Consider the following 115,343-nt stretch of genomic DNA (forward strand, 5'->3'; position numbering starts at 1 on the left):
AGCGGCGGCCGGGGCCTGCACGTCTTCGTCCCCGTGACGCCCCTGGACTTCATCGACGCCCGGCACGCCACCATCGCCATCGCCCGCGAACTCGGACGGCGGATGCCCGAAGAGGTCACGGTCAACTGGTGGAAGGAGGAGCGGGGTGAACGCATCTTCGTCGACTTCAACCAGATGGCCCGGGACCGTCTGATGGCCTCGGCCTACTCCATCCGGCCGGTGCCGGAGGCCCGCGTCTCCGCGCCCCTGGATTGGGACGAGGTGACCGAGGTCTCGCCCGACGACTTCACGGTACCGACGATGCTCGAGCGCTACGCCGAGCGCGGTGACGTCTGGGCTCCCTATTACGCGGCAACGCCGGGGGATCCGGGAACGGCGCTCGAGTGGTACGAGCGTGACGTGGCCAACGGTGAGGGGGAACTGCCGTACCCGCCCGAGTACCCGAAGATGGAGGGTGAGCCGCCGCGGGTGCAGCCGTCAAGGGCGCGGAAACCCGATCCCGAGGAGTGAGGTCAGTCCTCGTCGGTGTCCTCGAAGGGCTCCGCGTCGAGGAGGTCCATGGCGGCGAAGGCGTAGCGGGCCAGCACGAGTTCCACGAGACGGGGGTCGTCGGTGACGGGATCGCCCACCGCGATGGCGCCGGCACGCAGTGCGGCGTCCTTGTGGGCCCGGTAGAGGGGGCCGGAGCTCAGGAACAGTGACCCGACGGCGATGTGGCGACGACCCTGCGCGCGCAGGGCGCTGATGGCAGTGCCGCTGGCGCGTCCGGACGCATCGCCCACCGCCAGCTGTACGGGCAGCTTGTGGTGCGTGGACCACTGCCTCGCCCGCCGGGCGAGCAGTGAGGTGCCACGGACGTCGCCACCCTCGGGGGCCGCGAGCACGAGCGCGTCGATTTCCACGGCGTTGACCCGGTGCAGGGCCTCTCGGACCTTGTCGTCCAGGACGTTCAGCAGTTCGGTGGCCGGGCCGATGGGCCGGGCGATCACCACGTGGACGTTGCGGTTGATGCGCTCCACCGCGTCGCGGGCCTGGCTGACGACGGGGGAGTGGTCGGCCGCGGAGACGAGGTCCAGCGGGACCAGCGCGATCTCCGTGGTGCCATTGCTGGCGAGCTGCTCCACCACCTCGATGACGCCTTTCCCGCCCACCTTCGCGGGACCGAGGAGTCCGAGGCTGACGTCCAGATCAGGCCTGAGCGTGCGCAGCTTGTCGACGATGGAGTTCAGCGCCATGCCGACAGTGGGGTCTTCGTCGCCAAGGGCCACGAGCACGATTGCGGGTGCCGCCACAGGCTGACTCCTCCCCGATTCGGTTCTGCACTTCAAGACTTCTGTCCCACATTTTGGGACGTAGCGGCAGTTTGCGCAACCTCGGCCCCGGAATCCGCCTGCAAAGCAGAAACCCCCGGCGCCTGGCCGGGGGTCCTGCACTGCGGTGGGCGATGGCGGTTTCGAACCGCCGACCTCTTCGGTGTGAACGAAGCGCGCTACCACTGCGCCAATCGCCCGTGCGGATAGAAAACTTAGCGTAAGTCGGGGGGAAAACCCAAGTCGAGCCTGACGGGCCCTTCAGGGGCGGGTGTCGACACGGCCGCAGAGGTGTCGAGCAGCGGGTGCCCGGAGGCCGCCGGCGGCAGGAGCTTCAGCTCCCTGCATATGGCCTCCTCCGAGCGTGGAAGAGCGCCTTCGGAGTCCGATTTGGCATGCGTCGAAAAGCTGCGCTAGAGTCTTTCTCGCGCCGGAAAACGGCCCCCAGCTGATAGGCTGGAGGTTCGCAGAAAAAGCGCATGCGGACGTGGCTCAGTTGGTAGAGCATCACCTTGCCAAGGTGAGGGTCGCGAGTTCGAATCTCGTCGTCCGCTCGGAGAATCCTCTCCCAGCTCCCGTTGGGGAGTGAAGCTCCACCGGGTGGAGTGGCCGAGAGGCGAGGCAACGGACTGCAAATCCGTGTACACGGGTTCAAATCCCGTCTCCACCTCGGGCGGTTGGCGCAGCGGTAGCGCGCTTCCCTGACACGGAAGAGGTCGCCAGTTCGATCCTGGCATCGCCCACAGACAACACCCCCTCCTCGGCGAGGGGGTTTTGTCATTCCCCCACCGACACGGCCGGATGAGAACATGGATGTCTCTGAGCGAACAGGGAGGTTGCCCGTGGCCGTCAGGATCTCCGACGCCGACAGGGATGAAGCGGTCGAGGCGCTGACGCAGCACCGCGTCGCCGGTCGTCTGGACGAATCCACCTTCATGCAGCGAGTGGAGAAGGCCCTTGCCGCGCAGGAGGAGGAGAAGCTGAGGGTGCTGTTCTCCGATCTGCCGGCGCCGTGGCCGGACGTGGCGCTGCGCTCCCGGAAGATCGACCCACCCACAACCCATCCCGCCGTCGCGGCGTTCACCGACCTCGCATCCAGGGCTGCTGGGAAGGTGGTGGAGGCCGTGGAGTCGTTCACCGGGGTCCAGGTGGGCAGGAAACTCCCGTACCCACAGGTGATCGCGCCGAACCAGAACAGGATCCGGCTCTCCGACCTCGCGATCGCGGCAATGGTGGACCACCACGGCAAGGTGGAGCCGGTGTTCCCCACGCCCGTCGAGGCCATCCAGAAGGCACTCGTGAACGAAGGACTGCTGGACGAGGGTTCCATCACGTTCGGCAGCTGGGACGACGCCACTGCTGACGCCTACCGCGGCTGGCGCGAGAAGAGCGGGGCGAAAGCCGGTGGTGAACTGGTCAGGATCCCGGACCAGGCGTCGCTGAGCAGGCTCGGGGAGCGCTACGGCTTCACGGTCGACCCGAACCGCCGCCCGCAGGAAGAGGCGGCCGTCAGGCGGCGGGTCGCCCGGGCCGACCGGCAGGCGAAGCTGGCCGGAGGGGCGGTGGGCTGGCTCGTCACGGCATCCATCGCGCTGGTGCCCGTGGGGATGTTCGTGACCGGAGTGTGGCAGTTGGTGCTCATCGGCGTGCTGGTGGCCGTGATCCTGGGTACGGCGGCGGCGTCCTACCTGTTCACGAGGCTCGGGCAGCGGACCTGGGCCGAACTCGCCCATGAGACCCTGCCGGCACTGCAGCCGCCGGGCGGACCCAACCCGCCGAACCACCGAGGACCCCAGATCTGAACCACCATCGCCTGTAGCCTGACGGACGTGTCAACGCCGTCCACGCCCCGCCCAGTCCCTACGACCCCACGCAGGTGGCGGACCGTCGCCGCCCTCGCCGTGACCTGGTTCCTCACCGCATCGCTCGCGCTCGTGGGTGCCTCCCCGGCAGCGGCGGACGACTCCAACGGCGCCTGGGTCTACAGCACCCCGGGCAACCACTCGGTCAACGGCCGCGAGTGGCGCACGTCGTGCGAGAAGTACTCGAGCACGGTGTTCCGCTGCCACACCGACATCCTGGCGAGGACCGTCGTGGTCGACGGCGGCCGCTACGTGGAGCGCAACGCCTACGTCTTCAACAACCTGACCTACCTCGCCTCACCCCGCAGGAACTGGGCCGGCAACCCCCTGGCCAGCAACGGGGAGTGGACCGCCGAGGACGGCCGCCGCTGGCGCACCGAGTGCGACACCGCACAGACCGGCCGCGACGGCTGCCGCAGCTACGCGCTGGCAACGGTGGTGGCCAAGCAGGGCAACTCGTTCGTGCAGCAGACGAAGATGGTGTTCAACAACATAGTGTTGTTCGCCAACGGGATCATCGCCGAACCCGGAACCGCGCCCCAGCCGTACGAGTCGCGCGAGCTCATCGGCCACTCCGTTGAGGGACGTGAGATCTGGGCCTACCAGGTGGGGGACCCGAACGCCTCGAAGGTGGCGCTGATCCTCGGCCAGATGCATGGCGAGGAACCGGCCGGGACGCTCAGCGCGTGGGGGATCATCAACGACCACCGCAAGGTGACCGGCATCCAGTTGTGGGTGATCCCCAGCATGAACCCTGACGGCCACGCCAAGAACCGACGACAGAACTCCAACGGCGTGGACCTGAACCGCAACTGGCCCATCAACTACGAGCAGAACGCGAAGGGCAACCGCTACTACTCCGGCACCGGACCGCTCAGCGAGCCCGAGTCCAAGGCCGTCGCCGCGTTCATCGAGAAGATCCAGCCCCACCAGATGGTCTCCATCCACCAGCCCCTCACCGGCGTGGACAACTACAAGATCAAGGACCCCAGCCTCCACGACGCCCTCGTCCGCGAACTGGGACTGCCCTCCCGCAGCCTGGACTGCGGCGGCGAGTGCCGCGGCACCATGACGCAGTGGGTCAACGCCACCACCCGCGGCGCCGCCATCACCATCGAGTACCCGCTCAACGTCAGCGACCACTACTCGTCCATCACCGCCCGCGACGGCCTGGTGCGGGCGGTCGGTGGCCGCTACGCCTGAGCCGGGAGCCTCCGGCCTCCCAGCACAGCCAGTTCCTGCTCGCGGGTGAGACCCGGCGGGGACTCGTGGGTGCGTGCCCACTCCAGCACGTCCCGCGCGGTCTCGGGCAGCGGACGGGGCCGCAGCCCGGCCTCCCGGGCGGGTAGGTGGTCGCGGCTCATCATCCCTGCGTACTCGGCGAAGGGGATCCACATGGGAATGGCCGCCGGTCCGGCCCAGAACCCGACGCCGCGCTCCACCAGGAGCTCGGGGTCCAGCCACACGATCTCCGGCCTCGCCCCGATACCCTCGCAGACCCCTGTCAGGAAGTCGGAGCGCGGCACTGGCTCGCCGATGGCGTCGAAGATGCCTGTGGTGCCCTGCTCCAGCAGTTGCACGATCCAGCGTGCGAGGTCACGGACGTCGACCCACTGCTGGGGAGCGTCGGCGGGCAGAGGTGCGATCACCGGGCTCCCGTCACGGGCCGCCTGCCACAACCTCGTCGGCCAATGGGTGAATCTCCCCGACGGGTCCCCGGGGCCGACGATGAGTCCCGGCCGGACGATGGTGGCCCGGGCCGCCCCGGACAGCACCGACTGTTCGCAGGCGACCTTGCGTTCCCCGTAGCTCTCGGCGGAGTCACCGGCGTCGTCGGGGGCGGGCTCGACCAGGGGAGTGTCGGCGGGACTGCCGCCGGGCACGGACTGGTCCGCGTAGACGCTGATGGTCGAGACGAACACCCAGTGGGCCCGGGAGAACGCCGCCACGGCTGATGCGACGTGGCGAGGGGCGCCCGAGACGTCCACCACGGCGTCGAACTCCGCTTCAGCCAACTCGGGCGGCAGGGGATCGGTGCGGTCCCAGCGCACGAAGGCGGTGCCGGCGGGCGGTTCGCGTCTGGAGCCCCGGGCTGCACACGTCACCGTGTGCGAGCCCACTGCCGCAGCGGCCACGGCGGCCGATAGGAAGGCTGTTCCTCCCAGTACGAGGATGCGCATGGGAGAAGTATGCGCGCCCCTCAGTCCCGGGTGTTGATGTGGACGTGATCCAGGTGGTTGGCGGTGTTGTTGCCGCGATCGTCCATCGGACGCCAGCCCTCGCTGTTGCGGGAGGCGGACCAGATCCGCTGGTCCCAGATGATGTAGTCGATGTCGAACTCGGAGGCGTGGGCCTTGTAGTACAGGGCGATCTCCCAGCCCAGCAGGATCCCGCTGTCCTGGCGCCAGTTCGGGATCATCACGTCGACGGCGCGGCCGGCCGGGTGGTCGGGCGTGACGTCGCGGCGCCAGCCGTACATGGTCTTGATCTGCGGGTAGTTGGCCCAGACGTGACGGATCACCTTCTTGGTGTTCTCGTTGGTCTGGTCCAGGCCGCTGGAGTTGCCGCGGTTCAGGGACTCGGGCGGGTTGGTGACCTTGCCGTCCACCGTCAGGACGCCGCTCTCCTGGTCGAACGTCGACGGCGGCAGGTCGGCGGTGCCGGGCGTGAAGTACACGAGGTTGTTGAACACCCACTTGTCTCCGGAGAAGATGAACGAGCGGCAGGCGTTGGCGCCGGTCCACGAGTCGTTGCAGGAGGTCACCCACTGGCGTTGGGCGGAGGTGAAGAAGCCGGACTTGGCGAGGTTGTTGTCGTACCAATTGGCGCGATCGGTGGCCAGGTAGGTGAGGTTGTTGAACACCCATTTGCCCTCCGACTTGATCTCGGCGCGGCAGCGGGTGATGTTGGCGTCGTAGGCTCCGCAGGTGGTGTGCCACTCGCGGCCGTTGACCGTGTGGTAGCCGGGGGTGGTGTAGACGTTGACGCCGTCGTCGGCGGAAGCGGTGGTGGGGCCGGTGAGGACAGTGATGCTCGCGACGAGCGCGAGCAGGAGGGTTGGCAGGGCGAACAGTTTCCTGGTCAAGTGACTACTCCGTGGGTGAGGGGCTGGGCCGAGACGGCAGCCCGCGGACAAGGTCACAGCCGCGGCGATTCCCCCGTGTGCCCGCACCTGCTGAGAGTGCCGGCAACGCCTGGTGACTGCGGATGCGAGACACGATAGGCCAATCCAGCGGGGTTGTCCGGGGGTGGGGCTGCATTCATCGGCGCTGGTCAGCGCAGACGGGCACCGCTGTGCACGTGCACGTGGAGGTGCTTGGAGTCCTGGTAGGTGCCCAAGTTGGTGAGCACCGCGGCGGCGCCGTTGGTCCGTTCCACGTCGGCCGCGACTCGCTGGGCCACGGCCAGCACCGCCAGCAGGAGGGGGCGCTGGTCCTCGGAGAAGTTCGTGAACGACGGCACGTGCGCGCGAGGCACCACCACCACGTGGGTCTCCCAGAACGGGCGAGTGTGGTGGTAGGCAACCACCTGCTCGTCCAGGTGCACGATGGTCAGCTCGTCCAGGTTGGGCAGTGCAACGTCGCAGTAGAAGTCGTCGCCCTCATACGGTGCCTCGATAGCCATGGCGGCGAGGGTACCCGACTCCACTCAGGCCCGGATGTTGTGGAGTAGGGTGGCCGCATGGCTGATCCTGAACTGGTCAAGAACGAGGACGATCGCCGCTACGAGATCCATCTCGAGGGCAAGCGCATCGGCTTCATCGACTACGTGCGCGAGACCGACGTCATCGTCCTGCCCCACACCGAGGTGGACAAGGAGTACGGCGGCAACGGCTACGCGCAGAAGCTGGCCGACTTCGCACTGGCCGACATCCGCGACACGGGCCTGCTCGTGCGTCCCGCCTGCCCGTTCATCGTCAAGCACATCGACCGCAACCCGGAGTACGGCACCCTGGTGGCGGCTGACTGACCCAGGTGCCGAACCAGACGCCGGCGGGGACCCGGCGTCCCCGGGTCCATCCCGTCCTGCTCGTCATCGTGGCCATCGTCACGGTCCAGACGGGCTCCTCCTTCGCGAAACTCCTGTTCGACGAGATCTCGCCCTACGGAGTGACGTTCTTGCGAGCCGCGTTCGCGACGGTGGTGCTCCTCCTGGTGGCGCCGCCCAGACTACGCGGCCGTCCCCGCGCGGACTGGGGCTACGTCGTCGGCTACGGCCTGTGCCTGGCCGGCATGAACCTGCTGTTCTACCTGTCCATCGCGCGGATCCCCATCGGGCTGGCGGTGACACTGGAGTTCATCGGTCCGCTGCTGCTCGCACTGCGCGGGGCGAAGCGGGCCATCGAGTTGGGCTGGGTGCTGCTGGCCGCGCTCGGCGTGGCGCTGCTCGGGGCTTTCCCCGTGGACGCCGACCTCGTGGGGATGGTGCTGGCGGTGGCAGCGGGCGGCTGTTGGGCGGCCTACATCATCCTCGCGGGCCCCGTCGGCGTGCGCTGGAGCGGCGCCTCGGGGGTGACCGTGGCCACCGGGATCGGTGCGGTCGTGCTGCTGGTGCCGGGTCTGGCGTTCTCGGGCCCCGAGCTGGGAACTTGGCGCGTGCTGGGGCTCGGGCTGGTGGTGGCGCTGCTGGCCACTGTGATCCCGTACGGGCTGGAGATGTATGCCCGCCGCAGCATCGGCTCCCACACCTTCGGCATCCTGATGAGCCTCGAACCGGGCGCGGCAGCACTGCTGGCCTTCCTGATCGTGGGGGAGGTGCTCGGCTGGCAGGAGTGGGTGGCGATGGTCTGCGTGGTGGCCGCATCCATCGGCGCCACCTGGAGCGCGGGAGCACGCCGCCGAGCCGCGGGATCGCGTTCCACGCCGAGTGCGGCACAATGAACCCTGGAAACAGTCCAGCCCTGCCGAAGGAGAACCGATGAGTGGAGTCATCACCGTCCGCCGCCCAGACCTCGCGGAACAGGTTGAGCTGACCACCACGACCACCGGGCTGGACCTGTTCGGCGAAGACCGCAGCGTCGTCGCGATGCGCGTCGGCGACGAGGTGCTGGACCTGCAGCGCGAACTCTCCGACGGCGACGTCGTCGAGCCCGTCGGCATCGACTCCCCGGAGGGCCTGGCAATCCTGCGTCACTCCGCCGCCCACGTCACCGCGCAGGCGGTGCAGAACCTGCACGTCGACGCCAAGCTCGGCATCGGCCCGCCCATCGTCGACGGCTTCTACTACGACTTCGCCACCGAGCCGCTCACCCCCGAGGACCTCAAGGCCATCGAGAAGCAGATGGGCCGGATCGTGAAGGAGAAGCAGCGCTTCGTGCGCCGCGCGGTCTCCGACGACGACGCCCGCGCCGAACTGGCCGAGGAACCGTTCAAGCTCGAGCTGATCGCCGACAAGGGCAGCGCCAGCGACGACGACGGATCCTCCGTCGAGGTCGGCGCCGGCGAGCTCACCATCTACGACAACGTCCGCCGCGACGGAACCGTCGCCTGGAAGGACCTGTGCCGCGGCCCGCACGTCCCCCACACCGGCTACCTCGGCAACAGCTGGGCGCTGACCCGCTCGTCGGCCGCCTACTGGCGCGGTGACCAGGCCAACGCGGGCCTGCAGCGCGTCTACGGCACCGCCTGGGCCACCAAGGAGGAACTGCAGGCCTACAAGACCCGGCTGGAGGAGGCCGCCAAGCGCGACCACCGCAAGCTCGGCCAGGAACTGGACCTGTTCAGCTTCCACGAGATCGTCGGCTCCGGCCTGCCGCTGTTCCACCCCCTCGGAGGCGTGATCAAGCGGGAGATGGAGGACTACGTCCGCCGTCGCCACATCGAGGAGGGCTTCGACTACGTCGGCACCCCGCACATCGCCAAGGAGGAGCTGTTCTACACCTCCGGCCACCTTCCCTACTACGCCGAGGGCATGTTCCCCCCGCTGCTGGAGGACGCCGAGCGTGACGAGCAGGGCAACGTGGTCAAGGGTGGGCAGGCCTACCGCCTGAAGGCGATGAACTGCCCCATGCACAACCTGATCTTCTCGTCCCGCGGTCGCTCCTACCGTGAGCTGCCGCTGCGGTTCTTCGAGTTCGGCACCGTCTACCGCGACGAGAAGTCCGGCGTGGTGCAGGGCCTCACCCGCGTGCGCTCCATCACCCAGGACGACTCCCACAGCTACGTCGCCAAGGAGCAGGCGCCCGACGAGGTGCGCCACCTGCTGCGCTTCATCCTGTCCCTGCTCAACGACTTCGGCCTGACCGACGTCGCCCTCGAGGTCTCCACCCGTGACGAGGAAGGCAAGAAGAAGGACAAGTTCATCGGTTCCGACGAGCAGTGGGAGGAGGCCACCGCCATCCTGCAGCAGATCGCCGACGAGTCCGGCCTCCTCGTGGTGCCCGACCCGGGAGGGGCCGCCTACTACGGCCCGAAGATCTCGATCCAGGCCAAGGACGCCATCGGCCGCACCTGGCAGATGTCGACCATCCAGTACGACTTCAACCAGCCCGAGCGGTTCCAGCTCCAGTACACCGCCAGCGACGGCTCGCACCAGCAGCCCATCATGATCCACTCGGCCAAGTTCGGCTCCATCGAGCGGTTCATGGGCGTGCTCATCGAGCACTACGCGGGTGCCTTCCCGGCGTGGCTGGCCCCCATCCAGGTGGTGGCCATCCCGGTTGCCGGCGAGTTCGGGGAGTACTTGGGCGGCGTCGTCGCACAGTTGCAGGCGGCCGGCGTCCGAGTGGAGTTCGACACCTCCGACGACCGCTTCCCCAAGAAGATCCGCAACTCCGCCAAGCGCAAGGCACCGTTCGTGCTGATCGCCGGCGGTGAGGACCGCGACGCCGGGGCGGTGTCCTTCCGGTTCCGCGACGGCTCGCAGCGCAACGGGGTGCCGGTGGCCGACGCCGTGGCCGAGATCGTGGACTTCATCGCCTCGCGCTCCAACGAGTCCCCGACGGCGAATGCCTGACATCGAGGACAGCTCAGGCCTGGCCGGGGTCCCGGACGCGTTCCAGCGACTGTGGACCCCGCACCGGATGGTCTACATCCACGGCGAGGGCAAACCCGAGGGAGACCACGACTGCCCGTTCTGCACGTCCCCGATGAAGGACGACGCGGACGGGCTCGTGGTGGCCCGCGGCGAGCACGCCTACGTGGTGATGAACCTGTTCCCGTACTCACCGGGCCATCTGCTGGTGTGCCCGTACCGGCACGTCTCCGACTACACCGACCTCACCGTCGACGAGACACGTGAGGTGGGCGAGCTCACCCAGCAGGCCATGCGGGTGCTGCGGCGGGTCAGCGGCCCCGCCGGCTTCAACCTGGGCATGAACCAGGGCGAGGTGGCGGGTGCCGGGATCGCCATGCACCTGCACCAGCACGTCGTGCCGCGCTGGAGCGGGGACATGAACTTCCTGCCGGTGATCGGACGCACCCGCGCCGTGCCGCAACTGCTCGACGACGCCCGCCAACTACTGGCCGCGGCCTGGGACGAGTGACGCCGTGACGCGGCTGCGCCGGTTCGGTCTGGATCTCCTGTGGGGAATCGGGGGCCGGATTCCCCACCGGCTGCGCGAGGTGCTCAGCGTCGTCGGTGCGATGCTGTTCCACCGCCTCCCGCTGGCGGGCCTGGAGCAGTGGGAGTCCAACGTCCGCCGCGTGACGGGCCGCCGCCCCACCCGTCGGGAGCGTCGCCGCCTGGTGGAGTCCTGGCTGCGCAACAACCTGATGTCGTTGTCCCTGGCGCACTGGAGTGACGAGGACGTCCTGAGCCGCGGCATCATCTCCGAGCACCACCTGGCCCGCCTGCGCAGCTCGCTGGCCGGTCCCGGGCTGGTGCTGGCCCTGCCGCACATGGGGAGTTGGGACTTCGCCGGCGCCTGGTGCGCCCGCAACGGCATCAAGGTGGTCAGCGTCGCCGAACGGCTGCCCGCAGGCCTCTACGAGAAGTTCCGTGACGCCCGCGAGGACATGGGTATGGACATCCACCCGATGGGGGAGCGCGGACTGATGGACACCCTTGCCGACGACGTGCGCGCCGGGCGGATGGTTTGCCTGCTGAGCGACCGGGACCTCTCGCGGCGCGGCGTCGACGTCCCCTGGCCCACCGACGACCACCCCCTCGTCGTGGGCGTCCCCACCGGCCCGGCCCTGCTCGCCGCCCGCACCGGCGCCGACCTGCGGGTGGTGGTCACCATCTTCCGCGGCGACAGCGTGGAGATGCGCGTCTCGGAACGCATCGAGGTCACGTCAGTGAAGGAGACCATGACCGACGTCGTCGCGGCCTTCGCGGAGGGCGTCGACGCCGATCCCACCAGTTGGCTGATGCTGCAGCAGCTGTTCCGGACATGACGCTGCGGATCGCCCTGGTCTGCCCATACTCGCTCGACGTCCCCGGCGGCGTCGGGACCCACGTGCTCGGGCTCGCCCGCTGGCTGGCCCGCCAGGGCCATGCCCCGACGGTCATCGCCCCCGGTGCTCGGGACGTCGAGGCGGCGCCGGGCGTCCGTCTGGAGCTGCTGGGCCCGACGGTGGGGCTGCGCTTCAACGGTTCCGTGGCCAACCTCGCGCTGCGGCCCGCCCAGGCCAGGCGCGCGGTGGCGCTGGCCCGGGACGCCGAGCTGGTCCACGTCCACGAACCCCTCACCCCCGGTGTCGCGTTCGCCGCGGCCCGGGCGGCGGGAGCGCTGGTGGTCACCCACCACGCCAGCTATCGGATCGCCCGTCCCGTGGCCGCCGCCCTCCGGATCCGGGCAGGCCGGCTCGGGCCACGGGAGAGCCTTGCCGTCTCGGCGGAGGCGGCCCGCACGGCACTCGCGGTCACCGGCGTGGAACCGCGGGTGGTCCCGAACGCCCTCACCCTCCCACCCGTCCCGCCCGCGCGCGCCGGCTGGCTCGGCGGCGCCCGGCCACGGGTGGGGTTCCTGGGACGCACCGACGAACCGCGCAAGGGGTTCGCCGTCTTTACGCGGCTGGCGCGCGACGCCCGGGCGGCAGGGATCGAAGCGGAGTTCGTCGCCGCCGGCCCGGGGCGCGCCGAGCCGGGGCCGGTGGATCGGCTCGGCAGCCTCGACGAGCAGGAACGGGCCCGCTACCTGGCCGGCCTGGACGTGCTGGTGGCGCCCAACACGACGGGGGAGAGCTTCGGGATGGTCCTGGTGGAGGCCCTCGCCGCGGGCTGCGACGTCGTGGCCAGCGACCTGCCCGCGTTCACGGACCTGTTGGCCGAGGCCGGGGTCGGAGCCACGTTCGCGACCGGCTCGGCGACCGCCGCGTTGGCCGCCCTCCGCACCCGACTGGCCCGTCCCGTCGACCCGGTCCGCGCCCACCTCGCCGCGTCGCGTTGGAGCTGGGAGCGTGTGGGGCCCGAAGTGGTGCGGGGCTACGGTGCGGTTGTGCCGATGGCCTAGGATTCTGGAATGAGCCAAGAGCAGCCGGCCCCGGAATGGGACACCGACAGGGTGCTCACCATTCCCAACATCCTCTCCTTCATCCGACTGCTCGGCGTCCCCGTCTTCGGATGGCTGATCATCGCCGGCCACGACCTGTGGGCAGTTGCCATGCTGGTGTTCTTCGGGGCCACCGACTGGCTCGACGGCTGGCTCGCGCGCGTCCTGAAACAGCGCTCCCCGCTGGGCATCAGGCTGGACCCGGCCGCGGACCGGCTCTACATCCTGATGGCGATCGTCGCCCTCGTGGTGCGGGGCATCCTGCCCTGGTGGATGCTGGTGGTGCTGCTGGCCCGCGACGTCATGCTGCTGGCCCTGATCCCTCCGATCCGGAAGGCCACCGGCAAGCTCGCGCTGCCCGTGCTGCGCACCGGCAAGGCCGCCACCCTGTTCCTGCTGATGGCCTTCCCCCTCGTCCTGATCGGGTCCGGGCGATCGCTGGGCATTGCGGTGGCGTTCTGGGCTGGCTGGACGTTCGCCGTCGTCGGGGTGGTCCTCTACTGGACGGCCGGGGTCATGTACGTGCGCCGGACCATCGAGGTGGCCCGCGAACACCGGAAGAGCCTCGATGGCCCGTCCTGACCAGAGCATGAGCCTGCTCACGGACCTGCAGGAGAATGCCCTCGAGCCGGAGTACCGGGCCGCGTCGAAACGCGGCGACAAGCGATCGCCGGGAACCTTGGCCGTCACCGTCGCCATCCTCGCCGCGCTGCTGGTGCTCGCAGGGGTCAACACCTTCCGGGGATCGGGGGAGGCCGCCTCTGAACGCGAGGCCCTGCTCGAACAGATCCAGGAGAGCCAGGACCGGCTGGCGGAGCTGGAGCAGGAGATCCGAGGGCTCGAGGCCGAGATCCAGGAACTCAGCGACGAGCAGGTGACCGATCCCGCCCTGCGTGCCGAACTCGACCTGCTGGCCCCGCTGGTGGGCGACATAGCCGTCAGCGGCCCGGGAATCGTCGTGCGGGTGGACGACGCCGCCACCACCGGGGGAGAGGGCGTCGTGTTCGACACCGACCTGTCCCGCCTCGTCAACGGCCTGTGGCAGGCCGGCGCGGAGGCCATCGCCATCAACGGGCGGCGCATCACCACACTCACCCCGATCCGTTCCGCCGGTTCTGCGATCACCATCGACTACGTCTCGCTCAACCCGCCCTACACCGTCGAGGTGATCGGGGACCCCAACACCCTCCAGGCCCGGTTCGCAAGGACCTCTGCCATGGTGTGGTGGAAGTACATCAGTGACAATTACGGCGTAGGATTCAGCATCCGGGAGGCTGACGGCGAGCTGCTGCTCGACGCGGATCCCGGCATGGTCCTGCGGTATGCCGAGAAGTGACGTCAGGGGGACGAAGTAATGCTGGCAGTGATCGGAATCATCGTCGGGGTGGCCATCGGGCTGCTCCTCGAACCGACCCTGCCCGCCTTCCTCGAGCCGTACCTGCCGATCGCCATCGTCGCCGCCATCGACGCCATCCTGGGAGCGGCGCGGGCCCACTTCGAGGGCGTGTTCTCCGACAAGGTGTTCGCCGTCTCGTTCATCTCCAACGTGCTGATCGCCGGGTTGATCGTCTTCGTGGGTGACCAGATCGGCGTCGGCGCGCAGCTGTCCACCGGCGTCGTGGTGGTGCTGGGCATCCGCATCTTCAACAACGCGGCCGCCATCCGCAGGAAGGTCTTCAATGCCTGAGGACGCGACACCGCGGCGCGGTCTCCCGGCCGAGGACCTCCCAGAGGTCGAGGAGGCCTCGGAGCCCACGGCAGCGACAGATTCCGCCCCCGGTCGCAGCTTCCGCGCCCACCTCATGGCGTTCCTGAAGCCCGGCAAGGGCCAACTGGTGGTGGCGCTCGTGCTGGCGCTGACGTCGCTGCTGGTGGTGGTGACTCTCCGCTCGCAGGCGGCGGCACCCGACTACTCCAACCTGCGGCGGGGCGAACTGGTACAGCTGCTGGACAACCTCTCGGCCGAGACGCGACGGCTGGAGGCGGAGGTGCGCGACCTGCAGGGCACGCGTGATGAGCTGGCCAGCGGCGCCGAGGGCGTGCAGGCCGCCGAGGAGGAGGCGCAGCGCCGGCTCGACCAGTTGCAGATCATCGCGGGCACTGTCCCGGTCCACGGCCCGGGCATCCGCATCGAGATCCGGGACCCGGAGAACAAGGTCAGTCCGGAACTGCTCCTGGACGCGTTGGAGGAGCTGCGTGACGCCGGCGCCGAGGTGGTGGAGTTCAACGACACCGTGCGCGTGGTGGCCTCCACCTGGCTCGGACTCGACACGCAGGGCCGGGTGGTGGCCGACGACGTGGTCCTGGAGGCCCCGATCGTGATCGAGGCCATCGGCGACCCCGCCACCCTCGAGGCGGGCGCCCGGTTCCGTGGCGGCTTGGTGAGCGAGATCGAGGGGCCACGCGTCGGGGGCGGTGTGGAGATCGAACAGCTCGACGAGATCAGTATCGAATCCGTTGTGGTGGCACAGGAGAACGAGTTCGCCCTTCCCAACTGAGCGTCGCTGCGTTGGGTATGCTCGGGCCACCGATAGGGTTTGTTGGGCAAGCGTTCCACTGCCCGGACCAGTGAGAGGAAGACGACGATGAAGTGCCGTCAGTGTGGGGTTGAGAGCCAGGTCGGTGCCAAGTTCTGCAGCAACTGCGGCACCCCGTTCCACGACTCGCTGGGCGACACCACGACGGTCCTCAGCGCGATCACCGACGACCAGGAGGGCGAGCTCAGCGCCGAAGACCTGGAGGCAGTGCGCGGACTGTCCAAGGGCGACGCACTCCTGATCATCAACCGGGGCGGGTCCGAGAGCGCCCGAGTGCTGATCGACTCCGACGTCACCAGCGTCGGCCGCCACCCCGAGTCGGACCTCTTCCTCGACGACATCACGGTCTCCCGACACCACGCGAAGTTCATCCGCGACGGCGGCGACCTCTTCCTCGAGGACCTCGGCAGCCTCAACGGCACCTACGTCAACAAGCAGGTGGTGGAGGAGCGGGTCCAGCTCAAGCAGGGCGACGAGATCCAGATCGGCAAGTACAGGGCCACCATCAGCCTGAGCGAGTCCGGGCTGCGCTAATGCCGAGTGCCCCCCGCACGATCGGCCAGGTCCTCGAACTGCTGCGGCCGGAGTTCCCGGACATCTCCGTGTCGAAGTTGCGCTACCTGGAATCGGAGGGCCTCGTCGCACCCGAGCGCGACCAGCCGTCGGGCTACCGACGATTCCGGCAGGAGGACGTCGACCGCCTCCTGTTCGTGCTCCGGGCCCAACGCGACCGGTACCTGCCCCTGAAGGTCATCCGGGAACAACTCGAGGCGCTGGACCGGGGGGAGGACGTCACCCTCGAGGCTCCCGCCCCGACGGCCGAAGCCACTCCCGCGGCAGAAGAGCCTGCCCGGGCACCGCGGCCCAGACCGACGGCAGGCTCCAGGATGGTCACGCGGCGGCAGTTGCTCGCCGAGTCCGGGCTGGGAGAGGCCGCCCTCATCGAACTGGAGCGGCTCCGCATCATCGAGACCAGACGTGGCTCCAACCTGTACGGCCGTGAGGCCGTGGCGATCGCGGCCGCCGCCCGGAGACTGGGCAACGTCGGCGTCGACCCCCGCCAGTTGCGGGTGGTGCAGCAGGCCGCCGTCATGGAGGCGGCCTTGGTGGAGCAGGCCCTCGCCCCGTACCGCCGGCGCAGCGGGATCCCGAAGGACGTGCTGGCCGACGTGTACCGGCAGGTCCTGCAGGCGCATGCAGCGCTTCTCCACACCCAGATCAACGAGTAATAGGCTGGGTGCCATGATCTCCCTCGACGTCATCGGCATCAGGCTCACCTCACCGGAGGACTCTCCGGTCCTCCTGTTGCGCGAGCGCAGCGGCTCCCGGCTCCTCCCGATCTGGATCTCCTCAGTCGACGCCGCCGGCATCGCCCTGCTGCTGGACGGCGAGAAGACCTTCCACCGGCCCCTGACCCACGACCTGCTGGCCACGCTGCTGCTCGAGGTGGCCGACTCCGAGGAACCCGGCGTGGTGAAGATCACGGAGATGCGCGACGGCGTCTTCCACGCGGTGATGGAGGTGGGGGACCGTGCCTTCGACACGCGTCCCAGCGACGGCGTCAACCTGGCGCTGCGCCTGGGCTGGGGCATCGAGTGCGCGGAGCAGTTGATGGACCAGGTGGGCGTCGAGATGGACGAGGGTGGCACCGACGAGGTGGAGCGCTTCCGCGAGTTCCTGGACTCGGTCAACCCCGACGACTTCGAGAACGACGAGTCCGATGGTTGAACCCGAGGTTTAGGGTTTTGGGTCCGGGCTGAAGTGTTCGCGGCATGTCTTGGGCGTGTCGTTGACCCGGGGTGCGGCCGAGGGTTAGCGTCATTGCATCGACGTGGATCACGTCGGTGTCATTCATGGCAAGAGCGAGGGAAACGCAGTGTCGAAGAACGCAGGAAGTGCAAGTGGGCAGCCACCGCTGCAGGATCTGCTGGTCGAGGGGGACTTCTCACCGCTGCCCAGCGACTCGGGCTACCGCGGGCCGGTGGCCCACCGAGTGGCCGGCATCACCTATCGCCAGCTGGACTACTGGGCCCGCACGGGTCTGGTGGTGCCCGAGATTCGCCAGGCCGGCGGCTCCGGCACCCAGCGCCTCTACTCCTTCCGCGACATCCTGCTCCTGCGCGTCGTCAAGCGTTTCCTGGACGTCGGCATCTCCCTGCAGCAGATCCGAGTGGCAATCGACCACCTCCGCGCCCGTGGCGTCGAGGACCTCACCGAGATCACCCTCCTCAGCGACGGCTTCAGCGTCTACGAGTGCACCTCCGCCAACGAGCTCTACGACCTGTCCAAGGGTGGGCAGGGCATGTTCCTGATCTCGGTGTCCAGTGTCTGGAAGGAGATCGAGGGCACCCTCAGCGCACTGCCGACCGAACGCCCCGAGCACGATGCCCCTGCAGCCGAGGGCGACGTCGTGGACGAGCTCGCGGTCCGCCGCCGCAACCGCGCCGTCTGAGGATTGGCAGCGATTTAGGTCACTGGCTAGGGTTATAATTGGAACCAGCTGGTTCCGACTAGTCCAGGAGCCAAGTGAACAAGCCCAGCCCACGCCGGAACCGGCCACAGATCGTCCTCGAAGTCCTGCGCCGCGAGCAGGTCTCCCCGCACATGGTGCGGCTTCGGCTCGGCGGTGACGGCTTCGGCAGCTTCGAGGACAACGGCTTCACCGACAAGTACGTGAAGCTCACCTTCGTCAAGGCGGGCCTGGGTCTGGAGCCCCCCTACGACATCCCGGCGCTGCGCGAGAGCCTGCCGCCGGAGGACCGCCCGGTGACCCGCACCTACACGGTGCGCGAGGTCAATGCCGAGGAGCGCTGGATCTCCATCGACTTCGTCGTCCACGGCGACGACGGGATCGCAGCCCCCTGGGCCGCGAGGGTGGAGCCGGGGGAGAAGATCAGCTTCGGAGGACCCGGTGGTGGCTACGCCCCGGACCCGGAGGCGGACTGGTACCTGTTCACCGGTGACGAGAGCGCCCTGCCCGCCATCGCGGCCGCGCTCGAGGCCCTGCCCGCCGACGCCGTCGGCGACGCGCTGATCGAGGTCTCCGGTCCCGCCGACGAGATTCCACTGACAGCCCCGGCAGGCGTCCAGGTCCGGTGGCTGCACCGCGGTGACGCCGAGGCCGGCACCTCCACCGTCCTGCCCGACGCCGTCGCCGCCCATCCGTGGCGGCCCGGCCGGGTGCAGGTCTTCGCCCACGGTGAGCGGGGGGCCGTCAAAGCCCAGCGCGACACCCTGTTCAAGGTCCACGGACTCGAACGCGAACAGGTCTCCATCTCCGGTTACTGGGCGCAGGGACGCACCGAGGACCGGTTCCAGGCCGAGAAGCGCGAACCCATCGGGCAGATCTTCGAGCCCTGACGCGGCTAGGGTCGGTGCATGAAGGAACGCATCGACAAGCTCATGCGGACACCCGTGGTGGCGCACGCCCTGGCGGCCAACGAACGCTACAACAAGCGGCTCGGCCCACAGTTCGCCGCGGCGGTCACCTACTTCTCGGTGCTGTCCATGGTCCCTATCCTGCTGTTCGCGTTCGCCATGCTCGGCATGACGCTCACGGTGCTTCGGCCCGACTTGATGCCGGTCGTGCAGGACCTCGTCAAGGAGCAACTTGGGGAGGTCCCGGCAGCGGATTCGATCACGGGGTTCATCGAGGAGACCCTGTCGGGGTGGCGTCTCTACCTCGGCGCCTCACTGCTCACGGCCGCCTATTCCGGGTCCAACTGGGTGGGCAACCTGAAGCGCGCGTTCCGGGCGATGTGGCGTGACAGGTTCGCCGACGCCAGCATAAAGCGCAACTTCTTCCTGGAGCTTGTAGAGAACCTGCTCATCTTCCTCGGCCTGCTTATCAGCATCGCGATCGCGTTCGGAGTCACCAATGCGGGTGGCGCGTTCTCCGAGTCGGTGATCGGCTGGCTGGGGCTGGAACAGGTCCCCGGGATCGAGCTGCTGCTGCGGCTCGGCACCATCGTGCTGGTACTGATCGCGAGCTGGCTGCTGTTCGCCTTCCTGTTCCTCGTTCTCCCGGGCGAGGGGGCGCCGGTCCGGATCTGGTTGGTGGGCACGTTGATCGGTGCCGTGGCCGTGACCCTGGTCCAGCAGCTGGCCGGGCTCCTGATCGGTGTCTTCTCCGGCAACGACGGCGCGTCGGTGTTCGGACCCGTGATCATCATCATGCTGCTGTTCAACATCTTGGCCACCATCATCCTGATGGTGGCGGCCTGGGTGGGCACGGCCGACACCTGGCAGGAGCAACTGCAGAAGAAGGACGCCGAGAAGGCAGCCGGTATCGAGTCCTCCGATGACGACACCGGCATCGACGACGACGAGGCCGAGCAGTCCCGCGAGGCCGTCGCGGCCGCCGTCATCCCGGACACACCCAAGTCCTGGGCGGACAAGCGCAGGCGGGACCGCTGGGCGGCGCGCAGACCGCTGGAGGACCTGCGTGCCGAGAACTACGACCCGGAGGCCCCGCCCGAGCAAGCAGCGGCCCCGGACGTGCCCCAGCACGTCGCGGCCCGCTCGGTGAAGGTGGGCATGGGCGTCGGTTGGGGCGTCGGGGCCGCCACGGGCATCGGGATCGGTGCCGTCATCGCAGCGGTGGTGGGCAGGATCGCCGGCCGCTGAGCCGCGGCTCAGCTGTGGTGGACCTCCGTCGGATCGTTCCACACCGTGTAGCCCTCGGCGGCCTCGATCCCGTACAGGCGCGCCAGGTTCAGGATCTTGCGCGCCCTGGCCAGCCGCGGGATGTCGGAGCCGTCCCGGATCTCGCCGCCCTCCGCCTCGAACTCCGCGAGGAACGAGTTTCCCCACGAGATGTCCGCCTGCGACGGGGAGAGGATTTCGTTCACGATGGGCGCCTGCTCCGGGTTGAGGCAGATCTTGCCGGTCATGCCGAACTGGGCGGTCACACCCGCGGCATCAGCCAGTGCGACGCCGAGCGCGCCGACGGCAGGGCCGTCGATGGGTCCGGGCAGACCGGCGCCGCGTGAGGCGATGGTGAACTGCGAGCGGGTGTAGGCCAGGATCATCGGGTCGTCGTCGAACCCGGTGTCGCGGCGGTAGTCACCCAGTCCGAAGCCGAGCCGGAACGTGGGACGCGCCTCGGCGATCGCCTGCAGCTGCTGGACGCCGCGGGCCGTCTCGACGAGGGCCACGATCTTGGTCCCGGGCAGCAGCTCCGCAGTGCGCAGCACCGCCTCGGGGGACTCGACCATCGCCAGCATCACTCCGTGCAGCCCGTCGCACCTGGCCAGCTCGCGACAGTCCTTCTCCCACCACTCGGTCCCGAACCCGTTGATCCGGACCCAGGCGCCGTGTCCGGTAGAGAGCCAGTCGACTGCATTGGCGAGGGCCTCCTCCTTCCGGTTGGGGGCCACCCCGTCCTCGATGTCGAGTACGTTCGAGTCCGCCTGGGAGTTCTCCGCGATGCGGAACCGGTTGGTGTGGGTGCCGTTGACCAGCAGCCAGGAACGGGCGAACTCGGGGCCGAAACTGCTCTTCTTCGTCACTAGCCATCCTCCTTGATGTGTGCTCGGGTTCAAGCTAGCCAAGAACCCGCGACGGACACAAAACGACCGCCGCGTCGTCCTGCATGGGAGGGACGACGCGGCGGTCGGTCAGCGGTGCCTCAGTGGGCGGGCGCGGGCTTCGGGGCGTCCTGGCCGATGGCGGCCACCATGTCGGTGTACCAGTCGGTGGTGATGTCGAAGGCCTTGCCGCCGGCGATCCGGTCGAAGGCGATCGCGGACAGCACGTCACCGTTCTCCTCGTCCTGGCCGATGACGCCGGCCTCACCGCGCAGGGCGCAGTCGACGGCGAGGTCGGTGCACTGCTTGATCAGCGCGAGGTCCTCGTCGTTGGCGGCGGCGGAGCGCGAGAAGTAGCCCGACTTCTGGACCATGACCTTCTCGGCGTCCAGGCGCTGGGCGAACTTGTCGGCGAACCACTTGCCGGGGTTGACCTTGTCCAGCTTGACGTGACCGAAGGGGTCCCGTGGGACCTCCTCGCCGGCCGCTTCCAGCTCGCCGACGATGGCGTCGAGCCCGGCGCCCTCGGACAGGAAGATGGTGACGTTGCCCACCTCGTCCATGACCTTGTTCAGGCGCTCGGCCTCGCGGGCGATGTCGATCTCCGCCTCCGGGACGTAGACGGCGTGCACGTCCCAGGCCTCGCGGCTGAGCCCGATCTCGGGCAGCCAGTCCTGGGTGTCGAGCCACTTGCGGTACTCCGCTGCGGTGGCGGCGGTCAGCCAGCCGCAGTGGCGGCCCATGACCTCGTGGATGATCAGCATGCGGGAACCCGAGTTGTGCTCGGCGACGATGTTCTTGGCGAAGATCGCACCCTGCTCGGCGGCGGTCCACGCGCCGAGGGACTGCTTGATGGGGATGACGTCGTTGTCGATCGTCTTGGGCAGCCCGACGACGGTCAGCGGGTAGTCGTTGCTGGCCAGGAAGGCGGCCAGGTCCGCGGCGGTGGTGTTGGTGTCGTCGCCACCGATGGTGTGCAGGACGTCGACGCCGTCGGCCACGAGGCGGTCGGCGGCCACCTTCAGGGGGTCATCGCCCTCCTTGACCAGTTCGCGCTTGACGAGGTCCTTGACGTTGGTGAGCTTCACGCGGGAGTTGCCGACGGGGGAGCCGCCGAACTTGTGCAGCAGGCCGGCGTTCTTGCGCACGTTCTCGGTGACCTCGAGGTAGTCCCCCTTGAGCAGGCCCTGGTAGCCGTGCCGGTAGGCGATGATCTCGACCTCGGGCGCGACCTCGGTGTAGCGCTCGATCAGGCCGCCGATGGCGGAGGAGAGGCACGGGGCGAAACCGCCGGCGGTGAGGATGGCTACCTTCTTGACCATGGAGTTCCTTTCGCAAAGGGTGAACTGTCGGGCTCCAGCCTAGGGCACCGGGAGCTGTGCGGACCCACCGGGTTCCGGGCAGCGGGCAGGTTTTCCACAGGCGACCGGTGCGGCCCTCTGGTTGAGCCCCTCGGGTGGCAGGATCGCGGACGTGAGCAACGAGCGCGGACTCAGCAGCGGCGTCCAGGTGGCGGTGCTGTTCCCGGTCGCGTTCAGTGTGCTCCTGCTTGCCCTGCAGTGGGCCTTCGTGTCGTGGGCGGACGCGACGGCGCTGGCGGCCGCCCAGGACGGTGCCCGCGCGGCCGCCGGCTTCAGGGGGAGCGCGGCGGCGGGTGACCGGGTGGCCCTCGACGCGGCGGACAACGGCTCCCTGACGCAACTGGCGGTCGACGTCGAGCGCGGCGGGGCGCACACCGTCGTGACGGTCTCGGGGCGGGCCGTGTCCGTGGTGCCCGGGTGGGCGCCGCTGGTCACGAAGTCCGCCGAGGTCCCGACCGAGAGGTTGACGGGATGAGGCGCCGGGACCAGCGGGGGATGGCGGTCTCCGTGGAGGCCGCCGTCGTGATCCCCGCACTCATCCTCTTCGTGGGGCTGGTGGTGATCCTGGCCCGCGACGCGCTGGCGCAGCAGGCGGTCGGGGCCGCGGCCGCTCAGGCGGCGCGCTCGGCGTCCATCGAACGCACGGTGGGCGAGGCGCGGGACTCGGCCGCGGAGACGGCGCGCACCGCCCTGCGCGACGGCGACCTCGCCTGCACCGAGCAGTCCGTGAGCGTCGACGCCCGCGGCCTGACGGCTCCGCTGGGCAGTGCGGCCCGGGTCACGGTGACGGTGTCGTGCACGGTCGCGCACGACTTCGGGTTCCCCGGATTCCCCTCGGAGCACACCATCGTCCAGACCCGTGAGTCTCCTGTGGACACCTATCGGGGACGCTAGTCTGAGGTGATGGCTCAGTACTACGACGTGCACCCTGACAATCCCCAGCCGAGGTCGCTGACGCAGGTGAGCAAGATCCTCTCCGACGGTGGTCTCGTGGCCTACCCCACGGACTCCTGTTACGCGCTGGGCTGCCTGCTCGGCAACGCGGAGGGGCTCGAGCGGATCCGACGCATCCGACAACTCGACGACAAGCACCACTTCACGCTGGTGGTTGACAAGTTCGCCAAGCTCGGGCCCTGGGTGGACATGAGCAACCGGGACTTCCGCGCCATCAAAGCCGCCACCCCGGGCAGTTACACGTTCATCCTGCAGGCCACCCGTGAGGTGCCCAAGATGATGCAGCACCCGAAGAAGAAGTCCGTGGGGGTGCGCATCCCTGACCACCGCACCACGCTCGCGCTGCTGGAGACCCTGGGTGCGCCGTTGATGAGTTCCACGCTGTTGCTGCCGGGCCACGAGGACCCGCCCACGGACGGCTGGACCGTCAAGGAACTCCTGGACCACGAGGTGGACGCGGTGCTGGACTCCGGCGACTGCGGCGTCGAGCCGACCACCGTGGTGGACCTGACCGGCGAGCTGCCGGAGGTGGTCCGGGTCGGAGCCGGTGATCCCTCGCTGTTCGAGTAGCCCCCTAGGGCGCCAGGTGGGTGGCCTCGCCCGCGACGAGGGTGGCCAGTGCACCCGGCATCTCGAACCGGCCGGCCAGCAGTTCCTCCGGTGACAGCGGCACCAGGACGAGGTCCGCGGGCTCGCCGACGGCCACCCGGGACCGGGTGCTGGCGGCCAGGGCCTCGCGCGGCGTGATGGCCTGGTCCGGGTGATGGGTCCGGTTCACGGCACTCTCCAGCGACAGCCACGGGTCCAGCGGGGCGGCCGGGGCGTCGGACCCGAAGCGGAGCTCGGCACCGGCGTCGAGCATGGCGCGCAGCGGATACAGGTTGGAACCTGCGTGCGGCCAGATCCGGCCCACCAGGTGCTGGTCGTCGATGAGGTGGGAGGGCTGGACGCTCGCGGCCACCCCGAGCGGCGCGAACCGGACCACGTCGGTGGGGGAGACCAGTTGGGCATGCTCAACCGAGCCGATGGCCCCGGTGGCCTCGAACGCGTCGAGCACCAGCCGGGCCGCCTCGTCGCCGATGGCATGCACCGCCGCGCTGACACCGTGGGCCCGCGCACTCGCCAACAACTCGCGCAGCTCATCGGGGGTGAAGTTCGTCCGGCCGTGGGACAGGTCGGGGAGCGGATTGGAGTAGGGCTCCGCGCAGAAGGCGGTCTTCGTGCTCATGGAGCCGTCGAAGATCACCTTCAACGGGCCCACCGACAACCGTTCCCCGAGGCGGTCGCCAGTGCGCAGCCCCTCGGCGACGAGCCGTTCGAAGTCCTGCCGGTAGGTGGCCGCCTCGACATGGAGGGTGAGCGGGCCGGCGGCGGCGCGGCGTGCCCAGGCGCCGATGGCCCACTGCATCTCCATGTCTACGATCCCCACCAGTCCGCGGACGGCGGCGGCCTTGGCGGCGCGGGCGACGGCGTCGTCGAGCAGTGAGGCCAGGGAGCGCATCAGGTTGGAGATGGCGCTGAAGGCGTCGTCCTCCAGCAGGAACCCGGTGCTGGGGCCGGTGACGCCGGCGGTCTCAAGGGCGGCGGTGTTGAGCCATGCCGAGTGCATGTCGCGGGCTATCAGGGCGATCGGGAACGGGGCCACCTCGTCGAGCATCACGGCCGTCGGGGGCACCAGCCAACTGCCGGAGCGGAACCCGAAGCCGACGACGGGCTCCTCGCCCGGGGTGTTGCGCACGTGGGCGCGGACGGCCTCGACGGTCTCCTCGGCCGTGGCGGTGGGGGACAGGTCGAGGCACTCGGTGATGAGGGCGTGGGTGGAGAAGTGGGTGTGGGCGTCCCAGAGACCGGGCAGCAGGAGCGCGCCGTCGGCGTCGATGTCCCCGCCCGGTCCGCTGGTCGCCACGAGCGAGGTGATGACCCCGTCCTCGACGCGCACGTCGACGGGGCCCGCACCGTCCTGGGAGAACCCGGGCAGGAGCCGGGCGCGGCTGATCAGCACTGCAACCTCCTTGGACGACGCTCCCCCTACACTCACCAGAATGGATTCACAGGGTGGGCCCCGTCCAATCGTGCCGGCATGGCCGGCCGTGGTCGTGCTGGGGCTGCTGGCGGGTCTGGTGGTGCTGGGTGCTCGGGTGGTGGACGAGCAGGAGTGCGGAACCATCGGTGACTGCCTGTCCAACGGCTTCTCCGCGCTGCTGCTCGGGTCATTGCTGGCGCCGGCTGTGGTGCTCGTGGGGATGCTCCTGCTCAGGTTCCCACGCCGTGACCTGCTCGTGTCAGCCCTGCTGGTGGTGGCACCGCAACTGCTGTGGCAGCCCGTCGAATTCCTGGCGGCGCTGAATCCAGTGCCCGGTACCGACTGGACGCTGTGGGTGGTGGCGGAGGCGCTGCTGGTCATCACTGCCTGGCTGCTGGTGCGCAGCGCCCCCACCCACCCGGTGCTCCGGGTGCTGCCCCTGCTGCTGGTGGTGGCCGTCGGGTTCGCGCTGGTCACAGTCGAGGACGGCCTCGAGCGTCGACGCACCATCGAGGAGGTCGGTGCGGCACCGGTCACGCTCCGGCTGGTGGACCTCGGCAAGGATTTCGAGGTGCGGAGCGTGTACGCCTCGCCCCGGGGCTACGTCTCGGTCTCCTACAGCGGCAAGGTGGCCGGGACCCACGCCATGCCGAAGGTGCTGCTGGCGCCACTCGCGGCTGCCGGTACCCCGTGCGAGGCGGCGGCTGTTGCCGGCCCACTCGGCTTCGATGCCCAGGCGTGCAGCGGGGACTCGTTCCTGACCACGGGTTCCCGCCACACGGCCGTGGGCGTGACGCGCGGCGACACGGTGCTGGTGGCCAGCATCAGCACCGACGACGCACTCGATGCCGGTTGGGTGCGGGGCCAGCTGCTGGCGGCTCCGGAGGTCAGCGCCGACGAGCTCGTGCCGTGACCCCCAGTTGCCCCGTGGTGTAGGAATTGGTCCATGACCAGCCGGATCGCAGCCAACCTCGCTTTCGTCGAGTCCAGGATCGAGGCCGCCGCCGCCCGCGTCGGTCGCTCCGCCGAAGAGGTCCGGCTGCTGCCGGTCAGCAAGACCAAGTCCCCGGCCGACGTCCTCGAGGCCCGTGCCGCCGGCTACCGCCGGTTCGGCGAGAACAAGGTTCAGGAGGCCCAGGCAAAGTGGACCGAACTGCGCGAGACCGACGTCGAGTGGGCCGTGATCGGACACCTCCAGTCCAACAAGGCTCGGTTCGTCGCCCAGTTCGCCACCGAGTTCCAGGCCCTCGCCTCCCTGAAGGTGGCCCGCGAGCTGGACAAGCGGCTCCTCGCCGAGGGACGCCGGCTGGAGGTGCTGGTGCAGGTGAACTCATCGGGGGAGGAACAGAAGTTCGGGCTGCCGCCCTCGGAGGTCCTCGCGTTCACCCGTGAGCTGTCCGGCTTCGAGGCCCTCGACGTGCGGGGCCTGATGACCCTCGCGCTGTTCACCGACGACCACGATCGGATCCGGGCCTGTTTCGAGGTGATGCAACAGCTCCAGCGGGATCTGCGGGACGCCGACGGTGGCGGTTGGGACGAGCTGTCCATGGGCATGTCCGGGGACTACGAACTGGCCATCGAGCACGGCGCCACGTGCGTCCGTGTCGGCCGGGCCATCTTCGGGGACCGGTTGGACCCTGACGACTACTGGCCGGGCGCCGCCCACTGAGGACCCCGGTCCCACCCAGAGGGGACCCCGGTGGGAGCCGTCGAGGACGGCCCTGCGGGTAGGCTGTCCGGCGGATCAGGCCATCCCGGGGCCGATCCCGCACCCCACCCGAGGAGCACGATGACCACCGAAGACACCCCCGTCCGCCCGGAGGCCCCCGCACACCTGCACGCGCCGGAGAGCATCGGTGCCTGGTTGGTCAGGCTGCTCAAGGGCATCGCCGTGGGCATCGGGTTCATCCTGCCGGGTCTCTCCGGCGGCGTCCTCGCGGTGATCTTCAAGATCTACGATCCACTCATCAAGTTCCTGGCCAACCCGTTCAAGCACTTCCTGCGCCAGTTCCGGTACTTCCTTCCCGTCGGGATCGGCGGCATCGTCGGCGTCGTCCTGTTCTCGATCGTCGTGGCGGCCGCCTTCGGACGCTACGAGGCGGCGTTCGTGTGCCTGTTCATCGGCTTCGTCATCGGAACCTTCCCCAGCCTCTGGCGTCAGGCCGGGGCGAAGGGCCGGGCGGCCAAGCACTGGATCATCCTGGGCCTGTCCGCCGCGTTCATCTTCGCGGTCATGCTCGTCGGCGGGGGCATGGACCTCAACGTGCCGCCCTCCATCCCGGTGTGGCTCGGCTCCGGCGCCCTCATCGGGCTGGGCGTCATCGTCCCCGGGATGAGCCCGTCGAACTTCCTGATCTACTTCGGCCTCTACGACAAGATGGCCGAGGGCATCAAGGACTTCGACCCGGCGGTGTTCATCCCGCTGTTCCTCGGGCTCGGCCTGTGCGTCGTGCTGCTGGCCAAGGCCGCCAACTGGGCCTTCGACAAGCACTACGCCGGGATGTACCACTTCATCTTGGGCATGGTGGCCGGCTCGTCGCTGGCGATCTTCCCCACGGTGGTCTTCGCACCCGGGGCGATCGAGAAGGCCGGCCTCAGCCTTGGGTTTTTCATCGCCTTCTGCGCGGTCATGCTGGTGCTGGGCGTCGTGGCGTCGTGGCTGTTCTCGAAGGTCGAGGACCGCTACGCCGGTGAGCGCGACGCCATCGACGCGGACCGCTGAGGGATCGGCCAAGGCGCATCCTCCATGTCGGAATCGGCGAGTTCGGCAACCACTGACTTGCCGGCATGCAACCATGGCTGTTGAGCTTCGAAGGGATCCAGATGAGCACTCCGTACAACCAGCCCTCGGGCGGCGACCAGCCGCATGGCTACGGCCAGCAACCGCAGGGCTACCCCCAGCAGGGCTACTCGCAACCGGGCTACTCGCAACAGCCTCAGGGTTACCCGCAGCAGGGCTATGGCCAGCAGGCGCCCTACGGCACCTACGGCGGTACCGGCATGTACCAGCAGGGCGGGGATCCTGAGGAGCGTCCCGCGACCCTCGGCCTGATCGGGATGGCCGTCGTCCTGGTGGCCGCCGTCGTGATGTGCGTGGTGGCATGGATGGCAGGCCAGGACATGGGCGAGCTGTTCCTGGCCGCGGGGGTGGACCCCGAGAACATGGACCCCGACGCCCTCGCCAACGACCCGGTCTTCCAGGAGTGGGTCGCCCGGGCGACCGGCCTGTGGAGCATCGTGCTGCTGTGTGCCGTCGGCGGCCTCGTGGGCTGGATCATCAGCATCGTGGCCACCGCCACGAGGCGTGGCCGCGGCTTCGGGATCGTCGGCATCATCGTCGGCGTGGTGGCCCCGATCGTCGCGTTCTTCGTGTTCGTCGCAGCGATGGTGCCGGCCGCCTCACAAATGACGGGGTGACACCGGGCCCGTCACCCAGGGGGTAGGATCCCTGAGGCTGAAAGGTGTGTGGATGAAGCAGGCGGGTTTCGACCGTGAGAAGTACCTCGAGATGCAGTCTCGCCACATCGACGAACGGCGCAAGCAGTTCGGGGGCAAGCTCTACCTCGAGTTCGGCGGGAAGCTGTTCGACGACCACCACGCCTCCCGGGTCCTGCCCGGGTTCACGCCCGACAACAAGATCCTCATGCTGGAGCAGCTGGCCGACGAGGTCGAGATCGTCATCGTCATCAGCGCGCTGGACCTGGCCGGCAACAAGTTCCGCGGAGACCTCGGAATCTCGTACGAGGCAGACGTGTTGCGCCACATCGACGTGTTCCGTTCCTACGGTCTGCACGTCGGCTCCGTGGTCATCTCCCACGTCACCGAGGAGAACCGGCAGGCACGCGCGTTCAAGCGCAAGCTGGAACGCCTCGGCATCAAGGTCTACCGGCACTACATCATCAAGGGCTACCCGAACGACGTTTCCCTGGTGATCAGCGAACAGGGCTACGGCCGCAACGACTACATCGAGACCAGCCGCGACCTCGTCGTCGTCACCGCGCCGGGGCCGGGCAGCGGCAAGATGGCCACCTGCCTCTCCCAGCTGTACCACGACCACCAGCGCGGGATCAGCTCCGGCTACGCCAAGTACGAGACGTTCCCCATCTGGAACCTGCCGCTGGACCACCCGGTCAACGTCGCCTACGAGGCCGCCACCGCCGACCTGGACGACGTCAACATGATCGACCCGTTCCACCTCGCCGCCTACGGGGAGCAGGTGGTCAACTACAACCGCGACGTCGAGGTGTTCCCCGTCCTCAACATGCTGTTCGAGCGGCTGCTCGGGACCTCGCCCTACAAGTCCCCGACGGACATGGGCGTCAACATGGCCGGCTACTGCATCTCCGACGACGACGTCTGCCGCCGGGCCTCCCACCAGGAGGTCATCCGCCGCTACTACAAGGCCCTCGTGCACGAGAAGCAGGAGGAACTGGACCCCGGCGTCTCGGACCGGATCGCGCTCCTGATGAGCACCATGGGGATCACCAAGGAGCACCGCCCGGTGGTCCTGCCCGCCCTCGAGGTGGCACGCCGCACCAAAGGACCGGCCGCCGCGCTTGAACTGCCGGACGGTCGGATCGTCACCGGCAAGACCTCGCCCCTGCTCGGGGCCTGCTCCGCGATGCTGCTCAACGCCCTCAAGGAACTGGCAGGCATCGACGACTCCGTGACGCTGCTGGCGCCCGAGCTGATCGAGCCCATCCAGCACCTCAAGACCGGGCATCTGGGCAGTCACAACCCACGGCTGCACACCGACGAGGTGCTGATCGCCCTCTCTGTGAGCGCCAACTCCGACGAGTACGCGCGCCGGGCGCTCGACGAGTTGCAGCAACTGCGGGGCTGCGACATCCACACCAGCGTGATCCTCGGCCCCGTGGACGAGGGCATCTTCCGCAACCTCGGCGTGCACGTCACCAGTGAGCCCGAGTACCAGACGAAGAAGCTCTACCGCCGCCGCTGAGGTTCCCCCTCGGCCTCAGTCTCACGGTCCGCGCCCCCGCGACCCGACACGCCGAAGAAATCGGGGGGAAAGGGGGCGGGCACCCCTTCCGTCGATTCTGCGCGGCGTGTCGGGTCGTCTGGCTCGCCGCACGCGTCGGGTGCAAATTGCTGCAAAACTGCAGAAGTTTCTCGGAAACGGCGCGGCGAGCCGCGGGTGTGCCTAGTATCTGCATCAGTTCTCGCAAGACGAAGGAGTCTCCCGTGCCTCGCACCACTGCACCCCGACGCACCCTGGCGTTGCTCGCCGCAATCCCGCTGGCGCTGGCCGGCGTCATCGCACCAGTCGCCGGGACCCCCGCGCGTGCGGCTGAGGGCGACCCGATCGTCGCCGGCTCGTTCCAGGGCGTTCTGGGTTGCCCGGGAGACTGGCAGGCAGACTGCCGCAACACCGAGCTCACCGAGACCGAACCCGGCAGCGGGATCTACTCCAACACGTTCACCCTGCCTGCCGGGGAGCACGAGTTCAAGGTGGTGCTGGACCCGAACTGGGAGACCTCCTACGGCCCGAACAACGACCCGGGGAGCAATGCCCGCCTGAACCTGCCCGCCGAGACGGACCTCACCTTCTGGTTCGACTCGTCTGCCCAGCGCATCGGCGTGACGGCGGATACGCTGGCCGACGGCGAGGGCATCGCGGAGGACGCTGACATCGCCCAGCCCGCCGTGCGCAACGCCGAGGTCGAGAACTTCTACTTCGTCATGACCGACCGGTTCGCCAACGGGGACGCCACCAACGACACCGGCGGCATCGACGGCGATCGCCTGGCCCATGGCTTCGACCCCACCAGCGAGGCCTTCTACAACGGCGGCGACCTCGCCGGGCTCGTCGAGCAACTCGACTACATCGAGGGCCTGGGCACCACGGCGATCTGGCTCACGCCGTCGTTCACCAACAACCCCGTGCAGGGCTCCGGTGCGGATGCCTCGGCCGGGTACCACGGCTACTGGACCACGGACTTCACCTCGATCGACCCGCACCTGGGCACCAACGCGGAACTCGAGGAGCTGATCGAGCTGGCCCACGCGCGCGGCATCAAGGTGTACTTCGACATCATCGTGAACCACACGGCCGACGGCATCGAGTACGCCGAGGGCAGCTACGACTACGTGGACACCGCCACCTCGCCGTACCGGGACGCCGACGGCAACGAGATCGACATCACCGCAATGGCCGGCAGCGACGAATGGCCCGCGCTGGACGCCGAGACGTCGTTCCCCTACACGCCCGTGCGGCGCGAGGGCGTGACCAAGACGCCGGAGTGGCTGAACGACGTCACGCTCTACCACAACCGCGGTGACTCGACGTGGGAGGGGGAGTCGGTGACCATGGGTGACTTCGTCGGCCTGGACGACCTCATGACCGAGCACCCGCAGGTGGTGGACGGCATGGTGGAGATCTACAAGGACTGGATGGACCTCGGCATCGACGGCTTCCGCATCGACACGGCCAAGCACGTGAACTTCGAGTTCTGGCAGGAGTGGACGGCCCAGATCTCCGCGTACGCGCAGCAGGTCAACCCGGACTTCTTCATGTTCGGCGAGGTCTACGACGCCGACCCGGGGCTGCTGTCTCCCTACGTGCGCAACTCGGACATGGACGCGACGCTGGACTTCGCCTTCCAGTCCGCGGCCACCAACTTCGCGAAGGGGTTCACCACCAGGGGACTGTCCGCGCTGTTCGCCGGCGACGACCTCTACCTCACGGCCGACTCGTCGGCGGCCGCCATCCCCACGTTCCTCGGCAACCACGACATGGGCCGCATCGGGTACTTCGTCGCTGGCTCCGACCAGCCCGAGCAGCGCTCCCTGCTGGCCCACGAACTGATGTACCTCACCCGTGGCCAACCGGTGGTCTACTACGGCGACGAGCAGGGCTTCGCCGGCTCCGGGGGAGACAAGGCCGCCCGCCAGAGCCTGTTCGGCAGCCAGGTCCCGATGTACCAGGACCAGCCGCTGCTCGACGGCACCACCCTCGGCGATGCTGACCGCTACGCCACCGACACCACGCTGTACGCGGCCATCGAGGACCTCGCGGCCCTCCGCGCGGCACACCCTGCGCTCGCGGACGGCGCGCAGTACGAGCGCTTCGCCGCCGACGGCGCCGGCATCTATGCCCTCTCCCGCGTGGCCGCGGACCAGAAGCTGGAGTACCTGGTGGCGCTGAACAACGCCACGGCTCCCAGCACCGCGACGTTCAACACCCTCACCCCCGGCGCCACCTACACGCCCATCCACGGCGGGGGCGACGTCGTCACCGCCGATGCCGACGGCTCGGTCACCCTCGAGGTGCCGGCACTGTCCGCGATGGTGCTGCTGGCCGACCGACAGGTGGCGGCCGGGTCCGGTGAGGTGACGCTGGACCTGCCCCACGGAGCCTCCGTCAGTGGGGACCTGTTCCCACTGGCCGCCACCGTCGACGACGACCGCTGGGCAGAGACCACCTTCGCCCACCGCACCCTGGCCGACGGGGCCGTGTTCGAGACCATCGGCGTGGCCGAGGACGACACCCCGCGCGTGTACGCGGACTTCTCGCAGTTCCCCATCGGAACGCCGCTCGAGGTGCGGGCCGTGCTCGCGGACGTGGACGGATTGGCCGGTGACTCGGCGCTGGTGTGGGTGGGGCAGGACCTCAGCCTGACCCCGGCTGCTGGTCCCGAGGAGCCCGGTGGCTCCGACGTCACCATCCCGGGCAGCCACAACGCGGCCATGGGCTGCCCCGCGGACTGGTCCCCGGACTGCGACCAGGCGGGCCTGGTTCTGGACGAGAACTCCGGCCTCTACACCGGGGTGTTCACCATCCCCGCCGGCAGCTACGAGTGGAAGGTGGCCTACGGCGGCTCCTGGGACGAGAACTACGGCGCCGGCGGCGTCCCCGGTGGTGACAATCTGACCTACACCACCGACGGCAGCCCCCTGCGGTTCTTCCACGACCCCGACACAAAGCTGTCCTGGGTGGTCCCGGTCTCCGACGTCGTGACCCTGCCCGGAAGCTGGCAGGCAGCGCTGGGATGCCCGGGTGACTGGCAGCCGGACTGCCTGGCCACCGCGATGCGTCCCCTCGGGGATGGGACGTGGACCTACAGCACGGACCAGCTCCCTGCCGGCAGCTACGAGATCAAGGCCGCCGTGGGCGGTTCCTGGGACGAGAACTACGGCGTCGGCGGAGTGCCCGACGGTCCCAACTACCTGGTCAGCACCGGTGCCGGTGAAGTGGTGACCATCACCTACGACGAGACCACGCACGCGCTGACCATCGAGGTGGCCAACCCGCCGCTGGCCGGAGTCGGCCAGGCCTGGGCGCAGTGGCTGACGCCCGAGGTGATCGCATGGCCGCGGTCGCTCGTGCCCGGCGACCTCTCCTCGTTCACTTGGTCCCTGCACCACGACGCCGACGGTGACCTCACCGTCGATGGGGGAGTGGCCGGTGGGGAGTCGGTGACCCTCACCTACGCCGGGGACCTGTCCGCCACGCTGGTGGAGCAGTACCCGCACCTGTCGGACTACATCGCGCTGACCCTGGACCCGGATGTGGCCGAGGAAGTGGTCGGCGGTGAACTCGTCGTCGCCGCCACCCAGGACGAGGAGCCGCGCGCCGCCACGTCGGTGCAGATCCCCTGGGTGCTCGACGAGTTGTATGCCGAGGCGCTGACCGACGTGGAACTCGGCCCGGTCTGGGACGGCAACGTCCCGACGCTGCGGGTCTGGGCACCGACGGCGGCGTCCGTCTCGCTGCTGCGTTGGCCCGCTGACGGCGCGGGTGACCCCGTCGTCGAGCCGGCCACCAGGGCCGACGACGGCACCTGGGCGGTGACCGGAGAGGCCGGTTGGAAGGACGCCCAGTACCTGTGGGCCATCGACGTCTACGTCCCGTCCGAGGACGCGGTGGTCACCAACGAGGTCACCGACCCCTACTCACTGGCGCTCACGCTGAACTCGGAGCGCTCCGTCCTCGTGGACCTGACCGACCCCGAACTGGCCCCGGCGCAGTGGAGCGACACACCGTCGCCCGAGGTTCGCAACGACGCCTCCCGGACCATCTGGGAACTGCACGTACGTGACTTCTCCATCGCCGACGAGACGGTCCCGGAGGCCGAGCGGGGCACCTACAAGGCATTCACCCGGACGGACTCGGACGGCATGCAGCACCTCGCGCAACTGGCCGAGGCCGGGATCGACACGGTGCATCTGCTGCCCACCTTCGACATCGCCACCATCGAGGAGGACCGCTCGCTGCAGGTGACCCCGGTAATCCCCGACGCCGGGCCGGCCTCGCCCGAGCAGCAGGCCGCCGTCGCTGCAGTCGCGGACCAGGACGCCTTCAACTGGGGCTACGACCCGTACCACTACACGACGCCGGAGGGCTCGTATGCCACCGACGCCAACCAGCTGGGCGGGAACCGAACCCACGAGTTCCGGGAGATGGTGGGGGCCCTGCACGCCACCGGCCTGCAGGTGGTCCTGGACCAGGTGTTCAACCACACCGCCGAGTCCGGGCAGGGCGAACGCTCCGTCCTGGACAAGGTGGTTCCCGGGTACTACCACCGCCTGTCGGCGGCCGGCACCGTGGAGACCTCCACGTGCTGCCAGAACATCGCCACCGAGCACGCCGCGGCCGAGAAGCTGATGGTGGACTCGGTGGTGACTTGGGCGCGTGACTACAAGGTGGACGGCTTCCGCTTCGACCTCATGGGTCACCACTCCCGCCAGAACATGGAGGCCGTCCGGGCCGCCCTGGACGAGCTCACCCCGGCCGACGACGGCGTCGACGGCTCTGCCATCTACCTCTACGGCGAGGGCTGGGACTTCGGCGAGGTGGCGGGCAACGCCCAGTTCGAACAGGCCACCCAGGGCCAGCTCGGCGACACCGGGATCGGCGCGTTCAACGACCGGCTCCGTGACGCAGTCCACGGCGGTGGCCCCTTCGACGAGGACCACCGCGTCAACCAGGGCTTCGGCACCGGCCTCTACACAGACCCCAACGGGCTGAGCGGGGCCACCGAGGCCGAGCAGCTAGCCACCCTGCAGCACCAGGCGGACCTGGTGCGCATCGGGATGGCCGGGAACCTGTCCGACTACGCCTTCGTGGCCTCCGACGGCAACGAGAAGCGCGGCGACGAGCTGGACTACAACGGCCAGCCGGCCGGTTACGCGAGCCAACCGCAGGAGTCGGTGAACTACGTCGACGCCCACGACAACGAGACCCTCTACGACCTCGGCATCATGAAGCTGCCAGTCGACACCTCGATGGCCGACAGGGTGCGGATGAACACCGTCTCCCTGGCCACCGTCGCGCTGGGACAGTCGCCGTCGTTCTGGCACGCCGGTACCGAGATCCTGCGCTCGAAGTCGCTGGACCGCGACTCCTACAACTCCGGCGACCACTTCAACGCCGTGGACTGGAGTCTGGAGACCAACACCTTCGGCTCCGGGCTGCCGGTGGAGGAGAAGAACGGCGACAAGTGGCCGATCATGGGCCCGCTGCTCGAGAACCCCGCGCTTGATCCCGATACCGCCGCCATGGAGGAGTCGTTCGCGCAGGCCCTGGACCTGTTGCGGCTGCGCAAGTCGACGCCGTTGCTCACCCTCGGCTCGGCAGACCTGGTCCGGGAGCGGGTCTCGTTCCCCGGGTCCGGGGCCGACGCGGTGCCCGGCCTGGTGCTGATGGCCGTCGACGACCGCGGCGCCGAGCACGCCGTGGACGTGGACCCGGAACTCGACGGGGTGCTCGTCGCCATCAACGCGACGCCCGAGGAGATCACCGTCGCCGTGCCCGAACTCGCCGGGCGCGAGTACGCGCTCAGCCCGATCCAGGCCGACGGTGCCGACGAGGTGGTCAAGGCGACGGCGTGGGTCGCGGTGGGTGGCGAACTGACCATCCCGGCGCGCACCGCCGCGCTGCTGGTGGAGGCTGCGGTGGAGGAGCCGGAGCCGAGCCCGTCGCCGTCGCCGAGTGTGTCGCCCTCGCCTGACCCGAGCGCGTCCCCGTCGCCGGAGCCGAGCGCCTCTGCGTCGGTGCCGGGCTGGTACGACCCGCACGGTGACCTGTACTCCACGCCTGGCTACCACCGGGTGAACGGGCGGCAGTGGTTCACCACCTGCGAGCCCTACTCGCAGACCATCCGGTGCCGCACCGAGATCCTGGCCACGCAGGTGGTGTTCAACGGACAGGCGTATGCGCAGGTCAACGGCTGGTACTTCAACAACCTGACATACCTGCCGATGATGAAGCGCTCCCAGTGGGCCGCCAATCCGCTCGGGTACGCGGGGGAGTGGACCGCCGCGGACGGGCGCAGGTGGCGCACCGAGTGCGACACCGCTGCCACGGGGCGGGGCGGCTGCCGCAGCTATGCCTGGTCCGGGTTCATCAACTCGGGACTGGACGCCTCCGGCAATCGGTCCTTCTTCCGCGGCCAGGGGTGGGTCTTCAACAACATCGTGCGCTTCCGATGAGCCACGTCGAGGACGAGTTCAAGCGGCTATGCCGTGTTGGGCGCGCTCGACGAGGCCGACGGTGGGATGTTCGTCTACGCGTTGTCGTTCGTCCCGGTGCTGGTGGGCGCCATCGGGGTCTCGCAGCGGAAGTTCTAGCGCGGGCGGCGTAGACTCGGGGCATCAGATCACGAGGGAGTGGTTGTGATGTCGAGGGTCGTGGCGGTGGTCTGTTTCGGGGTCGCGTTCGTCGTGGCTTGTCTGTGGGCCATCACGGGTCTGGTCCTCGGAGGCAACGCCTGGGTGCTGGTCCCGCCGGTGGCTGCGGGTTTGGCGCTCGTGACACTGCTGCTGCGACGCGACGCCGTGGCGGTGATATCCATCGGGTTCGGCACCGGAACCATGCTGGTGCTCGCCATCATCACCGGCTTCTCGATCGGGGTGTTCCTGCTGTCGGCGGTGATCTTCGGGGTGGTCGCGATCGTGGCAGCCGGCTGGGACCTGCATGCACGTAGCCGGACTGCCGAGCAGCGAGGTGCCGTCCGCCCGGGATAGCGTTGGCACGTGCCCCATGCCGACAACTTCCACCTCGTCCGTCCCGAAAGCCCGAACGGCACCGGTGTGCTGGTGCTGGCAGGCTCGAGCGGACGGATGGACACCGCTCGTGCTGAACTTCTTGCCCAGCACGGAGCCACCGCGCTGGCATTGCGCTGGTTCGGCGGCCCTGGACAGCCACCGTCGCCGCTCGAAGTGCCGCTCGAGACCTTCACGGCGGCGCTCGACCTCCTGGCGGGGGAGTGCACTCGGCTCGCCATCGTCGGACTCTCCTACGGGGCCGAGGCGGCGCTGCTGACCGCGGTCAGGGAGCCGCGCGTGGCAGCCGTGGTGGCGATCTCGCCGACGGACGTGGCTTGGGAGGGCCATCGTGACCGCGAGTCCGATGAGCCGCGCAGCAAGTGGACCTGGCGCGGGGAGCCGGTCCCGTTCGTCCCTATGCGGCGGGACTGGGAGCCCGAGGCATCACCAGTGGCGTTCACGCCGTGGTACGAGGCCAGCCGAGGTGCGGCGGGGGAGTCGACGCTGACTTCAGCACGGATCCCTGCCGTACAGTTCACCGGGGAACTCGTCCTGGTGGCCGGTGGCGACGACCAAGTCTGGCCCAGCCTCGCCCACGCCGAGAGGCTGGCCGCGCTCCGTGGCCCGTTGGAGCTGCAGACTGCCCTGGTCACGGACCCGGGAGCCGGTCACCAGGTGGTCCTGCCGGGGGAGGTCGCACCGGACGGGAGGCGACCCTACGCCGTCGGCGGTGACGCGGGCGCGGCCCGCAGGCTCGGGGAGCGTGCGTGGCCCGCGATCAGGGAGGCACTTCGCCTGCAGTGACGATCGTTGCCGACCCGGGCGTGTGCGAGTCTGAGGTCCATGAGCACCCAAGACATCCCGAAGCCCGGTGACGACGACGAGCTGCAGGTCAAGGACGCCCCGCTGCGCCGCTCCGAGGAGGAAGCCGGCAGGGACAACCCGGACGCGGGCCGGAATCCTGAGTCACAGGAGAGCGAGGAGTCACTGGACAAGTGGGAGCGCGACGAGACTGAATGACCAGGTGGCATTCCCTGAGACCCTAACCGATGGTGTGTGCGAGCCCCCACCCGCGTTCCTGCAATGACTGAGTGAACGCTTGAGCCTGCTCCAAATGGTGAATTATGTACGCCCGCTCCTTGTCGGGCTCCGCTACGTGAAAGTCATCGCGGGCAAGGAGTCGGTCGATATCATCTGGCCCCCATTGACGCGAGGTCTTCCGAGACATCGGCCACATGAGACCTCAGTCGCTTGAACGGCGCGCCATCTCCTCGGTGATCCATCGGGCAGTCTCCCTGGTGCAGGCGCCTGGTTCGCTGAAGCTGACGGCGAAGACGCCCGTGATCTCGGTGACCTGGGGAATACCGCGCAGCGCCAGGATCTCGTCGGCCTCCGCGGCGTACTCGTCACGCGGCGAGCCGGCTGCGATCAGGCCCACCGGATCCGCCTCGGCAAGGATCTTGATCATTTCGTCACGAGAGAGTGCCATGGGGATGATCCTAGGCCTTGCCTGCCGCGGGGGAGCCCATGCCGACGGCGCGTGCTCCCCGTGGGCGACCCCGCCCGCAAGGTCGGGATGGGGGTGCGGCAGAATCACTGAACGTGCGATTCCTAGCCCTGACAGGTGGCGTCCTCATCCAGCTCGTGGTGGGAGGCGTCTACTCCTGGAGCCTGTTCGGACATGCCCTCCAGTCCCCGGAGGCCATGCAGCTGGGCGCCGTGGAGGCGGCGGTTCCGTTCGAGGTCGCCATCGGCATGATCTTCATCGGAACGTCGGTCGGCGGCAGGCTGCAGGACCGCAGCAGCCCGAGGATGGTCGCCCTGGTGGGCAGCTGCGTCTACGCGGGTGGCCTGATGATTGCCTCCGCCGCCAGGGGAGCGGAGGACTTCTGGCTCCTCGTACTCGGCTACGGGGTCATCGGCGGCTTCGGGTTGGGAATGGCCTACATCGTTCCGGTTGCGTTGCTCCAGAAGTGGTTCCCGGGCAAGCGTGCCTTGGTAACCGGCCTCGCGGTCGGTGGTTTCGGCTTCGGTGCCACCCTGACGTCGCCCGTGGCGCAGCGAATGCTGGAGGCGTCTCCCGAGGCGCCGGCCGCGGCGTTCCTCCCGCTGGGTGCGGCCTACCTGGTCCTGGGCGTGCTCGGATCCCTGCTCATGTTCACCCCGCCTGCCTCCGGCGCCGCTGCGACGGCCGCAGCGGGGGACTACACCGTGCGGGAGGCCCTCCGGACGCCGCAGTGGTACGCCCTGACGGCAATGCTCGCGGTGGCCGTCGCCGCAGGCATCTCGCTGGTGTCCATGATGGCCACGGCATCCGTCGAGATAGGCGGCTTCAGCGCAGCCGCGGCCGCGACGGTGGTGGGCGGCCTGGCGCTGTTCAACGGCGCCGGCCGGATCGCCTGGGCCGCGGTCGCGCAGCGGTTCGGCCCACTGCCTGCGCTGGCAGGGATCCTGGGCCTGCTCGGCATCTCGCTGATGGCCCTCCCGCACACCACGGGCATCGCCTTTCTCGCGCTCGCAGCCGCCGTCTACCTCTGTTACGGCGGTGCATTCGGCAGCCTTCCCGCGGCGGCGGGGGAGTTCTTCGGGCTCACCCACGCCGGCGCCATCTACGGCCTGGTCCTGGTTGGTTGGTCCGTGGCCGGCGTGCTCGGCCCGCTTGCCGCCTCCAGCCTCGTGGGCATCACCGGCGACTTCCGCCTTGCCTACAGCGTCATGGGAGCGATCGCCGTCGTCGGCGTCATCCTGCCGCTCCTGACACGCGCACCGCGCCGGCAGCCGGTGGGCACTGACGTCACCCAGTTGGCGGAGGCCTCCTGAGTTCGGATCTGTCACGGGGGCACATCTCTGGTGCGTCTAGGTAGTACGCATGCGTTGGCCCAACCACCACGAAGGAAGAGCCGTTGCCCCCGCGAGACCGACCATGGGAGCAACCCACACTCCGGCTGCGGTGACGAAACTGGCGTAGTCGGAGTCATAGCTGAACAGGGCGAGAAGGACGGCCGCGACGAGACCCGGGATGCCGACCCATGCCTTGTCCCCAAGTCATCGCGTACGTCGGCAGCATCATCAACACCAGCGCACCCACGACGAGCAGGAGAGCGGCGCTGTTCAGCAGCTTCAACAGGGGCAATCCTTCACGAGGTGACATAATGCTGCTTATCGGACATATTGGCCTAGGGGTCAGATGGCCGTCAGGAGCCCACTGACGGGTGGCTCTGGGCGGCCATCTCCGCCTCCGAGCGCAGGATGCAGAACTCGTTGCCCTCAGGGTCTGCAAGGACCACCCATCCGGTCCCGTCAGGCTTGCGCAGGTCAGCCAACTGCGTGGCGCCGAGTTCCAGCACTCTGCGCACTTCATCGTCGCGATTTCCCTCAGCCGGACGCAGGTCGAAGTGCAGACGGTTCTTCGTGAGCTTCTCGTCCGGCGTCTCGATGAACAGGATCTGGTGACCGCCGTCGGGCCGTTGGATCATGCATTCCTCGTGTCCAGGCTCGTTCGGATCACCGGGCAGGTCTACGTAGCCCAACAGTTGCTTCCACCACTCGGACAACTCGTAGGCGTTGTCGGCGTCGACGGTCGTGTGACTGATGAACGATGTCATCGCCCCAGTATCACTGGGTCGCTCGCTGTTGTCAGTGGTTGACGACACACTGTTTGGAAATCGAGAAGTTCGCTGAGCCCTTCCCCTAGTATTCGAACTGGTGTACTATTAGGTCATGGACGAGGAAGCCAACCACCACCTGGACCGCTGGATCGCGATGACCAGCCGGGCCGGGGTGCTGGCCGCCCAGATGGCACAGGTCAACGCAGACCTCGTCGAACTCGCCACCCACCTCGTCAAGACCCGCACCTGGGCCGGCGACGGCGTCCGCTCACCCGAGCACTGGCTGATGGTCTACTGCGCACTCTCCCCCGCCCGCGCCTCCGAAGTCATCGCCCTCGCACAACGCCCAGAACAAATGACCGGCATGGTGCAACGGATGCGCACCGGCCAAGTCAGCCTGGACCAGGCCGCCGTCGTCGCCCAAAACGTCCCCGACCAGTACGTGCAGTCCGTCTCCGAAGAAATGGTGGCGATGACCACCGTGCCCCAGTTGCGGCGCGCGCTGAACAAGCGCCAATTCACCCCACCCAAGCCACCCGAGGACATCACCCCCTACGACGAGATCGTCGCCGCCCTGCCCGAAGACGAACGACCGTTGGAACCAGTCGACGATGGGCCCGAACTGGACATGTACACCGTCGACGGCCGATTCCACCTGCGCTTCGAGGCCAACGCCCTCGACGGAGCCCTGGTCAAGAACGCCATCAAGGAAGCAAAAGACGCCCTGTTCACCGCCGGCAACACGGAAGCCACCTACGCCGACGCGCTCCTTGAAGTAGTCAACCGGTCGCTCCACGCGGTGGAGAGCAAGTCCCGCCTCGACCACTACCGCATCCACATCAACATGGACACCGACGGCAACGGCTGGCTCAGCAAGAAGGGCGCACTCCCCCAACACCTCCTCCGCCACGTCACCTGCGACGGGAAGATCCGGCCCGTGTGGCACACCGACGCCAAACCAGTCTCAGTCGGTCGAAGCCAGCGCATCGTCCCAGAGCGCACCCGCCGGCTGATCGAGGACCGCGACGGCGGCTGCCGCTACCCCGGCTGCACCACCACCCACTTCCTCGAGAACCACCACATCACCCACTGGAGCAAAGGCGGCACCACAGACATAGACACCCTCGTCTCCCTCTGCCCCAGACACCACCGCGAACACCACCAAGACCGATTCAGCATCCACGGAGACCCAACCACACCCACCGGACTGGTCTTCAAGAACCCACACGGCTGGCCACTGACCATCCAACACCCCGAAACCGTGCCACCCACCCAACACCCACCACCAGGACCGACCCCTCTGCGGGGTACACCCCTGGACGTCACCTGCGTCTACTTCGAACCCAACCAACCAGCACCACTCGAAGACGACACCTACCCACCCACCGGCTGACCCGGTGGCTGGGCGCGGGATTCCGCCGACAGGAGGCCCGGTTTGGGTCAGCGGCAGCCGCTACTACGCTTGGTCCCATGACCACGGTGGCCGTCGCCGACGTGCGGGCTGCCGGTGAGCCTGCCGCCCCTCCCCCGACCCCATTGCCCTCCCGGATCGACTTCCCCTTGCTGCTGGCAATCGCGTTGGTCTCAGGCTTGGCTGTCGGCACAGGATTCGCACCGCTGGGCTGGTGGCCCCTGGTCCCAGTCGGCGTCGCCGGTCTCGTCCTCGCCGTCCGCCGCGCCACAGGGCTGCGGGCTGCCACTGCCGTCGGGGCGGCGTTCGGGATGGCGCTCACCACCTTCACCATCAACTGGATGCATGTCATCGACCTGGCCGCCACCATCGGTCTGATCCTGGTGGTGTCGCTCTGGTACGTCCTGCTCGCTGTCATGATCAAGGCCGGTCAGCAGACCCGGTGGTGGCCCCTCCTCGCGGCGGGCTGCTGGGTGGCCATCGACTTCGCCGCCGCACGGTTCCCCTTCGGTGGGTTCGGGTGGCTTCGGCTCGGCTACACCCAGGTTGACTCCCCGCTGGCGGGGTTGCTGCCGCTGGTCGGGGTGGTCGGTGTCGGTCTCGTGACCGCGCTGCTCGGGACCTTCCTCGTGTGGCTGTTCGAGCAGCTCACGCCGCGACGGATCACGACCACAGCGGCACTCGTGGTGGTGATCGCCGCGACAGCGGTCCTGGGCGGCGCCGTGTCGGCGGCGACCCAGTCGGGCACGACGGCGGTCGGCTGGGTCCAGGGTGGGGCTCCCGGCGGTGGGGTGTACGGGCTGGGACCGGCCCGCACCATCACCACCAACCAGGCCCAGGCCACCAGAGCGCTGGCCGACGAGGTGTCTGCCGGACAGCTTCCGGCGCCAGACTTCGTCGTCTGGCCGGAGAACTCCACGGACCTGGACCCAGACCGTGACGAGACCACCGGCATGCTCGTCCGAAGCGCGGTGGAAGCAGTCGACACACCGGTGCTCGTGGGATCAGTCGTGGAGGGCCCCGGCCCAGAGGAGCGCCAGACCGTGAGCCGCTGGACCACGCCCGAAGGCGCCGTCGAAGCCACCTACGTCAAGCGCGGCATCGTCCCGTTCGGGGAGTGGATCCCGTTCCGCGACGTGCTGCTGCCACTGATCCCGCAGCTGAGGTACGTCGGCGCACAGTCGGTGGCCGGCACGGAACCGGGACTCCTCGACGTGGAGCTGGCGGACGGGTTGCCCCTGCGCCTGGGTGTCCTGGTCTGCTACGACGTCATCTTCGACCCATACGTCCACGACGTGGCGGACGCGGAGCTGCTCGTGGTGCAGTCGAGCAACGCCATGTACCAGGGCACCGCTCAGATCGAGCAGCAGTTCGCCATCACCAGGGCCCGGGCCGCGGAGCTGCGGCGCGAGATCCTCGTAGTGACCACCAGCGGTGTCAGTGGCCTGATCGGCCCCTCCGGCGAGGTGCTGTGGCGGGAGACGGGGCCCGGTGCGGCGCACGGCGTCGAGGTCGTCCCGACCCGGAGCGGCACCACGCCCGCCGCCACCTTCGCCGGGCCCGTGGAACTCGCGGTCACCCTGGCGTCGGTGGCTGCCGTGGCGCTCCTAGCGGCAGCGCGGTTCAGGAGCCGACGTAGGCCTTGAGGTGCTGCCCCGTGGTGGTGTTGGCCGTCGCCACGAGGTCCGCCGGAGTGCCCTCGAAGACCACGGTGCCGCCGTCGTGTCCGGCACCGGGCCCGAGGTCGATGATCCAGTCGGCATGCGCCATGACCGCCTGGTGGTGCTCCACGACGATGACGGACTTCCCGGCGTCAACCAGCCGGTCCAGCAGGGCCAGCAGGTTCTCGACGTCGGCGAGGTGCAGGCCGGTGGTGGGCTCGTCGAGCACGTAGATGTCTCCCTTGTCGCCCATCTGGTTGGCCAGCTTCAGGCGCTGCCGCTCGCCACCGGAGAGCGTGGTGAGCGGCTGCCCCACCAGCAGGTAGCCGAGGCCCACGTCGGCGAGCCGGACCAGGATCTTGTGGGCGGCAGGAACCTTGGAGTCGCCGTCGGAGAAGTACTCGACAGCCTCGTCCACAGACATGGCGAGAACCTCGCTGATGTCCTTGCCGCCAAGCTCGTAGTCCAGAACATCCGGTGCGTAGCGCTTGCCGCCACAGTCCTCGCAGGGCGTAGAGACCGTGGCCATGATGCCCAGCTCCATGTAGATGACACCGGCCCCCTTGCACGTCGGGCAGGCCCCCTCCGAGTTGGCGCTGAACAGTGCCGGTTTGACGCCATTGGCCTTGGCGAAGGCCTTTCGGATGGGTTCGAGCATGCCCGTGTAGGTGGCGGGATTGCTGCGTCGGGAGCCGCGGATGGCGGTCTGGTCGATGATCACCACGTCGTCGCGATCGGCCACCGAACCGTTGATCAGGGAGCTCTTGCCCGAGCCGGCGACGCCGGTCAGCACCGTCAGCACGCCCAGCGGGATGTTGACGTCGACGTCGCGGAGGTTGTTGGCGCTGGCGCCACGTACCTCCAGTGCAGCGGTGGGTTTGCGCACCGACCCCTTCAGTGACGCCCGGTCACCCAGGTGCTCGCCGGTCAGGGTCTTGCTCCTGCGCAGCCCGGCGAGGTCGCCCTCGAACATGATCTCGCCGCCGTTGGAACCCGCCCGGGGGCCGAGGTCGACGATGTGGTCGGCGATCTCGATGACCTCCGGCTTGTGCTCCACCACGAGCACGGTGTTGCCCTTGTCGCGGAGTTGCAGCAGCAGGTTGTTCATGCGCGCGATGTCGTGCGGGTGCAGCCCGATGGTGGGCTCGTCGAACACGTAGGTGACGTCGGTCAGGGAGGAACCGAGGTGCCGGATCAGTTTGGTGCGCTGCGCCTCACCGCCGGAAAGCGTGCCCGCCGGGCGGTTCAGGCTGAGGTAGCCGAGCCCCACCTCCACGAAGTGGTCCAGGGTCTCGCCCAGCGTGTTCAGCAGCGGCGCCACCGAGGGCTCGTCGAGTTCGGAGACCCACTTGGCCAGGTCCGTGATCTGCATGGCGCAGGCATCAGCGATGTTGATGCCCTTGATCTTCGACGAGCGGGCCTCCGGAGCCAGGCGTGTGCCGTCGCACTCCGGGCAGGTCCCGAACACCACTGCCCTCTCGACGAAGCGTCGGATGTGGGGCTGCATCGCCTCCACGTCCTTGGAGAGGTAGGACTTCTGGATCTGCGGGACCAGGCCGAGGTAGGTCAGGTTCGTGCCACTGACCTTGATCCTGGTGGCCTCCTTGTAGAGGAAGTCGTGCAGTTCTCGCTTGTTGTACTTCTTGATCGGCTTGTCGGGGTCGAAGAATCCCGACTCCCGGTAGATGCGGCCGTACCAGCCCTCCATGCTGTAGCCGGGGACGGTGATGGCGCCCTCGTTCAGGGAGAGCTCCTCGTCGTAGAGGGCGGCCAGGTTGAAGTCGCTGATCTCTCCCCTGCCCTCGCAGTGCGAGCACATGCCACCGAGCCGGTTGAAGCTGGCCTTCTCGGCGATGGTCTTGTCACCGCGCTGGACCGTGATCGCACCGCTGGCGCTCACAGAGGGCACGTTGAACGAGTAGGCGTTGGGTGGTCCGATCTGCGGGTCGCCGAGCTTGCTGAACAGGATCCGCAGCAGCGCGTTCGCGTCGGTGGCCGTGCCCACGGTGGAGCGCGGGTTTGCGCCCAGCCGTTCCTGGTCCACGATGATGGCGGTGGTGAGACCTTCGAGGCGGTCCACGTCCGGGCGGGCGACGTTGGGCATGAAGCCCTGCAGGAACGCCGAGTAGGTCTCGTTGATCAGGCGCTGGGAGTCGGCCGCGATGGTGTTGAACACCAGTGAACTCTTGCCCGAGCCCGAGACCCCCGTGAACACGGTGAGTCTGCGCTTGGGGATCTCTACTGAGACGTCCTTCAGGTTGTTCTCCCGCGCGCCGGTGACACGGATCAGGTCGTGGTTGTCTGCAGGGTGCTTGTGGCTCACCGAGCCATGGTGTCACGCGCAGCCAGTTGTCGCAGGACATTTCGCGCAGCAACCCGACCGGCCCGGTTGGCACCGATGGTGCTCGACGACGGGCCGTAGCCCACCAACTGGACCCGTGGATCCACCACCGCCTCCGTGCCGTCGAGCTGGATGCCGCCCAGCGGCGACGTGAGCCCGAGGGGCGCCAGGTGGGCCACGTCGGGGCGGAACCCGGTGGCCCAGATGATGGCGTCGGCGTGCTGCCTGGTGCCGTCGGCCCAGACGACGTCGTCGCCGTCGATGCGTTCGAACATCGGGTGCCGCTCGTAGACGCCGCGGTCCCAGGCGGGCTGCTCCTGCTCGCGCAGCATCAGGCCGGTGACACTGACCACGCTCTGCGCGGGAAGGCCCTGCCGGACGCGTTCCTCGACGAGGGCGACGGCGGCCCGCCCGGCCTCCTTCGTGAACGGTTCGGTGCGCCAGATGGGCTCGCGCCGAGTGACCCAGGTGGTGCCGGAGGCGTACTCGCTGACCTCGGCGAGGAGTTGCACCGCGGAGGCTCCCCCGCCCACCACGACGACGTGTTGCCCGGCGAACTCGCCGGGGTGGCGGTAGCCGTGGGTGTGCAGGTGGCGTCCGGTGAAGGTCTCGATGCCCTGGTAGTGGGGCAGGAAGGGGCGGTTCCAGGTGCCGGTGGCGTTGACGAGGGTGCGCGTGAGCCAGCTCCGCTCCCCCGCCCGCACGCGCAGCAGTCCATCAAGCGAGTCCACCCGGTCCACGCGCACGGGCCGCTCCACGGGGATCCCGAAGCGCTCCTCGTAGGAGGCGAAGTAAGCGGGCACCGCCAGGTTGGCCTGCTCCTTGGGCGAGGTGGAGGGCTCCTGCTCCCCGGGCAGGGCCGCGACGCCGTGGACGTCGTACATGGTGAGGGTGGGCCACCTGTGCTGCCAGGCACCGCCGGGGGCGTCGTTGGCGTCCAGGACGAGCACTTCCTCGCGCGGTTCGAGGCCCATGCGGAGCAGGTGGTGGGCAGCCGAGAGGCCAGCTTGGCCGGCCCCGATCACCACTGATGAAAGTACTTGTCCCACACCTGCTGGAACGCGTCTCGGGGCCGGAAAATTCCCCCATTTGGCAGCGGGGCCATCATGGCCTGATACTGATCCGCGTGAGTCACAACTTCCTGTGCCGCCGGCCCTCCGGCGAGTCGCTGATGGGCGACATCGTGTCCCTCGATCCGATCGTCGAGAGCGACCTCCCAGACCTGTTCACGGTCATGTCCGACGCCAGCGCCTGTGGCGGTGGCTACCCCTTCGAGCGGCCCCATGCGGACCTGTCCGAGACGACGGCGTGGATCAACGGCAGACTCGAGCGTGGGTCCGCCGTCTACGTGATCCGGCTGGCGGATCCGATGTTCGGCCAACCCGGCACCGTCGTAGGCACCACCTCGCTCAGCGAGATGGACGTGGTCAACGAGAAGCTTCACCTCGGTGGCACCTTCATCGGGCGGAACTTCTGGGGCATGGGCATCAACGTCGAGACGAAGCTGTTGACGTTGCAGCACGCGTTCGAGGACTGCGGCTTCGGCCGGGTGAAGATCCAGGCCGACATCAACAACACTCGCTCCCGGGGCGCCATCACCCGGCTCGGGGCGCAGTTCGAGGGCATCGTGCGCCGCGACCTGCGGCGGCTGGACGGCACGTGGCGCGACACCGTCGTGTACTCGATCCTCGCCCAGGACTGGCCCGGTGTGAAGGTTGGGCTGCAGGAGCGGGTGGCGATCGCCCGCAAGCGGATGCAGACCACGTCGTTGACCACGGACCTGCAGACGTTGGCACTGCCGATCACCTGATGTTCAACGGGTGTTAACCCGCAGGTACCCGGCAGTTATTGTTCCCCCGGTTGGCTGGCACACGTTGTCATCCCACCCCGAGAGGAACTCTCCGCGATGCACCTTCGCAAACTGCTGCCGATCCTCGGCGCCCCCGTACACGGCAACCGCTCTTCGATGACCTGCAGGATGCGCTGCGGCGACGCCTGCTTCCACGAGGTGCCCAACACCTCGGGCAACGAGTACTTCGCCGACGTCGTCGCCACCGCCGTCAGCCGGCGCGGCTTCCTCAAGGCCGGTGCCGTCGTCGGTGCCGCCGCAGTGGCGGGATCGGTGCTGACCGCCCGGTCCGCACCGTCGGCGTTCGCGGCGGAGCCGGTGTTCGACTTCGAGGCCATCGCGCCGCAGGCCACCGACTCGGTGTTCATCCCCGAAGGGTGGGAGCAGGACATCGTGATGCGTTGGGGTGACAAGCTGTTCTCCTCCGCCCCGGACTTCGACGTGATGGCGCAGACCGCCGCGGCACAGAGCCAGCAGTTCGGCTACAACTGCGACTTCCTCGGCTTCTTCGAGCTGGACGCCGAGACCGAGATCATGATGGTGAACCACGAGTACACCAACGAGTACATCATGTTCCCCGACTACGTCGAGGGTGCCCCGACCGAGGAGCAGGTCAACATCGGCATCGCCGCCCACGGCCTGTCGGTGGTGGCGGTCGCGAAGGAGTCCGGCAGCGGGCGCCTGACCCCGATCGTCGACCACGAGCTCAACAGGCGCTTCACCGGCGAGAGCGAGTTCGAGCTCACCGGGCACGCCGCCGGTCATGAACTGCTGCGCACCACCGAGGACCCCTCGGGCACGCTCGTGCGGGGCACGCTGAACAACTGCGCCGGCGGCCTCACGCCCTGGGGCACCTGGCTCACCGCCGAGGAGAACTTCAACCAGTACTTCGCAAACGCGGAGCAGGTCACTGACGAGACCACGGCCGCGCGGCTGGACCGCTACGGCATCCGTGGCGGGGCGAGCGAGCGCGGCTGGGAACTGTTCCACGACCGCTTCGACATCGCCCAGGAGCCGAACGAGGTCAACCGCTTCGGCTGGATCGTCGAGATCGACCCGTACGACCCCACCTCCACCCCCAGGAAGCGCACGGCCCTCGGCCGGTTCAAGCACGAGGCGGGCACCGTGGCCATCGCGGCCGACGGCCGGGCCGTCATCTACTCCGGTGACGACGAGCGCTTCGACTACGTCTACAAGTTCGTCTCCGACGACGTGGCGGACCTCGACGGCGGCGCCGCCGGCAACGAGGACCTGCTGGACTTCGGGACCCTCTACGTCGCGCGATTCGACGGTGACGCCGGCGCCGGGACAGACGGCACGGGCGAGTGGATCCCGCTGGTCCACAACGACCAGTCGTTCGTCGAGGGCTTCACGGCCGCCGAGGTGCTGCTGTTCACCCGCCTGGCCGCCGACACCGTCGGTGCCACCAAGATGGACCGCCCCGAGGACGTCGAGACCAACCCTGTCAACGGCCGGGTCTACATGGCGCTGACCAACAACACCAACCGCACCGAGGAGCAGGTGGACGCGCCCAACCCGCGCTCGGCCAACAAGCACGGCCACGTCATCGAGATGATCGCCGACGGGGACGACCACGCCGCGCTCACCTTCGGCTGGAACATCCTGCTGCTGGCGGGCGACCCCGCGGACCCCAGCACCTACTTCGCCGGCTACGACAAGACGCAGGTCTCCCCCATCTCCTGCCCCGACAACGTCGCCTTCGACTCCAACGGCAACCTGTGGATCTCCACCGACGGCAACCAGCTCGGCGCGCACGACGGCCTCTACGAGGTGGTCGTCGACGGCGAGCACCGGGGCCGGGTGCGCCAGTTCCTGTCCGTCCCGAAGGACTCGGAGTGCTGCGGGCCGTGGATCACCGACGGACGGGTCAACATCGCCGTCCAGCACCCCGGTGAGGGTGACGAGGCCTCGTTCGACGCCCAGACCTCGCACTGGCCCGACGGCGGCGACTCCACGCCCCGTCCTTCGATCGTCAGCATCTGGCCGGCCGCCACGACGACGCCCGCACCCTCGCCGTCGCCGTCGCCCAGCTCGTCCCCGAGCCAGACCGCGGTGCCCTCACCGGCCCCGTCCCCGACGCCCAGCCGTCCCGGGCTGCCCAGCACCGGGAACTGACCTCAGGGGCTGCGGACCACGTCCTCGGCGTGGGTCTCCGGCAGCCAGCCCCGCCACACCGGATGCCGCATCCGGCCCGACGGCGTCCACTCGGTGAAGCTCACCTCACATACCATGAGGGGCTCCACCCAGTGGGCGCCGCGGGCGTCCAGGCTTGGAACGTCCGCCACGGGTGGGTCGGGCCGTTCGATCTCGCCGAGCACCTGTTGGGCCACCCGGAGTGCCTCGTCGCTGAACCCGGAGCCCGCCTTGCCGATGTAGGTGAGGCGATCGCCCTCGTTGACCGCGAGCAGGAGGGAACCGAGCGTCCCAGCCCTCGAGTTCTGCCCTGGCGTCCAGCCGACTACGATCGCGTCCTGGCTGCGGACGTGCTTGACCTTCAACCAGGTGCGGGCCCGTTTGCCGCCCTGGTAGACGCTGGTGATGCGTTTGGCGATGACGCCCTCCAGTCCCAGGTCCCGGCTCACCGCGAGCGCCACCCCGGAGTCGGTTCCCAGCGTGTCGGGGACGTGCACGTGCCGGCCACCCTTGCCGATCAGGGCCTCCAACCGCTCCCGACGTTCCTTCCAGGGTTTGCGCAGCAGCGACTCCCCGTCGAGGTACAGCAGGTCGAAGGCCATGTAGTGCGCCGTACCGGGACTGGCGCTGTGCTGCTGCAGCAGGTCGAAGTGGGACACCCCATGCTCGTCCAGCACGACGATCTCCCCGTCGAGCACCACCTCGTGACCCGTCAGCAGGCTGGCCAGCTCCCCCAGTTCCGGGAACTGTGGGGTGAGGTCCTGACCGGTGCGGCTGGTCAGTCCGAGGACTCCCCGTGCGCACCGGGCGATGCCGCGGTAGCCGTCCCACTTGATCTCGTAGTGCCAGCCGGGGCCGTCGAGCTCGGTCTCACGGGCCGGCGTGGCGAGCATCGGTTCCGGTTCCGGCAGCCCGCGGAGCTCGGCCCCGGGTTCCCTGGCGGCGCGCTCCTCCTCGAGTTCCACGACGGGCGCGGCCCGGCCGTCGTCGGAGGGGCGCGGGCCGTCGTCGGGCATGAGGTGGATGAGCCAGTTCTTCTGGTCCCCGCCCAGCTTGGTGGCGATCAGCGCGTACCGGCGGGGTACGCCACCCAGGCCACCGTACGGCTGGCCGGTCAGGGTGGCGATCACCTCCTTGCCGTCGCGCCACTTCTCCAGCTCGTAGGTGCCGTGGTCCCAGATCTTGACCACGCCACCGCCGTACTCACCCTTCGGGATCCGGCCCTCGAAACTGGCGTAGGACAGCGGGTGGTCCTCCGTCTGGACCGCCAGGTGGTTCTTCTCGGCGGAGATCGGCGGGCCCTTGGGCACCGCCCAGGACACGAGCACCCCGTCGTGCTCCAGGCGGAAGTCGTAGTGCAGCCGTCGGGCGTGGTGCTCCTGGATGACGAAGGTGTTTCCGGGTCCCGCCTCGGGCGGCTCCTCGGGCACGGGTTCCGGGGTCTTGTCGGCGTCACGCATGGAGCGGTACTTGCGCAACCGGTCCCCCGGCGGGCCGGCGCGGCTGGGCAGGAGCCGGGCGAGCGGGTCGTGGCCCTGCGCGAGGCGCTCGAGGACGTCGGTGAACTCGAGCTGCCGCAGCCCTTCGTCGAGCTCGTCCCACTCCCTGGGGGCGGCGACGTTGGGGTGGGCGCGGCCCCGCAGCGAGTACGGCGAGACAGTGGTCTTGTTCCCGTTGTTCTGGCTCCAGTCCAACAGGATCTTCTTCTCGCGAAGGGCCTTCTTCATGTCGCTGACCACCAGGTCGGGGCGCAACTGCTCCAGCTGCCGGGCCAGTTCGTGCGCGAAGTCCGAGGCCCCGCGAGTGGTCATGGAACCGTCCAGGGCGGTGTAGATGTGGATGCCCTTGCTGCCGCTGGTGACCGGTACCGAGTCGAAGCCCACGCCGTCCAGGACCTCGCGCAGCAGGTGTGCCAGCTCCACCAGCTGCTCGGTGGTGGAACCGGGACCGGGGTCCAGGTCCAGCACGAGCCGGTCCGGGTTCTGCGGCTCCATCGCGTCGTCATAGCGCCACTGCGGGACGTGCAGTTCCAGGGCCGCCAACTGCCCCAGCCACGTGAGGGTGGCCGCGTCGTCGATCAGCGGGTAGGTGTTCGGGCCGGAGCTGTGCTCGATGGTTGCCGTGGCCACCCATTCCGGGGTGGACCTGGCCTGCAGGTTCTTCTCGAAGAAGGAGGCCCCCGGGTCCTCGGCGGTGCCGACCCCGTTCGGCCAGCGCTTCCGGGTGGCCGGGCGGCGGCGGGCGTGCGGGACGAACCACGGCGCCACCTGCCGGTAGTAGGCGATCACCTCACCCTTGGTGGTGCCCGTGGCCGGGTAGATCACCTTGTCGACATTGGTGACGCGCAGTCGCCTGCCGTCCACCTCCACCTGTGTCGCTCCGCTGGATGCCAATGGATTCCCCTCTTCCCCAGAGCATCTTGCCTGTTGGGGACACCGTTGTCAGTGAGTTGGGGACACTCGTGGGAGTAGGCTCGTTCATCGTGCAAGAGCCATACCGCTACGAGACCCTTCCGCTCGACACCCCCGACGACGACGACGCGTGGGCGCAGTACCTGGATGTCTTCCGCCAGGGTTTCCTGGACAAGCGCGCCAGCCCGGACGGGCTCGCCGTCTACCGAAATTCGAGGCGTGCCGACGGGGCCACGCTGGGCATGGTGACCACCGAGGGCCCGGGCCTGGACGGCCGCCGCCCCGTGGGTGCCTTCGTGAGTGCCCCGTTCACCCTCAACGACGGTGCGGGCCTAGTCGATGCCCTCGTCATCAACACCATCGCCGTGCGCCCGAGCCACCGCCGCCGCGGCATCCTCAAGACAATGATGCGCGCCCACCTGGAGGCGGCCATCGACGACGGTGTCGCACTCGCCCTCCTCACAGCCAGCGAGGCCACCATCTACGGCCGCTTCGGCTTCGGCGTCGCCAACCGCCGCTCCGACATCGAGGTGGACACGCGTCGGCTGCGGTTCCGCGACGACCTGGATCAGGCCCCGGGGAGCGTGGAGTTCGTGGACCCACCGTTCCTCGAGCCACACCTGGAGCGGATCCGCCTGGCCCACCAACTCCGCTACCGGGGCGCGGGCGGGTTGCAGTCGAGCCCCCGACTCCTCGACACCGGCGCCTGGGACACCGAGGCCGAGGGTCCGTCGCGCTCACTTCGTGCGGTCGTCCACTTCGACGTCGACGGCGTCCCAGACGGGTTCGCCACGTTCCGGCACGACGGCTGGGGCTCGTCGCCCATCAACACGTCGGTCCAGATGCTGTGCTCACCGGACCCGGCCATCGACCGCGCCCTGTGGGAAGCGTTGGCGGCCACGGACCTGGTCGAGCGTCTCAGCTATGGCATGTCACACCCGGCCGACCCCCTGTACACCGCGCTCGTCGACCCGTGGGCCGTGACCCAGAAGTCAACAGGCGACGCTGTGTGGCTGCGGGTGCTGGACCTGCCGCGGGCTGTGGCCGGGCGTGGCTTCGAGGGTGACGGCGAGGTGGTGGTCTCGATCAGCGACGCCATGGGCTACTGCGCCGGCACCTGGCGGATCTCCGTCCACGAGGGCCGCGGCACCGCCGTCCCCAGCACCTCCGACGCCGAGGTCTCGCTGGACATCAGCACCCTCGCCCGCATCTGGCTGGGCGACCGCAGTGCCTCGGAACTGGCCTGGGCCGGACTGGTCGGCGGCTCCCGGGAGGACGTGGCGCGGCTGTCCCGGATCTTCGCCACCGTCGAACCCCCTGTGAACCTCGCCAAGTTCTGACCCGCGGGGGATGGATGCGTCCTAGGCTCGTGGCATGAGCCAGACGCCTGACATGAAGCCCCGCTCCCGCGACGTCACCGACGGACTGGAGAAGACAGCCGCCCGCGGCATGCTGCGCGCCGTCGGCATGGGCGACGATGACTGGGACAAGCCGCAGATCGGGGTGGCGTCGTCCTGGAACGAGATCACGCCCTGCAACCTGTCCCTGGACCGGCTCGCCAAGGCCTCCAAGGAGGGCGTGCGCGCAGGCGGCGGGTTCCCGCTCGAGTTCGGCACCATCTCCGTCTCCGACGGCATCTCGATGGGCCACGAGGGCATGCACTTCTCGCTGGTCTCCCGCGAGGTGATCGCCGACTCCGTCGAGACCGTGATGATGGCCGAACGCCTCGACGGCGCCGTCCTGCTGGCCGGCTGCGACAAGTCCCTGCCCGGCATGTTGATGGCCGCCGCCCGGCTCGACCTCGCCGCCGTGTTCCTCTACGCAGGCTCCACGCTGCCGGGCAAGCTCGACGGCGAGGACGTCACCATCATCGACGCGTTCGAGGCTGTCGGCGCCTGCCTCGCCGGCAGGATCAGCCGGGAGCAGGTGGACCGGGTGGAGCGTGCCATCTGCCCGGGCGAGGGTGCCTGCGGCGGCATGTACACCGCCAACACCATGGCGTCGGTGGGAGAGGCGCTGGGCATGTCGCTGCCCGGCTCGGCCGCTCCCCCGGCCCCGGACCGTCGCCGCGACAAGTACGCCGTCGCCTCCGGCGAGGCGGTGGTGGAACTGATCCGAAAGGGCATCACGGCCCGGGACATCATGACCATGGACGCGTTCGAGAACGCCATCGCCGTGGTGATGGCGCTGGGGGGCTCCACCAATGCCGTCCTGCACCTGCTGGCCATCGCCCGGGAGGCCGACGTCCCCCTCACCATCGACGACTTCAACCGCGTCGGCGAGAAGGTTCCCCACCTCGGGGACCTGAAGCCCTTCGGCAAGTACGTGATGACCGACGTGGACCGCGTCGGCGGTATCCCCATGGTCATGAAGGCACTGCTCGAGGCCGGCCTGATGCACGGCGACGCGCTGACCGTGACGGGCAAGACACTCGCGGAGAACCTGGCCGACATCGCACCGCCCGAGCTCGACGGCGACGTCATCCACACCCTCGACAACGCCATCCACCACACCGGTGGCCTCACCATCCTGAAGGGATCCCTCGCCCCCGAGGGGGCGGTGGTGAAGTCCGCCGGCTTCGACAACGACGTGTTCACCGGCACCGCCCGGGTCTTCGACGGCGAGCGCGCCGCCCTGGACGCACTTGCCGAGGGCCGCATCGTCGGAGGCGACGTCGTCGTGATCCGCTACGAGGGACCGAAGGGCGGGCCCGGGATGCGGGAGATGCTGGCCATCACCGGCGCCATCAAGGGCGCCGGCCTGGGCAAGGACGTGCTCCTGATCACCGACGGTCGCTTCTCCGGCGGCACCACCGGGCTGTGCGTCGGGCACATAGCACCCGAGGCGGTGGACGCCGGCCCCATCGCCTTCGTCCGCGACGGCGACCCGATCACCCTCGACGTCGCGGGCCGTACCCTGGAGCTCGGCGTGGCCGAGGACGAACTGGCCCGGCGTCGGGAGGGCTGGGCGCCGAACCCGCCGAAGTACACGCGCGGGGTGCTGGGCAAGTACGCCAAGATCGTGCAGTCCGCCGCGCACGGCGCCATCACCAGCTGAGGCCGGTCAGACCTCGGCGTTCCAGCGGACGACCGCCGGGTTCTCCTTCTCATACCCGAGCAGGCTCAGGGTGCCGGTCTCGAGTGGGAAATGCTTGGCCAGTTCGATGGGCAGGCCGAGCCAGACCATGGTGAACGCCCGCAGGGAGTGTCCGTGGGCGAACACGATGGCGTCCTCGGGGCCCGAGTCGCGGATCCGTTCGACGACTCGCCCCAGCCGGGCGGCGACATCGGCCTCGGTCTCACCGGGGTCGTAGCCGTCGCGCTCGAACTGCGGGGCGCCGTGGGTCCAGATCCGCCAGCCGGGGATCTTCTCGCGGATCTGTGGCGAGGTCAGCCCCTCCCCCGGCCCGTAGGCCCACTCAACGAGGTCGTCGTCGAGTTCCGGGGTGAAGCCGGCGATCTCCGCCGTCTCCAGAGCGCGTCGCCGCGGGCTGGACAGCACCAGGCCGAACTCGCGTCCGGCCAGTGCCTGTCCCACCCGGCGGGCGTCGTCGCGGCCCTTCGCCAGCAGCGGCAGGTCCGTGACCGAGGTGTGCTGACCCGACTCGGACCACTCGGTGGCTCCGTGCCGGGCCAGCCAGACCCTCGTGCGCCCGGTCATGATCAGAAGTTGATCATGTGGCCGCCGATGCCGTGGGCGGCCTCCTTCATGGCCTCCGACAGCGTCGGGTGCGCGTGGATGTTGCGGGCGATCTCGTCCGTGGTCAGGTCGTAGGCCTGCGCCAGCGTCAGCTCGGGCAGCAGCTCGGTGACGTCGGGGCCGATCATGTGGGCACCGAGGATCTCGTTGTAGCGGGCGTCGGCCACGATCTTGACGAAGCCGGTGGCGTCGCCCAGTCCCCAGGCCTTGCCGTTGGCGGCGAACGGGAACTTGGAGACCTTGACCTCGTAGCCCTTGTCCTTGGCCTGCTGCTCCGAGTAGCCGAAGGAGGCCACCTGCGGCTGCGAGTAGGTGGCGCGTGGGATCATGTCGTAGTTGATCGGGTGGGTCTCCACCCCGGCGATGGTCTCGGCGGCGACGATGCCCTGGGCCTCGGCGGTGTGGGCCAGCATCATCTTGCCGGTGCAGTCGCCGATGGCGTACACGTTCTCCACGTTGGTGCGCATGAAGTCGTCGATGCCGACGGCACCGCGGTCGGTGAGCTCGACACCCAGCTTCTCCAGGCCGTAGCCCTCGGTGCGGGGGGCGAAGCCGATGGCGGAGAGGAAGCGGCTGGCCTCGAGGACCTGCTGCTCGCCACCCTTGGCGGGGCTGACGGTGACCTTGACGCCGGAGCCGGTGTCCTCGATGCTCTCCACCTTCGTGGAGGTGAGGACCTTGATGCCGAGCTTCTTGTACGCCTTGGCCAGCTCCGCCGAGATGTCCGCGTCCTCGGTTGGCACCATGCGGTCCAGGAACTCGACGATGGTGACGTCCACGCCGTAGCTGCTCAGGACGTAGGCGAACTCGGTTCCGATCGCGCCGGAGCCGCCGATGATGATGGACTCGGGCACGGACTCCTCGAGGATCTGCTCCTCGTAGGTGACGACGTTGGCCGAGACCTCGGTGCCCGGCAGCAGACGCGTCGTGGCACCCGCGGCGACGATGGCGTTGGCGAAGGTGACCTTCTGGGTGTTGCCCGAGTCGTCGGCCACCTCGATGGTGTTGGCGTCGACGAAGGTGCCCCAGCCGTTGAACTCCTGGATCTTGTTCTTCTTCATCAGGAAGTGGATGCCCTTGGTCATCCGCTCCGAGACGGCGCGGCTGCGCTGGTAGGCCTTGCGGTAGTCGAAGCTGACCTTGCCCTCCACCTCGAGCCCGAACGCGTCGGCCTCCTTGTTTACGATGTTGGCGATCTCGGCGTTGCGCAGCAGCGACTTGGTGGGGATGCAACCCACGTTGAGGCAGACACCGCCCCAGTACTTCTTCTCGATGATCGCGGTCTTCAGGCCGAGCTGGGCGGCACGGATCGCCGCCACGTAACCACCGGGACCGGCACCAACTACAACTACGTCAAAATCGTGGGTCATGGGAGCCACTCTAGTCCCCCACGAACCGGGCTGCGACACGGACCGACACATCCGAATCGGGTTTATCTCAGATATGAGATACAGTGGCGCGATGAGCGCAACCAGTCAGTCCCTAGGAATCATGATCCGCGAGGCCCGCACCTCGCGCGGGTGGTCCCAGCAGCGGCTAGCCGACGCCGTGGGCACCGCACAGAGTGCGGTCCACCGGATCGAGAACGGCCAGCAGAACCTCTCCCTGAACATGATCGGCCGCCTCGCCGAGGCGCTGGACATGCCGCTCATCCAGACCGCCACCGCCGGTCAGATGAACTTCGAGATCCAGGGCCCGACGCAGCTCAGCGGTGAGATCGAGGTGCGCAGTTCCAAGAACGCCGCCGTCGCGCTGCTGTGCGCCAGCATGCTGAACCGCGGCCGCACCGTCCTGCGCGGCATCGCCCGCATCGAGGAGGTCGACCGCATCTGCGAGGTGCTGGAGTCCCTCGGCGTACAGATGACCTGGACCGGCGACGGTCAGGACCTCGAGCTGGTCCGTCCCGAGACCCTCACTTGGGAGACCATCGACCAGCGAGCGGCCCGCCGCACCCGCAGCATCCTGATGTTCCTCGGCCCGCTGCTGCACGACTTCGACGAGTTCAAGCTCCCCTACGCCGGCGGCTGCGACCTCGGCGCCCGCACCGTGCACCCCCACATGTCCGCGCTGCGTCGGTTCGGGCTCGCGGTGGAGGCCACCGACGGGCAGTACAACGCCACTGTGGACCGGGACACCCAGGGCGAGCGCCACGTCACGCTGGTGGAACGCGGCGACACCGTCACCGAGAACGCCCTCATGGCCGCCGCCCGCACCCCGGGTGTGACCGTCCTGCGCAACGCGTCGGGGAACTACATGGTCCAGGACCTGTGCTTCTTCCTGCAGCGCATCGGCGTCCAGATCGAGGGCATCGGCACCACCACCCTGCGCATCACCGGCGTCCAGGACATCGACGTGGACGTGGAGTACCACATCTCCGAGGACCCGATCGAGGCGATGAGCCTGCTCACCGCCGGGATAGTGACCAGGTCCGAGATCACCGTGCGCCGCTGCCCCATCGAGTTCCTCGAGGTCGAGTTCGCGGTGCTGGAGGAGATGGGCCAGCGCATGACGCTGTCCCCCGAGTACACCAGCCGCAACGGCCGCTCACGCCTGGTGGACGTCACGGTGCACCCGTCGGAGCTGGTGGCGCCGCTGGACAAGATCCACCCCATGCCGTTCCCCGGCCTCAACATCGACAACCTGCCGTTCTTCGCGGTCATCTGCGCCATGGCCGAGGGCCAGTCGATCATCTACGACTGGGTCTACGACAACCGCGCCATCCATCTGAAGAAGCTCGCGGACCTGGGTGCCAACGTGACACTCATGGACGCCCACCGGCTCATGATCATCGGCCCCACCAACTGGCGCGGCCGAGACATCGAGTGCCCGCCGGCGCTGCGTCCGTCGGTGTGCCTGCTGCTGGCCGCCATGGCTGCGCGCGGGACCACCAACCTGACTGATGTCTACGTGATCAACCGCGGCTACGAGGACCTGCCCCAGCGCCTCAACAAGCTCGGCGCGAAGATCAACGTCTTCTGGGGCGAGAAGAACGGCGACGAGCTCTGAGGCTCACTCCAGCCGCGTGGCCTCGAAGCTGTGCTTCGGGGCCACGATGCTCTCCTGGGCCGCCACCAGCTGCAGTTCCGGCTCGCCGCTGAGAGCGGTGGTCTCGAGGATGGAGTAGACCACCGAGGCCGTCATCCCGAGGGTGCGGGCGAGGTCCCCCGTCTTCAGCCAGTGGGCCAGGAACACCGCGGTGGTCAGGTCACCGGAGCCCACGAAGCTGCGGTCCAGCAACGGCGTCGCGACGATGTGGGCGCCCTCGGGGCCCACGGCCAGCATCCGCATGACGCCGGGTTCCATGTCGGCGCCGACCACCGAGGTCACCACGACGAGCTCCGGTCCACGGGCGCGCAGTTCGTGGGCCGCCTCGAGGACCTCGGCGAGGGTGTCGGTGGTGCGCCCGGTGAGGTACTCGAGCTCGAACAGGTTCGGGGTCATGATGTCCGCGGCCCCCACCACGTGGTCACGCATGAACTCCGGGATGCCGGGGGCGCAGAAGAACCCGCGCCCGACGTCGCCCATCACCGGGTCGGCGCAGAACACGGCATCCGGGTTGCGCTGCTTGACCAGGGCGGCGGCGTCGAGGATCACCTGGCCCATCTCCGGGGACCCCTGGTAGCCGGCCAGCAGGGCGTCCACCCGGTCCAGCACCTGCCGCTCGTCGATCCCACGGACCACGTCCGCCACGTCTGCGGCCGGGATGAGTGGTCCCCGCCAGGCCCCGTAGCCGGTGTGGTTGCTGAAGTTGACCGTGTGCACGGGCCAGACGTCCACCCCGCTGCGCTGCAGGGGGAACACCGCGGACGAGTTGCCCGCGTGGCCGTAGGCGACGGCCGACTGGATGGAGAGAACGGTACGCATCTGACAAAGTGTGGCACTGCCGCGCGGGATGGGCATAATGACGTCCATGGTTTCCGCGCCTGATGGCTTCCTGTCCCCCGGCTTCACGGCCATGGCCCATCGCGGCGGCGCCCTGCTGGCCGAGAACCTGGGCATCGAGAACACCTTGGAGGCGTTCCGCAACGCCGTTGCGCTCGGCTACGAGTACCTGGAGACCGACGTCCACGCCACCCGCGACGGCGTGCTGGTGGCCTTCCACGACGTGAACCTCGTCCGGGTGACCGACACCGACGCGGCGATCGAGGACCTCACCTTCGCCGAACTGCGGGAGCTGCGGGTGGGTGGCAGGGCGGTGATCCCCACCGTCGACGAGCTCTTCGAGGAGTTCCCCGACTGTCGGTTCAACCTGGACCTCAAGGCGCCGGGCGCCATCCACCTGCTGGTGGAGGCGATCCGACGGCACAAGGCGGAGCACCGGGTGTGCGTGGGTTCGTTCTCACGGCGCCGGCTGGCACGCTTCCGTCGCCGGTTGCCGCAGGTGCCGACGGCGTTCTCCCCCGTCGGTGTCGTGGCGATGATGCTGGGGCTGGTGCGTCGCACCCCCGGGGGACCGCCCCGGGTGTACCAGGTGCCGCTGACCCACCGCGTCGGACCGTTCACGGTGAAGGTGGTCACGCCGCAGCGAATCCGCACCATCCAGAACTCCGGGCGCAAGATCCACGTGTGGACGATCGACGAGCCCGGCGTCATGCACGAGCTGATCGACTGGGGCGTGGACGGCATCATCACGGATCGGCCCGATCTGTTGAAAGGCGTACTCAGGAGCCGGGGTATGTGGTCTACTCGGAACTGATGGAGCACCCCGTTCGTTGAACCATCAGGAGGGAGACGACTATGGCTGATCGTGCACTGAGAGGCGTCGGACTGGGCGCCAAGAGCTTCGAGGACGAGCAGGGCATCGAGTTCGCCGATCGCAACCAGATCGGATTCGACTGTCCCAAGGGCCACCACTTCGAGGTGACCTTCGCCCTGGAGGCGGAACTGCCCACGGAGTGGGAATGCAAGAAGTGCGGCCTGATGGCCGTGCGCTCCGACGGCTCCGTCGGGGAGGAGAAGGAGACCAAGCCGCAGCGCACCCACTGGGACATGCTGCGTGAGCGCCGCTCCATCCCCGAACTGGAAGAGATCCTCGACGAGCAGCTGGGCAAGCTGCGGGACTCCGGCAAGTCCTAGCGTTCCTCGTCATCTTCGACGACCTCGCCCTTGATCACCTGTGATCCGGGCGGGGTCGTCGTCGTTGTGGCCACCCGCATGCTCCGGCCCGCCCACTTGCCCAGCCCGGCACGCACCAGGGGCCGGGTGAACGGGAGCAGGAGCAGCAGGCCCACCACGTCGGTGATGAACCCGGGCAGGATCAGCAGGACCCCACCGATCAGGACCAGGACGGCGTCCGCGGCCCTGCCAGGTGGCAGGGCGCCGGTGCGCAGCGACTCGGACAGGTTCCCCCAGGCCCGGCGCCACTCCCGCTGCAGCAGGAACGCCCCCAGCAGCGTCGTGGCCGCGAGGATGGCGAGCGTCCACCAGCCCAGCTGGCTGGAGACCCAGATCAGGGCTGCGATCTCGGCCAGGACGAACAGCAGGAAGGGAACCACAACGAGTGCGACGCCCCACCGGCCGACGGTCCCGGGCCGCGGCTCAGACATGGCGCTTGCGCCGCCCGGTGAGCTTCCCGAGGAAGTTCCGGACCTGCTTGGCGCGGTGGTCCACACCCCACAGGGCGGTGCGGATCATGGCCTCGATGACGATGCCGCGGCTCATCTTGGAGTCGCCGAACTCCCGCTCGACGAACTCGATGGGCACCTCCACCACCTTGTAGCCCTTCTTCACGGCCCGCCAGGCGAGGTCCACCTGGAAGCAGTAGCCGGCGCTAGCCACCTCGTCGAGGCCGATGCCGCGCAGGGTGTCCGCGCGGAAGGCGTTGAAGCCGCCCGTGGCGTCCTTCAGGTTGATGCCCAGCCACAGCCGGGTCCACAGGTTGCCGCCGCGGGACAGGATCTCCCGGGACTTGGGCCAGTTGACGACGCTGCCGCCCTTGACCCAGCGGGAGCCCTTGACCATGTCGGCTGTCTCCAGCGCCTTCAGCAGGAGCGGGAGCTGTTCGGGCTGGTGGGAGCCGTCGGCGTCGTGCTCTACGAGCACTCCGTAGCCGGCGTCGAGGCCCCAGTGGAAGCCCGCGAGGTAGGCGGCACCCAGGCCCTCCTTGCCCTTGCGGTGCAGGACGTGGATGTGGTCGTCGTCGGCCGCCAGCCGGTCGGCGATCTCGCCGGTGCCGTCGGGCGAGTTGTCGTCGGCCACCAGGACGTGGGCCTCCGGGACCGAGGTGCGCAACCGTCGCGTGATGCTCTCGACGTTCTGCGCCTCGTTGTACGTCGGGATGATCACCAGTACCTTGCCCAGCGGCGGGTAGTGCGTCATTCGCTACTTCCAATCGGTTGTTCGGAATTGTCCATCCTACCGGGACGCCTGCGCCCTCCCCGGGTAGCCACAGCGTAGAGGGTGGCGCCCAGCGCCGTCGCGGACACGACGATCGCGAGCCACGGGCCGATGGTGACCGCGAGGTTCACGTTGGTGCGCAGCGGCACGGTGAAGGTGCGGTTGGCGGAGGTCAGTTCGGAGGTGGACTCGTGCAGGACGCCGTCCACGTCCACCAGCCCGGAGACCCCGTTGATGGTGGACACGATGATCTCGCGTCCGGTCTCGAGGGCCCTGATGCGGTTCAGGGCGGTCTGCTGCGGCACCTCGAAGGTGCCCGCGTAGGTGTTGGTGTTGCTCTGGGAGACCAGCACCTGGGCGTCGGCCCGGATCGTGTCGAAACTGGTGGAGTCCCAGGCCAGTTCGAAGCAGATGATGGTGCCTACCCGCAGGTACTGGAAGGCGGCGGTGGGGGCGTCGACGACGCCGGGTCCGTCGCCCGGGATGGACTGGCGGCCGATCTGCTCGAGGATGGGCAGGCGCGGCAGCAGGAAGTCCCGGAACGGGATCCACTCGCCGAAGGGAACCAGGTTGCGCTTGTCGTAGCGGTCGCCCGGGCCGGTCTCCGGGTGCCACCACAGGCTGGAGGTCTGCCGGGAGTCGGGTTCGGGTCCGTCCATCACCGCGCCGACGAAGATCGGCACCCCGGCGAGGCGGACGGCCGTCTCGATCTGTTGGCGGGTGGTGGCGTCGCGGAGGGGGTCGATGTCGGTGGCGTTCTCCGGCCAGACGATGAAGTCCAGCGGCTCTGCCCCGCGGGCGCGGTTCTCGGCCAGCAGGCGCACGGTCTCGCTCAGGTGGTTCGCCGTCACTGAACGCGCGTAGGTGCCGGTGCCCTTCTCGGCGCGGTTCACGTTGCCCTGCACCACCCCGACGGTGACCTGCTGCTCGGGCTCGGCGTGCGGGACGAACGTCAGGGCGGCGCCGGTGACGAAGATCGCGAGTCCCCCGGTCGTGGCCCGCAGGCGCAGCGTCCGATCCGTGACGGCGAGCAGGAGCAGGTTCGCCCCCAGTGCCAGCAGTAGGGTCACCCCCGCCGAACCCACCCAGGCGAACCAGCCGGAGATCGGCTGGTCGAGGCCGGTGTGGGCGAGCCGGATCCACGGGAAGCCGCCGAACGGTACCGAGCCAGCGGCTGTCTCCACCGCCACCCACGCCGCCGGCACCCAGAACACCCAGCCGCGGATCCGCGTCAGCAGTGCCGTGAGGATGCCCAGCACGAGGAACCACAGCGACATGAACGCCACCAGCCCGATGGCCACAGGCACCCCGAGCACGCTGATCCAGTGGATTGTGAGGGTGTTGAGCGCCACGCCCACCACGAGGCCGTGCAGGGCCGCGTCGCCGGCGCTGCGGCCGGCGAGGAGCCACGTGAACAGCGCCGCGCCGAGGAGTGTGGCGGGCCATAGGCCCATCGGTGCGAACCCGAGCCCCACCAGGAGTCCGGCGAGCACTGCCAGCGGCAGGGACTGGAGCCTGGTCAGGCAAGGCGGTTTGAGCGGCGACACGCGCGCCAGCCTACCCGGGGCAGTTGTGACAGGATTGGCCGGTGAGCACCCTGATGGTCTTCGACACGTCCTACCTGTACTTCCGCGCGTTCTTCGGGTTGCCCTCCTCGATGCGGACACCGGACGGGAGCCCGATCAACGCCGTGAAGGGGCTGCTCGACTCGATCGCACGGCTCGTGGACCAGTACCGCCCGGACCTCGTGGCCTGCGCGTGGGACGACGACTGGCGGCCCGAGTGGCGCACGGACCTGGTGCCCTCCTACAAGGCCCACCGCGTCGTCGCGGAGGTGGCCGACGGGGTGGACCAGGAGGAGACGCCCGACGAGCTCTCGCAGCAGGTCCCGGTGATCCGGCAGGTGCTGCAGGAACTGGGCATCGCCGTGATCGGCGCCGCCAGCCACGAGGCCGACGACGTCCTGGCCTCACTCGCCACCCAGCACTCCGGCCGCTCGCTGGTGGTCACCGGGGACCGGGACCTGTTCCAGCTCGTCGACGACGACACCTCGGTGGTCTACGTCGGCCGCGGCGTCGCCAAGCACGAGGTGGTCACCGACGACTGGCTGGTCACCAAGTACGACCTGCCGGCCGCCCGTTACGTGGACTTCGCCGTCCTGCGCGGCGACCCGTCCGACGGGTTGCCCGGGGTGAAGGGCGTCGGCGAGAAGTCGGCGGCGAAGCTGGTCAGGCAGTTCGGTTCCCTCACTGAACTGGTGGAGGCGGCGATCTCCGGCACCGGCGTGATGCCGCCCGCCACCCGGGCCCGCATCGTGGCCGACGCGGAATACATCCTGAAGGCAGAGGTGGTGGTGGAGGTGGTGCGGGACCTGGAGCTCGCCGCCCCCACTCCCCTGCCGCTCGAGGTCCCACCCGCCACTGTGGCGGCCATCCAGGAGCGGCTGGGCCTCGGCGGGACGATGGACCGTGTCGTCGCGGCGCTGGCTCAGCGCGGGGCGTGAAGCAGGTAGACCGCGGAACTGGCGAACGCGTTGGCCGCCAACCAGCCGAGCTTGTGGGCGTGGCCCTGCTCGTCCAGCGGGATGCGGCGGTCCACCTGCAGCTCGAGGCTCTGGAACAGGGGCTCCAAATCTGCCAGTGAGGTGTAGTGGATGTTGGGCGTGTCGTACCACTCGAACGGCAGGTCCCGCGACATCGGCATCCGCCCGCCCAGCAGCCTGAGCCGGTTGCGCCAGTGCGCGAAGTTCGGCATTGACACCACGCTGTGCACCGCGATCCGGGCGATCTGGCGAAGCACCTCGCGCGGCTTGTACACGTTCTGCAGGGTGCGGGAGAGGACGACCACGTCGTAGGAGTCGTCCCCGAACTCGTCCAGCTGGGTGTTCAGGTCCAGCTCGATCACGTTGACACCCGCACGGATGGCGGCCGTCAGTTCGCTCGGCTCCATCTCCACACCGGTGCCGGTGCAGCCCTTCTGCTCCAGCAGTTTGAGGAGTTCACCGTCGCCACAGCCGAGGTCCAGGACGCGGGATCGCTCCGGGATTAGGCGGGAGATGAGTTGCAGGTCCGGGCGCAGTTGGCGGGTCATGCGGCAGCACGCTCCATGAAGGCCGAGATGCTCTGGTGGTAGTCGTCGATGGTCAGCAGGAAGCTGTCGTGGCCCCACGGCGAGGAGATCTCCCGGAAGGAGGTCGGCACCCGCGCCCCCTCGAGGTGTCGCACGATGCGGCGCGAGTGTTCTGTGGAGAAGCGCCAGTCTGTGTCGAAGCTCACCACGAGCACCTTGACCGGGTCCGCGGCGAGCGCTGCGGTGGCGTCGGGCTCCGCGAACGGGTCGAAGTAGTCCATCACCCGGGTGAGGTAGAGGTAGCTGAGGGCGTCGAAGCGGGACAGGAACGAGTTGCCCTGGTGCTCCAGGTAGCTCTCGACGGCGAAGTCCACCCCGAAGTTGTGGCCCAGCTCGCCCGACTGCGCCTCGCGCCCGAACTTGGACTGGAAGCCGTCCTCGGAGAGGTAGGTGATGTGGGCCATCATGCGGGCCACGCTCAGTCCCTTGTCCGGCGACGTGCCCAGGGCCTGGAAGTCACCGTCCCGGAAGTCCGGGTCGCGCATGATGGCCTGCCGGCCGACCGCGGAGAACGCGATGTTCTGGGCCGTGAGGCGCGACGACGCGGCGATCACGATGGCGTTGTCCACCTCCGCGGGGTGGGTGAGGATCCACTCCAGGACCTGCATGCCCCCCAGCGATCCGCCCACCAGTGCGGCCCAGCGCTCGATGCCGAGGTGCTCGCCCAGGCGTCGGTGCACGGTCACGAAGTCCGACATCGCCAGCAGCGGGAAGTCCAGGCCGTAGGGCTCACCCGTGGCCGGGTTGGTGGAGGACGGCCCCGTGGTGCCCTGGCAGCCCCCGAGCAGGTTCGGGCAGACGACGAACCAGACGTCGGTGTCGATGGGCTTTCCGGGACCGATCAGCGTGTCCCACCAGCCGGGGCGCTTGTCCCCCGGGCGCTGACCGGCGGCGTGGGCGTCGCCGGTCAGCGCGTGGCAGATGAACACCGCGTTCGAGCGGTCTGCGTTCAGCGTGCCGTAGGTCTCGTAGCGGACGGAGACCTCCGTCATCGTCGCCCCACTGCGCAGGCGCAGCGGTTGCTCGTCCGTGAACAGGAGGGCGTCGTGACAGGAGGTTTCCACCCGGCCATTGTGTCAGGAGAACTGGGACAGCGCCTTGTCCAGGTCAGCGATCAGGTCGTCCACGTTCTCGATGCCCACGGACAGCCGCACCAGCTCCGGCGGCACCCCGGCAACGACGAGCTCCTCGTCGGAGAGTTGCGAGTGGGTCGTGGTGGCGTTGTGGATCACGAGGGACTTGGCGTCGCCGATGTTGGCGAGGTGGCTGAACAGCTCCAGCGACTCGACGAACTTGGCCCCCGCCTCGCGTCCGGCCTTGAGGCCGAAGGACACCAGGCCGCCGAAGTAGCCGTCCTTCAGGATCCGCTTGGCGATCTCGTGGCTGGGGCTGGACTCCAGGCCCGGGTAGTTCACCCAGCTCACGGCGTCGTGGCCCTCCAGGAACCGGGCGATCTTCAGGGCGTTGTCGCTGTGGCGCTCCATTCGCAGGTGGAGCGTCTCGAGGCCCTGCAGCATCAGCCACGAGTTCAGCGGTGCGATGGCGCCGCCGGTGTTGCGCAGCAGCACCGTGCGGGCGCGCAGGATGTAGGCGGCCTCACCGGCGGCCTCGGTCCACACCACGCCGTGGTAGGCGTCGTCGGGCTGGGTCAGGCCGGGGAAGCGCTCCGCGTGGGCGGCCCAGTCGAACTTGCCCGAATCGACGATGATGCCGCCCATGCTGGTGCCGTGGCCGCCGATGTACTTGGTGGCGGCGTGCACGACGACGTCGGCACCGTGCTCGAAGGCGCGGGTCAGGTACGGGGTGGGGACGGTGTTGTCCAGGATGAACGGCAGCCCAAGCTCGTGCGCGGCGGCGCTCCAGGCGTCAATGTCGATGACGTTGATGGCCGGGTTGCCCACCGTCTCACCGAAGACCAGCTTGGTCTTCTCGTCGACGTGCTTGGCCAGTTCCTCCGGCTTGTTCGGGTCCACGAACCGGGCCTCGATGCCGAACTGGGCCAGGGTGTTCTTGAACAGCGCGAACGTGCCGCCGTAGAGCGTGGACAGGGCGACGATGTTGTCGCCGGCGTAGGTCAGGTTCAGCACGGCGTAGGTCACGGCCGTCGAACCCGAGGACGTGGCGAGCGCCCCGACGCCACCCTCGAGGGCGTTCACGCGCTGCTCGAACACGTCCTGGGTGGGGTTCATGATGCGGGTGTAGATGTTGCCGGGCTTGCGCAGGGCGAACAGGTCCGCGGCGTGCTCGGTGTCGTCGAAGACGAACGACGTTGTCTGGTAGATCGGGACGGCACGGGAGTTGGTGGCCGGGTCCGCGGTCTCCTGACCTGCCTGCACGGCGAGGGTTTCGGGACGGTACGTCATTGTGCTCCTTGGAGAAGGGTTGGTCGATCGCTGGAAACACTAGCGAGCTTTCCACCGGTGCAACCCCGCGGTCCACGGTCCTATTCCCGCCTAGGCGGACTCGCGCACCACCAGTTCGGTTGGGAGCGTGACGTGGCGCAGTTCCGCCCCGCCCACCAGGTCCAACAGGACGGTGGCCATCTGCTCGGAGAGTTCCTTCCACGGCTGGCGCATCGTCGTCAGCGGCGGGTCGTTCTCGGCAGCGATGCCGGAGTCGTCGAATCCGGCGACTGCCACGTCCCCGGGCACGGAGAGCCCGGCCTCGCGGAGTTCGGCGACGGCGCCGACGGCCATCAGGTCGTTGGCCGCGAAGACGGCGTCGAACTTGTTCCCGGAGGCCAGCAGTTCCCGCATCGCACGCCGGCCCGAAGCCCTGCTGTAGTCGCCCGCCACCACCAGGGCAGGATCGAATTGCTCCCCCATCGCCTCGCGGAAGCCCTGCAGCCTGAAGTGCCCGCCCGGGGTGTCGTCCGGGCCGGCGATCATGGCGATCCGGCGGTGCCCCCTGCCCAAGAGGTAGTCGGTCATGACAGCCGCGGATCCGGCCTCGTCCACCGAGACCGACGAGACCGACGACTCGTGGCCCAGCGGCAACCCGCAGGCCACCATGGGCAGTTTGTGGTTGAGCAGTGAGGGCAGAAGCGGGTCCTGTTCGTGGGAGGAGATCAGCATGACGCCGTCCACGTGACCGGCGCTCAGGTAGCGCTCCACGCTCTCCCGCTCCCCCTCACTGCCGGCCACCAGCAGCACCAGCGTCACGGAGCGCTCGGCCATCGCCTCGGCGATGTCTCTCAGCAGCAGCGAGAAGGTCGGGTCCGCGAACAGCAGCTGGTACTCCTCCGTCAGGAGGAAGGCGACGGAGTCCGTGCGGCCGGTCGCGAGGCTGCGAGCGTGGGCGTTGACCTTGTACCCGGTCTGGCGGATCGCCTCCTCCACGGCGGAACGCGCCTGCGGCGAGACCCAGTTGGCGCCGTTCATGACCCGGGAGACGGTGGCGTAGGACACACCGGCGGCCTTGGCCACCTCGCGGATCGTCGGCTTGCGGCCACCGCTGCCGTTGGGCTTCGTCGTCATGGGGCTTGACTCTAGTTGGAATCGACGCCAAGGTTGATTGTAAACGGTTACAGGTCCATAACGTTCTGCAAACTTGCATTGATTTTCGCAAATTTTATGGGCATCATGTGTGGAAGCTGCACAATGGCACCAATGAACAACGGAGTGGCATGACGAGTACCCCAGCCTGGCCCGATGTCGAGGGGCTGTCCTACGGCGGCGACTACAACCCCGAACAGTGGGGTCGCGACGTCTGGGACGAGGACGTGCGCCTCATGCGCGAAGCCGGGGTGAACCTGGTCAGCGTCGGCATCTTCTCCTGGGGTCTGCTCGAGGTCGCCGAGGGCGAGTTCGACTTCGGGTGGCTGGACGAACTGCTGGACCTGTTGCATTCCAACGGAATCAAGGTGGACCTCGGGACCCCGACGGCCTCCCCGCCGGCCTGGTTCTTCGCCACCTACCCCGAGGCCCGCGTCGTCACGCGCGAGGGCACCGTGATGGGCTTCGGCTCCCGCGGCATGGCCTCCCACTCCCACCCCGCCTACCAGCGCGCTGCCGTGAACATCGCGAGCCGACTGGCCCAGCGCTACGCCGCGCACCCCGCCGTCGTGATGTGGCACGTCCACAACGAGTACGGCGTCCCGGTGGGCGAGGACTTCTCCGAGGCCTCGGTCACCGCCTTCCGCACCTGGCTGCGCGAGCGCTACGGCTCCCTGGCGGCCCTCAATGACGCCTGGGGAACCGCGTTCTGGGGCCAGACGTACCGCGACTGGGACCACGTGGGCGCACCGGCGGCCGCCCCCACCACCGTCAACCCGGCACAGAAGCTGGACTTCGCCCGCTTCACCGACGACGCCCTGCTGCAGCGCTTCATCGCCGAGCGCGACGCGATCCGCGAGCACGCCTCGCAGCCGGTCACCACCAACTTCATGGCCAACCAGAGCTGGACCACCAACCTGTGGCGCTGGGGACGCGAGGTCGACGTCGTCGCTGACGACCACTACCTGTGGGCCGCGGACCCGGAGGCCCACATCGGGCTGGCGATCGCCGCGGACCTGACCCGTTCCGTCGGCGGGGGCAAACCCTGGATGCTGATGGAGCACTCCACCTCTGCGGTCAACTGGCAGCCCCGCAACGTCGCGAAGCGTCCCGGGGAGATGGCGCGCAACGCCTTCTCACACCTCGGCCGCGGCGCCGACGCCATCATGTTCTTCCAGTGGCGCGCCTCCCGGAAGGGCGCCGAGAAGTTCCACTCCTCGATGATCCCCCACGCCGGCACCGACTCCCGCGTGTGGCGGGAGGTGGTGGACCTCGGCGCAAAGCTCGGTGACGTGGCCGACATCCGCTCCTCCCGCGTCCGTGCCGACGTGGCCATCCTGTGGGACTTCGAGTCCATGTGGGCCCAGGACCTCGAGTGGCGGCCCTCGGAGGACGTCAGCCACGCCGAACGCATCCGGGCCTTCTACGAGCGGCTGTGGCGCGACGGCATCACCGTGGACTTCGCCCTGCCCGGCCAGGACCTCTCCGGCTACCGCCTCGTCGTCGCCCCTGCGCAGTACCTGCTCACCAAGGCCGACGCCGCCAACCTGAATGCGTGGGTGGCCGCCGGCGGCACCCTGCTGGTCTCCTTTTTCTCCGGAATCGTCGACGAGCACGACGCCGTGCACGAAGATGGCTACATGGCACCCCTGAGGGACTCGCTCGGCGTGGTGGTGGAGGAGTTCCTCCCCCTGCGCGAGGGGGTTACGTCCACGCTGGACTGGCGTGGTTCGGGTGCCCCGGAGCTGGTGGCGGACGTGTGGCACGAGGACCTCCGGGTCCACGAGGCGCAGGTCCGAGCCACCTACGTCGACGGCCCCGGAGCCGGCATGCCGGCCATCACCCGCAACAGCCACGGCGACGGGACGGGCTGGTACATCAGCACCCGCCTCGACGCCGATTCCCTGGCGACGGTGATGCAGGAGGTCTACGCCGACGCGGGACTCGCCCCGCTCGGCCTCCCGGACGGTGTTGAGTTGGTCACGCGCAGGGGCGCGGAGGCCGACTTCAACGTCGTCATCAACCACAACGACACCCCGGCGGAGATCCAACTGCTGGGCGTCGAACTCGTCTCCGGTGAACCCACCGGTGGCACGCAGCGGATCGGGAAGGGCGACGTCGCAGTCGTCCGCACCGCCCGCAGCGGGAACAATCCGTCGACGGAGCACTCCGGCTCCGGCGAAACCCGGTCGATCCCGACCGACCTGTGAAAGGAATGAAAATGCGCAAGCCACTCGCTCTCGGGGCGCTCGTGCTGTCGTCGGCGTTGCTGATCGCCGGCTGCAGCTCGGACACCGAGCCCGAAACCACTCCCACCGACACCGCAGTCGAGGAGACCACCGCGGCGGAGGAGACCACCGCCGAGGAGACGGAGGGCACCGAGCCGGGCGCCGCCGGGTCCATCACCATCTGGACCGACGCGGAGCGCCAGGAGGCCATCCAGGCCCAGGCCGATGCGTTCGCGGCTGACACCGGCGCCACCGTCGAGGTGGTCCAGAAGAACTTCGAGGACCTCCGCAACGACTTCATCGCGCAGGTCCCCACCGGTGAGGGCCCTGACATCACCGTCGGCGCGCACGACTGGCTGGGTGCCCTCGTGACCGCCGGCGTCGTCGACACCGTCGACCTCGGCGCCACCACCGGCGACTTCGAGTCCGTCGCGCTGGAGGCCTTCACCTACGACGGCCAGCTCTACGCGCTGCCCTACTCGATGGAGACCGTCGCCCTGATCCAGAACGTCGACCTCGTCGGCGAGGAAGCTCCCGCCACGTGGGACGACATGGTGGCCACGGCAGAGGCCGCCGGTGCCGAGCGCCCGATCGCCATCAACACCGCCGGCGAGACCGGTGACGCCTACACCATGTACGGCTTCCAGACCTCCTTCGGGGCCCCCGTGTTCGTCCAGGACGAGACCGGCTCCTACACCACCGAGGTGGGCATGGGCGGCGAGGCCGGCGAGGCCTTCGCCCAGTGGCTGTCCGACAATGGAGCCAACGGCACCGGCTACATCTCCACCACCGTTGACTACGACATCAACAACGAGCTGTTCAACTCCGGGACCGCCGCCTACACCATCCAGGGTCCCTGGGCCATCTCCTCGTTCCCGGACGTCAACATCAAGGTGAACCCCATCCCGTCCGCCGGTGGCGAGCCCGCCGCACCGTTCGTGGGCGTGCAGGGCTTCTACCTGAGCTCGCAGAGCAGCAACGCCCTGCTGGCCACGGACTTCCTGGTCAACTACCTGGGCTCCGAGGAGGGCCAGCAGGCGCTCTACGACGCGGATCCCCGTATCCCCGCGCTGTCTGCCATCGCCGACTCCGTCTCCGACGACCCGATCATCGCGGGCTTCCTCGCCTCCTCGCAGAACGGCGTCCCGATGCCGTCCATCCCCGAGATGGGTGCGGTGTGGGACTTCTGGAACGCGGCACAGGTCCAGATCATCAACGGCGCCGAGCCGGTGTCCACCTGGAACACGATGATCGAGAACCTCACTGCCGAGCTGGGCAGCTGACGCAAGGCTGAAACCCGGTGGTGGGGTCGCTGCGGCGGCCCCACCACCCCCCCCACATCCGAACCGGTCCTACGGAAGAGACACTGCAGTGGCGCAAACAACATCGAGGGCGACGAAGCCCCGGACGAGCAGTCCCACCCCGAAACCCGAGTCCCATGCCCGCAGTTGGCGCGGCAACGGGGTGGGCTTCCTGGTGAAGCTGGCCCTGATGGCCATCGTCAACGCCTTCGGCGTGCTGGTGATCCTGCAGGCCTGGTCGGTGGAGTCCTGGTGGATCCTCGGCGGCTCCGCCGTGCTGCTGGTGCTCGCGGACATCATCTACTTCACCAAGCGCGCACTGCCCCTGAAGTACCTGTTCCCCGGACTGGTATTCCTGTTCGTCTTCCAGATCTTCACCATGGGCTACACCGCCTACGTGGCCCTGACCAACTACGGCACGGGGCACGCGGGCTCCATGCAGCAGGCCGTGGACGCGGCCCTCATCCAGGACGAGCGGCGGGTGGAGGACTCCCCCGCCTACCCCCTGGCCATCGTGACCCAGGAGCCCGACGTCGTGGGCTTCGCCATCAACGACGACGGCGTCGTGCGCGTCGGCACCGAGACCGAACCGCTGAGCGAGGTCGACGGCGCCGAGGTGGCCGAGAACGGCACCCCGACCGTCGTGCCCGGCTGGGACGTGGTCCCGCGAGCCGAGCTCTACGCGGACGCCGAACTGCAGGAGATCGTGCTGAGCCTGCGGGTACCCGTCTCGGACGAGGCCGACGACGGCTCCATCAGGACGCGCGAGGGCACGCGGGGCACCGTCTACCAGTCCTCGCTGGAATGGGACCCCGACACCCAGACCCTGACCAACACCGACACCGGCGTGGTCTACTCCCCCACCGCAACCGGCGAGTTCGCCGCACCCGACGGCACCACGCTCACCACCGGTTGGTACGTCTTCGTGGGCTTCGACAACTTCGTGCGGGCCTTCACAGACGGCAGCCTGGCCGGAGACCTCCTGCAGGTGACGCTGTGGACGTTCGCGTTCGCCGCGTTGTCGGTCCTGGTCAGTTTCGGCCTCGGCCTGTTCTTCGCGATCGTCTACAACGACGACCGTCTCAAGGGGCGCAAGGTGATCAGGACACTCCTGATCCTGCCGTACGCGTTCCCGGCTTTCATGTCAGCCCTGCTGTGGCGAGGAATGCTGAACTCCGAGTTCGGAATCGTCAACGACCTGTTCTTCTTCGGCGCGAACATCGGCTGGCTCTCCGACCCGTGGCTGGCCAAGTTCGCCGTGCTGTTCGTCAACGTCTGGCTGAGCTATCCCTACTGGTTCCTGGTCTCTACGGGCGCGCTCCAATCGCTGCCGGGCGAAACCCTTGAGGCGGCCACCATCGACGGGGCGGGCAGGTGGCGCAAGTTCAGCTACATCACGCTTCCGCTGCTGATGGTCTCCACCGCCCCGCTGGCGATCTCGTCGTTCGCCTTCAGCTTCAACAACTTCACGATCATCTACATGCTCACCGAGGGTGGACCCGGGTTCGTGAACTCGCCGTCGCGCCTCGGCGCCACCGACATCCTGATCTCGGCGATCTACAAGATCTCCGGCGTCTCCGGCGGTGTGGCCGACTACGGCATGGCGAGCGCCCTTTCCATCATGGTGTTCGTGGTGATCGGCATCATCTCCGCACTGGCGTTCCGCCAGACCCGAAAGCTCGAGGAGTTCTGATGAGCAAGTCGAACAACAACGCACTCGTCGACGTCCTACCGGCCGAGCGCAAGAAGGCCGTGCGGGGCCGCTGGCTGGCCGAGGTGGGCTGGAAGTACCCACTGGCCGTCCTGTTGATCCTGTACGCGGTGTTCCCGCTGATCTACATCGTCTCGGCGTCGTTCAACCCCCGCGGCAGCCTGTCGGCGAGCAACTCCTTGTTCACGACCTTCTCCCTGGACAACTTCAAGGCACTCGGTGGCACCGCCTTCTGGCAGTGGTTCCTCAACACCCTCTACGTTTCTGGGGCCGCCGCCATCGGTGCGGTGCTGATGGGCGCCGCGGCCGCCTACGCCTTCTCACGGTTCCGGTTCAAGGGTCGCCGCACCAGCCTCACGGCCCTGCTGATCGTCCAGATGTTCCCGCAGACCATCGCGTTCGTCGCGGTCTTCCTCCTGCTGCTGGCACTCGGCGGCGTGGTGCCCGCGCTGGGCATCAACTCCCGGCTGGCGCTGATCTGCGTCTACCTGGGCGGCGCGCTGGGTGCCAACACGTTCCTCATGTACGGCTTCTTCAACACGGTCCCGATCGAGATCGACGAGTCCGCCAAGATGGACGGCGCCACCCACGCCCAGATCTTCTGGAAGCTGATCATGCCGCTGGTGGCTCCGGTGCTGGCCGTCGTCGGCCTGCTGGCGTTCATCTCCTCCTTCGGCGACTTCATCCTCGCCAAGATCGTCCTCACCTCCGAGGAGAACTGGACCCTCTCGGTGGGCATGTACCAGTGGGTCTCGAACCAGCTCACCTCCAGGTGGGGCCTGTTCGCGGCCGGCGTGGTGGTGGCCGCCATCCCGGTGCTCCTGCTGTTCCTCTCGCTCCAGCGCTACATCGTCGGCGGCCTCACCGCCGGCTCCGTGAAGGGCTGATCCGAGACCACCACCCGGGAAGTCCCGGGTGGTTTTCTCGAACCTTCCTGTAACCGCTTACAACTGAATAGTCACCAGTCAACATCGACGTGGATGGAGGCCAGGAAATGTCCTGGAGAAGAATCACACTGGGTGCCGCGGCAGCGGCGCTCGCAATCCCCCTCGTGGGGCCGGCACCGATGGCAGGTGCCGACGAGGCCGTCGAGGCCGGGATCTTCGTGGAGAAGGTGGAGGGCCTCCCCGAGGACTTCATCAACGGCGTCGACGTCTCGTCAGTACTGTCGCTGGAGGAGTCGGGGGTGGTCTTCCGTGATGACGCGGGCGATCCCGCGGACCTGTTCGACCTGCTCGCCGACGCCGGGGTCACCGACGTACGGGTGCGCGTGTGGAACGACCCGTTCGACGCCGAGGACAACGGCTACGGCGGCGGCAACGTCGACGTGGGTCGGGCCGTGGAGATCGGTGAGCGGGCCACCGCAGCGGGGCTCTCGCTGCTGGTGGACTTCCACTACTCCGACTTCTGGGCCGATCCCAGCAAGCAGCAGGCGCCCAAGGCGTGGGCCGGGATGGACCTGGACCAGAAGGTCGAGGCCGTCCATGACTTCACCGCCGAGTCCCTGCAGGCCTTCGAGGACGCGGGCGTCGACGTGCGCATGGTCCAGGTGGGCAACGAGACCAACAACCGCGTCGCCGGTGTCAGCGGGCTCACCGACATGAGCCGGCTCTTCCAGGCGGGCTCCGAGGCGGTGCGGGAGGTGCTGCCGGAGGCCCTGGTGGCCGTCCACTTCACCGACCCCCACCGCGAGGGCTTCTATGCCGGCGTCGCGGCCGCCCTGGATGCCAACGACGTCGACTACGACGTGTTCGCCTCCTCCTACTACCCGTTCTGGCACGGGACTCCCCAGAACCTGACCTCCGTGCTCTCGCACGTGGCAGACACCTATGGCAAGCAGGTCATCGTCGCCGAGACCTCCTGGGCCCACACCATGGCCGACGGCGACGGCCACGGCAACACCATCGACGTGCCCTCCGAGGCCACCGCGTACCCGGTCTCCGTCCAGGGCCAGGCCACCGCGGTCCGCGACGTCATCGAGGCGGTCGTGAACGTGGGCGAGGCCGGCATCGGCGTCTACTACTGGGAGCCCGCCTGGCTGCCGGTCGGTCCGCCGGAGGACCTCGAGGCGAACAAGCTGCTGTGGGAGGAGTTCGGCTCCGGCTGGGCCACCAGCTTCGCGGCCGAGTACGATCCCGACGACGCCGGCCAGTGGTACGGCGGCAGCTCCTGGGACAACCAGGCACTGTTCGACTTCGAGGGCAACCCGCTGGAGTCCCTGAACGTGTTCGCCTACGCCCGCACGGGCGCCGTCGCTCCCCTGGAGCCCGTCTCGGTGGAGACCATCGAGCTCGAACTGGTCCAGGGTGAGCGGATCAGCCTGCCCGTCCGGATCGGCGTCACCTTCAACGACGGCTCCGTCGAGCAGCAGCCGGTCACCTGGTCCTCCGCCGTGCACTGGATCGAGGGCCCCGGAAGCTACACGGTCCCCGGCACGACGTCCTCGGGCCTCGCAGCCGAGGCGCACATCCTGGTGACTGCCCCGAACCTGCTGGCCAACCCCGGCTTCGAGGACGAGGACACCTCCATGTGGACCACCACCGGCTCCGGTTTCACGGTGCGGTCCACCGATGACCCGCACGGCGGCGATCGCTCGGTGCACTTCTACAGCCCCGAGCCGCTGTCCTTCACCATCAGCCAGACGGTGACCGACCTCCCGGCCGGGACCTACGAGGCTGGGGCCGCACTGCAGGGCGACGGCGAGGCCGACGGCAGCACCATGCAGATCCAGGTGTCCGTCCTCCCCGACGGCGCCACCGCCGCGGCCGACTTCACCATGGACGGCTGGCGCAACTGGTCCACCCCGGTGGCCGGTCCCATCGAGGTTGCGGAAGGCGATGACGTCGAGGTCCGCATCACCCTCGACCTGCCCGCCGAGGCCTGGGGAACCCTCGACGACCTCGAGCTGGTGGGCTCCGGCGGCGTCGGGGCCGACACCACGGAACTGGCGGCCCTCGTGGCACAGGCCGGCGCGATCGACCGAGACGACATCCCGGCCGCCGCACTCGCCGCCCTCGACGAGGCACTGGCGCAGGCCGGCATCGTCCTGTCCGCGGACGCTCCGACCCAGGAGGCCGTGGACCGCGGCATCGCGGTGGTCACCGAGGCACTCGCAGGGCTGGATCCCGAGCCCTCGCCCACGCCGTCGCCGGCTCCGACGGTGACGGTCACCGCCACCGCCACCCCGACCACGCCCCCGGCAACGGAGCGCGACGTGTACTCGACGCCGGGCTTCCACAACTCAGGCGGTCGGTGGTGGCACACCCAGTGCGAGCCGTACTCGCAGACCATCCGGTGCACCACCGACATCTGGGCCACCCAGGTCAGCGCCGAGGGTTCCGGGTTCGTCTCCGAGACCGGCTGGCAGTTCAACAACCTCACCTACCTGCCGCACATGACGCGCGCGCAGTGGGGTGACAACCCGTTGGCCAATGCGGGTGAGTTCACCAGCGACGGCCGCCAGTGGAAGACGGAGTGCGACACCGCCCAGACCGGCAGGAACGGCTGCCGGACCTGGATCCGGGCCGACTACGTCGCCGGGACGCAGGACGCGTCGGGCAACTGGAGCTACGCCTGGACGCAGGGTTGGGTGTTCAACAACATGGTCAGGTTCAAGGCCTGATCCCGGGATCGGCCGCGGCTCTCAGTAGCCGCGGCCGATTTGCCTGCCCATGCGTTCCACCTCGTCCTTGGCCAGTTTCAGGCCGGCACCGGTGAACTCCCGGTAGAGCTTGATGGCGGGGATCTTGCGGCCCTGGCCGAGTTCGCCGAGCACCTGCTGGCGCTGCCACTCGGACAGGGAGGCCGTCAGCCGGGCACCCTGCGCGGGGTCGTCGATGCTGGGCCGCCGCGACTTGCTGATGCTCGGCCAGATCACGAACAGCCAGATGGCCATCATCGGGATGATGAAACCCACGTTGCCCCGGGACACGACGGTGATGCCGACGGCCACGATCATCCACCACCACTGGGCGAACCAGGGCGTCTCGGGCTCGGCGGCGGGTTGGGGCGCCACCGCGTAGGGGCTGGGCTGGGACATCGCCGGGTACGGGGCTGCGGGTTCGCCCGGGTTGGGTCCGGGCAGGTCTCGGAACAAGCGTGCCAGCTCGGGACCGGTGCGGGCCTCGAGGGCCTTGGACATGCGCTCCTCGAACTCGAACGAGTCGAGCCGTCCCTGCGAGTGGTGCTCCTGCAGTTGCTGCACCGCGAAGTCACGCTCGGCGTCGCCGATGCGCTGGGGTACGGGGTCTTCGCGGTCCATGTGTCCCAGTATGCCGTCTACGGCGTGTCAGGCCCCGGTCACCAGGGTGCCGGGCAGCTCGACGTTGTTCTCGGCCGGGTCCTGGCCGTCGACCACCTTGGCCTCCACGAGGTTGGCCACCTCGGCAGCGATCGCGGGCCAGTCCTGCTTCACCGTCGCGACGAAGGGCCCACCCTTCTCGATCTCGGCGAGCGCGAAGTCCTGGCCGTCGACGCCCACCACGGGCACGTCGGTGACGCCGGCCGCCTCGAGCGCCTGGGTGGCACCCAGCGCGGGCTCGTCCCAGCCGCCCCAGATCCCGGTGATGTCGCCGCCGCGCGCGGAGACCAGGTCCTGGACCGAGGCGCGGGCGTCCTCCACGGGACCGGGGACCTCTACGTGCTTGGCCTCGAGGATCTCGATTCCGGCCGCCTCGAACACCGCACGGGCGCCCTCGGCACGGGCCTTCACACCGGGGTGCGGGTCATGGGTCAGCATCACGATGGCACCCTCGCCGCCCATGGCCTCGATCAGGGCATTGGCGCTCTGCTCGCCGAGGTCCACGTTGTCGCTGGTGACGTTGGCGGCGATGCCGTCGGCGGCCCCGGCGTCGATGGCGAACACGGGCACGCCGGCGTCCGCGGCGGCCTTCAGGCCGAGGGAGATCTGGGCCGGGTCGCCGGTACCGAGCACGATCGCGTCGGGTCCCTGGGCGGCGGCGTCCTGGAAGGCGCTGTTCAGCTTGTTGAAGTCACCGGCGGTGTCGACGACGCTGACGTCCCAGCCGCGCTCCTCGCCCTCGGCCTGGAACAGTTCGATGACCTCCTTGGTGGCGGCGTTGGCCAGGTAGGGGGTCAGCACCGAGACCTCGACACCGTCGGCGGCGACGTCCTCAGAGGGGGCGTCGGTGCCGGCAGGGGCGGCCTGCGAGCCACAGCCGGTCAGGGCGAGGGCGGCTGCCGCTGCGAGGGCGATGGAACTCCAGAACTTGTTCGACTTCATGCTTCTTCCTCAACTTCTTCTTCCCCGGACTGGCGGTTCTCGGCCTGCCGGTGGAACGTGGGCCTCAGGGCATCGTAGAGGCCCCGGTGCATCCCGAGCTGTTCCTGGAGCCGCCCGTGGACATCCGACGGCTGCGTCTCGTCGCCGCGGTGGTCCTCGAACACGGCGCGCAGCCCGTGCTGCAGGCCCGCTGCGTCTGCGGCGGCGCGGGCGGCGTGCTGGGCGCCCGGGGCCCCCGCGGCGGCGCTGGTCACGATGCTCGCCCCGAACACGTCTGCCAGGACCTGGCGCCACAGCGCACTGCCCGACGCACCTCCCACGAGCGGGATGCGACGCTGGTCGATCCCCATCTCGGTGGCTGCGTGCCGCAGCCCCATCGCCACGCCGGTCAGGACGGACAGGTATAGGTCCTCGGGTGCGGTGGTGGCCTGCACGCCGACGAAGGCTGCCCGCTGGTCGCTGTCGCGCACGGGGGTCCGCTCCCCGGTGAGTCCGGGCAGGCACAACGGCCGGTCGGCCACCGCCGCGAGCCGTGGCCGGGCACGCTCCTCCGCCTCGGCGAACGTCGCGCCCGGCAGGAAGGTCCGCAGCGCCCACGCGGCCGCGGAGCCGGCCGACTGCACGGCGCCGATCCTGAGCCGGTTGGCCCAGCCCGGCAGCACCAGCGAGTGGATGGGCGAGGGCGCCGAGCCGTCGGCCGGTGTGATGCCGGCCAGCCAGCCCGTGGTCCCGAGGTACAGGTACGCGTCGCCGGGTTCGGTCCCGATGAGGCCAGCGGTGGTGGAACCCGCGTCACCCTCCGCCAGCACCAGGGGGGTGCCGGCAGCGAGCCCCAGCTCCTCGGCGGCCGCCCGGTCGACCTGTCCGACGAGGCCGTCACCCTCCCCGACCCCGGTCAGGAGGGGCAGCAGAGCCGGGTCTGCCCCGGCGGCCACGACCACGCGGTGGAACCAGTCCTCCGCGGCCACGTCGAGGAGCCCGGTGGCGGAAGCGGTGGTTACGTCACAGGCGGCCCGTGCACCGGCACGGTGGGCGACGTACCCGGCGGGTCCGAGCAGCAGGTGCTCCGCCTCGGCCAGTACCGCGGGCTCGTGCTCCGCCAGCCAGGCGATCTTGGCGGCGACGTTGCTGACGTCCTGGTGGTTGCCGGTGCGGGTCTCCCAGTCCGGGACGGCGTCGCGGAGCCGGCGGTGCTGGGTCGCGGGGCGGGTGTCGGAGTAGAGAATGGCTGCTCGGACGGCTTCGCCGCCGCGCACCGGCACCAGGTCCTGCATCTGCCCCGTGAGCCCGAGCACGCTGATCCGTCCGGCGACGCCGCTGCGGCGCAGCACCGCAGCGGTCGCCTGCCACCAGTCTTGCGGCTGCTGCTCCACCACTCCCCCGGCGGCCGTGTGGGTGGGGTAGGACTCCTCGGCCTCGGTGACGAGGGTGCCGTCGGCCTCGAGCACCACGAGTTTCACGCTCGAGGTGCCGAGGTCCAGGCCTGCCACCAGGCCGGTCATCGGCGGGCCCGGCTGAAGTGGGACAGGCTGACGGCGGCGATGATGATCACGCCCGTCAGGACCTGCTGGACGTAGCTGTTGACCTGCAGCAGGTTGAGGCCGTTGTTGAGCACGCCGACGATCAGCAGGCCCACCACGGTGCCGCCCAGCAGCGGCTGCCCGGCACGTGACAGGGTGACGCCCAGGAAGACGGCGGCGATGGACATCAGCATCATCGGGTCACCGGCGTTCGGGTGCCCGGAGGCGAGCCGGGCGGTCAGCACCACGCCCGCCAGGGCGGCCCCGAGCCCGGAGACGAGGAAGGCACTGAACCGCACCAAAGGCGTGTTGACCCCGGACAGTCGGGCGGCCTCGGCGTTCCCGCCGACGGCGTACCACTCGCGGCCCAGCACGGTGCGCGAGAGCACGAACCACACCACCACGCCCAGCACGACGGCGATCACCACCGGCATCGGGACCGGCCCCAACCGGCCCTGGCCGATCGCGACGAATCCCTCGGGCAGGCCGAAGACGGTGGCGCCGTTGGACACCAGCAGGGCGAGGCCGGTGAACGACGTCATCGTCGCGAGCGTGGCGATGAAGGCCGACAACCCCAGGTAGGACACCAGCAGCCCGTTGAGTGCACCCGCTGCCAGGCCCATCAGGAGCGCGATCGCGATGGCCGCCGGCACCGGCATCCCACCGACCAGCAGTTGAGCGGTGATCACGCCGACGAGGCTGGCCAGGGATCCGACGGACAGGTCGAAGTCCCCCACCACCATGACCACCGTCTGGACCGCCGCCACCATCGCCAGCACCGCGATCTGTTCGAGGACGTTGGTGAGGTTCGCGGGGGTGAGGAAGATCCCGCGGGAGTCGAGCGCGGTGAACAGGACGAGCAGCAGGACCAGTCCGATCAGGGTCCCGTAGGAGGCCAGGCGGGAGGTGGTGCGGGTGCTCATCGATCGGGCTTCCTGTAGCAGAGGTGGAGGATGGATTCTTCGGTGGCGGTGGCAGCGGGGACGACGTCTTCGAGGCGTCCCTCGTGCAGCACGGCGATCTCGTCGGCCAGGCCGAGGAGTTCGGGGATCTCGCTGGAGACCATCACGACGGCGACGCCGCGCTCTGCCAGTCCCCGGATCAATTGGTAGATCTCCGCCTTCGTGCCGACGTCGATGCCGCGCGTCGGCTCGTCCAGCAGCAGCACCTCCGGTTGCCTGGCGAGGTACTTCGCGAGCACCACCTTCTGCTGGTTGCCACCGGAGAGTTCGGCCACGCCCTGCTTCACGGAAGTGGCGCTGACCTGGAGGTCGTCGCAGAGTTGGCGGCTGCGTCGCAGTTCCGCACGGGGGTCCACCACACCCGCACGGCTGAGCTCCCGCAGGCTACCGAGGGCGATGTTCGTCGCGATGGAGGCGTTCATCACCAGCCCCTGGCTGCGGCGCTCCTCGGGAACGTAGCCGATGCCTGCGTCCATGCGCCGGGCGACCGAGGCCCGGGTCAGGTCCCGTCCGTCGAGTTGCACGGTGCCCGCCTGGGCCCGTTCGGCGCCGGCTATGATCCGGAGCAGTTCGGAGCGCCCGGAGCCGGCGAGCCCGGCCACGCCGAGCACCCGTCCGGAGCGGACCTCGAGCGAGACCCCGGACAGCGTGTGCCCACTGAGTCCGCTCACCCGCAGGACCTCCGCACCGCTGGTGGCGGCCCGGTCGGGGAAGGCCTGCTCGGGCGAGCGGCCGATCATGGCACCCACCACCTCGTCGCTGGAGGTCTCCGTGATCGCGCGGGTCCACACGCGCCGGCCGTTGCGCATCACGGTGGCGACGTCGGCCAGGGCGAACACCTCCTCCAGGCGGTGGGAGACGTAGATGATGGCCGTCCTCTCTTCCCGGAGGGAGCGCAGCACCCGGAACAGCTGTTCGGTCTCGGTGTCGGTCAGCGCGGCAGTGGGCTCGTCCAGCACCAGTACCCGGGCCTCCCGTGCGAGGGCCCGGGCCAGCGCCACCATGGTCTGCTGCACTGCGGACAACTCCCGCACAGGGCGGTCGACGTCGAGTTCCACCCCGAGCCTTGCGAGCTGCGTCGCCGCTGCCCGGGCCAGTTCGCGCCGGTTGGCCAGACCACGCGGTCCTGGGCGTCGCATCCCGAGGAAGATGTTCTCAGCCGCGCCGAGCGAGCCGACCAGCAGCAGTTCCTGGGGCAGTGCCACCACGCCGGCCGCCTGGGCCTGCGCCACGGAGCGGAACTCCACGTCGACGCCGTCCAGCAGGATCCCGCCGTCGCTCGGCTGCCGCGCCCCGGCGAGCATGCCGATGAGGGTGGACTTGCCGGCGCCGTTCTCACCCAGGAGGGCGTGGATGCTGCCGGCGTGGAACTCCAGTGAGACGTCGGAGACCACCCGGTTGGGGCCGTAGTCCTTGCTGATGCCACGGGTGGCCAGTACTGGCTCGGGGCGCGTGGGCATCGTGGCTCCTGGTGACCGGTTCGGCTAGGGATGACCAGAGCACCCTATTGCCGCGCCGAGGCGCGGGGCAAGGGTGCTCCGAGTCAGGTGTTCGCGGTGGACGCGTCAGCTGGTCAGCCCGTCCACGTAGTCGCGGTTCTCCTCGACCCACTGCTCGATGAGCGGTGCGTAGTCGTCGGTGTCGTTCTGGTTGAACAGGAGGTCCTCGAGGTTGTAGAGCAGTTCGCCGTCCATCTCGAAGTTCTCCAACCAGCCGGCGACCTCGGGGAAGTCGTCCGCGAAACCGGTGCGGCTGTAGACGTGGATGGTCTCGGCGCCGCCCAGTGCACCCTCGGGGTCCTCGAGGTTCTTGATCGGGAACGCCTCGTAGGCCCAGTGCGGCTCCCACAGGGTGACGGCGATGTTCTCGCCGGCGTCGGTGGCTGCGGTCAGCTCGGCGAGCATTGCGGCGGTCGACGAGGTCTGGAAGGTCATGCCCTCCAGGCCGTAGCCGGGGATCACGGCGTTCTCCATGGCCTGTGTGAGGCCGGCGCCCGCCTCGATGCCGACGATGGTGTTGCCGAACAGGTCGGCGTTCTCGGCCAGCTCGGCGAGGGAGTCGATCGGGGCGTCCTCGTTCACCGCGACGGTGAGCTTGGCCTGGTCGAACCAGGGGCTGAGGTCAACGATGTCGTCACCGAACGACTCGACGTAGTCCTTGTGGGTGACGGGCAGCCACACGTCGGTGGTGAAGTCGTAGTCACCGGAGGCGAGCCCGGCGAAGACCGGGGCCGCGTCGACGTAGGACAGTTCGACGGTGTAGCCCTGCTCCTCGAGGACGTGCTTCCACAGCTCGGAGGTGGCGATGCCCTCCTCCCAACCGTTGAAGACGGCGACGGTGAGTTCGCCCTTCTCCTCGGTGGCGGTGGTCTCCTGCGAGGTCGAGTCGGTGTTGTCGTTGGTGGGTTCGGCCTCGGGGTCCGACGAGCAGCCGGTCAGCGCGGCGCCGACGGCAACCGCTCCCGCGATCACCTTGAGAATTCGCTTGGTCATGGGTGTTCCTTTCCCGGCGGTGGGGAGTCTCCCCCCGCCGCGACGCGCGGCGCACATGCCGCCGCGCGGTTGCCGACTCAGGCCGCTTCTGCGGCCTGGACGGTGTCGGTCTTGGTGGCGTTCCGCTGGCCGAGCTTGGTCCCGGCCCAGGAGTAGAAGCCCTTCTTCAGTCCGAAGGCGCCCGTGAAGCGGTCCAGGAGGATCGCGAGGATGACCACCGACAGGCCGGCCTCGAAGCCGAGTGCCGTGTCGAGGCGCTGCAGGGCTGCGATCACCTGCTCACCGAGGCCGCCCGCCCCGACCAGGCCGGCGATGACGACCATGGACAGCGAGAGCATGATCACCTGGTTGATTCCGGCCATGATGCTGGGCATCGCCAGCGGCAGCTGGATCTGGCGCAGGATCCGGAACCGGGAGGCCCCGAATGCGGAACCGGCCTCCACCACTTCCTTGTCAACGCCCCGGATGCCGAGCTCGGTGAGCCGGACTCCCGGGGGCAGGGAGAAGATGATCGTCGCCACGATGCCGGGTGCCACACCGATCCGGAACAGCAGGAGCGCCGGGATCAGGTACACGAACGCGGGCATCGTCTGCAGGAAGTCCATGACCGGTTTCACGATCATCGACACGGGCTTGAAGGTGGCCGCGAGGATCCCGATGGGCACGGCCAGGATGACCGCGATGATGGCGGCCACGAGGACCAGCGCGAGGGTGTCCATCGCATTGACCCACTGGTCCAGGCCGACGATCAGCAACAGGCCGACGGCAGCACCGACGCCGAACACGATCCCGCGGGCCACGAAGGCCAACAGGGTGATGGCGATGATCACGGCCCACCAGGGCGGCACGGTCAGGGCACCGTTGATGATCTCGTAGAGGAACACCAGGGCTTCGCGGATGGCGCCGAAGGGGGCTGCGGCGTTCGCGACGATCCAGTCGACCGCGGCCTCCACCCAGTCACCGAATGGGAGCTTGAATTCCATCAGAGCCCTCCTTCCTCGTTCTCGGCGGCAACCAGTGCCGTCTCGACGGTGGCCGCGGGCAGCGGTGTGATCACCTGGGCCGCGACGGCCTCACTCGCGTCTTCGCCACCGAGGGCGGCCAGCAGGGTCACACGGGGTACCACCCCGATGAGGTGGCCCCGTTCATCGGTGACCGCGAGCGGCAGCGGTGATTCGATCGCGGGTGTCACGAGTTCGGCGATGGTGGTGGCGGCGTCCACGTGGGCAGCCTCCATCAGGTCGGCGGCGGTGGTGGGCTTCCCGGCGCGGACCAGTTCCAGGGCCTTGCGGTCCGTGATGGCACCGAGCAGGCGGCGGTCACGTCCGACGACGAAGGCCGCGGAGGTCTGCTCGTCGCGCATGACGCGCAGGGCCGCCCGGGGTCCGGCGCTCTCCTGCACCACGGCCAGCGGCTGCTCCATGACGGCACCCGCGGTCAGTACGCGGGCACGGTCGACGTCCTGGACGAACTGCGCGACGTAGTCGTTCGCAGGGTCCGTGAGGATCTCCTCCGGGGCGCCGATCTGCACGATCCGGCCGTTGCGCATCACGGCGATGCGCTCCCCAAGGAACATGGCCTCGTTGAGGTCGTGGGTGATGAAGATGATGGTCTTGCCGAGCCTGGACTGCAGGTCCAGCAACTGCTCCTGCATCTCGCGCCGGATCAGCGGGTCGAGTGCGGAGAACGCCTCGTCCATCAGGAGTACGTCCGTGTCGCTGGCGAGCGCTCGGGCAAGGCCCACGCGCTGCCGCATCCCGCCCGAGAGCTCGGAGGGCAGGTTCTTCTCCCAGCCCGAGAGACCCACAAGTTGGATGACCTCACGTGCCCGCGCCAGGCGTTCGCGCCGGGACTTGCCCTGGATCTCGAGTCCGTAGGCCACGTTGTCGATGACGCTGCGGTGCGGGAGCAGACCGAAGTGCTGGAACACCATCGAGACCCGCCGTCGGCGGATCTCCCGGAGCTTGGCCTTGGGGATGCCGGTGAGGGGCTCGCCCCCGATCTTGACGACTCCCCTGGTGGGCTCGAGCAGGCCGTTGAGCATCCGGATCAGGGTGGACTTGCCCGAACCGGACAGGCCCATGACCACGAAGATCTCGCCCTTGCGAACCTCGAACGAGGCGTCGATGACGGCCGCGGTGGTGCCTTCGCCCAGGTCATCCCTGTCGACACCGGCCTCGAGCTTCCTGATCGCGGACTCGCCCGAGCGGCCGAACACCTTGTACAGCGATTCGGCCCTCAATTGGATTTCGTTGTCTGCCACATTCCCTCCGGGTGGTGACTCGGACCACCGTCACACCGGGTTGCGGGGACAAGAGCTGCGCTTCGGGCGCAGCAGACATGACGCGGCCCCAAGGCCGAATGTCGATCCCCACCACCGTACGTCGACCCGTGGACTCTCCTACCGGCCGGACGCGGCACTCGCTGACGCATCCACACACCGGGGACGCAGAACAGCCCAACGGACGCTACCAGTATCGCGGCGCCAGATTCAAGGACAGGTCAACTCGGGTAGGGTTCTGGACGTTTGTGCCGGCCACGGCCATCCACTTTCCAGGCCACGGAGGATCAGGTGACCGCAGTCAGGGTTCCAGAGCTCAAGTCAACGCGATACGCCCCGCGCCCGTCGGTGCTCACCGCGCTGCGCTCCCCGAAGCTCCTGACCAAGGAGGTGCTCGCCGGGCTCGTGGTGGCGCTGGCGCTCATCCCCGAGGCCATCTCGTTCTCCATCATCGCCGGCGTGGATCCCCGGGTTGGGCTGTTCTCCTCCTTCGTGATGGCGGTCACGATCGCCTTCGTCGGCGGCCGACCCGCGATGATCACGGCCGCGACGGGCGCCGTCGCCCTCGTGGTGGCCCCCCTGGTTCGCGAGCACGGCATCCACTACCTGATCGCGACGGTGCTCCTCGCAGGTCTCCTCCAGGTGGTGCTCGCCGTGGCCGGTGTTGCGAAGCTGATGCGATTCATCCCGCGCAGCGTGATGATCGGGTTCGTCAACTCGCTGGCCATCCTCATCTTCATGGCTCAGTTGCCCCACCTGTTCGGGGTGCCTTGGCTCGTCTACCCGTTGGTGGCGGGAGGCCTGCTGGTGATGGTGGTGATGCCACGGATCACGAAGGTGGTGCCCGCGCCGCTGGTCTCGATCATCCTCGTCACCGCCGTCGTCGTGGTCCTGTCGCTGTCGGTGCCGACGGTGGGCGACCAGGGCGAACTCCCCCGCAGCCTGCCGGAACTGTTCATCCCCGACATCCCGTGGACGTGGGAGACCTTCACCCTGATCGCCCCCTACGCGCTCGGCATGGCGCTGGTGGGTCTGATGGAGTCCCTGATGACCGCCAAGCTCGTCGACGAGGTCACCGACACGCACTCCAACAAGACCCGTGAGGCCTGGGGCCAGGGCGTCGCCAACGTCATGTCCGGCCTGTTCGGCGGCATGGGCGGCTGCGCCATGATCGGGCAGACCATGATCAACGTGAAGGTCTCCGGGGCCCGCACGCGGATCTCCACCTTCCTGGCCGGATCCTTCCTGCTGGTGCTGGTGGTGGTCCTGGGCGACTGGGTGGCCATGATCCCCATGGCGGCGCTGGTGGCGGTGATGGTCATGGTGTCCGTGGCCACCTTCGACTGGCACAGCATCCGGCCCGCCACGCTGCGTCGCCTCCCCCGCAGCGAGACCATGGTGATGCTCGCCACTGTCGTGGCCGTCGTCGCCACGGACAACCTGGCCATCGGCGTCGTGGTGGGCGTCGTGGTGGCCTCGGTGCTGTTCGTGCGCCGGGTGGCCCACTTCGTCACCGTGGACCGGAGGCTCGTCGACGACGGCGCGACCGCCAGCTACACCGTGCACGGAGAGCTGTTCTTCGCCTCCAGCAACGACCTCACCACCCAGTTCGAGTACGCCGACGACCCGGACGACGTCCTGGTGGACATGTCCGGCTCCCACATCTGGGACGCCTCGACGGTGGCGGCCCTTGACTCGATCGTGACGCGATACGAGCAGCGTGGGAAGACGGTCCGCTTCAGTGGCCTCAACCAGCAGGCCTCCCGGTTCCACGACCGCCTCAGCGGGAACCTCGGGGACTGACACCACTGCGACGATTGGCGGGCGCGCAGTCCGCGTTGGCACACTGGTGTGCAGTAACCTCCAGTTGGCCGCACAGGTGCGGCCGCAGTGAAAGGAAAGATCCCTTGGGTCTGCTCAACCACATCGGCGTGACGGTCTCGAACCTGGAGCGCTCCATCGAGTTCTACAACTCCCTCGGCATCCAGCAGCCACCGGCCGAGTGGGTCTTCCCGATCTCGGGCGAATGGCTCAGCAAGCTGGTGCAGGAGGAGGGGGCGAACATCCACGTCGCCTTCCTCCCCATCCAGGACGACATCGTCCTCGAACTGCTGGAGTACCAGAGCCCGCAGGGCGCGAAGGAGAACACCAAGCCCAACCGCGACGCCGGGGCGATGCACATCGCGCTCAACGTCGACGACGTGGACGAGGTGTACAACCGCCTGAAGGGTGAGGTGGAGTTCAACTCGGAGCCGCAGACCGTGGAGATGGGCCCCTGGGCCGGGAACCGTGTGGTGTACCTGAACGATCCCGACGGCACCCCGGTGGAACTCGTCCAGAACGTCTGACGCGGGCCGGGGCTCCACCGTTTGCTAGAATGCGTAGTGGGGCCCCGTGATCGGGCTCGCGGACGAGGGAGCAGTACCCGCACCACGACAAGACTGACTCATGGAGGAGTTCGTCACCATGGCGTGGATCATTCTTGTTCTGTCAGGAGCGCTCGAGGCCGTCTGGGCCAGTGCGCTGTCCGCCTCGAAGGGGTTCCGCAAACCGCGCCCGACCATCTTGTTCCTGGTCTCGTGTGCGCTCAGCATGTTCGGGCTCGCCTGGGCCATGACCTCGCTGCCCACGGGGACCGCCTACGCGGTCTGGGTCGGGATTGGTGCCTCGCTCACCGTCGTGTGGGCCATCATCACGGGCCAGGAGAAGGCCACCCTCGCCCGCATCCTGCTGCTGTTGCTGCTGGTCGGCTCGGTCGTCGGCCTGAAGGCGGTGAGCTGAATGCCCTGGGTGATCCTCCTGGCAAGCGCCTTCTTCGAGGCCGTCTGGGCAACCGCACTTGGCATGTCCGAAGGGCTCAGCGTACTGGTGCCATCCGTGGTGTTCTTCGTGGCGGTCACCATCAGCATGCTCGGTCTGGGGTGGGCCGCGAAGCACATCCCGATCGGCACCGCCTACGCCGTCTGGACGGGCGTGGGCGCGGCCCTCACCGTGAGCTGGGCGATGGCCACCGGCGCCGAGAGCATTTCCCTGCCGAAGGTCCTGTTCATCTCCGGCATCATCGCAGCGGTGGTGGGACTGAAGTTCGTTTCGCCGAAGAAATCAGCAACGGAGCAAACTGCTGCTTCGTGAATGACGAAGGGCGGACATGTGGGGAATCCCACTTGCCCGCCCTTCGTCTGGACCTGTCGTGCGTCAGCCGCCGAGCTGCGAGACGAACAAGGAGTTCAACATCTCGTCGGCCTGTGCCAGGACAGCGTCGTTCTCGAAGTCAGCCACTGGCACCAGCAGCACAGATGCGAAACCAATCTGGTCTGCGGACCGACTTGAGATGAAGGCGACCACCCCCAGGTCGGCAGAGCCACTGCCGCCCGTGACGGTCATGACCGCAAACTGGCTTGCAACCACAAGGTCCGGGTGGACGTCGGCCACCTGCACCTCTCCCTTGCGCACGTCCGTGCCTTCCGAGGTGAGGTCGTCGACAAGCGATGCGACCTCTGCCTCGGGGTTGGCCGAGCGCCCGGTGTTGACCAGGAAGACCCTGCCGGAGCTGTCTGCCAGCAGCACACCCGTGTCCGACTGGTCGGCCACGGTCCAACCGTCGGCGGGGACGACGCTCATCCCGTTGCCGACGTCGATGGCGCCTGCCGGCGGCTCCGGGGCCTCGGTCTCCGGGTCCGAGGGTTCGGTGGTCTCCGGGTCCGCGGGTTCAGTGGTCTCCGGGTCCGCGGGTTCCGTGGTCTCCGGATCAGCCGGTTCCGTGGTCTCCGGATCAGCCGGTTCCGTGGTCTCCGGATCCGTCGGCTCGGTCGTCTCCGGGTCCGCGGACTCGGAGATCGGTGGCGGCGACGGCACGTCAGGGTCGTCGTCGCCGCCGGCGAGGAACGCGAAGGCCAGGCCGGCGATGGCCAGCACACCGACGGCTCCGGCTACGATCCCGATGATCTTCCCGCTGGAGTTCTTCTGAGGGGGCTGCTGCCCGCCCTGGAAGGCCTGGTAGGGGCCCTGCTGGCCGTAGGGCTGCTGTCCGTAGCCTTGGTGGGGCTGCTGGCCGTAGCCTCCCTGCGGCGGCTGCTGCCCGTAGCCCTGCTGTGGCTGTTGTCCGTAGCCCTGCTGGGGCTGTTGCCCGTAGCCCTGCTGGGGCTGCTGGCCGTAGCCACCCTGGCCGGGGCCCTGCGGCCCGCCCGGTCCCTGCGGCGGCTGACCGCCCTGCTGGCCGGGGTTCTGGCCCTGCCAACCTCCTGGGTTCTGGTTGTCCGTCATCGGGCGTCCTCCTCGTGGCCGGTGCTCGTGACTTCTTCGGCGGGAATCCCCCGGCTCTCAGCGACCGAACCCACCGGAGCGAGTGCGGCGCCGGCCTTGTTGGTCTTGCTGCGGGTCCGGGTGGCGGTGCCGCACGCGCTGCAGAACGCGGCGTGTGCGATGAGCGGCATCTCGCACTTCGGGCAGAACTCGAGCGCACCGTCGGCGCCAACTCCGTCGTGGTCGCCGACGCCCTGGCGGGCGGAGGCCTCGAGGGCTCCCTCCATCAGTCCGTGGTGCAGCACGTTGCGGACGCGGATGATCAGGACACCCAGGATCAGCAGACCCCAGATGACCTGCAGCATGACGCGCATCGTCGGGTCGGGCACGAGCCCGAGGAAGTAGACGCCACCGCTGTAGAGCACGTTCGCGGCGATTGCCTCGATCAGGCCGCGCACGTAGCGGCCGGTGAAGCCGTCGTAGCCCTCGCCCAGGCCCGAGAACTCCGCGCAGGCGATGCCGGTGGCGGTGCCGATGAGCAGCGGCTTGACGAAGCCCTCGAGGAAGATGAGCGAGACCCAGGTGCCGGGGTCGGACATCTCGATGAAGCCGCCGGTGAGGGAGGACCAGTGCCGCACCAGCGTGTCTGCGGTGGAGTAGGCGACGCCGGCGATGATGCCGAAGGTCAGGCCGTCCATGAGGTCGTCGAACGCGGGGCGGCTCGCCAGGACGACGGGGCCGATCTGACGGATCAGTTCACCCACCAGCGGCACGACGATGAGCGCCGTGAGCAGGGGCCCCATGGAGATACCGCCGAGGGCGATCCCGTTGACGTCATTGACCGGGGTCGCCGCCGTGAGCAGGCCGAGGTTCTTCAGGATGACGAGGAACACGGCCGCAAGGCCACCTGTGAGGATGAACGCCAGCACCGTGACCGGGACCGGCTCGTCCTCCCACAGATTCACGTCGTAGATGTAGACGATGTAGACGATCGGAACCGCGAACGCAGCGATCAGCACAGCCATCGGCAGCGCGCCGAAGATGGCGGCTAGCAGCGCAGCCGTGAGGGCGATCACCAGCGCTAGACGATAGGTCTGCGGCTTCTCCCCTGCGCCCCGCGGCATGATCGTCGACACGAGCGCGAACGATGCGACGGGTTCGTCGGGCTTGACTGCGAATGACTTTCGTTTGGCCTCGTCCGGATGCGTCATGTCGTGGCCACAGCGGTGGCAGAAATGAGCAACGTCCGGCAGCTGGGCCCCACAACGTGGGCACACCATGGATGATTACCTCTCTTTTCTCGGCCGAGCCCCCGGCCCGGTCCGTCGAAACACTGCACCCATAGTCTGGCCGATGAGGCGTTCACTGCGGCCGATTCCGCAGATGCTCGCGTGAAAACCCTGCGCCTCCGGCGGCTCACTGCTGTGCGAGCAACCTCGATAGCCGGTATGAGGAGAGCGCGGCTTTGGGCGCTCCCCCGGTCTCCACCACGCCCGCATCTGAGCCGGGGGTGACCGCCACCAGCGCCCGCAGCAGGACGGGTCTGGGCACCTCGCGCAGGGCAGCGTCGTCGGCGAGGATCTCCACCAGCTCGCGTACCGCAGCCAGCGAGAGGCGGGCGGTGGGGAGCCAGGGCAGGGCGCTGTGCCATGACAGGAAGGCCAGCAGGAGCAGGTCGTGCCGCTGCGCCAGGTGTGCCCCCTCGTGCGCCAGCACGGCCCGCAGCTCGTCCGGGCCGAGTTGCTGGAGCAGGCCGCTCGAGAGCACCGTGACCGAGCCGGTGAGGCCGGGCACACAGTAGGCCACCGGCAGGTCATGGTCCAGCACCAGCAGTCGGGGGTCCTCGGGTGAGCGTGTGCTGAGCACCGCCAGGAGATCCCGGTGCCGGGACCGCAGGCGGGTCGCCCGCCACGCCTCCCGCGCCAGCGTCAGGAGCAGGTGGACGGTCAGCAGGACTGCGGCGCTCAGCGCGAAGGCTTGGGCCGGGTCCAACGGCAGGCCCTCCCACACGGGTGCCGAACCCCACCACGTCAGCGCACCGATCATCGACAGCCCACCGGCGAGTGCGATCACCTGCCACAGGACGAGCGCTGCGAACGGTGCCTGCGAGGGCCACCGTGCGCGTGAGAGAAGAACCGGCACCGGCCAGGCCAGGGCGACGGCGAGCCCGGCCAGCAGGTACGGCATCACGGGCGAGGCGGCTCGTCGAGGAGCCGGCGCAGCGCACGGGCATCCTCGGCCGAGATCCCGCCGATGAAGCGGGCCAGGACCGCCTCGCGGTCCGGGACGGTTCCCAGCGCTTCGTTGATCAGGGAAACGGTGTGGTCCTCGCGGCTCGCCACCGCGGTGAACAAGTGGGGACGCAGTTCGCGCTCGCGCACCACCAGCCCCTTCTTCTCCAGCCGGGCCAGGACGGTGAGCACCGTGGTGACCGCCAGTTCCTTGCCCGCCACGCCTGCGGGCGTGGCCAGCGCGTCGCGCAACTCATATGCCGTCATCGGGTCGTGCGCGTCCCAGAGCAGGTCCATCACTGCCCGTTCGAGTTCGCCGAGAGTTGCCACCGCGCCAGCCTACCGGTTTCGCGAGTGGAGAATCATCGACTACATTGGCGACGACGACTTCTACCTTGCGTAGAACTCGAGAGTCTGGAGGCCCAACATGGATCAGCTCGCAATCGCCAGATGGCAGTTCGGGATCACCACCGTGTACCACTTCCTGATGGTTCCCCTGACCATCGGACTGGGACTGGTGGTGGCTGTCCTGCAGACGATGTGGCACCGAACCGGCCGCGAGGAGTACCTCCGGATGACCAAGTTCTGGGGCAAGCTCTTCCTGATCAACTTCATCATGGGCGTGGCTACCGGGATCGTCCAGGAGTTTCAGTTCGGGATGGCCTGGAGCGAGTACAGCCGCTTCGTCGGGGACGTCTTCGGTGCCCCGCTGGCACTGGAGGCACTACTCGCCTTCTTCGTGGAGTCAGTGTTCCTCGGGTTGTGGATCTTCGGCTGGGACCGCCTCCCCCGGCGCATCCACCTGGCCACCATCTGGATCGCCTCGCTGGCGAGCATCCTCTCGGCGTACTTCATCCTCGTGGCCAACTCCTGGATGCAGCATCCCGTCGGCACCGAGGTTCGCGACGGCAGGGCAGTCATGATCGACGCGTGGGCAGTGTTCACCAACAACACCGCCCTGGTGGCCTTCCCGCACACCATCTTCGGCTCCTTCGCTGTAGCGGGCGGATTCCTCCTGGGCATCTCCTGGTACCACCTCCACAAGCGTCGCCAGGCCGGCATCGACACCGTCGACGACGCCGGCAAGGTGGTGGTGGGCGAGTCCGCCGCGCTGGGCAGGAACCGTGACGCCACGGACTACCAGGTCTGGATCAAGTCGCTCCGGATCGGGGCGGCGATCGCCCTGGTCTCCTTCCTCGGCGTCTCGATCTCCGGGCACTCGCAGGCCCAGCTGATGATCCAGCAGCAGCCGATGAAGATGGCCGCCGCCGAGGCTGCCTGCCACGACGGCACCGGCTTCTCCCTGCTATCGGTGGGGGACCTCCGCGGCGGTGGGGCCACCACGTGCGACGACGTCGTCGGGGTGTTCGAGATCCCCGGCCTGCTCTCGTTCCTGGCCCACAACAACTTCACCACCGACGTCAAGGGCATCAACACGCTGCTGCCCGAGTACCAGGAGAAGTACGGCACGCACCTGCCCGACGACCCGATGTACGGGGAGCGCGCCGGCAGCGAGATCGACTACCTGCCCGTCATGGAGGTGACGTACTGGGGATTCCGGCTGATGATCACCCTCGGCGGGCTCTCCGCGGCGGCCGCCGCCGTCGCCCTGTGGCTGACCCGGAAGGGGACGGTGCCGGGCGGCAAGTGGCTGGCGCGGTTGGCGCTGCTCGGGATCCTTGCCCCCTTCGGTGCGAACTCGACCGGCTGGATCTTCACCGAGATGGGCCGGCAGCCATTCGTGGTGGCACCGAACCCCACTTTCGACGGCATTGATCAGGTGTTCATGTACACCGCGGCCGCCGTCTCCCCCGGCGTCAGCGCGGGCGAGATGCTGTCCTCCCTGGTGGCACTGACCCTGGTATACGCGGTGCTGCTGGTGGTGGAGGTGGTGCTGCTCACCCGCTACGTGCGCGGCGGCATCGGCTCGGCCATGCCCGAACTGAACCACCATCCCGACGACGACGGCGAACGGGACACCGACGTGTTGTCCTTCGCCTACTGACCCGTTCGACTCGAAGAAGGGTTCACCGAACATGGACTTCCTGCCCACCTTGTGGTTCGTCATCATCGCCGTGCTCTGGGGCGGCTACCTGTTCCTCGAGGGTTTCGACCTCGGCGTCGGCATGCTGATGAAGGTCTTCGCGAGGAACGAGAACCAGCGCCGAGTGCTGCTCAACACCGTGGGTCCGGTCTGGGACGGCAACGAGGTCTGGTTGCTCACCGCTGGTGCCGCCACCTTCGCGGCCTTCCCCTACTGGTATGCCGCCTTGTTCTCCAGTCTCTACATCCCGCTGACGCTGGTGCTGGTGGCGTTGATCTTCCGCGCCGTCGCGTTCGAGTACCGGGGCAAAACCGAATCGGCCTCGGCGCGCAACCTGTGGGACTGGGCCATCGCGCTGGGCTCTTTCGTGGCAGCATTCGGCGTCGGAGCCATGCTGGCCCTGAGCACCACCGGCCTGCCACTCGACGCAAACGGTGACCGTGTCGGGGGTCCGTTCGCGTGGTTCACCCCGTACGCGGTGCTGGGCGGCGTCGGGGTGGTGGCGTTCTGTCTTGTGCACGCGTTGGCCTTCCTCGGGCTGAAGACCGACGGCGAGGTCCGCCAACGGGCAGCCAGGCTGGTTTCCCGCTGGTTGCCCGTGGGCCTGCTTCCTCTGGCGGCGTGGGCCGTGGTGGTGGTCCTGCTGAACCAGAGCGCGGCGGCGCTCGCACCGTTGGCGCTTGCGGTGTGCGCCCTGGTGTTCGGCTGGGTGCAGGCCAGACGGGGCAACGAGGGCTGGGTGTTCATCGGGGCCGGGGTGTTCCTGTTGGCCGGGGTGGCGGCCATCTTCGTCGGGGCCTACCCGAATGTCCTGCCCTCAAGCCTCGATCCCGCCAACAACCTGACCGTCCACAACGCGTCCTCCACCCCGTACACGCTCCGGCTGATGAGCATCGTCGCAGCCGTCGGCCTACCTCTGGTGCTCGTCTACCAGAGTTGGACCTACTGGGTGTTCCGTAAGCGCATCAGCGGGACCCACATCCCTCAGTCACATCCCGTGAAGTCGATCGTGTGAGCAGGAAACCAGCGCTGCCCGGGGGCACTGGTTCGCGCCGCGTACTCGCTCTGCTGGCGGGTCTCGCCGCGCTCAAGGCGGTGGGGCTGGTCCTGGTGGCCGACGCTTTGGCCACCGGCATCAGCCAGTTGGCCGCGGGCCCGGACCTCGACGTGCAGCGCCTGCTGTCGTGGGGCGTCGGTGGTGTGGCGGTCCGCACCCTCGCGGTCTGGGCCACCGAGTTCACCTCCCATCGCGCCGGTCTGGGTGCCAAGGAGGACCTGCGTGCCTGCCTGATGTCCTCGGGACTGGCGGGCGGCACCTCCGGGACCGGCCCCGGGGAGGGTGCGCTGGCGGCCCTCGCCAGCCGCGGCCTCGACGGCCTGGACAACTACTACACCAAGTACCTGCCCGCGCTGGTCGCCGCTGCGGTGGTGCCCGCCGTCGTGGTGGTGCGGATTCTCGTGGCCGACTGGGTCTCCGCCCTCGTCGTCGTGCTCACCCTCCCCCTGGTGCCGTTGTTCATGGTGCTGATCGGCCTGCACACCAAGGACCGGATCAAGGCGGCCGCCGCCGGGCTGGACCGGTTGTCCAACCACCTCCTCGAGCTGGCGCAGGGCCTGCCCGCGCTGATCGGTCTGCGCCGGGCCGAGGGCAGGGGGCGGGCGCTGGCGAAGGTCTCCGAGGACTATCGCACCGCGAGCATGCAGACGTTGCGCACGGCCTTCCTCTCGGGCCTGGCGCTGGAGCTGATCGCCACCATCTCCGTGGCCGTGGTGGCGGTGTTCATCGGTGTGCGGCTGGTCTACGGCCACATGGGCCTCGAGGCCGGGTTGCTGGCCCTGGTGCTGGCACCCGAGTGCTACCTGCCGTTGCGGAGCCTGGGCGCCGCGTACCACTCCTCCGAGGACGGGGTGGAGGCGCTCGAACGCAGCGAGCAGTTCATCTCCACCCAGCCTGCCCCCGAGGGTGCCGCTGGCCGTCCCGAGGCTCCGGGGCCCGGCACCGTCCTGGCCGTGGAGGACCTCTCGGTCAGCTACGGCGCCGCCTCTGGTCCCGTGCTGGCGCACGTGGACCTCGAGCTCGGTGCGGGCGCGGTGCACGTGCTCGACGGCCCCAGCGGCGTGGGCAAGACCACGTTGCTGCACGCAGTGCTGGGTCTGCTGGACCCCGCAGCCCGGGTCTCCGGCAGCATCCGCGTGGATTCCGGGCGCACGGCCTTCATCTCGCAGCATCCCCGCTTCTCGGAGCCGACCGTCGAGGAGGAGATCCGCCTCCATGCCGGTCCCCGCGTTTCCGGGGACGTCATTGCCACTGCGCTGGCTGACGCCAACATCGCGCACCTCGCGGCACGCAGGATGGTGGAGTGCAGCCCCGGTGAGCTGCGACGCGTGGCCGTGGCCCGGGTGCTGGCCAGGGTGGCGGCCGAGCCGATGACCCAACTGGTGGTGGCCGACGAGCCCACCGCGCACCTGGACCAGGCCTCCGCAGAGCGGGTGCGAGCCGCCCTGCGCGGCCTGCGCGGGCGATGCACGTTGCTGGTGTCCACCCACGACCGACGGCTCGCGGCCATGCTCACCGACGACGCTGCTGTCCCGGTTACTCGCCCCACCGAGCTCCGCGACGAGGTGGAGGCTCCAATCGCCGACCCGCCCCGGCCACGAGCCACAGCTCCTGGGCACTGGCGGTTGCTCGGCGCCATGCCCTGGTTCCGGCGCGGCCTCGTGCCGGGTTTCGTACTGGCCGCAGCGGCAGCCATCTTCGGGGCCGGGCTGACCGGCATCTCCGGATGGCTGATCGTCACCGCCAGCCACCAGCCCCCGATGCTGCACCTGCTGGTGGCCATCGTGGGGGTCCGGGCGTTCGGCATCGGCCGCTCGGTGTTGCGCTACGCGGAGCAGTTGAGGGTCCACGACGCGGTGTTCGGCTTCGCCTCACGGCTGCGCGAGCGGCTGTGGGATGCGCTCGTGTCAGCGCCTTCGGGCTGGGGCAGGCTGACTCGATCGGGCGCCGCCCTGGGCCACCTGGTGGCGGAGGTGGACGAGGTCCGCGACGCCCTGCCGCGGGTGCTGGTGCCGCCAGTGGCCGGGGTGGCCACCTGGCTCGCGGTCACCGTCGGCATCGGGTTCTGGGCGCCCGCGGCATTCCCCCTGGCCCTGGGGTTGGGGGCTGCTGGATTCCTCATGCTGCCGCTGGCTGTGCTCTTGGTGGAGAGGGGCAGTTCCACGAGGTTGACCGAGCACCGGGTCTGGCTGGCCTCACGGGTGCCGACGCTGCTCCGCGCCGCCCCGGACCTGCGGGCGAACGGCGCAGATCGCCTTGCCCTCGCCGAGTTCTCGCAGGCCGACGCTGCGGCCACCGTCAAGCTTCGGGCCACCTCCCGCGGGGCCGCGCTGGGCCAGGGCGGGGCCGTCCTGCTGTCCACTCTGGCCGCCGTATTGGCCGTCGTGCTCGCAGGTGCCAGCGGGGAACAGGCGGCGGTGGCGTCGCTGCTCCTGCTGGCGTTGGGCGAGCCGATCGCGAACACCGCCACCGCTGTGCAGCAACTGCCGCAGCTTGACCGGGTGCTCCGCCACGTCTGGTCCAACTTCGCCGCTGACCAGCCGGTGGCTCGAACCGCAGCCGATGCCCGCGAGGCGCAGGCGGGTCCCGCCGGGCAGGGGCTGGCGCTGCGCCTGGCTGGCGCCGATATCGGCTGGGTGCCGGGCGATCCCGTCGTCTCGGACCTCCACCTGGCGGTCTCCCCCGGCCAGTGGGTGTCGGTGACCGGGCCGTCGGGTTCGGGCAAGTCGACGTTGCTGGCCGTGCTGCTCGGCGCGCTGGACCCGTTGACCGGGACCCTGGAGGCCCGCCGAGGTGCCGCCGCGTGGACGTCCGCGGGCCCTGGTGACGTCGCCCGGGTGGCGTGGTGCCCGCAGGAGGCGCACCTGTTCGACTCCTCCGTACGCTCGAACCTGTGCCTGGGCAGGGACCCCGATGACCTCCCATCCGACGATGAGCTGCGTGGCGTGCTGGCCCAGGTGGGACTCGGTGCCTGGCTCGAGAGCGTGCCCTCAGGCCTCGACGGGCGCATCGGCTCGGGAGGCCACCACCTCTCGGGCGGGCAGCGTCAACGCCTGGCAGTGGCCCGTGCACTCCTGGCCCGCGCCGAGGTGCTGCTGCTGGACGAGCCCACCGCACATCTGGGTGCCGACGAGGCGGTGGACCTGGTCTCGGACCTCAGGTCCGCAACGGCCGGCAGGTCCGTGCTGCTGGTCACGCACGATCCCGCGGTGGCCGACTTCGCCGACGTCGGCCTCACGCTGTCAGGCGCGGGCGGGTCTCCAGACTCATGGGGACCTCGGGCTGATCGAGCCCTGGCGGCATCCGGAACCCCCTGACCACGAGCCACAGGCCGAGCCCGATCTCCCAGATGGCGATGGGGAGCGCCAGCAGCCCTGCGAACGCCGAGACCTGGTCCGGCAGGCCGAACAGTGACCCGAGGAACGAGGCCGTGAGCATTCCCGCACCGATGAAGCCGATCACCGGCAGGACACGCGGCACCAGCCGGGAGCGGTGGAGCACGCTGCCCAGCAGCAGGGCATTGGCGGCGGGCACCAGGCCCGGACCGATCAGGAACGCCCAGTCGTGGATGGAGACCAGGGCGGCATCCACCAGCCCGAGCGCACTCGGTTCCGCGCCCACTCGTGGTGTCGACAGGAGGGCGAGCATCGCGATGACGCCGACCATGATGATGGCACTCTCGAGGATGCGGGCGCGACGAAACCGAGCGATGACGGCTGGCCTTGGCGACGGATCACCGGGTGGAGCACCAGGGCCGTGCCGATGCACGGGGCGGCGAGGATGACCTCCAGCAGCACGGCCCACATCAGCGGCACCCCTCCCCCGGGGTCTCGAGGATGGCGGGGTCGGTGAGGATCGGCTCCTTGAGCGCCAACGCTGGGATCGAGGTGACGACGGTGAGCAGGTAGAGGGCGCCGGCAAGGAGTGCAACACGACGGTTGGGAGACATGGGTGCCTCTCGAAATGCTGAGGTGCACGGCGTACACCTCGTTCGGAAACGAACGTAGGTATACGCTGTACACCATGCCAACCCCTACGCAGCGTCCAGCCGTCACCCGCGAGCGCGCCCTCCACCAAGCAGTGGCACTCGCGGATGACGAAGGCATCGAGGCCGTGAGCATGCGAGGCCTTGCCGCCCGGCTCGGCGTCGTGCCGATGGCCCTCTACAAACACGTGTCCAACAAGGAGGACCTCCTGGGCGGCATGGTCGACCTGCTGATCGGCGCGTACGAGCAACCGCAACCCGGCGGGGACTGGAAGGACGAGGTCCGCCGTCGCGTGTTGTCAGCGCGCGCGGTGCTGCTGCGGCACCCCTGGGCGCGTCGCGTGTTCGAGACCCGGACGAAGCGCACCCCAGCCGTTCTGGCCCACATGGACTCGCTCTCGGGCAGTTTCATCGCGGGTGGACTCTCGGCCGACCTCACCCACCATGCGATGCATGCGCTCGGTCACCGCATCTGGGGGTTCAGTCCCGAGGCGTTCGAGGATGCCAACGCGCTCCTCGTCCCCGACGACCCGGGCGAGGGCGAGGCGATGGTGCAGTACGTGCGCCGGACCTACCCCAACATTCTCGCCATCGCCCTGGCCACCTCGGGTGACGACCTTGACGGGCCGGGGTGCGACGAGGACTTCGAGTTCGCATTCACCCTCGACCTCTTGCTGGAGGCCTTCGAGCGCCTGCACACGGCAGGCTGGACCTCGCGCCGCGCCGTCGCCAGCGGGTGGAACTACCAGGCGTAGGCCTCGGGCGCGGTTCCTCCGGGCCCTGGGAAGATCTCGTCGAGGGTTGCCAGCGCGTCGTCGCCGAGCTCAACGTCGAGGGACCGGATAGCGCCCTCCAGCTGGTCCATGGTTCGCGGACCGACGATCGGCCCCGTCACGGCCGGCTGGTGCAGGAGCCAGGCCAGCGCCACGTCCCCGGGCTGTTCGCCCCGCTGCTCGCAGAAGTCCTCCCAACGCTGGAGTTGCTCACGGCGCTCGTCGATCTCCTTGCGCATGTGGTCGCCCGCGCGACGGCCCTCCTCAATCTTCCGGAGTACCCCACCGAGTAGTCCACCGCCCAACGGCGACCACGGGATGACGCCCAACCCGTAGTGCGCAGCCGCCGGCAGCACCTCAAGTTCGACGGTGCGGGCCGTCAGGTTGTACAGCGACTGCTCGCTGACCAGCCCCAGCCCCTGCCGCCTGCGGGCGGCCTCGCACGCGGCGGCGATGTGCCACCCGGCGAAGTTCGAACTCCCGACATAGACCACCTTGCCCTGGGCCACCAATGTGTCCATCGCCTGCCACAGCTCCTCCCACGGGGTGGCCCGGTCGATGTGGTGCATCTGGTAGAGATCGATGTGGTCAGTCCGCAGACGGCGCAGGGAGTCCTCGACGGAGCGTCGGATGTGCACCGCCGAGAGCTTGGAGTCGTTCGGCCAGTCCGACATGTTGCCGAACACCTTCGTGGCCAGCACCACGTCGTCGCGGCGCCCGGACTTCTCCAGCCACCTGCCCACGATCTCCTCTGTGCGTCCCTTGTGGCCAGCACCGCCGTAGGTGTTGGCGGTGTCGAAGAAGTTGATCCCCTGGTCCAGGGCCGCGTCCATGATCCGGTGCGAATCAGCCTCGTCGGTGTGCGGGCCGAAGTTCATGGTGCCGAGGACGATCCGGGAGACCTTGGCACCGGTCCTGCCGAGCTGGGTGTACTGCATCGTTGCTCCTTATCCATCGGTTGGGATTCCAACCTAGTGGGCAACCGGTCAGCCCCGGCCCGGTCCGGACGTCCGCCGTGACCGGGCAGGACTCCGCAGAAACAGCCCTGGGTGCACCTCCCCGGGCGTAGCGTCGAGGCATGCGCCGAGACGCGACGCTGAAGTGATGGAAGGCGGTAGCACAATGGCTGACAAGGGCCTGGAACACCTGTTCTTCGACACCCTCCGCGACATCCACTACGCGGAGAAACACATCCTCAAGACACTGCCGCAGCTGGAGGCCAATGCCGCCTCGGACGAGCTCAAGGCGGCGTTCAGGACCCACACCAAGGAGACCGAGGGGCAGATCCAGCGCCTCGAGAAGGTCTTCGCACTCATCGACCGGCCACCCACGTCCAAGCGGTGTGAGGCCATCGACGGGATCCTCGCCGAGGGCGACGGCGTCCTCGAGGACTACAAGGGCACCACCGCACTGGACGCCGGCCTGATCTCGTCCGCCCAGGCCGTGGAGCACTACGAGATCACACGCTACGGGACCCTGCGGCGCTGGGCGAAGATGCTGACCATCGGCGACGCCTACGACCTCCTCACCGAGAGCCTCGAGGAGGAGAGCCGGACCGACGAACTTCTCACCAAGATCGCCGACGCCGAGGCCAACGCCCGCGCGGCCAAGGTCCCCAAGGAGGATTGACCGGGGCCCTTCAGGCTTGGTCTGAGGCTCGGCGGCCGCGAGCAGCAGCGCCCAGACCGGTGGCAACGAGGAGCAGGGTCAGGGCCACCACCGCGGTGGTGGTGCCCTGCCCTCCACTCGACGGCAGTCCCGGGCGCGGCTGGCTCGGCGGAACCGTCGGGGTCGATGTCGGCGCCTGGGACGGCACCTCGGTGGCTCCCCCAGTGGGCTCGGCGGCCGGCGGCTCGCTGGGCTCCCCCGTCGGATCTTGCGACGGGGTTTCCGAGGGTTGCTGGCTCGGGGGTTCGGTCGGTTCCGTCTGAGCGGGCGTCGCCTCGACGACGATGACCAGACCGGAGCCTTGGCCCCCATCGCGATCCACCACCGTGAAGGTGGCCTCGTAGGTGCCGGCGGCGGTGTAGGTGTGGGTGACCGGCGGGTCAGCTGGACCGACCACCTCGACCACCGGCGTGCCGTCTCCCCAGTCCACTAGGTAGGTGAACAGGGCTGCCATGTCCGCGCTGGAGGGGTCGTCCGCACTCACCTTGAGCGTGAGCGGTTCCCCGACGGCGGCGGTGCGCGGCCCGTCCACGATGGCGGCCGGTGCCGTGTTGCTGACGGCCAGAGTCGCCTGGGCGACGGTGGTGAGCCCCTGGACCTCTGCCCGGACCGAGATGTCGTAGGTGACTGGTCCGTCGTCGATGCCGAAGGCCTCGAGTTCTGCCCAGGTGAGTGTCACCTCGCGCCCGGAGGCATCCGAGAAGTCACCGTCGCCATCGAGATCCCAACCGATGGCTGCGCCAGCACTGGATCCGTCCGCGGTGAGGGTGATGCCCTCACCCTCGGCGATGTCATAGGGACCGCCCGCGCCAGCAAGCGGCAGGACGTCGATGTCAGCCTCGGCGGCGCTCGGGTCGAAGCCGCCCTCCGGTGCGTAGCTCGCGGACACCGTGTAGACACCCGCGGCCAGCGTCACCTCCAACTGTGCCGTGCCACCGCTGAGCGTCACCGTGCCGAGTTCCACTCCCCCGGCGAGGAACGTGACCGAGCCGGTCGGGGTGGCCGCCGGTGCCGTGACATCTGCGACGAGGCTGATTTCCTGACCGTCGATGGCAGTCGGTGGGACGGTCAGGTCCAGCACCGTGGCGCCTTCAACCTCCACCGCCACCTGACTCGCGAAGCTGTCGGTCCAACCGTCGGCGCCGGTGTAGACGGCGTCGATGGTGTGGGTGCCGCGCTCCAGTCCCGCGAGCGTGAACGTGACCGCACCATCAGCATCTGGCGCGCCGGCTTCCACCGGCGCTCCGCCGTCGACGGTGTACGAGACCGTCCCAGCCGAAACCGGACCATCAGCCGCGGAAACCGTGGCAGTCACGGTCGGGTCGGCGCCGAGATCAATCACCGCGGGAGCGTCCAGCACGATCGCCGTTCCGGAGTACACGCTCACGGACACCTGCTCCGCAGTACTGCCGGTCCAACCACCAGCACCGCTGTAGACAGCATCAATCGTGTGCGCACCGCGAGCCAGATCCGGGAGCGTGAACGTGACCACGCCTTCGGGGTCAACGGCACCGGCCAGAACCGACTCACCGCCGTCGATGGAGTAAGAAACCGTCCCGACCGAGACCGGACCATCAGCCGCCGAAGCCGTGGCGGTCACAGTCAGGTCATCACCGAGGTCAAGCACCGCCGGGGCATCCAGCACGACGGTGGTGGCCGACTGGACGCTGACCGTGGTCTGTTGCGCAGTGCTGTCAGTCCAACCTTCCGCCCCGGTGTAGACCGCATCGATCGTGTGGGTCCCACGGTTCAGGCTGGTGACCGTGAATGTCACCACACCGTCAGCATCCGGTGCGCCGGCGTCCAGCGCAGCTCCGCCGTCGACGGAGTACGAGACCGTCCCAGCCGAGACCGGGCCGTCCGAGGCGGAGACCGTGGCAGTCACTGTCAGGTCGTCACCGAGGTTCATTGTGGTGGGTGCGACCAGCGCGATGGCAGTCGCCGACTCCACGCTGACAGCGTGCGGCTGCGCAGTGCTGTCAGTCCAGCCTCCGGCGCCCGTGTAGACAGCGTCGATGGTGTGCGCTCCACGGCCGAGGTCCGGCACGGTGAACGTGACCACACCCTCCGCGTTCGGCGCGCCGGCCACCACCGCGGTGCCACCATCCACCGAGTAGGCCACACTTCCAGCGGTCACGGGACCGTCGGTTGCCGTGACCGTCGCAGACACGGTGAGGTCAGCGCCGAGGTCCAGCGTCGTCGGTCCGGTCAGCGCGATGGTGGTCGCGGACTGGACGCTGACGCCGTGCACAGCAGTGCTGTCAGTCCAACCACCAGCCCCGGTGTAGAGCGCACGGATCGTGTGCTCCCCTCGAGCCAAACCGGTGAGCGTCAACGTGACCGAGCCGTTGGAGTTCACGGCGCCGGCGGGAACTGCTGCTCCGCCGTCGACCGTGTAGGAGACCGTTCCGGACGAGACCGGGCCGTCACCCGCGGTGACCGTTGCCGTGACGGCGAGGTCATCCCCGAGTCCGATCGTCGCGGGAGCGTCCAGGCTCATCGTGGTGCCCGACTGGACGCTGACCCCGTGCTGCGCGGTACTGTCGCTCCAGCCGCCTGCGCCGGTGTAGGCCACATCGATGGTGTGGGTCCCACGGACCAACCCGGGGAGCGTGAAGGTCACCAGACCGTCCGCGTTCGGGACCCCGGCCACCACCGCGGTGCCACCGTCCACCGTGTAGGAGACGCTTCCTGCCGTCACGGGACCATCCGTGGTAGTCACGAGCGCGGACATGCTGAGGTCCTCACCCAGCGCCAATGACGCGGGTGCATCCACCGTCAGCGTCGTCGCCGACTCGGCGAGCACCGTGACCTGCTGCTCACGGCTGTCGGTCCAACCGTCGGCGCCCGTGTAGGCGGCGACGATCGTGTGGTTGCCCCGCGCGAGCCCCTCGACGGTGAAGGTCACCTCACCGGCGGTGTCCGGCGAACCCGCCACGACAGGTGTCCCGCCATCGACGCTGTAGGAGACCGAGCCTGCCGTCACGGGACCGTCGGACGCGGTGATCGTCGCGGTCAGGGTCAAGTCCTCACCGAGCGCGATCGACGTGGGTGCGTCCAGTGCCAGCGTCGTGCCGGACTGTGCCGGTACGGACAGTGTGGTGGCGGTGCTGTCCGTCCAGCCGTCGGCGCCCGTGTAGGTGGCAGCGACGGTGTGGTTGCCGCGGCCTAGACCGGCGACTGTGAAGGTGACCTCGCCATCGGCGTCGAGGGCATCCGCGACGACCGGGGTCCCGCCGTCGACCGAGTAGCTGACACTGCCCGCGGTGACGGGGCCGTCTTCGGCAGTGACGGTTGCCGTCACCACGAGGTCCTCACCCACTGCGAGGGGTGTGGCAGCCACCAACTCCAGGGCGGTCCCGGACTGGACGGAGACCGTGACCGGTGCGGCGACGCTGTCCTCGAGCTCGCCGTCACCTGTGTAGCTGGCGGCGATCGTGTGTGACCCACGGGCCAGGCCGGGCAAGGTGAAGGTGACCTCGCCGTCCTCGTCCGGGGTGCCCGCCGCGACCGCGGTGGCACCGTCCACCGAGTACGAGACCGAACCGGTGGTCACGGGTGCGCCGTCGGCCGTCACCGTGGCCGTGACGGACACGTCCTCCCCGGTGGTCGCTGTGATCGGCGCATCGAGAGCCACCGCGGTCGGGACGGTGGTGGACAGTTCGAGGCACCAGCCGCCTGCGAGCGCACCGGGGGTGGAGCCGGGGACGTTGTCGATGACGTAGAGCTCCCACGTCCCTGCTGCCGGGGTACCGCCGAACGCCTCTGCGAACGTGGTGGCCGTCGAAGGTGTGGGCGCCGGGGCCGGGAAGGTGTCGTGGACGTTGTCCAGGTTCGTCGGCCGGAAGGTGCCGTCCACAGACAGGTTCGAGGCGGCACCACCATCGTCGGCGATGACCAGGTCCAGCGCTGAGCCGGCTCCCGGGACGTCGCTCAGCAGCACCAGGCTGGCGCCGGACGGCGAGACCAGGAGGACGTCGAGTTCGTCCGTGTACTCGTGTGACAACCCGTTGAGGTGGACGCGCACATCAGCGATGGTGCCGGTCCGGTCCTCGACGAAGATCCGCTGGGGATAGACCAGTGGTGCCCCGACGGCCGGGAGCTGGATGCCACCCGGGTTGCAGTAGAGGCCCGCGGTCACGGCGGTTCGGTTGTTCGACTCGAAGGTGACGGGGACGGACCCCGCTAGGTAGTTGGCGCTTCCCGAGTACGAGACGGTGAGGCCGTAGGTACCCTCCCCCATCTGACTTGAGGTCATGGGCCACTGCACCCGGCCGTTGGCGTCCAGCGCCAACGCCGAGGGCCAGGCGCCGGCAGCGCCATTGACCGTGATGGTGCCCTCCGTGACGGGCTGCCCGTTCGAGGTGACCTCGGCCACGAGGGTGTTCGGGGCGTCGCTGAACGCCGGGTTCACGCTGAACGCGGCGGTGACATCGACGGGGGCAGCGGTGTCGGTGGTGGTCACCGTGAGGCTCCAGCCTCCCGCGATCACGCCGTCGTCCCCGGTGAAGTCGTCCACGACGTAGAGGCTCCAGTCCCCGTTGGGGTCAATGCCGGCGAACGCGTCCGCGAAGGTTCCGGCGCCGGAACGCGGCGGGGCGGGGGCGGGGAAGACGTCGGCGTCGCTGCCGGTCTCGTCGGACGGCGCGTAACTCCCACTGGCGAGGGTGCCCGAATCAGGGAACTGAGCGGCACCGTCGGTCAATGTCACCACTGCCCCCGAGGCGGAGAGCGCGTAGGTGGACTCGCCGACGTCTGACATCAGCACCACGTTCTGCCCACCGGGACCCACCAGCAGCACGTCCAGGTCGTTGACGAAGAGGTGGGTGAGTCCGGTGAGGGTCACACTGACATCTGACACGGCGCCGTTCATCCCCGAGACCGTCACCTTCGACGGGTAGGGAGTGGCTGGAGCCACCTCACCGACGACGGCAGGTGACGATGCGCTGATGGCGGAGGCGTTGGCGAACACTGCGGGCCCATCGGCCTCCGCCGTGGTGGCGAAGACCACCGGACCCAGCCCGGTGACCGCCAGGAGGAACGCGAGAACCACGGCCGCGCGCGTTCTGAATGATGGACCTGTAGTGCGCATCTCTGCCTTCCCCGAATGGTGCCGCCCTGCCAACATTGACCGCGACGCCCCCTTCTGCGCGAGCACGCAGACCTCGTCATTGTGGCCGCATCTAGGCGCTTTGCACAATAGATAGACGAAACTCGTCGAATATTGCTTTCCATTCCGGCGAATTGCCCTCATTCGATGCCCGTCTCAAAATTCGGTCTTGCGCCCGGATTCATCCCGCCGATAGTGTGCGCCTCAGTCGGGTCGTCGAGGACCTCCCAAGAACGTCGCCGTGGACGACAGAAGTGAGCATGCCAATGGTTGGGATCGCACGACGAACCGTTCTGCGCGGCGCTGCCGTCGCCGCAGTGCTTCCACTCGCCGCCGGCGTCGCATCGGCCTCCAGTCGCGATTCACGAGGCGAGGCGGGCGAACGTCGGGCGTTGGAGGAGGCCGTCGGGTCCAGCATCCGGATCACAGGCGTGGGCGCGGCAATCACCGCCACCGTGGCCGGGGTCCGGGACCTCCGCCATGCCCCTGCTGGACATCCCCATGCATTTTCGGCCGACTTCGAACTGGACGGCGAGGACACGACGATGCTGGAGCTGGGACTCGTCGACATCCAACTGCCCGGACACCGACTCGGTGGCGTCGGTCTACTGGTCGTCGGCGGCCCCGAGAATCCGATGGCCCGACTACTGGTCGACCGTCGCGCCATCGCTGAACACCCGACAACCATCCGCGCCTGACCAAGGCGATCTCGACAGACAGGAGAACACGCCATGGAAGCATTCATCGGCACCATCATGCTGTTCGGTTTCAATTTCCCCCCACGCGGCTGGGCGATCTGCAACGGACAACTGCTCAGCATCAGCCAGAACACTGCGCTGTTCTCCCTCCTGGGCACCATGTACGGCGGTAATGGGCAGACAACCTTCGGGCTCCCCGACCTGCGGGGTCGCGTCCCCATGGGACATGGTCAGGGCCCGGGTCTGCCCGGTTACCAGATCGGCGAGATTGGTGGCACCCCCAGCGTCACCCTGACGCAGGCGGAGTTGCCGCCGCACACGCACTCGGTGATGTCCGCCGGCGCGGCCACGTCGAAGTCCCCGTCGGGCAACTACCCCGCGGTCTCCACCGGAGGCGCCGCCTACGGCCAGGCGGCGGCCGGGGCCATGGCCGGTGGAATGGTGCAGCCTTCCGGTTCGGGCCTGCCCCACACCAACATGCAGCCGTACCTGGTAGGCAACTGGTGCATCGCAGTCGAGGGCATCTTCCCCTCGCGTCAGTGAGCCCCCGTCCTGCTCACATGTCGCCCACGAGGCCGAGCCGGTGTGCGAGGAACCACTGCCTGCACCCGGTCCCGCAGCTGGAGCTTCATGAGGATCCGCGACACATAGGACTTGACGGTCTCGTGGCTGATACCAGTTACTGTGCGATCCGCGTTGGAGAGGCCTTGGACCACCTGGACGAGCACCTCGTGTTCGCGTGGGGTGAGCGCGTCCAAGGTGCCGGCGTGACGCTCGGCGGGGCTCAGTCGCTCGCCATGGCGCCGATGAGGCTCCTCGTGACCGCCGGAGACAGCAGCGACTCTCTCCCGCGACGGATTGTTTGGGAAGCCGACATGAGGAGTGGAGGACCTCGGGCCCGTCTCCTCAACTGAGCCGCCCCGCCGTGACCGCGGTGTGACACTTGGTCTATGAACGACATCGACCTGCCCTCGGCCACGCTCGGGCTCGTGAACCTCGGCGACTCCTACTCCGCGGCCATCGGCACCGGTGGCGTCAGGCCCTCACCGAGCATGTCCGGGTGCTTCCAAGGAGTTGGACCCGACCATGTCTCCCAACTCGTGAACCAGCACCGCGTAACCCTGCTCGCGAACGCCGCCTGCGCCGGGATGGACAGCGCGGGACTGCGCCGCGTCGTGGAACAACCACGCATTCGGGCGGCTCTCGGGAGTGCCGGACTGGTGACCATGACCATCGGCGGGAACGACATCGCCTGGGTGGAGACCATCCTGCCGTGCTCCACATTCAGCACAGACTCGGCATGCGACGCCGCCCTCGGAAGTGCCGCCGTCGCCATCCGGGCGGGTGCGGTCTCCTCCGGGACCGCGGTCGCGCGGATCAACGAACTCACCGACGCTCGCGTCCTTGTGATGGGTTACCCCCACCTGCTCGACCCGGCAGCGATCGGCCTGCCCGTCGCCCCGCAGCGAATCCGGGACCTCAACGCCATGACCGACGAGTTCAACTCCGCGCTTCGCGAGTCGGTGGTGGACAACGGCGCGACCTTCATCGACGTCACACACCGCTTCGACGGCCATGGTGCAGGTGCCCTCGACCCATGGATCAACCTACACCCGAACACTCGCGGATACGTGTCGGGTACTACGCTGCCTTGGCCGAGGCGCTCAATCTCGCCGCCTAACCTACGTGGATCGCTCGCCGAGACTTGGGTTCCCAGGGAATCGAGACGGTGACGAACGCGCTCGACACGCCCGACAAGCCAGGTTTCACGACGCAAAGGTCCGGTTGGATGGCCACCGATTTTCCGGTCACGGCGATTCACGGCGTCCCGATGGACAACTCAATGTCCATCTGACAAGGACAAACACCTTGTCGGGCTGACAGGATCTGAAGAAGTTTTCTGGTTGTCAGTGATGTCAAACTGAGTCTACGTCAGTTCCCTGTTGACTAGGCATTTTGCCGCACTGATGACGCATTCAGGACGACTCACGATGACAGGAATGGACCCAAGATGCCTTGCGTAGTTGTGCAATAGTTGTGCAGTCATGGGGTCGTAGAACAGGGCGACCCCGGCTGACAGGAGACTTTGCAATGACCCCCTCCGGAGGCACACCCGAGAAGCCCACTCCTGCGCTAGCGGACGTGGTGCCTCTCCACGCTGACCGTCCCAACCCCAAGGCCAAGGCACGCCGAAAACGACGCAGTTTCGGTGCCATTAGGAAGCTTCGGTCCGGTCGGCATCACGCGTTCTACAAGATCGGATCCCAGGTTCACAACGCGCCAGTGACCTTCGAGTCACGCACGGACGCAGCGGCGTGGTTGGCCATGCGACAGGCAGAGCTGCTCGAACACCGCTGGAAGCCAACTCCCCCACCTGACACCGGTCAGATCACGTTCCTCAACTACGCCAGAGAGTGGCTACAGCAACGGGAAATTGGACCCCGAACACTCGCTGAATACCAACGGATGCTGGACGGCCGACTCTCATGGTTCCACTCTTTCACGCTGGACCAACTCACTGCCTCAAAGGTCAAGGTCTGGTGGAACGAACAGGGAGCGAGCCATCCGACGGCACGCCGAAAGGCGTACGACCTGTTGCACGCGATCCTTGAGACAGCGACCCGCCCCGACGAGGACACCGAGTCGCCCCCACTATTGGCAGCCAACCCCGCTCGCCTCACCACCAAGACGTTACGCTCCGGCACGCCGAAGACCAGAACTCGCATCAAGCCCGCTACACTGGCCGAGCTACAGATGATCACTGACACCGTTCCTGAACGCTACAGAGCGATGGTGGCTCTAGCGGCATGGTGCGCACTCCGGTTCGGCGAACTGACCGAACTCCGCCGCCGCGACATAAGCATCACTGCCGACGGCAACGGGGCACTCGGCTCGGGCACGTTACACATCACGCGAGCCGTGGTCTGGACCAGCCCCGACACAGCCGTCGTCAAGGCGCCCAAGAGCGAGGCGGGCATCCGTGACGTGGCGATCCCACCACATATTCTTCCCCTGCTGAGGACACATCTGAAGACGTGGACGGGTCCGGATCCGGAGGCGCTGTTGTTCCCGGCTGTGGAATCAGGTAGACACATGAAACATGGCGCGCTATACAAGGTGTTTCGCCGTGCGCGTGCCCTTGCCGGTCGCCCGGACCTTAGGTGGCATGACTTGCGACACACAGGTTCAACAATGGCAGCCCAGGCTGGGGCAACCCTGGCTGAACTCATGAACCGACTTGGTCATTCCGACGTGCGCGCGGCGCTCATCTATCAGCACGCCACATCTGATAGGGACGCAGAGTTGGCGCGAAAACTCTCGACCATGGCCGACAAGGGACGCTGAAGGCCATGAGCAGGCCACGGCGCGGATCAGGTCACGGGGTTCATCGTTGCCACCGCATTCATGTCCCGGTGCCCGGTCACCATCACAGACGGGTACGTGACCGCGTCCATCACCGCTCCTCGAGGACGTGATTGTTCGTCTGGGGCTGCGTGAACACTGGATCAGCGCAACCATCCCCACCCCGAAAGACCAGGTCTCCCACCGGAAACGCCGCGGTTCCAAAGGTGGACGAACACCCGCCTTCGACGCAGACCTCTACAAGGACCGCCACGCCGTCGAATGCGGCATCAACAAGCTCAAACACCACCGCGGCTTCGCCACCCGCCACGACAAACTCGCCGTCCGCTACGCAGCCACCGTCCACATCGCGGTCATCAACGGCTGGCTGAAACGACTTTCGCAACAGGACTTAGACGGCACTCACGACTCCCCCAACCGCGCAACGACAGCCCGCGGCTCACGTACGCGATTCCCGCGCACACTCAGCCACCGCCTTGCGGACCATGGGGGCGACGGCCCTTGGGCATGCGAAGTCGCCGCACGCGGAGGGCCGCGACAGATCCAGCAATCGATTTGGCCGACCTCGAAGACTCAAGACAGGGCATTCAGCGTGGCACCGGCGGCCGCCTTCTTCTCCGCGTCTCGCCAGTTCCGTGCTGCGGGCTTCCTGGCCGCGGCACGGGATTTCTTTGTGGCGCCCAGTGCTGTGCCTAGGGCTGTGGCGACCGCTGCGTTCGGTTCTTCGGATATCCAGTGGAGCATCACATCCCCAATGCGCTTCGCGACCAGTCGATCGAACTCCTCGTCGGCTTCCGCCGCGCGGAGGACTACGGCCGCCGCGGTCGCGTCCTGGACGGAGGACGTGAGCTTGGGCTCGACTGTTGCCCAGATCCCTTCGCGCTCGGACGCGTTCAGGGGAACTGTGACGAAGGCCCACAGGTACTGGTCTAAGGTCCCACCAACGTCGAGCGTATCGGTAAGCAGAATATGCAGAGCACCAGCGTAGGCATCTTCATCTGCCTTCGCGAGTGCGTGAGCGAACGCCACCCGCACCGGCTGCGGTGGAAGCGTTGTGGCGGCCTTCCTCAAGAGAGCGGCAACGGTGTCGTCCGCGTCGTCGGAGATGTGCGCGCAGCGGTCTGCGACGACCGCCATCGCGTTCTCTGACTCCGCGGACAGAGCTAGTCCGGTCGCATGCGCAAGCGGCAACGCGCGTGCCAAAGGCTCCGCGCGACTCTTCATCTCATCGGTCGGGGTGCTTGTATCGAGGTGCGCCACGAATCCTTCGTCAACGAGCCCGCGGGCGTCGAACAGATCGAACAGCTTCCAATAGTCCGCTTCGGGGACTTCACTCAGGTACGGTGTGACCGCGGCTGCCACGTTGGGGGAGAGTTCCCGCGACCACGGTAGTTCAGCAAGAGACGTGAGCGCACGCAACCGATAGGCGCCCCCGTAGGAGAAGATCGCCACGAACGCTGCGAGAAGCTCGCGTTCGCAGTCCACGGATACGCGCCCGGTCGCCAGAACTTGCTCCGCGGCTTCGGTCGCATCCGTGCTGAAGTCGATCGACCGCTGAAACCGAGGGATGAGCTGCGCCATCGCCTTGTCGCCCCAATCGGTGGGCGATGTCGCTGTGAGGATGTGTGATGCGAATCTCGACACGTCCGAACAGGAGTCTTCGTCACCGAGTGCCGTCACCCAGGCATCGACGACCGCAGCAGACGCCGCGTCTTCCATCTTTGACAGCAATGTCGCCATCTCCCGGACGGTGTCCTCGAAAGGTACGCCCTCGCTATCGGCGCCGCTTGGGTCACGGACCCATGCGTCGATGATGGCTTTGGCGAGAGAGGTGTGGGTTTCTGCGCCCTGCTCGACCATGGTCTTCAACGCGGGCAAGGCTTTCGATGCTGGATAGGTATCCCTTTCTACCCACTGAGAGAGCAGGGACGAGCCGGTGCTGGCGCTCGAGCGCGGGTTTTCGGCTTCCTTCCAGAAGCCGCAACCCGGACTCTGCGTTGCCATCCTGATTGTGAGTTCAACGACCCGGTCCTGCAGTTCTCGTAGTGGCTCGTCGTCGTCGGTGAGTGACTCATGGCTTGCTTTGGCTCCGCTGAGAAGGTTGGAGAGCTCTTCGTCAGTAAACGAGAACGCCTGCGCGCTTGCCAGCGCGATGGCCGACTCGTATGTGTTGGCTCCGACGTCTGCCGCGGCCCGGAGGGTCTTCATGTCCGGCACTGGGACCTGCTCGGTCACTTGCGCGGCAATGGTGACGACATTCGCAAAGTCATCTTCATCCGCCACCGCAGTTTCACCGGGGTCTGAGGCCAATACGATGGCGCGTTCCAGGAGCGTGACGGCGAAGGCGTCACCGAGGTCTTCACGGGTCCACCGGTCGACATCGCTCCACGATTCGACGTCTGAGATGCGCACGTGCGCCCAGTTCTCGAATGCCTGCTCACCGAGCACCGACCTCAGCTGCACTCGTGCGTCCCACAGCTCGCTCTCTGCGGCATCGCCGGACACTCCCAACGCGAGCCGCAGTAGCGTTTTTGCGTCCTCCGCAGCTGCGCAGTCCGCGAGCACGAGAGCGCCAGCGACTTCGGAGACGGCGTCGGGCCGTTGTTGTACCGCGGCTGCGACCGCCCGGGCTACTTCCTGATCTTGAAGCGCGGAAGCCGTTGGCGCCGCCTGAATGACGGCGGATACGGCGTTGCTGATCTCGGGATCTTCGAGCTCGCGGAGAACCGAGACGAGCAACTCGCGGAACAGGTCCACCGCGTCGTGGCCGGACGTTTCTGCAGCAGATCCGAGGGCGGCGAGCTCGGCGGACAGATTGTTGGCCAGCGCGGAACGAAGCTCGCGAGCTTGCGCGTTCCCCAGCGTCTGACTGATGCGATCTTGGCCCAAGTAGAAGAATGGGAAGAGGTCGACGTCGGCCGGTACCCACCCAACTGTGCGGGCGAGGTACTTATACAGGGATGCGTATTCTTCGCGAGGGAACCTATTGAGAACGTCAGTCTCAGCCTCCGTGCCACCAACGGACGAAGCTCCCGAGATGATGTTGACGAGCTCTAGGTCCTCGAGCGCGGCCTTGAAGAATGGTGCAAAATCGGTCTTCATCACCACGACGCGGGCCAAGACATCCGGGTGCACGGTGACGGTGTCTGCACGGAGCGAGCGGCGACCGTCGCGGGTCTCGCGGGCGAGGGCGAGGCGGTAATCGCTGCTGAACGCGTTGATGAGACGGACCACGTGGCGCGGGTCAGCGACGTCATCGTGGATCAGCATGGCAACGACATCGTCCGCGCGCGTTCCCAGCTTTGCCGCGAGTGCCGGCGCCTGTGAA

100 protein-coding genes, 4 tRNA genes and 1 riboswitch (2 of these 105 running past the window's edge) are annotated in these 115,343 nt (G+C 68.5%); of the genes, 63 read left to right on the top strand and 41 right to left on the bottom strand.

Annotation, left to right across the window (positions count from 1 at the left end):
• Positions 1-510, top strand: the final stretch of a protein-coding gene (locus tag ACYU7G_RS15255) for a DNA polymerase domain-containing protein (RefSeq protein WP_461109310.1). It extends 549 nt beyond the left edge of the window; only the last 510 of its 1,059 coding nucleotides appear in the window; the start codon falls outside the window, past its left edge; its stop codon occupies positions 508-510.
• A gap of 2 nt (positions 511-512) precedes the next feature.
• On the opposite strand, the gene ACYU7G_RS15260 is transcribed toward ACYU7G_RS15255, so the two are convergent.
• Positions 513-1,292 (bottom strand): sirohydrochlorin chelatase, encoded by a 780-nt coding sequence (locus ACYU7G_RS15260; protein ID WP_461109312.1) that lies wholly within the window; start codon positions 1,290-1,292, stop codon positions 513-515.
• Between the two features lie 146 nt (positions 1,293-1,438).
• Positions 1,439-1,510, bottom strand: a tRNA-Val gene (locus tag ACYU7G_RS15265).
• A gap of 281 nt (positions 1,511-1,791) precedes the next feature.
• On the opposite strand from ACYU7G_RS15265, the gene ACYU7G_RS15270 reads away from it, so the two are divergent.
• The 5 genes from ACYU7G_RS15270 to ACYU7G_RS15290 all read left to right on the top strand — a co-directional run bounded on the left by ACYU7G_RS15270 (position 1,792) and on the right by ACYU7G_RS15290 (position 4,375).
• Positions 1,792-1,864 (top strand) — tRNA-Gly (locus ACYU7G_RS15270).
• A 45-nt stretch (positions 1,865-1,909) separates the two neighbouring features.
• Positions 1,910-1,980: transfer RNA gene (locus tag ACYU7G_RS15275), tRNA-Cys, on the top strand.
• A gap of 1 nt (position 1,981) precedes the next feature.
• Positions 1,982-2,053 (top strand) — tRNA-Val (locus tag ACYU7G_RS15280).
• Between the two features lie 99 nt (positions 2,054-2,152).
• A complete protein-coding gene (locus ACYU7G_RS15285) occupies positions 2,153-3,112 on the top strand; it encodes a DUF1707 SHOCT-like domain-containing protein (RefSeq protein WP_461109314.1) in 960 nt (319 codons plus the stop codon).
• Positions 3,113-3,139: 27 nt separating this feature from the next.
• Positions 3,140-4,375 carry a DUF2817 domain-containing protein gene (locus ACYU7G_RS15290; protein WP_461109316.1) on the top strand — a complete coding sequence of 412 codons (1,236 nt, stop codon included), beginning with the start codon at positions 3,140-3,142 and terminating at the stop codon, positions 4,373-4,375.
• Here ACYU7G_RS15290 and ACYU7G_RS15295 read toward each other — a convergent pair.
• The 3 genes from ACYU7G_RS15295 to ACYU7G_RS15305 form a co-directional block, all read right to left on the bottom strand.
• Positions 4,366-5,352 (bottom strand): NAD-dependent epimerase/dehydratase family protein, encoded by a 987-nt coding sequence (locus ACYU7G_RS15295; protein ID WP_461109318.1) that lies wholly within the window; start codon positions 5,350-5,352, stop codon positions 4,366-4,368. The genes ACYU7G_RS15290 and ACYU7G_RS15295 overlap by 10 nt on opposite strands.
• 20 nt (positions 5,353-5,372) lie before the next feature.
• Positions 5,373-6,257, bottom strand: coding sequence for a hypothetical protein (locus ACYU7G_RS15300; protein WP_461109320.1), 885 nt, complete (start codon positions 6,255-6,257; stop codon positions 5,373-5,375).
• Positions 6,258-6,445: 188 nt separating this feature from the next.
• On the bottom strand, positions 6,446-6,796 hold the full coding sequence (locus tag ACYU7G_RS15305; RefSeq protein WP_461109322.1) for an HIT family protein: 351 nt from the start codon (positions 6,794-6,796) through the stop codon (positions 6,446-6,448).
• A 57-nt stretch (positions 6,797-6,853) separates the two neighbouring features.
• On the opposite strand from ACYU7G_RS15305, the gene ACYU7G_RS15310 reads away from it, so the two are divergent.
• From ACYU7G_RS15310 to ACYU7G_RS15385, 16 genes are all read left to right on the top strand, one after another.
• On the top strand, positions 6,854-7,141 hold the full coding sequence (locus tag ACYU7G_RS15310; RefSeq protein WP_461109324.1) for a GNAT family N-acetyltransferase: 288 nt from the start codon (positions 6,854-6,856) through the stop codon (positions 7,139-7,141).
• Between the two features lie 5 nt (positions 7,142-7,146).
• Entirely contained in the window at positions 7,147-8,052 is a 906-nt protein-coding gene (locus tag ACYU7G_RS15315) for an EamA family transporter (RefSeq protein ID WP_461109326.1), read from the top strand.
• 37 nt (positions 8,053-8,089) lie between these two features.
• Positions 8,090-10,126, top strand: a complete 2,037-nt coding sequence (gene thrS / locus ACYU7G_RS15320) for a threonine--tRNA ligase (RefSeq protein ID WP_461109328.1) — start codon at positions 8,090-8,092, stop codon at positions 10,124-10,126.
• Positions 10,119-10,655: an HIT family protein gene (locus tag ACYU7G_RS15325; RefSeq protein WP_461109330.1), complete on the top strand. Its 537-nt coding sequence runs from the start codon at positions 10,119-10,121 to the stop codon at positions 10,653-10,655. Before thrS ends, ACYU7G_RS15325 begins: the two co-directional genes overlap by 8 nt.
• A gap of 4 nt (positions 10,656-10,659) precedes the next feature.
• Positions 10,660-11,508: an LpxL/LpxP family acyltransferase gene (locus tag ACYU7G_RS15330; RefSeq protein WP_461109333.1), complete on the top strand. Its 849-nt coding sequence runs from the start codon at positions 10,660-10,662 to the stop codon at positions 11,506-11,508.
• Entirely contained in the window at positions 11,505-12,566 is a 1,062-nt protein-coding gene (locus ACYU7G_RS15335) for a glycosyltransferase family 4 protein (RefSeq protein WP_461109335.1), read from the top strand. Before ACYU7G_RS15330 ends, ACYU7G_RS15335 begins: the two co-directional genes overlap by 4 nt.
• Positions 12,567-12,575: 9 nt before the next feature.
• Positions 12,576-13,187, top strand: coding sequence for a CDP-alcohol phosphatidyltransferase family protein (locus ACYU7G_RS15340; protein ID WP_461109337.1), 612 nt, complete (start codon positions 12,576-12,578; stop codon positions 13,185-13,187).
• Entirely contained in the window at positions 13,174-13,941 is a 768-nt protein-coding gene (locus ACYU7G_RS15345) for a DUF881 domain-containing protein (protein WP_461109339.1), read from the top strand. The genes ACYU7G_RS15340 and ACYU7G_RS15345 overlap by 14 nt, the downstream gene beginning before the upstream one ends.
• 18 nt (positions 13,942-13,959) lie before the next feature.
• Entirely contained in the window at positions 13,960-14,292 is a 333-nt protein-coding gene (locus ACYU7G_RS15350; RefSeq protein ID WP_461109341.1) for a small basic family protein, read from the top strand.
• Positions 14,285-15,103, top strand: a complete 819-nt coding sequence (locus ACYU7G_RS15355; RefSeq protein ID WP_461109343.1) for a DUF881 domain-containing protein — start codon at positions 14,285-14,287, stop codon at positions 15,101-15,103. Before ACYU7G_RS15350 ends, ACYU7G_RS15355 begins: the two co-directional genes overlap by 8 nt.
• A gap of 87 nt (positions 15,104-15,190) precedes the next feature.
• A complete protein-coding gene (locus ACYU7G_RS15360; RefSeq protein WP_461109345.1) occupies positions 15,191-15,676 on the top strand; it encodes an FHA domain-containing protein in 486 nt (161 codons plus the stop codon).
• Positions 15,676-16,371: a transcriptional regulator FtsR gene (gene ftsR, locus ACYU7G_RS15365; RefSeq protein WP_461109347.1), complete on the top strand. Its 696-nt coding sequence runs from the start codon at positions 15,676-15,678 to the stop codon at positions 16,369-16,371. The genes ACYU7G_RS15360 and ftsR overlap by 1 nt, the downstream gene beginning before the upstream one ends.
• 13 nt (positions 16,372-16,384) lie before the next feature.
• Positions 16,385-16,870, top strand: a complete 486-nt coding sequence (locus tag ACYU7G_RS15370; RefSeq protein WP_461109349.1) for a bifunctional nuclease family protein — start codon at positions 16,385-16,387, stop codon at positions 16,868-16,870.
• Between the two features lie 148 nt (positions 16,871-17,018).
• Entirely contained in the window at positions 17,019-17,594 is a 576-nt protein-coding gene (locus ACYU7G_RS15375; protein ID WP_461109351.1) for a MerR family transcriptional regulator, read from the top strand.
• A 74-nt stretch (positions 17,595-17,668) separates the two neighbouring features.
• Positions 17,669-18,502 (top strand): siderophore-interacting protein, encoded by an 834-nt coding sequence (locus tag ACYU7G_RS15380; protein WP_461109353.1) that lies wholly within the window; start codon positions 17,669-17,671, stop codon positions 18,500-18,502.
• An 18-nt stretch (positions 18,503-18,520) separates the two neighbouring features.
• On the top strand, positions 18,521-19,768 hold the full coding sequence (locus ACYU7G_RS15385; protein WP_461109355.1) for a YihY/virulence factor BrkB family protein: 1,248 nt from the start codon (positions 18,521-18,523) through the stop codon (positions 19,766-19,768).
• An 8-nt stretch (positions 19,769-19,776) separates the two neighbouring features.
• Here ACYU7G_RS15385 and ACYU7G_RS15390 read toward each other — a convergent pair whose 3' ends face one another.
• Together ACYU7G_RS15390 and ACYU7G_RS15395 are read right to left on the bottom strand one after the other, a co-directional pair.
• On the bottom strand, positions 19,777-20,652 hold the full coding sequence (locus ACYU7G_RS15390; RefSeq protein ID WP_461109357.1) for an HpcH/HpaI aldolase/citrate lyase family protein: 876 nt from the start codon (positions 20,650-20,652) through the stop codon (positions 19,777-19,779).
• Positions 20,653-20,771: 119 nt separating this feature from the next.
• Positions 20,772-21,992 carry a pyrophosphate--fructose-6-phosphate 1-phosphotransferase gene (locus ACYU7G_RS15395; protein ID WP_461109359.1) on the bottom strand — a complete coding sequence of 407 codons (1,221 nt, stop codon included), beginning with the start codon at positions 21,990-21,992 and terminating at the stop codon, positions 20,772-20,774.
• A gap of 151 nt (positions 21,993-22,143) precedes the next feature.
• Here ACYU7G_RS15395 and ACYU7G_RS15400 point away from each other — a divergent pair, with 151 nt between their 5' ends.
• The 3 genes from ACYU7G_RS15400 to ACYU7G_RS15410 are packed head-to-tail and all read left to right on the top strand — an operon-like array spanning position 22,144 to position 23,555.
• Complete coding sequence (locus ACYU7G_RS15400) at positions 22,144-22,506, top strand: TadE/TadG family type IV pilus assembly protein (RefSeq protein ID WP_461109361.1); 363 nt, start codon at positions 22,144-22,146, stop codon at positions 22,504-22,506.
• Entirely contained in the window at positions 22,503-22,925 is a 423-nt protein-coding gene (locus tag ACYU7G_RS15405) for a pilus assembly protein (RefSeq protein WP_461109363.1), read from the top strand. The genes ACYU7G_RS15400 and ACYU7G_RS15405 overlap by 4 nt, the downstream gene beginning before the upstream one ends.
• Before the next feature lie 9 nt (positions 22,926-22,934).
• Positions 22,935-23,555, top strand: coding sequence for an L-threonylcarbamoyladenylate synthase (locus ACYU7G_RS15410; protein ID WP_461109365.1), 621 nt, complete (start codon positions 22,935-22,937; stop codon positions 23,553-23,555).
• 4 nt (positions 23,556-23,559) lie between these two features.
• Here ACYU7G_RS15410 and ACYU7G_RS15415 read toward each other — a convergent pair whose 3' ends face one another.
• A complete protein-coding gene (locus ACYU7G_RS15415; protein ID WP_461109368.1) occupies positions 23,560-24,987 on the bottom strand; it encodes an amidohydrolase in 1,428 nt (475 codons plus the stop codon).
• Positions 24,988-25,027: 40 nt separating this feature from the next.
• On the opposite strand from ACYU7G_RS15415, the gene ACYU7G_RS15420 reads away from it, so the two are divergent.
• The 9 genes from ACYU7G_RS15420 (at position 25,028) to ACYU7G_RS15460 (ending at position 38,034) form a co-directional block, all read left to right on the top strand.
• A complete protein-coding gene (locus ACYU7G_RS15420; RefSeq protein WP_461109370.1) occupies positions 25,028-25,921 on the top strand; it encodes a hypothetical protein in 894 nt (297 codons plus the stop codon).
• 33 nt (positions 25,922-25,954) lie between these two features.
• On the top strand, positions 25,955-26,677 hold the full coding sequence (locus ACYU7G_RS15425) for a YggS family pyridoxal phosphate-dependent enzyme (protein ID WP_461109372.1): 723 nt from the start codon (positions 25,955-25,957) through the stop codon (positions 26,675-26,677).
• Positions 26,678-26,797: 120 nt separating this feature from the next.
• Positions 26,798-27,730: a DUF368 domain-containing protein gene (locus ACYU7G_RS15430; RefSeq protein WP_461109374.1), complete on the top strand. Its 933-nt coding sequence runs from the start codon at positions 26,798-26,800 to the stop codon at positions 27,728-27,730.
• Between the two features lie 101 nt (positions 27,731-27,831).
• On the top strand, positions 27,832-28,425 hold the full coding sequence (locus tag ACYU7G_RS15435; RefSeq protein WP_461109376.1) for a hypothetical protein: 594 nt from the start codon (positions 27,832-27,834) through the stop codon (positions 28,423-28,425).
• 52 nt (positions 28,426-28,477) lie between these two features.
• Positions 28,478-29,968, top strand: a complete 1,491-nt coding sequence (locus tag ACYU7G_RS15440) for a DUF1846 domain-containing protein (protein ID WP_461109378.1) — start codon at positions 28,478-28,480, stop codon at positions 29,966-29,968.
• 242 nt (positions 29,969-30,210) lie between these two features.
• On the top strand, positions 30,211-36,459 hold the full coding sequence (gene pulA / locus ACYU7G_RS15445) for a pullulanase-type alpha-1,6-glucosidase (RefSeq protein ID WP_461109380.1): 6,249 nt from the start codon (positions 30,211-30,213) through the stop codon (positions 36,457-36,459).
• Positions 36,460-36,645: 186 nt separating this feature from the next.
• Entirely contained in the window at positions 36,646-36,993 is a 348-nt protein-coding gene (locus tag ACYU7G_RS15450; RefSeq protein WP_461109382.1) for a hypothetical protein, read from the top strand.
• 9 nt (positions 36,994-37,002) lie between these two features.
• Positions 37,003-37,818, top strand: a complete 816-nt coding sequence (locus tag ACYU7G_RS15455) for an alpha/beta fold hydrolase (protein ID WP_461109384.1) — start codon at positions 37,003-37,005, stop codon at positions 37,816-37,818.
• Between the two features lie 39 nt (positions 37,819-37,857).
• Positions 37,858-38,034, top strand: a complete 177-nt coding sequence (locus tag ACYU7G_RS15460; RefSeq protein ID WP_461109386.1) for a hypothetical protein — start codon at positions 37,858-37,860, stop codon at positions 38,032-38,034.
• Positions 38,035-38,257: 223 nt separating this feature from the next.
• On the opposite strand, the gene ACYU7G_RS15465 is transcribed toward ACYU7G_RS15460, so the two are convergent.
• A complete protein-coding gene (locus ACYU7G_RS15465; RefSeq protein WP_461109388.1) occupies positions 38,258-38,503 on the bottom strand; it encodes a hypothetical protein in 246 nt (81 codons plus the stop codon).
• A 113-nt stretch (positions 38,504-38,616) separates the two neighbouring features.
• On the opposite strand from ACYU7G_RS15465, the gene ACYU7G_RS15470 reads away from it, so the two are divergent.
• The gene (locus tag ACYU7G_RS15470) at positions 38,617-39,834 is read left to right on the top strand and encodes an MFS transporter (RefSeq protein WP_461109390.1); all 1,218 of its coding nucleotides are present in this window, start codon (positions 38,617-38,619) and stop codon (positions 39,832-39,834) included.
• Between the two features lie 374 nt (positions 39,835-40,208).
• On the opposite strand, the gene ACYU7G_RS15475 is transcribed toward ACYU7G_RS15470, so the two are convergent.
• Positions 40,209-40,619 carry a VOC family protein gene (locus ACYU7G_RS15475; protein WP_461109392.1) on the bottom strand — a complete coding sequence of 137 codons (411 nt, stop codon included), beginning with the start codon at positions 40,617-40,619 and terminating at the stop codon, positions 40,209-40,211.
• Positions 40,620-40,734: 115 nt separating this feature from the next.
• On the opposite strand from ACYU7G_RS15475, the gene ACYU7G_RS15480 reads away from it, so the two are divergent.
• Together ACYU7G_RS15480 and lnt (ACYU7G_RS15485) are read left to right on the top strand one after the other, a co-directional pair.
• Positions 40,735-42,015 carry an HNH endonuclease signature motif containing protein gene (locus ACYU7G_RS15480; RefSeq protein ID WP_461109394.1) on the top strand — a complete coding sequence of 427 codons (1,281 nt, stop codon included), beginning with the start codon at positions 40,735-40,737 and terminating at the stop codon, positions 42,013-42,015.
• Positions 42,016-42,092: 77 nt separating this feature from the next.
• Positions 42,093-43,679 (top strand): apolipoprotein N-acyltransferase, encoded by a 1,587-nt coding sequence (gene lnt, locus ACYU7G_RS15485; RefSeq protein WP_461109396.1) that lies wholly within the window; start codon positions 42,093-42,095, stop codon positions 43,677-43,679.
• Here the strand turns inward: lnt (ACYU7G_RS15485) and ACYU7G_RS15490 are convergent.
• Together ACYU7G_RS15490 and ACYU7G_RS15495 are read right to left on the bottom strand one after the other, a co-directional pair.
• Positions 43,657-46,017, bottom strand: coding sequence for an ATP-binding cassette domain-containing protein (locus tag ACYU7G_RS15490; protein ID WP_461109398.1), 2,361 nt, complete (start codon positions 46,015-46,017; stop codon positions 43,657-43,659). The genes lnt (ACYU7G_RS15485) and ACYU7G_RS15490 overlap by 23 nt on opposite strands.
• Positions 46,014-47,084, bottom strand: a complete 1,071-nt coding sequence (locus tag ACYU7G_RS15495) for an NAD(P)-binding domain-containing protein (protein WP_461109400.1) — start codon at positions 47,082-47,084, stop codon at positions 46,014-46,016. Before ACYU7G_RS15495 ends, ACYU7G_RS15490 begins: the two co-directional genes overlap by 4 nt.
• Positions 47,085-47,161: 77 nt before the next feature.
• On the opposite strand from ACYU7G_RS15495, the gene ACYU7G_RS15500 reads away from it, so the two are divergent.
• Positions 47,162-47,845 carry a GNAT family N-acetyltransferase gene (locus ACYU7G_RS15500; RefSeq protein WP_461109402.1) on the top strand — a complete coding sequence of 228 codons (684 nt, stop codon included), beginning with the start codon at positions 47,162-47,164 and terminating at the stop codon, positions 47,843-47,845.
• A gap of 96 nt (positions 47,846-47,941) precedes the next feature.
• On the top strand, positions 47,942-50,020 hold the full coding sequence (locus ACYU7G_RS15505; protein WP_461109404.1) for a PhoX family protein: 2,079 nt from the start codon (positions 47,942-47,944) through the stop codon (positions 50,018-50,020).
• Positions 50,021-50,022: 2 nt separating this feature from the next.
• Here ACYU7G_RS15505 and ACYU7G_RS15510 read toward each other — a convergent pair whose 3' ends face one another.
• Positions 50,023-52,431: an ATP-dependent DNA ligase gene (locus ACYU7G_RS15510; protein ID WP_461109406.1), complete on the bottom strand. Its 2,409-nt coding sequence runs from the start codon at positions 52,429-52,431 to the stop codon at positions 50,023-50,025.
• A gap of 89 nt (positions 52,432-52,520) precedes the next feature.
• On the opposite strand from ACYU7G_RS15510, the gene ACYU7G_RS15515 reads away from it, so the two are divergent.
• Positions 52,521-53,789: a GNAT family N-acetyltransferase gene (locus tag ACYU7G_RS15515; protein ID WP_461109408.1), complete on the top strand. Its 1,269-nt coding sequence runs from the start codon at positions 52,521-52,523 to the stop codon at positions 53,787-53,789.
• A gap of 34 nt (positions 53,790-53,823) precedes the next feature.
• Complete coding sequence (gene ilvD / locus ACYU7G_RS15520; protein ID WP_461109410.1) at positions 53,824-55,506, top strand: dihydroxy-acid dehydratase; 1,683 nt, start codon at positions 53,824-53,826, stop codon at positions 55,504-55,506.
• A gap of 6 nt (positions 55,507-55,512) precedes the next feature.
• Here ilvD and ACYU7G_RS15525 read toward each other — a convergent pair whose 3' ends face one another.
• Together ACYU7G_RS15525 and lpdA are read right to left on the bottom strand one after the other, a co-directional pair.
• A complete protein-coding gene (locus tag ACYU7G_RS15525; protein WP_461109412.1) occupies positions 55,513-56,109 on the bottom strand; it encodes a histidine phosphatase family protein in 597 nt (198 codons plus the stop codon).
• A 2-nt stretch (positions 56,110-56,111) separates the two neighbouring features.
• A complete protein-coding gene (gene lpdA, locus ACYU7G_RS15530) occupies positions 56,112-57,518 on the bottom strand; it encodes a dihydrolipoyl dehydrogenase (RefSeq protein ID WP_461109414.1) in 1,407 nt (468 codons plus the stop codon).
• 91 nt (positions 57,519-57,609) lie between these two features.
• Here lpdA and ACYU7G_RS15535 point away from each other — a divergent pair, with 91 nt between their 5' ends.
• The gene (locus ACYU7G_RS15535) at positions 57,610-59,154 is read left to right on the top strand and encodes a helix-turn-helix domain-containing protein (RefSeq protein WP_461109416.1); all 1,545 of its coding nucleotides are present in this window, start codon (positions 57,610-57,612) and stop codon (positions 59,152-59,154) included.
• 3 nt (positions 59,155-59,157) lie between these two features.
• Here ACYU7G_RS15535 and pdxY read toward each other — a convergent pair whose 3' ends face one another.
• On the bottom strand, positions 59,158-60,012 hold the full coding sequence (gene pdxY / locus ACYU7G_RS15540; RefSeq protein ID WP_461109418.1) for a pyridoxal kinase PdxY: 855 nt from the start codon (positions 60,010-60,012) through the stop codon (positions 59,158-59,160).
• Positions 60,013-60,058: 46 nt separating this feature from the next.
• Between pdxY and ACYU7G_RS15545 the strand changes: the two genes are divergently transcribed.
• Both ACYU7G_RS15545 and ACYU7G_RS15550 read left to right on the top strand, forming a co-directional pair.
• Positions 60,059-60,844: a glycerophosphodiester phosphodiesterase gene (locus ACYU7G_RS15545; RefSeq protein ID WP_461109420.1), complete on the top strand. Its 786-nt coding sequence runs from the start codon at positions 60,059-60,061 to the stop codon at positions 60,842-60,844.
• Positions 60,845-60,885: 41 nt separating this feature from the next.
• Positions 60,886-61,224, top strand: a complete 339-nt coding sequence (locus tag ACYU7G_RS15550; RefSeq protein ID WP_461109422.1) for an RNA polymerase-binding protein RbpA — start codon at positions 60,886-60,888, stop codon at positions 61,222-61,224.
• On the opposite strand, the gene ACYU7G_RS15555 is transcribed toward ACYU7G_RS15550, so the two are convergent.
• The 3 genes from ACYU7G_RS15555 to lnt (ACYU7G_RS15565) are packed head-to-tail and all read right to left on the bottom strand — an operon-like array spanning position 61,221 to position 64,031.
• Positions 61,221-61,694: an FxsA family protein gene (locus tag ACYU7G_RS15555; protein ID WP_461109424.1), complete on the bottom strand. Its 474-nt coding sequence runs from the start codon at positions 61,692-61,694 to the stop codon at positions 61,221-61,223. The genes ACYU7G_RS15550 and ACYU7G_RS15555 overlap by 4 nt on opposite strands.
• Positions 61,687-62,466, bottom strand: coding sequence for a polyprenol monophosphomannose synthase (locus ACYU7G_RS15560; protein ID WP_461109426.1), 780 nt, complete (start codon positions 62,464-62,466; stop codon positions 61,687-61,689). Before ACYU7G_RS15560 ends, ACYU7G_RS15555 begins: the two co-directional genes overlap by 8 nt.
• Entirely contained in the window at positions 62,463-64,031 is a 1,569-nt protein-coding gene (gene lnt / locus ACYU7G_RS15565; RefSeq protein ID WP_461109428.1) for an apolipoprotein N-acyltransferase, read from the bottom strand. Before lnt (ACYU7G_RS15565) ends, ACYU7G_RS15560 begins: the two co-directional genes overlap by 4 nt.
• Positions 64,032-64,072: 41 nt before the next feature.
• On the opposite strand from lnt (ACYU7G_RS15565), the gene ACYU7G_RS15570 reads away from it, so the two are divergent.
• On the top strand, positions 64,073-64,987 hold the full coding sequence (locus ACYU7G_RS15570) for a 5'-3' exonuclease (RefSeq protein ID WP_461109430.1): 915 nt from the start codon (positions 64,073-64,075) through the stop codon (positions 64,985-64,987).
• Here the strand turns inward: ACYU7G_RS15570 and metW are convergent.
• The 4 genes from metW to ACYU7G_RS15590 form a co-directional block, all read right to left on the bottom strand.
• Positions 64,972-65,574 (bottom strand): methionine biosynthesis protein MetW, encoded by a 603-nt coding sequence (metW, locus tag ACYU7G_RS15575; protein WP_461109432.1) that lies wholly within the window; start codon positions 65,572-65,574, stop codon positions 64,972-64,974. The genes ACYU7G_RS15570 and metW overlap by 16 nt on opposite strands.
• Complete coding sequence (gene metX / locus ACYU7G_RS15580; RefSeq protein ID WP_461109434.1) at positions 65,571-66,677, bottom strand: homoserine O-acetyltransferase MetX; 1,107 nt, start codon at positions 66,675-66,677, stop codon at positions 65,571-65,573. The genes metW and metX overlap by 4 nt, the downstream gene beginning before the upstream one ends.
• 12 nt (positions 66,678-66,689) lie before the next feature.
• Positions 66,690-67,976: an O-acetylhomoserine aminocarboxypropyltransferase/cysteine synthase family protein gene (locus ACYU7G_RS15585; protein ID WP_461109436.1), complete on the bottom strand. Its 1,287-nt coding sequence runs from the start codon at positions 67,974-67,976 to the stop codon at positions 66,690-66,692.
• Between the two features lie 90 nt (positions 67,977-68,066).
• A complete protein-coding gene (locus ACYU7G_RS15590; protein ID WP_461109438.1) occupies positions 68,067-69,089 on the bottom strand; it encodes a LacI family DNA-binding transcriptional regulator in 1,023 nt (340 codons plus the stop codon).
• A 149-nt stretch (positions 69,090-69,238) separates the two neighbouring features.
• Between ACYU7G_RS15590 and ACYU7G_RS15595 the strand changes: the two genes are divergently transcribed.
• The 5 genes from ACYU7G_RS15595 (at position 69,239) to ACYU7G_RS15615 (ending at position 77,969) form a co-directional block, all read left to right on the top strand.
• The gene (locus ACYU7G_RS15595) at positions 69,239-71,317 is read left to right on the top strand and encodes a beta-galactosidase (protein WP_461109440.1); all 2,079 of its coding nucleotides are present in this window, start codon (positions 69,239-69,241) and stop codon (positions 71,315-71,317) included.
• An 11-nt stretch (positions 71,318-71,328) separates the two neighbouring features.
• Positions 71,329-72,618 carry a sugar ABC transporter substrate-binding protein gene (locus tag ACYU7G_RS15600; RefSeq protein WP_461109442.1) on the top strand — a complete coding sequence of 430 codons (1,290 nt, stop codon included), beginning with the start codon at positions 71,329-71,331 and terminating at the stop codon, positions 72,616-72,618.
• Between the two features lie 88 nt (positions 72,619-72,706).
• Positions 72,707-74,329 (top strand): ABC transporter permease subunit, encoded by a 1,623-nt coding sequence (locus ACYU7G_RS15605; protein WP_461109444.1) that lies wholly within the window; start codon positions 72,707-72,709, stop codon positions 74,327-74,329.
• On the top strand, positions 74,329-75,234 hold the full coding sequence (locus ACYU7G_RS15610; protein WP_461109447.1) for a sugar ABC transporter permease: 906 nt from the start codon (positions 74,329-74,331) through the stop codon (positions 75,232-75,234). The genes ACYU7G_RS15605 and ACYU7G_RS15610 overlap by 1 nt, the downstream gene beginning before the upstream one ends.
• Positions 75,235-75,341: 107 nt before the next feature.
• Positions 75,342-77,969: a glycosyl hydrolase 53 family protein gene (locus ACYU7G_RS15615; protein ID WP_461109449.1), complete on the top strand. Its 2,628-nt coding sequence runs from the start codon at positions 75,342-75,344 to the stop codon at positions 77,967-77,969.
• 21 nt (positions 77,970-77,990) lie between these two features.
• Here ACYU7G_RS15615 and ACYU7G_RS15620 read toward each other — a convergent pair whose 3' ends face one another.
• From ACYU7G_RS15620 to ACYU7G_RS15655, 8 genes are all read right to left on the bottom strand, one after another.
• Complete coding sequence (locus ACYU7G_RS15620) at positions 77,991-78,608, bottom strand: DUF1707 SHOCT-like domain-containing protein (RefSeq protein WP_461109451.1); 618 nt, start codon at positions 78,606-78,608, stop codon at positions 77,991-77,993.
• Positions 78,609-78,635: 27 nt separating this feature from the next.
• Positions 78,636-79,589 (bottom strand): sugar ABC transporter substrate-binding protein, encoded by a 954-nt coding sequence (locus ACYU7G_RS15625; RefSeq protein ID WP_461109453.1) that lies wholly within the window; start codon positions 79,587-79,589, stop codon positions 78,636-78,638.
• Positions 79,586-81,091, bottom strand: coding sequence for an FGGY family carbohydrate kinase (locus tag ACYU7G_RS15630; RefSeq protein WP_461109455.1), 1,506 nt, complete (start codon positions 81,089-81,091; stop codon positions 79,586-79,588). Before ACYU7G_RS15630 ends, ACYU7G_RS15625 begins: the two co-directional genes overlap by 4 nt.
• The gene (locus ACYU7G_RS15635) at positions 81,088-82,032 is read right to left on the bottom strand and encodes an ABC transporter permease (protein WP_461109457.1); all 945 of its coding nucleotides are present in this window, start codon (positions 82,030-82,032) and stop codon (positions 81,088-81,090) included. Before ACYU7G_RS15635 ends, ACYU7G_RS15630 begins: the two co-directional genes overlap by 4 nt.
• Positions 82,029-83,531 (bottom strand): sugar ABC transporter ATP-binding protein, encoded by a 1,503-nt coding sequence (locus tag ACYU7G_RS15640; protein WP_461109459.1) that lies wholly within the window; start codon positions 83,529-83,531, stop codon positions 82,029-82,031. Before ACYU7G_RS15640 ends, ACYU7G_RS15635 begins: the two co-directional genes overlap by 4 nt.
• 105 nt (positions 83,532-83,636) lie before the next feature.
• Entirely contained in the window at positions 83,637-84,563 is a 927-nt protein-coding gene (locus ACYU7G_RS15645; RefSeq protein ID WP_461109461.1) for a glycine betaine ABC transporter substrate-binding protein, read from the bottom strand.
• A gap of 77 nt (positions 84,564-84,640) precedes the next feature.
• Positions 84,641-85,546 carry an ABC transporter permease gene (locus ACYU7G_RS15650; RefSeq protein WP_461109463.1) on the bottom strand — a complete coding sequence of 302 codons (906 nt, stop codon included), beginning with the start codon at positions 85,544-85,546 and terminating at the stop codon, positions 84,641-84,643.
• The gene (locus ACYU7G_RS15655) at positions 85,546-86,826 is read right to left on the bottom strand and encodes a quaternary amine ABC transporter ATP-binding protein (RefSeq protein ID WP_461109465.1); all 1,281 of its coding nucleotides are present in this window, start codon (positions 86,824-86,826) and stop codon (positions 85,546-85,548) included. The genes ACYU7G_RS15650 and ACYU7G_RS15655 overlap by 1 nt, the downstream gene beginning before the upstream one ends.
• A 309-nt stretch (positions 86,827-87,135) precedes the next feature.
• Between ACYU7G_RS15655 and ACYU7G_RS15660 the strand changes: the two genes are divergently transcribed.
• The 4 genes from ACYU7G_RS15660 (at position 87,136) to ACYU7G_RS15675 (ending at position 89,976) form a co-directional block, all read left to right on the top strand.
• On the top strand, positions 87,136-88,647 hold the full coding sequence (locus tag ACYU7G_RS15660) for a SulP family inorganic anion transporter (RefSeq protein ID WP_461109468.1): 1,512 nt from the start codon (positions 87,136-87,138) through the stop codon (positions 88,645-88,647).
• 104 nt (positions 88,648-88,751) lie between these two features.
• A complete protein-coding gene (locus ACYU7G_RS15665; protein WP_461109470.1) occupies positions 88,752-89,192 on the top strand; it encodes a VOC family protein in 441 nt (146 codons plus the stop codon).
• A gap of 36 nt (positions 89,193-89,228) precedes the next feature.
• Positions 89,229-89,295, top strand: a riboswitch (guanidine-III (ykkC-III) riboswitch).
• Positions 89,293-89,625 (top strand): DMT family transporter, encoded by a 333-nt coding sequence (locus ACYU7G_RS15670; RefSeq protein ID WP_461109472.1) that lies wholly within the window; start codon positions 89,293-89,295, stop codon positions 89,623-89,625. (Overlaps the previous riboswitch by 3 nt.)
• Positions 89,626-89,976: a DMT family transporter gene (locus tag ACYU7G_RS15675; RefSeq protein ID WP_461109474.1), complete on the top strand. Its 351-nt coding sequence runs from the start codon at positions 89,626-89,628 to the stop codon at positions 89,974-89,976.
• Between the two features lie 63 nt (positions 89,977-90,039).
• Here the strand turns inward: ACYU7G_RS15675 and ACYU7G_RS15680 are convergent, their stop codons facing one another.
• The 4 genes from ACYU7G_RS15680 to ACYU7G_RS15695 all read right to left on the bottom strand — a co-directional run bounded on the left by ACYU7G_RS15680 (position 90,040) and on the right by ACYU7G_RS15695 (position 93,647).
• Positions 90,040-91,107, bottom strand: a complete 1,068-nt coding sequence (locus tag ACYU7G_RS15680) for a hypothetical protein (RefSeq protein ID WP_461109476.1) — start codon at positions 91,105-91,107, stop codon at positions 90,040-90,042.
• Complete coding sequence (locus ACYU7G_RS15685; protein ID WP_461109478.1) at positions 91,104-92,366, bottom strand: zinc-ribbon domain-containing protein; 1,263 nt, start codon at positions 92,364-92,366, stop codon at positions 91,104-91,106. The genes ACYU7G_RS15680 and ACYU7G_RS15685 overlap by 4 nt, the downstream gene beginning before the upstream one ends.
• 136 nt (positions 92,367-92,502) lie before the next feature.
• The gene (locus ACYU7G_RS15690) at positions 92,503-93,273 is read right to left on the bottom strand and encodes a M56 family metallopeptidase (protein ID WP_461109626.1); all 771 of its coding nucleotides are present in this window, start codon (positions 93,271-93,273) and stop codon (positions 92,503-92,505) included.
• Positions 93,273-93,647: a BlaI/MecI/CopY family transcriptional regulator gene (locus ACYU7G_RS15695; RefSeq protein ID WP_461109480.1), complete on the bottom strand. Its 375-nt coding sequence runs from the start codon at positions 93,645-93,647 to the stop codon at positions 93,273-93,275. The genes ACYU7G_RS15690 and ACYU7G_RS15695 overlap by 1 nt, the downstream gene beginning before the upstream one ends.
• Before the next feature lie 97 nt (positions 93,648-93,744).
• On the opposite strand from ACYU7G_RS15695, the gene ACYU7G_RS15700 reads away from it, so the two are divergent.
• Genes ACYU7G_RS15700 through cydC form a run of 3 tightly spaced genes read left to right on the top strand, consistent with a single transcriptional unit; the run spans position 93,745 to position 99,735 of the window.
• Complete coding sequence (locus tag ACYU7G_RS15700) at positions 93,745-95,322, top strand: cytochrome ubiquinol oxidase subunit I (RefSeq protein WP_461109482.1); 1,578 nt, start codon at positions 93,745-93,747, stop codon at positions 95,320-95,322.
• A gap of 31 nt (positions 95,323-95,353) precedes the next feature.
• The gene (cydB, locus tag ACYU7G_RS15705; RefSeq protein ID WP_461109484.1) at positions 95,354-96,376 is read left to right on the top strand and encodes a cytochrome d ubiquinol oxidase subunit II; all 1,023 of its coding nucleotides are present in this window, start codon (positions 95,354-95,356) and stop codon (positions 96,374-96,376) included.
• Positions 96,373-99,735: a thiol reductant ABC exporter subunit CydC gene (gene cydC, locus ACYU7G_RS15710; protein ID WP_461109486.1), complete on the top strand. Its 3,363-nt coding sequence runs from the start codon at positions 96,373-96,375 to the stop codon at positions 99,733-99,735. Before cydB ends, cydC begins: the two co-directional genes overlap by 4 nt.
• On the opposite strand, the gene ACYU7G_RS15715 is transcribed toward cydC, so the two are convergent.
• Complete coding sequence (locus tag ACYU7G_RS15715) at positions 99,653-100,084, bottom strand: DUF4386 domain-containing protein (RefSeq protein ID WP_461109488.1); 432 nt, start codon at positions 100,082-100,084, stop codon at positions 99,653-99,655. The genes cydC and ACYU7G_RS15715 overlap by 83 nt on opposite strands.
• 139 nt (positions 100,085-100,223) lie before the next feature.
• Positions 100,224-100,367: a hypothetical protein gene (locus tag ACYU7G_RS15720; RefSeq protein WP_461109490.1), complete on the bottom strand. Its 144-nt coding sequence runs from the start codon at positions 100,365-100,367 to the stop codon at positions 100,224-100,226.
• Positions 100,368-100,441: 74 nt separating this feature from the next.
• Between ACYU7G_RS15720 and ACYU7G_RS15725 the strand changes: the two genes are divergently transcribed.
• Positions 100,442-101,158, top strand: a complete 717-nt coding sequence (locus ACYU7G_RS15725) for a TetR/AcrR family transcriptional regulator (RefSeq protein ID WP_461109492.1) — start codon at positions 100,442-100,444, stop codon at positions 101,156-101,158.
• On the opposite strand, the gene ACYU7G_RS15730 is transcribed toward ACYU7G_RS15725, so the two are convergent.
• The gene (locus ACYU7G_RS15730; RefSeq protein WP_461109494.1) at positions 101,146-102,114 is read right to left on the bottom strand and encodes an aldo/keto reductase; all 969 of its coding nucleotides are present in this window, start codon (positions 102,112-102,114) and stop codon (positions 101,146-101,148) included. The genes ACYU7G_RS15725 and ACYU7G_RS15730 overlap by 13 nt on opposite strands.
• Before the next feature lie 184 nt (positions 102,115-102,298).
• Here ACYU7G_RS15730 and ACYU7G_RS15735 point away from each other — a divergent pair, with 184 nt between their 5' ends.
• Positions 102,299-102,805 carry a YciE/YciF ferroxidase family protein gene (locus ACYU7G_RS15735; protein ID WP_461109496.1) on the top strand — a complete coding sequence of 169 codons (507 nt, stop codon included), beginning with the start codon at positions 102,299-102,301 and terminating at the stop codon, positions 102,803-102,805.
• A gap of 10 nt (positions 102,806-102,815) precedes the next feature.
• Here ACYU7G_RS15735 and ACYU7G_RS15740 read toward each other — a convergent pair whose 3' ends face one another.
• The gene (locus tag ACYU7G_RS15740) at positions 102,816-107,897 is read right to left on the bottom strand and encodes a beta strand repeat-containing protein (protein WP_461109498.1); all 5,082 of its coding nucleotides are present in this window, start codon (positions 107,895-107,897) and stop codon (positions 102,816-102,818) included.
• A 317-nt stretch (positions 107,898-108,214) separates the two neighbouring features.
• Between ACYU7G_RS15740 and ACYU7G_RS15745 the strand changes: the two genes are divergently transcribed.
• Together ACYU7G_RS15745 and ACYU7G_RS15750 are read left to right on the top strand one after the other, a co-directional pair.
• Complete coding sequence (locus ACYU7G_RS15745; RefSeq protein WP_461109500.1) at positions 108,215-108,652, top strand: hypothetical protein; 438 nt, start codon at positions 108,215-108,217, stop codon at positions 108,650-108,652.
• A 33-nt stretch (positions 108,653-108,685) separates the two neighbouring features.
• Positions 108,686-109,195, top strand: coding sequence for a phage tail protein (locus ACYU7G_RS15750; RefSeq protein WP_461109502.1), 510 nt, complete (start codon positions 108,686-108,688; stop codon positions 109,193-109,195).
• Here ACYU7G_RS15750 and ACYU7G_RS15755 read toward each other — a convergent pair.
• The gene (locus tag ACYU7G_RS15755; RefSeq protein WP_461109628.1) at positions 109,189-109,380 is read right to left on the bottom strand and encodes a LuxR C-terminal-related transcriptional regulator; all 192 of its coding nucleotides are present in this window, start codon (positions 109,378-109,380) and stop codon (positions 109,189-109,191) included. The genes ACYU7G_RS15750 and ACYU7G_RS15755 overlap by 7 nt on opposite strands.
• Before the next feature lie 222 nt (positions 109,381-109,602).
• Here ACYU7G_RS15755 and ACYU7G_RS15760 point away from each other — a divergent pair, with 222 nt between their 5' ends.
• Both ACYU7G_RS15760 and ACYU7G_RS15765 read left to right on the top strand, forming a co-directional pair.
• Positions 109,603-110,385 carry a GDSL-type esterase/lipase family protein gene (locus ACYU7G_RS15760; protein WP_461109504.1) on the top strand — a complete coding sequence of 261 codons (783 nt, stop codon included), beginning with the start codon at positions 109,603-109,605 and terminating at the stop codon, positions 110,383-110,385.
• A 550-nt stretch (positions 110,386-110,935) separates the two neighbouring features.
• Positions 110,936-111,997 carry a tyrosine-type recombinase/integrase gene (locus tag ACYU7G_RS15765; RefSeq protein ID WP_461109506.1) on the top strand — a complete coding sequence of 354 codons (1,062 nt, stop codon included), beginning with the start codon at positions 110,936-110,938 and terminating at the stop codon, positions 111,995-111,997.
• Positions 111,998-112,588: 591 nt separating this feature from the next.
• Here the strand turns inward: ACYU7G_RS15765 and ACYU7G_RS15770 are convergent.
• On the bottom strand, positions 112,589-115,343 hold the 3' portion of the coding sequence (locus ACYU7G_RS15770) for a P-loop NTPase fold protein (RefSeq protein ID WP_461109508.1). 1,034 nt of this gene lie beyond the right edge of the window; only the last 2,755 of its 3,789 coding nucleotides appear in the window; the start codon falls outside the window, past its right edge; it ends in the stop codon at positions 112,589-112,591.

The sequence above is a fragment of the Tessaracoccus terricola genome (genome assembly GCF_054776555.1).

Bases quoted from the DNA above. Each gene is read 5' to 3' on its own strand.
- ACYU7G_RS15295 (WP_461109318.1), bottom strand. From the start codon at position 5,352: ATGCGCATCCTCGTACTGGGAGGAACAGCCTTCCTATCGGCCGCCGTG.
- ACYU7G_RS15305 (WP_461109322.1), bottom strand. From the start codon at position 6,796: ATGGCTATCGAGGCACCGTATGAGGGCGACGACTTCTACTGCGACGTT.
- ACYU7G_RS15310 (WP_461109324.1), top strand. From the start codon at position 6,854: ATGGCTGATCCTGAACTGGTCAAGAACGAGGACGATCGCCGCTACGAG.
- thrS (WP_461109328.1), top strand. From the start codon at position 8,090: ATGAGTGGAGTCATCACCGTCCGCCGCCCAGACCTCGCGGAACAGGTT.
- ACYU7G_RS15325 (WP_461109330.1), top strand. From the start codon at position 10,119: ATGCCTGACATCGAGGACAGCTCAGGCCTGGCCGGGGTCCCGGACGCG.
- ACYU7G_RS15335 (WP_461109335.1), top strand. From the start codon at position 11,505: ATGACGCTGCGGATCGCCCTGGTCTGCCCATACTCGCTCGACGTCCCC.
- ACYU7G_RS15340 (WP_461109337.1), top strand. From the start codon at position 12,576: ATGAGCCAAGAGCAGCCGGCCCCGGAATGGGACACCGACAGGGTGCTC.
- ACYU7G_RS15345 (WP_461109339.1), top strand. From the start codon at position 13,174: ATGGCCCGTCCTGACCAGAGCATGAGCCTGCTCACGGACCTGCAGGAG.
- ACYU7G_RS15350 (WP_461109341.1), top strand. From the start codon at position 13,960: ATGCTGGCAGTGATCGGAATCATCGTCGGGGTGGCCATCGGGCTGCTC.
- ACYU7G_RS15355 (WP_461109343.1), top strand. From the start codon at position 14,285: ATGCCTGAGGACGCGACACCGCGGCGCGGTCTCCCGGCCGAGGACCTC.
- ACYU7G_RS15360 (WP_461109345.1), top strand. From the start codon at position 15,191: ATGAAGTGCCGTCAGTGTGGGGTTGAGAGCCAGGTCGGTGCCAAGTTC.
- ftsR (WP_461109347.1), top strand. From the start codon at position 15,676: ATGCCGAGTGCCCCCCGCACGATCGGCCAGGTCCTCGAACTGCTGCGG.
- ACYU7G_RS15370 (WP_461109349.1), top strand. From the start codon at position 16,385: ATGATCTCCCTCGACGTCATCGGCATCAGGCTCACCTCACCGGAGGAC.
- ACYU7G_RS15385 (WP_461109355.1), top strand. From the start codon at position 18,521: ATGAAGGAACGCATCGACAAGCTCATGCGGACACCCGTGGTGGCGCAC.
- ACYU7G_RS15395 (WP_461109359.1), bottom strand. From the start codon at position 21,992: ATGGTCAAGAAGGTAGCCATCCTCACCGCCGGCGGTTTCGCCCCGTGC.
- ACYU7G_RS15405 (WP_461109363.1), top strand. From the start codon at position 22,503: ATGAGGCGCCGGGACCAGCGGGGGATGGCGGTCTCCGTGGAGGCCGCC.
- ACYU7G_RS15410 (WP_461109365.1), top strand. From the start codon at position 22,935: ATGGCTCAGTACTACGACGTGCACCCTGACAATCCCCAGCCGAGGTCG.
- ACYU7G_RS15420 (WP_461109370.1), top strand. From the start codon at position 25,028: ATGGATTCACAGGGTGGGCCCCGTCCAATCGTGCCGGCATGGCCGGCC.
- ACYU7G_RS15425 (WP_461109372.1), top strand. From the start codon at position 25,955: ATGACCAGCCGGATCGCAGCCAACCTCGCTTTCGTCGAGTCCAGGATC.
- ACYU7G_RS15430 (WP_461109374.1), top strand. From the start codon at position 26,798: ATGACCACCGAAGACACCCCCGTCCGCCCGGAGGCCCCCGCACACCTG.
- ACYU7G_RS15435 (WP_461109376.1), top strand. From the start codon at position 27,832: ATGAGCACTCCGTACAACCAGCCCTCGGGCGGCGACCAGCCGCATGGC.
- ACYU7G_RS15440 (WP_461109378.1), top strand. From the start codon at position 28,478: ATGAAGCAGGCGGGTTTCGACCGTGAGAAGTACCTCGAGATGCAGTCT.
- ACYU7G_RS15450 (WP_461109382.1), top strand. From the start codon at position 36,646: ATGTCGAGGGTCGTGGCGGTGGTCTGTTTCGGGGTCGCGTTCGTCGTG.
- ACYU7G_RS15460 (WP_461109386.1), top strand. From the start codon at position 37,858: ATGAGCACCCAAGACATCCCGAAGCCCGGTGACGACGACGAGCTGCAG.
- ACYU7G_RS15465 (WP_461109388.1), bottom strand. From the start codon at position 38,503: ATGGCACTCTCTCGTGACGAAATGATCAAGATCCTTGCCGAGGCGGAT.
- ACYU7G_RS15475 (WP_461109392.1), bottom strand. From the start codon at position 40,619: ATGACATCGTTCATCAGTCACACGACCGTCGACGCCGACAACGCCTAC.
- ACYU7G_RS15480 (WP_461109394.1), top strand. From the start codon at position 40,735: ATGGACGAGGAAGCCAACCACCACCTGGACCGCTGGATCGCGATGACC.
- lnt (WP_461109396.1), top strand. From the start codon at position 42,093: ATGACCACGGTGGCCGTCGCCGACGTGCGGGCTGCCGGTGAGCCTGCC.
- ACYU7G_RS15505 (WP_461109404.1), top strand. From the start codon at position 47,942: ATGCACCTTCGCAAACTGCTGCCGATCCTCGGCGCCCCCGTACACGGC.
- ilvD (WP_461109410.1), top strand. From the start codon at position 53,824: ATGAGCCAGACGCCTGACATGAAGCCCCGCTCCCGCGACGTCACCGAC.
- ACYU7G_RS15525 (WP_461109412.1), bottom strand. From the start codon at position 56,109: ATGACCGGGCGCACGAGGGTCTGGCTGGCCCGGCACGGAGCCACCGAG.
- lpdA (WP_461109414.1), bottom strand. From the start codon at position 57,518: ATGACCCACGATTTTGACGTAGTTGTAGTTGGTGCCGGTCCCGGTGGT.
- ACYU7G_RS15535 (WP_461109416.1), top strand. From the start codon at position 57,610: ATGAGCGCAACCAGTCAGTCCCTAGGAATCATGATCCGCGAGGCCCGC.
- pdxY (WP_461109418.1), bottom strand. From the start codon at position 60,012: ATGCGTACCGTTCTCTCCATCCAGTCGGCCGTCGCCTACGGCCACGCG.
- ACYU7G_RS15545 (WP_461109420.1), top strand. From the start codon at position 60,059: ATGGTTTCCGCGCCTGATGGCTTCCTGTCCCCCGGCTTCACGGCCATG.
- ACYU7G_RS15550 (WP_461109422.1), top strand. From the start codon at position 60,886: ATGGCTGATCGTGCACTGAGAGGCGTCGGACTGGGCGCCAAGAGCTTC.
- ACYU7G_RS15555 (WP_461109424.1), bottom strand. From the start codon at position 61,694: ATGTCTGAGCCGCGGCCCGGGACCGTCGGCCGGTGGGGCGTCGCACTC.
- ACYU7G_RS15560 (WP_461109426.1), bottom strand. From the start codon at position 62,466: ATGACGCACTACCCGCCGCTGGGCAAGGTACTGGTGATCATCCCGACG.
- metW (WP_461109432.1), bottom strand. From the start codon at position 65,574: ATGACCCGCCAACTGCGCCCGGACCTGCAACTCATCTCCCGCCTAATC.
- ACYU7G_RS15585 (WP_461109436.1), bottom strand. From the start codon at position 67,976: ATGACGTACCGTCCCGAAACCCTCGCCGTGCAGGCAGGTCAGGAGACC.
- ACYU7G_RS15590 (WP_461109438.1), bottom strand. From the start codon at position 69,089: ATGACGACGAAGCCCAACGGCAGCGGTGGCCGCAAGCCGACGATCCGC.
- ACYU7G_RS15595 (WP_461109440.1), top strand. From the start codon at position 69,239: ATGACGAGTACCCCAGCCTGGCCCGATGTCGAGGGGCTGTCCTACGGC.
- ACYU7G_RS15600 (WP_461109442.1), top strand. From the start codon at position 71,329: ATGCGCAAGCCACTCGCTCTCGGGGCGCTCGTGCTGTCGTCGGCGTTG.
- ACYU7G_RS15610 (WP_461109447.1), top strand. From the start codon at position 74,329: ATGAGCAAGTCGAACAACAACGCACTCGTCGACGTCCTACCGGCCGAG.
- ACYU7G_RS15615 (WP_461109449.1), top strand. From the start codon at position 75,342: ATGTCCTGGAGAAGAATCACACTGGGTGCCGCGGCAGCGGCGCTCGCA.
- ACYU7G_RS15620 (WP_461109451.1), bottom strand. From the start codon at position 78,608: ATGGACCGCGAAGACCCCGTACCCCAGCGCATCGGCGACGCCGAGCGT.
- ACYU7G_RS15625 (WP_461109453.1), bottom strand. From the start codon at position 79,589: ATGAAGTCGAACAAGTTCTGGAGTTCCATCGCCCTCGCAGCGGCAGCC.
- ACYU7G_RS15630 (WP_461109455.1), bottom strand. From the start codon at position 81,091: ATGACCGGCCTGGTGGCAGGCCTGGACCTCGGCACCTCGAGCGTGAAA.
- ACYU7G_RS15635 (WP_461109457.1), bottom strand. From the start codon at position 82,032: ATGAGCACCCGCACCACCTCCCGCCTGGCCTCCTACGGGACCCTGATC.
- ACYU7G_RS15640 (WP_461109459.1), bottom strand. From the start codon at position 83,531: ATGCCCACGCGCCCCGAGCCAGTACTGGCCACCCGTGGCATCAGCAAG.
- ACYU7G_RS15645 (WP_461109461.1), bottom strand. From the start codon at position 84,563: ATGACCAAGCGAATTCTCAAGGTGATCGCGGGAGCGGTTGCCGTCGGC.
- ACYU7G_RS15650 (WP_461109463.1), bottom strand. From the start codon at position 85,546: ATGGAATTCAAGCTCCCATTCGGTGACTGGGTGGAGGCCGCGGTCGAC.
- ACYU7G_RS15670 (WP_461109472.1), top strand. From the start codon at position 89,293: ATGGAGGAGTTCGTCACCATGGCGTGGATCATTCTTGTTCTGTCAGGA.
- ACYU7G_RS15675 (WP_461109474.1), top strand. From the start codon at position 89,626: ATGCCCTGGGTGATCCTCCTGGCAAGCGCCTTCTTCGAGGCCGTCTGG.
- ACYU7G_RS15680 (WP_461109476.1), bottom strand. From the start codon at position 91,107: ATGACGGACAACCAGAACCCAGGAGGTTGGCAGGGCCAGAACCCCGGC.
- ACYU7G_RS15685 (WP_461109478.1), bottom strand. From the start codon at position 92,366: ATGGTGTGCCCACGTTGTGGGGCCCAGCTGCCGGACGTTGCTCATTTC.
- ACYU7G_RS15690 (WP_461109626.1), bottom strand. From the start codon at position 93,273: ATGCCGTACCTGCTGGCCGGGCTCGCCGTCGCCCTGGCCTGGCCGGTG.
- ACYU7G_RS15700 (WP_461109482.1), top strand. From the start codon at position 93,745: ATGGATCAGCTCGCAATCGCCAGATGGCAGTTCGGGATCACCACCGTG.
- cydB (WP_461109484.1), top strand. From the start codon at position 95,354: ATGGACTTCCTGCCCACCTTGTGGTTCGTCATCATCGCCGTGCTCTGG.
- ACYU7G_RS15715 (WP_461109488.1), bottom strand. From the start codon at position 100,084: ATGGTCGGCGTCATCGCGATGCTCGCCCTCCTGTCGACACCACGAGTG.
- ACYU7G_RS15720 (WP_461109490.1), bottom strand. From the start codon at position 100,367: ATGTCTCCCAACCGTCGTGTTGCACTCCTTGCCGGCGCCCTCTACCTG.
- ACYU7G_RS15725 (WP_461109492.1), top strand. From the start codon at position 100,442: ATGCCAACCCCTACGCAGCGTCCAGCCGTCACCCGCGAGCGCGCCCTC.
- ACYU7G_RS15730 (WP_461109494.1), bottom strand. From the start codon at position 102,114: ATGCAGTACACCCAGCTCGGCAGGACCGGTGCCAAGGTCTCCCGGATC.
- ACYU7G_RS15735 (WP_461109496.1), top strand. From the start codon at position 102,299: ATGGCTGACAAGGGCCTGGAACACCTGTTCTTCGACACCCTCCGCGAC.
- ACYU7G_RS15745 (WP_461109500.1), top strand. From the start codon at position 108,215: ATGCCAATGGTTGGGATCGCACGACGAACCGTTCTGCGCGGCGCTGCC.
- ACYU7G_RS15750 (WP_461109502.1), top strand. From the start codon at position 108,686: ATGGAAGCATTCATCGGCACCATCATGCTGTTCGGTTTCAATTTCCCC.
- ACYU7G_RS15760 (WP_461109504.1), top strand. From the start codon at position 109,603: ATGAACGACATCGACCTGCCCTCGGCCACGCTCGGGCTCGTGAACCTC.